Annotated in this window: 111 protein-coding genes and 1 pseudogene (2 of these 112 only partly in view); 45 read left to right on the top strand and 67 right to left on the bottom strand. The window is 65.0% G+C overall.

Annotated features, from left to right (window positions below; translation table 11 throughout):
* Window positions 1-645, bottom strand: partial view of an IclR family transcriptional regulator gene (locus tag OKW52_RS23180; RefSeq protein WP_264507964.1) — the 5' portion only. The gene continues 132 nt to the left of window position 1, outside the view; the window shows 645 of its 777 coding nt (coding positions 1-645); the start codon lies at window positions 643-645; its stop codon lies off the left edge, out of view.
* 153 nt (window positions 646-798) lie between these two features.
* On the opposite strand from OKW52_RS23180, the gene OKW52_RS23175 reads away from it, so the two are divergent.
* The 4 genes from OKW52_RS23175 to OKW52_RS23160 all read left to right on the top strand — a co-directional run bounded on the left by OKW52_RS23175 (window position 799) and on the right by OKW52_RS23160 (window position 4,443).
* On the top strand, window positions 799-1,209 hold the full coding sequence (locus tag OKW52_RS23175) for a Rieske 2Fe-2S domain-containing protein (protein ID WP_264507963.1): 411 nt from the start codon (window positions 799-801) through the stop codon (window positions 1,207-1,209).
* Window positions 1,210-1,232: 23 nt separating this feature from the next.
* Window positions 1,233-2,459, top strand: a complete 1,227-nt coding sequence (locus OKW52_RS23170) for an aromatic ring-hydroxylating dioxygenase subunit alpha (protein ID WP_264507962.1) — start codon at window positions 1,233-1,235, stop codon at window positions 2,457-2,459.
* A complete protein-coding gene (locus OKW52_RS23165) occupies window positions 2,456-2,875 on the top strand; it encodes a hypothetical protein (protein ID WP_264507961.1) in 420 nt (139 codons plus the stop codon). The genes OKW52_RS23170 and OKW52_RS23165 overlap by 4 nt, the downstream gene beginning before the upstream one ends.
* A gap of 122 nt (window positions 2,876-2,997) precedes the next feature.
* Window positions 2,998-4,443, top strand: coding sequence for a glutamine synthetase family protein (locus tag OKW52_RS23160; RefSeq protein WP_264507960.1), 1,446 nt, complete (start codon window positions 2,998-3,000; stop codon window positions 4,441-4,443).
* A 28-nt stretch (window positions 4,444-4,471) separates the two neighbouring features.
* On the opposite strand, the gene OKW52_RS23155 is transcribed toward OKW52_RS23160, so the two are convergent.
* Genes OKW52_RS23155 through OKW52_RS23145 form a run of 3 tightly spaced genes read right to left on the bottom strand, consistent with a single transcriptional unit; the run spans window position 4,472 to window position 6,200 of the window.
* Window positions 4,472-4,825 (bottom strand): HipA domain-containing protein, encoded by a 354-nt coding sequence (locus OKW52_RS23155; protein ID WP_264507959.1) that lies wholly within the window; start codon window positions 4,823-4,825, stop codon window positions 4,472-4,474.
* Entirely contained in the window at window positions 4,822-5,802 is a 981-nt protein-coding gene (locus tag OKW52_RS23150) for a HipA domain-containing protein (RefSeq protein ID WP_264507958.1), read from the bottom strand. The genes OKW52_RS23155 and OKW52_RS23150 overlap by 4 nt, the downstream gene beginning before the upstream one ends.
* On the bottom strand, window positions 5,802-6,200 hold the full coding sequence (locus OKW52_RS23145; protein WP_264507957.1) for a helix-turn-helix domain-containing protein: 399 nt from the start codon (window positions 6,198-6,200) through the stop codon (window positions 5,802-5,804). Before OKW52_RS23145 ends, OKW52_RS23150 begins: the two co-directional genes overlap by 1 nt.
* Before the next feature lie 70 nt (window positions 6,201-6,270).
* Here OKW52_RS23145 and OKW52_RS23140 point away from each other — a divergent pair, with 70 nt between their 5' ends.
* The 5 genes from OKW52_RS23140 (at window position 6,271) to OKW52_RS23120 (ending at window position 10,594) form a co-directional block, all read left to right on the top strand.
* Window positions 6,271-7,074, top strand: coding sequence for an ABC transporter ATP-binding protein (locus OKW52_RS23140; RefSeq protein WP_127108517.1), 804 nt, complete (start codon window positions 6,271-6,273; stop codon window positions 7,072-7,074).
* Window positions 7,071-7,823 carry an ABC transporter permease gene (locus OKW52_RS23135; RefSeq protein WP_264507956.1) on the top strand — a complete coding sequence of 251 codons (753 nt, stop codon included), beginning with the start codon at window positions 7,071-7,073 and terminating at the stop codon, window positions 7,821-7,823. Before OKW52_RS23140 ends, OKW52_RS23135 begins: the two co-directional genes overlap by 4 nt.
* Window positions 7,820-8,584: an ABC transporter permease gene (locus tag OKW52_RS23130; RefSeq protein WP_264507955.1), complete on the top strand. Its 765-nt coding sequence runs from the start codon at window positions 7,820-7,822 to the stop codon at window positions 8,582-8,584. Before OKW52_RS23135 ends, OKW52_RS23130 begins: the two co-directional genes overlap by 4 nt.
* Window positions 8,585-8,612: 28 nt before the next feature.
* The gene (locus OKW52_RS23125; RefSeq protein WP_264507954.1) at window positions 8,613-9,557 is read left to right on the top strand and encodes an ABC transporter substrate-binding protein; all 945 of its coding nucleotides are present in this window, start codon (window positions 8,613-8,615) and stop codon (window positions 9,555-9,557) included.
* A gap of 71 nt (window positions 9,558-9,628) precedes the next feature.
* Window positions 9,629-10,594, top strand: coding sequence for a fumarylacetoacetate hydrolase family protein (locus tag OKW52_RS23120; RefSeq protein WP_264507953.1), 966 nt, complete (start codon window positions 9,629-9,631; stop codon window positions 10,592-10,594).
* On the opposite strand, the gene OKW52_RS23115 is transcribed toward OKW52_RS23120, so the two are convergent.
* Together OKW52_RS23115 and OKW52_RS23110 are read right to left on the bottom strand one after the other, a co-directional pair.
* Window positions 10,584-11,621 carry an amidohydrolase family protein gene (locus tag OKW52_RS23115; RefSeq protein ID WP_264507952.1) on the bottom strand — a complete coding sequence of 346 codons (1,038 nt, stop codon included), beginning with the start codon at window positions 11,619-11,621 and terminating at the stop codon, window positions 10,584-10,586. The two genes, OKW52_RS23120 and OKW52_RS23115, sit on opposite strands and share 11 nt — an antisense overlap.
* 4 nt (window positions 11,622-11,625) lie before the next feature.
* The gene (locus OKW52_RS23110; protein WP_264507951.1) at window positions 11,626-12,399 is read right to left on the bottom strand and encodes a cyclase family protein; all 774 of its coding nucleotides are present in this window, start codon (window positions 12,397-12,399) and stop codon (window positions 11,626-11,628) included.
* 98 nt (window positions 12,400-12,497) lie between these two features.
* On the opposite strand from OKW52_RS23110, the gene OKW52_RS23105 reads away from it, so the two are divergent.
* On the top strand, window positions 12,498-13,421 hold the full coding sequence (locus tag OKW52_RS23105; RefSeq protein ID WP_264507950.1) for a LysR family transcriptional regulator: 924 nt from the start codon (window positions 12,498-12,500) through the stop codon (window positions 13,419-13,421).
* Between the two features lie 36 nt (window positions 13,422-13,457).
* Here the strand turns inward: OKW52_RS23105 and OKW52_RS23100 are convergent, their stop codons facing one another.
* From OKW52_RS23100 to OKW52_RS23080, 5 genes are read right to left on the bottom strand one after another with little or no spacing between them, the layout of a single operon-like run.
* Window positions 13,458-14,579, bottom strand: coding sequence for an FAD-dependent oxidoreductase (locus tag OKW52_RS23100; protein ID WP_264507949.1), 1,122 nt, complete (start codon window positions 14,577-14,579; stop codon window positions 13,458-13,460).
* A complete protein-coding gene (locus tag OKW52_RS23095) occupies window positions 14,576-14,941 on the bottom strand; it encodes a Rieske (2Fe-2S) protein (RefSeq protein WP_264507948.1) in 366 nt (121 codons plus the stop codon). The genes OKW52_RS23100 and OKW52_RS23095 overlap by 4 nt, the downstream gene beginning before the upstream one ends.
* Window positions 14,942-14,956: 15 nt before the next feature.
* On the bottom strand, window positions 14,957-16,189 hold the full coding sequence (locus OKW52_RS23090) for an FAD-dependent oxidoreductase (protein ID WP_264507947.1): 1,233 nt from the start codon (window positions 16,187-16,189) through the stop codon (window positions 14,957-14,959).
* 34 nt (window positions 16,190-16,223) lie between these two features.
* On the bottom strand, window positions 16,224-17,168 hold the full coding sequence (locus tag OKW52_RS23085) for a VOC family protein (RefSeq protein ID WP_264507946.1): 945 nt from the start codon (window positions 17,166-17,168) through the stop codon (window positions 16,224-16,226).
* A gap of 14 nt (window positions 17,169-17,182) precedes the next feature.
* Window positions 17,183-18,340 (bottom strand): alpha/beta hydrolase family protein, encoded by a 1,158-nt coding sequence (locus OKW52_RS23080; RefSeq protein ID WP_264507945.1) that lies wholly within the window; start codon window positions 18,338-18,340, stop codon window positions 17,183-17,185.
* Window positions 18,341-18,445: 105 nt separating this feature from the next.
* On the opposite strand from OKW52_RS23080, the gene OKW52_RS23075 reads away from it, so the two are divergent.
* A complete protein-coding gene (locus tag OKW52_RS23075) occupies window positions 18,446-19,366 on the top strand; it encodes a LysR family transcriptional regulator (RefSeq protein WP_264507944.1) in 921 nt (306 codons plus the stop codon).
* 25 nt (window positions 19,367-19,391) lie between these two features.
* On the opposite strand, the gene OKW52_RS23070 is transcribed toward OKW52_RS23075, so the two are convergent.
* Window positions 19,392-20,144: a sulfite exporter TauE/SafE family protein gene (locus OKW52_RS23070; protein WP_264507943.1), complete on the bottom strand. Its 753-nt coding sequence runs from the start codon at window positions 20,142-20,144 to the stop codon at window positions 19,392-19,394.
* Between the two features lie 529 nt (window positions 20,145-20,673).
* On the opposite strand from OKW52_RS23070, the gene OKW52_RS23065 reads away from it, so the two are divergent.
* The 5 genes from OKW52_RS23065 to OKW52_RS23045 all read left to right on the top strand — a co-directional run bounded on the left by OKW52_RS23065 (window position 20,674) and on the right by OKW52_RS23045 (window position 25,197).
* Window positions 20,674-21,141 (top strand): hypothetical protein, encoded by a 468-nt coding sequence (locus OKW52_RS23065; protein WP_264507942.1) that lies wholly within the window; start codon window positions 20,674-20,676, stop codon window positions 21,139-21,141.
* 122 nt (window positions 21,142-21,263) lie between these two features.
* Entirely contained in the window at window positions 21,264-21,707 is a 444-nt protein-coding gene (gene rnk / locus OKW52_RS23060) for a nucleoside diphosphate kinase regulator (protein WP_264507941.1), read from the top strand.
* Between the two features lie 214 nt (window positions 21,708-21,921).
* Window positions 21,922-23,277, top strand: a complete 1,356-nt coding sequence (gene gdhA, locus OKW52_RS23055; RefSeq protein ID WP_264507940.1) for an NADP-specific glutamate dehydrogenase — start codon at window positions 21,922-21,924, stop codon at window positions 23,275-23,277.
* Between the two features lie 3 nt (window positions 23,278-23,280).
* Complete coding sequence (locus tag OKW52_RS23050) at window positions 23,281-24,414, top strand: HPP family protein (RefSeq protein WP_264507939.1); 1,134 nt, start codon at window positions 23,281-23,283, stop codon at window positions 24,412-24,414.
* A 351-nt stretch (window positions 24,415-24,765) separates the two neighbouring features.
* Window positions 24,766-25,197, top strand: a complete 432-nt coding sequence (locus OKW52_RS23045) for a hypothetical protein (RefSeq protein WP_264507938.1) — start codon at window positions 24,766-24,768, stop codon at window positions 25,195-25,197.
* 360 nt (window positions 25,198-25,557) lie between these two features.
* Here OKW52_RS23045 and OKW52_RS23040 read toward each other — a convergent pair whose 3' ends face one another.
* Entirely contained in the window at window positions 25,558-26,256 is a 699-nt protein-coding gene (locus tag OKW52_RS23040; RefSeq protein ID WP_264507937.1) for a spermidine synthase, read from the bottom strand.
* Window positions 26,257-26,602: 346 nt separating this feature from the next.
* On the opposite strand from OKW52_RS23040, the gene OKW52_RS23035 reads away from it, so the two are divergent.
* Window positions 26,603-27,076 (top strand): MarR family winged helix-turn-helix transcriptional regulator, encoded by a 474-nt coding sequence (locus tag OKW52_RS23035; RefSeq protein ID WP_264507936.1) that lies wholly within the window; start codon window positions 26,603-26,605, stop codon window positions 27,074-27,076.
* A 4-nt stretch (window positions 27,077-27,080) separates the two neighbouring features.
* Here the strand turns inward: OKW52_RS23035 and OKW52_RS23030 are convergent, their stop codons facing one another.
* From OKW52_RS23030 to OKW52_RS23350, 15 genes and pseudogenes are all read right to left on the bottom strand, one after another.
* The gene (locus OKW52_RS23030; protein ID WP_264507935.1) at window positions 27,081-29,084 is read right to left on the bottom strand and encodes a TonB-dependent receptor domain-containing protein; all 2,004 of its coding nucleotides are present in this window, start codon (window positions 29,082-29,084) and stop codon (window positions 27,081-27,083) included.
* Window positions 29,085-29,213: 129 nt separating this feature from the next.
* Entirely contained in the window at window positions 29,214-29,966 is a 753-nt protein-coding gene (locus OKW52_RS23025; protein ID WP_264507934.1) for an ATP-binding cassette domain-containing protein, read from the bottom strand.
* Window positions 29,963-30,928 carry an iron chelate uptake ABC transporter family permease subunit gene (locus tag OKW52_RS23020; protein WP_264507933.1) on the bottom strand — a complete coding sequence of 322 codons (966 nt, stop codon included), beginning with the start codon at window positions 30,926-30,928 and terminating at the stop codon, window positions 29,963-29,965. Before OKW52_RS23020 ends, OKW52_RS23025 begins: the two co-directional genes overlap by 4 nt.
* Window positions 30,900-31,805: an iron chelate uptake ABC transporter family permease subunit gene (locus tag OKW52_RS23015; protein WP_264507969.1), complete on the bottom strand. Its 906-nt coding sequence runs from the start codon at window positions 31,803-31,805 to the stop codon at window positions 30,900-30,902. The genes OKW52_RS23020 and OKW52_RS23015 overlap by 29 nt, the downstream gene beginning before the upstream one ends.
* 43 nt (window positions 31,806-31,848) lie before the next feature.
* The gene (locus tag OKW52_RS23010) at window positions 31,849-32,751 is read right to left on the bottom strand and encodes a siderophore ABC transporter substrate-binding protein (protein ID WP_264507932.1); all 903 of its coding nucleotides are present in this window, start codon (window positions 32,749-32,751) and stop codon (window positions 31,849-31,851) included.
* Between the two features lie 62 nt (window positions 32,752-32,813).
* Window positions 32,814-34,772: a TonB-dependent receptor domain-containing protein gene (locus OKW52_RS23005; RefSeq protein ID WP_264507931.1), complete on the bottom strand. Its 1,959-nt coding sequence runs from the start codon at window positions 34,770-34,772 to the stop codon at window positions 32,814-32,816.
* 322 nt (window positions 34,773-35,094) lie between these two features.
* Window positions 35,095-36,225: a 5-methyltetrahydropteroyltriglutamate--homocysteine S-methyltransferase gene (locus tag OKW52_RS23000; RefSeq protein ID WP_264507930.1), complete on the bottom strand. Its 1,131-nt coding sequence runs from the start codon at window positions 36,223-36,225 to the stop codon at window positions 35,095-35,097.
* Window positions 36,226-36,472: 247 nt separating this feature from the next.
* Window positions 36,473-37,786, bottom strand: coding sequence for a TRAP transporter large permease (locus tag OKW52_RS22995; RefSeq protein WP_264507929.1), 1,314 nt, complete (start codon window positions 37,784-37,786; stop codon window positions 36,473-36,475).
* Between the two features lies 1 nt (window position 37,787).
* Complete coding sequence (locus OKW52_RS22990) at window positions 37,788-38,288, bottom strand: TRAP transporter small permease (RefSeq protein WP_264507928.1); 501 nt, start codon at window positions 38,286-38,288, stop codon at window positions 37,788-37,790.
* A 77-nt stretch (window positions 38,289-38,365) separates the two neighbouring features.
* Window positions 38,366-39,364: a TRAP transporter substrate-binding protein gene (locus OKW52_RS22985; protein WP_264507927.1), complete on the bottom strand. Its 999-nt coding sequence runs from the start codon at window positions 39,362-39,364 to the stop codon at window positions 38,366-38,368.
* 42 nt (window positions 39,365-39,406) lie between these two features.
* The gene (locus OKW52_RS22980; protein WP_264507926.1) at window positions 39,407-40,645 is read right to left on the bottom strand and encodes an acetyl-CoA acetyltransferase; all 1,239 of its coding nucleotides are present in this window, start codon (window positions 40,643-40,645) and stop codon (window positions 39,407-39,409) included.
* On the bottom strand, window positions 40,638-42,317 hold the full coding sequence (locus OKW52_RS22975) for a class I adenylate-forming enzyme family protein (RefSeq protein ID WP_264507925.1): 1,680 nt from the start codon (window positions 42,315-42,317) through the stop codon (window positions 40,638-40,640). The genes OKW52_RS22980 and OKW52_RS22975 overlap by 8 nt, the downstream gene beginning before the upstream one ends.
* Window positions 42,314-43,255: an NAD(P)H-dependent flavin oxidoreductase gene (locus tag OKW52_RS22970; RefSeq protein WP_264507924.1), complete on the bottom strand. Its 942-nt coding sequence runs from the start codon at window positions 43,253-43,255 to the stop codon at window positions 42,314-42,316. The genes OKW52_RS22975 and OKW52_RS22970 overlap by 4 nt, the downstream gene beginning before the upstream one ends.
* Window positions 43,252-43,677 (bottom strand): alpha/beta fold hydrolase, encoded by a 426-nt coding sequence (locus OKW52_RS22965; RefSeq protein ID WP_264507923.1) that lies wholly within the window; start codon window positions 43,675-43,677, stop codon window positions 43,252-43,254. The genes OKW52_RS22970 and OKW52_RS22965 overlap by 4 nt, the downstream gene beginning before the upstream one ends.
* Window positions 43,678-43,694: 17 nt before the next feature.
* Window positions 43,695-43,889: pseudogene (locus OKW52_RS23350) on the bottom strand (alpha/beta fold hydrolase); the annotation flags it as partial.
* Between the two features lie 333 nt (window positions 43,890-44,222).
* Between OKW52_RS23350 and OKW52_RS22960 the strand changes: the two are divergent.
* The 4 genes from OKW52_RS22960 to OKW52_RS22945 all read left to right on the top strand — a co-directional run bounded on the left by OKW52_RS22960 (window position 44,223) and on the right by OKW52_RS22945 (window position 48,038).
* A complete protein-coding gene (locus OKW52_RS22960; protein WP_264507922.1) occupies window positions 44,223-45,746 on the top strand; it encodes a carotenoid oxygenase family protein in 1,524 nt (507 codons plus the stop codon).
* Between the two features lie 39 nt (window positions 45,747-45,785).
* On the top strand, window positions 45,786-46,730 hold the full coding sequence (locus OKW52_RS22955; protein ID WP_264507921.1) for a winged helix-turn-helix transcriptional regulator: 945 nt from the start codon (window positions 45,786-45,788) through the stop codon (window positions 46,728-46,730).
* A 95-nt stretch (window positions 46,731-46,825) separates the two neighbouring features.
* Entirely contained in the window at window positions 46,826-47,635 is an 810-nt protein-coding gene (locus OKW52_RS22950; protein ID WP_264507920.1) for an IclR family transcriptional regulator, read from the top strand.
* On the top strand, window positions 47,628-48,038 hold the full coding sequence (locus tag OKW52_RS22945; protein WP_264507919.1) for a PaaI family thioesterase: 411 nt from the start codon (window positions 47,628-47,630) through the stop codon (window positions 48,036-48,038). The genes OKW52_RS22950 and OKW52_RS22945 overlap by 8 nt, the downstream gene beginning before the upstream one ends.
* Here OKW52_RS22945 and OKW52_RS22940 read toward each other — a convergent pair.
* From OKW52_RS22940 to OKW52_RS22910, 7 genes are all read right to left on the bottom strand, one after another.
* The gene (locus OKW52_RS22940; protein WP_264507918.1) at window positions 48,035-49,495 is read right to left on the bottom strand and encodes a class I adenylate-forming enzyme family protein; all 1,461 of its coding nucleotides are present in this window, start codon (window positions 49,493-49,495) and stop codon (window positions 48,035-48,037) included. The two genes, OKW52_RS22945 and OKW52_RS22940, sit on opposite strands and share 4 nt — an antisense overlap.
* Before the next feature lie 345 nt (window positions 49,496-49,840).
* Window positions 49,841-50,932: a plasmid replication protein RepC gene (gene repC, locus OKW52_RS22935; protein WP_264507917.1), complete on the bottom strand. Its 1,092-nt coding sequence runs from the start codon at window positions 50,930-50,932 to the stop codon at window positions 49,841-49,843.
* 224 nt (window positions 50,933-51,156) lie between these two features.
* Complete coding sequence (repB, locus tag OKW52_RS22930; protein WP_264507916.1) at window positions 51,157-52,128, bottom strand: plasmid partitioning protein RepB; 972 nt, start codon at window positions 52,126-52,128, stop codon at window positions 51,157-51,159.
* On the bottom strand, window positions 52,128-53,330 hold the full coding sequence (gene repA, locus OKW52_RS22925) for a plasmid partitioning protein RepA (RefSeq protein WP_264507915.1): 1,203 nt from the start codon (window positions 53,328-53,330) through the stop codon (window positions 52,128-52,130). Before repA ends, repB begins: the two co-directional genes overlap by 1 nt.
* 283 nt (window positions 53,331-53,613) lie before the next feature.
* Window positions 53,614-54,705, bottom strand: coding sequence for a tyrosine-type recombinase/integrase (locus OKW52_RS22920; RefSeq protein ID WP_264507914.1), 1,092 nt, complete (start codon window positions 54,703-54,705; stop codon window positions 53,614-53,616).
* A 255-nt stretch (window positions 54,706-54,960) separates the two neighbouring features.
* Complete coding sequence (locus OKW52_RS22915) at window positions 54,961-55,575, bottom strand: hypothetical protein (protein WP_264507913.1); 615 nt, start codon at window positions 55,573-55,575, stop codon at window positions 54,961-54,963.
* A gap of 132 nt (window positions 55,576-55,707) precedes the next feature.
* Window positions 55,708-56,199: a hypothetical protein gene (locus tag OKW52_RS22910; RefSeq protein ID WP_264507912.1), complete on the bottom strand. Its 492-nt coding sequence runs from the start codon at window positions 56,197-56,199 to the stop codon at window positions 55,708-55,710.
* Between the two features lie 249 nt (window positions 56,200-56,448).
* On the opposite strand from OKW52_RS22910, the gene OKW52_RS22905 reads away from it, so the two are divergent.
* Together OKW52_RS22905 and OKW52_RS22900 are read left to right on the top strand one after the other, a co-directional pair.
* Window positions 56,449-58,725 (top strand): sensor histidine kinase, encoded by a 2,277-nt coding sequence (locus tag OKW52_RS22905; protein WP_264507911.1) that lies wholly within the window; start codon window positions 56,449-56,451, stop codon window positions 58,723-58,725.
* A complete protein-coding gene (locus OKW52_RS22900; protein WP_264507910.1) occupies window positions 58,722-59,375 on the top strand; it encodes a response regulator in 654 nt (217 codons plus the stop codon). Before OKW52_RS22905 ends, OKW52_RS22900 begins: the two co-directional genes overlap by 4 nt.
* A 198-nt stretch (window positions 59,376-59,573) precedes the next feature.
* Here the strand turns inward: OKW52_RS22900 and OKW52_RS22895 are convergent, their stop codons facing one another.
* The 3 genes from OKW52_RS22895 to OKW52_RS22885 form a co-directional block, all read right to left on the bottom strand.
* Window positions 59,574-60,629 (bottom strand): quaternary amine ABC transporter ATP-binding protein, encoded by a 1,056-nt coding sequence (locus OKW52_RS22895; protein ID WP_264507909.1) that lies wholly within the window; start codon window positions 60,627-60,629, stop codon window positions 59,574-59,576.
* 10 nt (window positions 60,630-60,639) lie between these two features.
* A complete protein-coding gene (locus OKW52_RS22890) occupies window positions 60,640-61,689 on the bottom strand; it encodes an ABC transporter permease (RefSeq protein ID WP_264507908.1) in 1,050 nt (349 codons plus the stop codon).
* Window positions 61,690-61,784: 95 nt separating this feature from the next.
* Window positions 61,785-62,765, bottom strand: a complete 981-nt coding sequence (locus OKW52_RS22885) for an ABC transporter substrate-binding protein (RefSeq protein ID WP_264507907.1) — start codon at window positions 62,763-62,765, stop codon at window positions 61,785-61,787.
* Between the two features lie 758 nt (window positions 62,766-63,523).
* Here OKW52_RS22885 and OKW52_RS22880 point away from each other — a divergent pair.
* Together OKW52_RS22880 and OKW52_RS22875 are read left to right on the top strand one after the other, a co-directional pair.
* Window positions 63,524-64,807 carry a TRAP transporter large permease gene (locus OKW52_RS22880; protein WP_264507906.1) on the top strand — a complete coding sequence of 428 codons (1,284 nt, stop codon included), beginning with the start codon at window positions 63,524-63,526 and terminating at the stop codon, window positions 64,805-64,807.
* A gap of 10 nt (window positions 64,808-64,817) precedes the next feature.
* Window positions 64,818-65,348, top strand: coding sequence for a TRAP transporter small permease (locus OKW52_RS22875; protein WP_264507905.1), 531 nt, complete (start codon window positions 64,818-64,820; stop codon window positions 65,346-65,348).
* A gap of 6 nt (window positions 65,349-65,354) precedes the next feature.
* Here OKW52_RS22875 and OKW52_RS22870 read toward each other — a convergent pair whose 3' ends face one another.
* The 4 genes from OKW52_RS22870 to OKW52_RS22855 form a co-directional block, all read right to left on the bottom strand.
* Entirely contained in the window at window positions 65,355-66,830 is a 1,476-nt protein-coding gene (locus tag OKW52_RS22870; RefSeq protein ID WP_264507904.1) for an amidase, read from the bottom strand.
* A 3-nt stretch (window positions 66,831-66,833) separates the two neighbouring features.
* Window positions 66,834-67,883: a phosphotriesterase family protein gene (locus tag OKW52_RS22865; protein WP_264507903.1), complete on the bottom strand. Its 1,050-nt coding sequence runs from the start codon at window positions 67,881-67,883 to the stop codon at window positions 66,834-66,836.
* Window positions 67,880-69,178 carry an aspartate aminotransferase family protein gene (locus tag OKW52_RS22860; RefSeq protein ID WP_264507902.1) on the bottom strand — a complete coding sequence of 433 codons (1,299 nt, stop codon included), beginning with the start codon at window positions 69,176-69,178 and terminating at the stop codon, window positions 67,880-67,882. Before OKW52_RS22860 ends, OKW52_RS22865 begins: the two co-directional genes overlap by 4 nt.
* Window positions 69,179-69,243: 65 nt before the next feature.
* On the bottom strand, window positions 69,244-70,221 hold the full coding sequence (locus OKW52_RS22855; RefSeq protein ID WP_264507901.1) for a TRAP transporter substrate-binding protein: 978 nt from the start codon (window positions 70,219-70,221) through the stop codon (window positions 69,244-69,246).
* 179 nt (window positions 70,222-70,400) lie between these two features.
* On the opposite strand from OKW52_RS22855, the gene OKW52_RS22850 reads away from it, so the two are divergent.
* Complete coding sequence (locus tag OKW52_RS22850; RefSeq protein ID WP_264507900.1) at window positions 70,401-71,117, top strand: TetR/AcrR family transcriptional regulator; 717 nt, start codon at window positions 70,401-70,403, stop codon at window positions 71,115-71,117.
* Between the two features lie 126 nt (window positions 71,118-71,243).
* On the opposite strand, the gene OKW52_RS22845 is transcribed toward OKW52_RS22850, so the two are convergent.
* Window positions 71,244-72,362 (bottom strand): Fic family protein, encoded by a 1,119-nt coding sequence (locus OKW52_RS22845; RefSeq protein WP_264507899.1) that lies wholly within the window; start codon window positions 72,360-72,362, stop codon window positions 71,244-71,246.
* A 148-nt stretch (window positions 72,363-72,510) separates the two neighbouring features.
* A complete protein-coding gene (locus OKW52_RS22840; protein WP_264507898.1) occupies window positions 72,511-72,795 on the bottom strand; it encodes a hypothetical protein in 285 nt (94 codons plus the stop codon).
* Window positions 72,796-72,894: 99 nt separating this feature from the next.
* Here OKW52_RS22840 and OKW52_RS22835 point away from each other — a divergent pair, with 99 nt between their 5' ends.
* The 7 genes from OKW52_RS22835 to OKW52_RS22805 are packed head-to-tail and all read left to right on the top strand — an operon-like array spanning window position 72,895 to window position 79,529.
* Window positions 72,895-73,314 (top strand): Zn-ribbon domain-containing OB-fold protein, encoded by a 420-nt coding sequence (locus OKW52_RS22835; RefSeq protein ID WP_264507897.1) that lies wholly within the window; start codon window positions 72,895-72,897, stop codon window positions 73,312-73,314.
* Window positions 73,290-74,414, top strand: coding sequence for a thiolase C-terminal domain-containing protein (locus OKW52_RS22830; RefSeq protein WP_264507896.1), 1,125 nt, complete (start codon window positions 73,290-73,292; stop codon window positions 74,412-74,414). The genes OKW52_RS22835 and OKW52_RS22830 overlap by 25 nt, the downstream gene beginning before the upstream one ends.
* A gap of 9 nt (window positions 74,415-74,423) precedes the next feature.
* Window positions 74,424-74,750, top strand: a complete 327-nt coding sequence (locus OKW52_RS22825) for a hypothetical protein (RefSeq protein ID WP_264507895.1) — start codon at window positions 74,424-74,426, stop codon at window positions 74,748-74,750.
* A gap of 51 nt (window positions 74,751-74,801) precedes the next feature.
* Window positions 74,802-76,124 carry a Rieske 2Fe-2S domain-containing protein gene (locus OKW52_RS22820; RefSeq protein WP_264507894.1) on the top strand — a complete coding sequence of 441 codons (1,323 nt, stop codon included), beginning with the start codon at window positions 74,802-74,804 and terminating at the stop codon, window positions 76,122-76,124.
* A complete protein-coding gene (locus OKW52_RS22815) occupies window positions 76,121-77,341 on the top strand; it encodes a CoA transferase (RefSeq protein WP_264507893.1) in 1,221 nt (406 codons plus the stop codon). The genes OKW52_RS22820 and OKW52_RS22815 overlap by 4 nt, the downstream gene beginning before the upstream one ends.
* On the top strand, window positions 77,338-78,561 hold the full coding sequence (locus OKW52_RS22810; RefSeq protein WP_264507892.1) for a CaiB/BaiF CoA transferase family protein: 1,224 nt from the start codon (window positions 77,338-77,340) through the stop codon (window positions 78,559-78,561). Before OKW52_RS22815 ends, OKW52_RS22810 begins: the two co-directional genes overlap by 4 nt.
* On the top strand, window positions 78,558-79,529 hold the full coding sequence (locus OKW52_RS22805) for a PDR/VanB family oxidoreductase (RefSeq protein WP_264507891.1): 972 nt from the start codon (window positions 78,558-78,560) through the stop codon (window positions 79,527-79,529). The genes OKW52_RS22810 and OKW52_RS22805 overlap by 4 nt, the downstream gene beginning before the upstream one ends.
* A gap of 53 nt (window positions 79,530-79,582) precedes the next feature.
* On the opposite strand, the gene OKW52_RS22800 is transcribed toward OKW52_RS22805, so the two are convergent.
* From OKW52_RS22800 to OKW52_RS22785, 4 genes are all read right to left on the bottom strand, one after another.
* Window positions 79,583-80,575, bottom strand: coding sequence for a nitroreductase family protein (locus tag OKW52_RS22800; protein ID WP_264507890.1), 993 nt, complete (start codon window positions 80,573-80,575; stop codon window positions 79,583-79,585).
* Complete coding sequence (locus tag OKW52_RS22795; protein WP_264507889.1) at window positions 80,565-81,692, bottom strand: CaiB/BaiF CoA transferase family protein; 1,128 nt, start codon at window positions 81,690-81,692, stop codon at window positions 80,565-80,567. The genes OKW52_RS22800 and OKW52_RS22795 overlap by 11 nt, the downstream gene beginning before the upstream one ends.
* On the bottom strand, window positions 81,689-82,846 hold the full coding sequence (locus tag OKW52_RS22790; RefSeq protein ID WP_264507888.1) for an acyl-CoA dehydrogenase family protein: 1,158 nt from the start codon (window positions 82,844-82,846) through the stop codon (window positions 81,689-81,691). Before OKW52_RS22790 ends, OKW52_RS22795 begins: the two co-directional genes overlap by 4 nt.
* Window positions 82,847-82,909: 63 nt before the next feature.
* The gene (locus OKW52_RS22785; protein ID WP_264507887.1) at window positions 82,910-83,629 is read right to left on the bottom strand and encodes a FadR/GntR family transcriptional regulator; all 720 of its coding nucleotides are present in this window, start codon (window positions 83,627-83,629) and stop codon (window positions 82,910-82,912) included.
* 120 nt (window positions 83,630-83,749) lie between these two features.
* On the opposite strand from OKW52_RS22785, the gene OKW52_RS22780 reads away from it, so the two are divergent.
* Entirely contained in the window at window positions 83,750-85,162 is a 1,413-nt protein-coding gene (locus OKW52_RS22780; protein WP_264507886.1) for a hypothetical protein, read from the top strand.
* 63 nt (window positions 85,163-85,225) lie between these two features.
* Here OKW52_RS22780 and OKW52_RS22775 read toward each other — a convergent pair whose 3' ends face one another.
* The 4 genes from OKW52_RS22775 to OKW52_RS22760 all read right to left on the bottom strand — a co-directional run bounded on the left by OKW52_RS22775 (window position 85,226) and on the right by OKW52_RS22760 (window position 89,038).
* The gene (locus tag OKW52_RS22775; protein ID WP_264507885.1) at window positions 85,226-86,335 is read right to left on the bottom strand and encodes a C4-dicarboxylate TRAP transporter substrate-binding protein; all 1,110 of its coding nucleotides are present in this window, start codon (window positions 86,333-86,335) and stop codon (window positions 85,226-85,228) included.
* A 37-nt stretch (window positions 86,336-86,372) separates the two neighbouring features.
* Entirely contained in the window at window positions 86,373-87,680 is a 1,308-nt protein-coding gene (locus OKW52_RS22770; protein WP_264507884.1) for a TRAP transporter large permease, read from the bottom strand.
* Complete coding sequence (locus OKW52_RS22765; protein ID WP_264507883.1) at window positions 87,673-88,212, bottom strand: TRAP transporter small permease; 540 nt, start codon at window positions 88,210-88,212, stop codon at window positions 87,673-87,675. The genes OKW52_RS22770 and OKW52_RS22765 overlap by 8 nt, the downstream gene beginning before the upstream one ends.
* Before the next feature lie 100 nt (window positions 88,213-88,312).
* Window positions 88,313-89,038, bottom strand: coding sequence for a FadR/GntR family transcriptional regulator (locus tag OKW52_RS22760; RefSeq protein ID WP_264507882.1), 726 nt, complete (start codon window positions 89,036-89,038; stop codon window positions 88,313-88,315).
* Window positions 89,039-89,162: 124 nt separating this feature from the next.
* Here OKW52_RS22760 and OKW52_RS22755 point away from each other — a divergent pair, with 124 nt between their 5' ends.
* Window positions 89,163-90,698, top strand: a complete 1,536-nt coding sequence (locus OKW52_RS22755; RefSeq protein ID WP_264507881.1) for an AMP-binding protein — start codon at window positions 89,163-89,165, stop codon at window positions 90,696-90,698.
* Between the two features lie 12 nt (window positions 90,699-90,710).
* Here the strand turns inward: OKW52_RS22755 and OKW52_RS22750 are convergent, their stop codons facing one another.
* From OKW52_RS22750 to OKW52_RS22695, 12 genes are all read right to left on the bottom strand, one after another.
* Window positions 90,711-91,517, bottom strand: a complete 807-nt coding sequence (locus OKW52_RS22750) for an enoyl-CoA hydratase-related protein (protein WP_264507880.1) — start codon at window positions 91,515-91,517, stop codon at window positions 90,711-90,713.
* Entirely contained in the window at window positions 91,514-92,374 is an 861-nt protein-coding gene (locus OKW52_RS22745; protein ID WP_264507879.1) for a MaoC family dehydratase, read from the bottom strand. Before OKW52_RS22745 ends, OKW52_RS22750 begins: the two co-directional genes overlap by 4 nt.
* On the bottom strand, window positions 92,371-92,514 hold the full coding sequence (locus tag OKW52_RS22740; RefSeq protein WP_406622313.1) for a hypothetical protein: 144 nt from the start codon (window positions 92,512-92,514) through the stop codon (window positions 92,371-92,373). The genes OKW52_RS22745 and OKW52_RS22740 overlap by 4 nt, the downstream gene beginning before the upstream one ends.
* Window positions 92,505-93,374, bottom strand: a complete 870-nt coding sequence (locus OKW52_RS22735) for an acyl-CoA dehydrogenase family protein (RefSeq protein ID WP_264507877.1) — start codon at window positions 93,372-93,374, stop codon at window positions 92,505-92,507. Before OKW52_RS22735 ends, OKW52_RS22740 begins: the two co-directional genes overlap by 10 nt.
* Entirely contained in the window at window positions 93,371-94,534 is a 1,164-nt protein-coding gene (locus tag OKW52_RS22730) for an acyl-CoA dehydrogenase family protein (protein WP_264507876.1), read from the bottom strand. Before OKW52_RS22730 ends, OKW52_RS22735 begins: the two co-directional genes overlap by 4 nt.
* A gap of 3 nt (window positions 94,535-94,537) precedes the next feature.
* The gene (locus OKW52_RS22725; RefSeq protein ID WP_264507875.1) at window positions 94,538-95,443 is read right to left on the bottom strand and encodes an SDR family oxidoreductase; all 906 of its coding nucleotides are present in this window, start codon (window positions 95,441-95,443) and stop codon (window positions 94,538-94,540) included.
* Between the two features lie 85 nt (window positions 95,444-95,528).
* A complete protein-coding gene (locus OKW52_RS22720; protein WP_264507874.1) occupies window positions 95,529-96,263 on the bottom strand; it encodes a FadR/GntR family transcriptional regulator in 735 nt (244 codons plus the stop codon).
* 20 nt (window positions 96,264-96,283) lie between these two features.
* Window positions 96,284-97,429 carry an acetyl-CoA acetyltransferase gene (locus tag OKW52_RS22715; protein ID WP_264507873.1) on the bottom strand — a complete coding sequence of 382 codons (1,146 nt, stop codon included), beginning with the start codon at window positions 97,427-97,429 and terminating at the stop codon, window positions 96,284-96,286.
* Window positions 97,426-97,809, bottom strand: a complete 384-nt coding sequence (locus OKW52_RS22710) for a Zn-ribbon domain-containing OB-fold protein (protein ID WP_264507872.1) — start codon at window positions 97,807-97,809, stop codon at window positions 97,426-97,428. The genes OKW52_RS22715 and OKW52_RS22710 overlap by 4 nt, the downstream gene beginning before the upstream one ends.
* A 5-nt stretch (window positions 97,810-97,814) precedes the next feature.
* Window positions 97,815-99,122, bottom strand: a complete 1,308-nt coding sequence (locus OKW52_RS22705) for a TRAP transporter large permease (protein WP_264507871.1) — start codon at window positions 99,120-99,122, stop codon at window positions 97,815-97,817.
* Window positions 99,115-99,633 (bottom strand): TRAP transporter small permease, encoded by a 519-nt coding sequence (locus OKW52_RS22700; RefSeq protein ID WP_264507870.1) that lies wholly within the window; start codon window positions 99,631-99,633, stop codon window positions 99,115-99,117. Before OKW52_RS22700 ends, OKW52_RS22705 begins: the two co-directional genes overlap by 8 nt.
* A 72-nt stretch (window positions 99,634-99,705) precedes the next feature.
* A complete protein-coding gene (locus OKW52_RS22695; RefSeq protein WP_264507869.1) occupies window positions 99,706-100,815 on the bottom strand; it encodes a C4-dicarboxylate TRAP transporter substrate-binding protein in 1,110 nt (369 codons plus the stop codon).
* 459 nt (window positions 100,816-101,274) lie between these two features.
* Between OKW52_RS22695 and OKW52_RS22690 the strand changes: the two genes are divergently transcribed.
* Genes OKW52_RS22690 through OKW52_RS22670 form a run of 5 tightly spaced genes read left to right on the top strand, consistent with a single transcriptional unit; the run spans window position 101,275 to window position 105,484 of the window.
* Window positions 101,275-101,736: a MarR family winged helix-turn-helix transcriptional regulator gene (locus OKW52_RS22690; protein WP_264507868.1), complete on the top strand. Its 462-nt coding sequence runs from the start codon at window positions 101,275-101,277 to the stop codon at window positions 101,734-101,736.
* A complete protein-coding gene (locus OKW52_RS22685; protein WP_264507867.1) occupies window positions 101,733-102,254 on the top strand; it encodes a flavin reductase family protein in 522 nt (173 codons plus the stop codon). Before OKW52_RS22690 ends, OKW52_RS22685 begins: the two co-directional genes overlap by 4 nt.
* Before the next feature lie 23 nt (window positions 102,255-102,277).
* Complete coding sequence (locus OKW52_RS22680) at window positions 102,278-103,759, top strand: 4-hydroxyphenylacetate 3-hydroxylase family protein (RefSeq protein ID WP_264507866.1); 1,482 nt, start codon at window positions 102,278-102,280, stop codon at window positions 103,757-103,759.
* A 4-nt stretch (window positions 103,760-103,763) separates the two neighbouring features.
* Window positions 103,764-104,150 carry a cupin domain-containing protein gene (locus tag OKW52_RS22675; RefSeq protein WP_264507865.1) on the top strand — a complete coding sequence of 129 codons (387 nt, stop codon included), beginning with the start codon at window positions 103,764-103,766 and terminating at the stop codon, window positions 104,148-104,150.
* Window positions 104,150-105,484: an amidase gene (locus tag OKW52_RS22670; RefSeq protein ID WP_264507864.1), complete on the top strand. Its 1,335-nt coding sequence runs from the start codon at window positions 104,150-104,152 to the stop codon at window positions 105,482-105,484. The genes OKW52_RS22675 and OKW52_RS22670 overlap by 1 nt, the downstream gene beginning before the upstream one ends.
* A 1-nt stretch (window position 105,485) precedes the next feature.
* Here the strand turns inward: OKW52_RS22670 and OKW52_RS22665 are convergent, their stop codons facing one another.
* Window positions 105,486-106,220 (bottom strand): GntR family transcriptional regulator, encoded by a 735-nt coding sequence (locus OKW52_RS22665; protein WP_264507863.1) that lies wholly within the window; start codon window positions 106,218-106,220, stop codon window positions 105,486-105,488.
* Window positions 106,189-106,872, bottom strand: coding sequence for a DUF2848 domain-containing protein (locus tag OKW52_RS22660; protein WP_264507862.1), 684 nt, complete (start codon window positions 106,870-106,872; stop codon window positions 106,189-106,191). The genes OKW52_RS22665 and OKW52_RS22660 overlap by 32 nt, the downstream gene beginning before the upstream one ends.
* Before the next feature lie 202 nt (window positions 106,873-107,074).
* Between OKW52_RS22660 and OKW52_RS22655 the strand changes: the two genes are divergently transcribed.
* The 5 genes from OKW52_RS22655 to OKW52_RS22635 all read left to right on the top strand — a co-directional run bounded on the left by OKW52_RS22655 (window position 107,075) and on the right by OKW52_RS22635 (window position 111,697).
* The gene (locus OKW52_RS22655; protein ID WP_264507861.1) at window positions 107,075-108,367 is read left to right on the top strand and encodes an ABC transporter substrate-binding protein; all 1,293 of its coding nucleotides are present in this window, start codon (window positions 107,075-107,077) and stop codon (window positions 108,365-108,367) included.
* Between the two features lie 61 nt (window positions 108,368-108,428).
* Entirely contained in the window at window positions 108,429-109,328 is a 900-nt protein-coding gene (locus OKW52_RS22650) for a branched-chain amino acid ABC transporter permease (RefSeq protein ID WP_264507860.1), read from the top strand.
* A gap of 1 nt (window position 109,329) precedes the next feature.
* Window positions 109,330-110,277: a branched-chain amino acid ABC transporter permease gene (locus OKW52_RS22645; RefSeq protein ID WP_264507859.1), complete on the top strand. Its 948-nt coding sequence runs from the start codon at window positions 109,330-109,332 to the stop codon at window positions 110,275-110,277.
* Window positions 110,274-111,035 (top strand): ABC transporter ATP-binding protein, encoded by a 762-nt coding sequence (locus OKW52_RS22640; protein WP_264507858.1) that lies wholly within the window; start codon window positions 110,274-110,276, stop codon window positions 111,033-111,035. Before OKW52_RS22645 ends, OKW52_RS22640 begins: the two co-directional genes overlap by 4 nt.
* A complete protein-coding gene (locus OKW52_RS22635; RefSeq protein ID WP_264507857.1) occupies window positions 111,035-111,697 on the top strand; it encodes an ABC transporter ATP-binding protein in 663 nt (220 codons plus the stop codon). The genes OKW52_RS22640 and OKW52_RS22635 overlap by 1 nt, the downstream gene beginning before the upstream one ends.
* 187 nt (window positions 111,698-111,884) lie before the next feature.
* Here OKW52_RS22635 and OKW52_RS22630 read toward each other — a convergent pair whose 3' ends face one another.
* On the bottom strand, window positions 111,885-112,030 hold the 3' portion of the coding sequence (locus OKW52_RS22630) for an SIMPL domain-containing protein (RefSeq protein WP_264507856.1). The gene runs 709 nt beyond the window's last position; 146 of the gene's 855 nt are visible here — the last part of the coding sequence; its start codon lies off the right edge, out of view; it ends in the stop codon at window positions 111,885-111,887.

The following is a 112,030-nucleotide window of genomic DNA, read 5'->3' as shown; positions in this document are numbered from 1 at the left end:
ATGCGCGTGGTTCCCGACAGCAACCGCCAGCGCGGTGACGCCCGTTTCGAATTCGCCCCGCACGATGGCGTAACCCTGATCCGCAGCCGCGTTGATCCTGGCATCAAGGGACGCGGGATCGATGTCGGTTGCATCCGTGTAGCGGATATGCGGACGCGTGCGCAAAACCCGCTCACGATCCGCGCGCGGACTGCACGCCAGCAGCATGCGACCGATTGCCGTGGGCAGAAGCGGGATCGTGCTGCCAACGACAAATCCGATGGACAACCGCGCGCCCGGTGTGGCCGATTGCGCCACATAAAGCGCCCGGTCACGGTCGCGCACCGCCATTGAAATCTCGCCGCCCAGTTCCTGTGCGAAGGCGGTCAGCACGGGCTGGATCGCCCGGCCGAAATCATTAGCCATCAGGTAGCCCCCCGCCGGGGCCAGAATGCGCGGTGTCAGATGCAGGTCATGGCCGCTCTGAACCAGATACCCGGACTCAACCAGTGTCAGACACAGCCGGCGCACCGTGGCGCGGTCCATGCCGGTGGCCTTGCTGATGCCCGCCATGGTCAGGCCCCGTGCACCGCCCTCGAAGCATTCGAGCACGCGCAGACCTTTCGCAAAGGTCGAAGCGCCCTTCTTTTCGTCGGTATCGCTCATAGGAACAGCTCCCCGCGGGGTCAGACAGGCTGGCCCTCGCATTCTTGTTGACGCAAGGCTGGGCGCGCGCGTAGTTTATATAACGCACGAATGTTCAAATAACGCACAAACCCGGCGTCGTCCAGCGCTTTCTAATCCTGACAGGAGAATCCCATGTCCCAAGCCGCCGACCTAGCCCCCACCGATTGGGTTGTCGTCGCGCACGCGCAGGACATGGCTGCCAAGCGCCCGGTGGTGCCCGTAAACGCCTTTGGCCAGCGGCTGGTACTGTTTCGCGACAACGACGGCGAACTGGGCTTGATCGGGCGCCATTGCCCCCATCGCGGCGCGGATCTGTGCTTTGGCCGGCGCGAGGATAACGGCCTGCGCTGTCCCTTTCACGGCTGGCACTTCGACCGCACGGGACAATGCACCGAACAACCCGCCGAGCCCGCGGATTCCACCATGTTCAAGACCATCCGCCTGCCCAGTTTTCCGGTGATCGAAGCGGGCGGCGCGATCTATGCGTGGTTTGGCGAAGGCGCGCCGCCGCCCGCGCCTGTAACCGCCGCTTCTGACGCCTGACCCCGCCCCGAAAGGACGCCACGATGATCTCGCAAAAGCTGAACGACCAGATCACCCGGATCGGCCCCGACACCCCGGCGGGCGCGGTTCACCGGATGTACTGGCAACCCGCCGCGCTGGTGGACGAGCTGACCGGCGGCGAGCCGCGCCTGCCGGTCAACCTGCTGGGCGAACGCTTGGTGCTGCTGCGCCGGGGGGATGGCTATATCCTCGCCACCCGGCGCAGCAGCCCCGATGAGCCCCCGGCGCACCACCCGGCGCGGGATGATATCTGCGTGGTCGAGGGCGGCCCGGTTTATCCCGTCGTCGAGAAGAAGGGCGTGTTCTTCGCCTATCTGGGCACCGGCGAGCCGCCTGCCTTCCCCAATTTCGACTGTTTCCGCGCGCCCGACAGCCATGTCTTTGCCTTCAAGGGCCTGTGGGAATGCAACTGGCTGCAGGCGCTGGAGATCGGCATCGACCCCTCGCATGCCTCGTTCCTGCACCGCTTTCTTGAGGATGAAGACCCCGCCGAAAGCTACGGCAAGCAGTTCCGCGACAAGGCGGCGCATACCGACATGCCGATGACCCAGCTTTTGCGCGAGTACCCGCGCCCGGATCTCGAGGTCGAGGAAACCGACTACGGCCTGAAGATCACCGCGCTGCGCCATATGGCGCATGACCTGACGCATGTGCGGGTGACCAACCAGATCTTCCCCTCGGCCATCTGCATCCCGATGTCGCGCGAGATGATCATCACCCAGTGGCACGTGCCCGTCGATGACGAGACCTGCTACTGGTTCACCATGTTCACCAGCTTCCGCCAACCGGTGAACAAGGAACTGATGCGCGCGCAGCGGCTCAAAGAACACCGGCTGCCGGATTACGCCCCCCTCAAGAACCGCACGAACGCCTATCACTTTGACCCCGACGAGCAGGAAACCCAGACCTACACGGGCATGGGACCGGACATCAACGTCCATGACCAATGGGCGGTTGAGGGGCTGGGGGCAATTCAGGACCGCACGCGCGAGCATCTGGGGCGCGGCGATGCCGCCATCGTGCGCTACCGGCTGATGCTGCGCCGCGCGATCAAGGCGCTGGAGACGGGGCAGCCAGAGAAACTGCCGATGCAGGACCGCAGCTTGACGCCGCAGATCGTCGGTCCGCTGTCGAATGATGCCATCGGCGACACCGGCAACTGGCTGGCGGCCAGCCGTCAGATGGATACGGAGCGCCGCGCGGGCTGCCCGTGGGATGCCACGGTTTGACACCGGCCCCGCCCGGCGATGCGCGGCCGTTTCAGGATATTCTGGACGGCTACTTCACCCTGCGCGAGTCCCTCCGGCAGATGGCCGCACGGCAGGGCTTCGACGGGGTGACGCTGACGCTGACCCATGCGCCGGTGATGGATGTCCGGGGTCTGGCGGCGGATGAGCCCGTCCCGCTGCACCTGCGCGACGGCCACGCCGGGCTGATCGACACGCTGGTGGTAACCGCGCTGTTTGGCGGTGAGAGCGTGCTTTTGGTCGGCGCAGGCGACTGGCGCTGGTTCGACGACCGCGCCGATCCCGCGCTGCCCGCCGATGTGCGACTGGGCGAACCGGCGTTCGTGCGGGGTGTGGGCTGGTCGGGGGTTGAACGGGCCGAACAGACATCCAGCAAGTTCCGCGCCTTCCTTGCGTAACCTGTCCTCGACCAACAGCCCCGTTGCACGGGTCCGTTCCTTGTTTATCACTATCACCCACACGGGCACCCACGCGGGGCCTTCATGGCCCCCGCCACCGACCGAACCCAAGAGAGCGCCGCATGACTGACCCCACCGCCCTGGCCGACGGAACGCTTGCCCGGCAGGGGTTTCTGAACCCCGACGCTCTGGACCGCGCCGCCGAGATCCTCGCCCGCGTCAAGGCCGCAGGGATCGAGACGGTTCGCGTGCTGTTTTCCGACGCCCACGGCATTTTGCGCGGCAAGACGGTGGTGGCCGATATGCTGCCCTCGGTCTTCCGCTCGGGCCTGCGCGCGCCCTCGACGCTTCTCCTCAAGGACACCTCGGGCCGGACGGTTTTTCCGGTCTGGTCCGGGGAAGGCGGGCAAGGCGCGGGTGCGGGGGATATGTGGCTGATCCCGGTGCCCGCGACCTTCCGCGAATTGTCGTGGTCGCCCGGCTCGGCGTGGCTGTTCTGCGATCTGGCACAGGTAGATGGCACGCCGATTTCCTACGCGCCCCGGCAAGTGCTGAAAGGCGCGCTCGACCGGCTGGCGGCGCACGGCTGGGGGCTGACGGTGGGGTTGGAGGTTGAATTCAACCTGTTCGAAGTGACCAATCCGCATCTTGAGCATACCGACAGCGGCCTGCCGGGCACCCCGCCCGACACCCGCCTGCTCGCCCCCGGCTATCAGTTTCTGGCGGACACCACCTATGACCGGATGGAGCCGGTTCTGGACGAGTTGCGCCGTGCTGCGCAGTCGCTTGGCATGCCGCTGACCTCGGTCGAGATCGAGATGGGGCCGGGGCAGGTGGAATTCGTCTTTGGACCCGCCGATGCGATGACCCACGCTGATAACATGATCATGCTGCGCGCGATGGCCAAACAGGTCGCCGCCCGGCGCGGGTTGCACGCCAGCTTCATGTGCCGTCCCCGGATCGAGGGCGGGGCCTCGGCCGGTTGGCATCTGCACCAGTCGCTGACCAATCTTGCCGACGGGCGAAACCTGTTCATGCCCGCCGGAGGGCACGACATCACCCCCGAGGCGTCACGCTGGATCGCCGGGCTGCTGGCGCATGCCGAGGCGTCGTGCATCCTGACCACCCCCACGGTGAACGGTTACAAACGCTACCAGCCGTTCCAGATGGCCCCCGACCGCATCCAGTGGGGCCGCGATAACCGGGGCGCGATGGTGCGCGCGCTGATGGTGGCTGGTGACCGCGCCAGCCGGTTGGAGAACCGCGTCGCCGAACCGGGCGCGAACCCGTATTACGTGTTTGCGGCACAGATCCTCTCGGGGCTGGCAGGGATCGAGGGCAAGCTGACCCCGCCGCCCGCGTCCGACACGCCCTATGCGGCAGATGTGCGCGCTTTGCCCCGCTCGATGGACGCAGCGCTGAGCGCGTTTGAGGCGAGCACGCTCTACCGCGACGCCATCGGGCAGGATTTCGTCGACTACATCGCGACCCTCAAGCGCGCGGAATGGGCACGCTATGCCGCGACGGTCTCGGAGTGGGAGCAGCGCGAGTATTTCGGGCTGCTCTGACCGCGCCCTGTCGGTCGGTTGTCGCGACTCAGTGGCCGACGATCTGCCCGGCCTCGGCCTGCCGGATGAGCAACGCAAGCCGGTTGCGGGCGTGTTCCAGAATCGGGCCGCTGACCCGTTCGGGGAAACCGGCGGGCAGCGCGTTCGCCACGCGCTCAACGGCGGGCAACCCGGCAGCGACGATCGTGGCAAAAGCCTGACGCCGGGTATCGGATGCGACGCGCGCGCGCAGGGCCGTCTGGTCAAAATGGCGGGGCTGGATCTGGTCCAGACGGTAGTGGTTGCGCCGTCCCACCGACATCGCAAGGCGCAGTTCCTTGTGTCGGAACGTCTTGCTGGCCATGGCCGGTGCGGCGCTCAGAATGTCGTAGAGCGGGGTCATCCGAAAACCCCCGGCCCCAGAAAAACCGAGTAATTCTTGGCGTGACCGTCAATCGCCCCCAGAATCCAGTTCACGATCTGCGCTGTGAAGAACAGCTGCTGATCCGCCGCCCGCTCAACCGACCCTTCAAGCAGACGCAACCCGTCTTGCAGGGTCGGTCCGCCGTGTTCTTGATATTTCTGGCCTGAACTCAACCCCAGCGCTTGCAGAAAGTCCTCTTGCGGCAGGCGCACGATGCCCCCACCTGCCCGCGGTGCGCGGTCAAAGCGGGTCACGATCAGCACGGTCTGATCCTCGAACGTCGCCATGCGCGCTTCATTCACCGGCAGGCCCAGTGCTGCGGCCAGTTGCAGGCACAGCCATTCGTTTTCGACGCTGTCGGTCATGTCGATCCCGTGCGACACAAGGCCCATGCGCCGCTTGAAGATATGCGTCGTGGGCGTCAGCCCTTCAGGCTTTTGCCAAACCCCGTCGCGCCACAGAAAGGCGGTCTTTTCCTGCGCCCCGGCCAGCGAGATGCGGAATGTATCGTCGGCGTGCAGGCCCAGCGGAGCCGTCGCCAGATCGCGGATGGTGGCGGCAATCTGCGCGTCGCTCTGGCGGGTTGACTCCAGTTTGAACGGATCGCCCGGGTCGTCGCCCTGCGGCAGGAACTGCATCGCGCCGATGCAGTCACGCCCGATCACAGCCAGCAGATCATGCGGCCGGTCGCTGCGGGCCTGCGTGCGCTCGGCGATGCGGCGGCGCAGATCGGTGTTGTCGGGCAAGAGGTTCTCGAACACGGCATTGACCGCCGCGCCGCTTTGAACACCCGCGCGCAACGGCAGCTGACGCGAAAGGGCAAAGGCAAACTGCCAGTCCAGCCAACCGGCATCATAGGCAAAGCTGACGCCGCCGGACGGGGTGAAGCGGTACTCCCCGGCCAGCCTGCCATTCAGGCGAACATCCAGCCGCCGGACAACCGTCGGGCGCCCCATCAGAAGATATCCGTAACCGACGGGACCGGCGCAACCGTGCCCTTGTTGCCCAGCACAAGATCAAGATCGAGCGCCGAAATCAGCGCAAAAAGGGTGGACACCTTGGGTTCATGCGTGCCGTTCTCGATCCGCGAGACATGCTTTGCCGCCAATCCGGCACGTTGGCCGAGTTGTTCTTGGGTCAGGCCCAGCTCCCTGCGTCGGCTGCGCAGCATCTGGCTCAGCCCGGTTGCGTCGCGAAGGGTTTGGGTCTGCATGGCGCACCTCAAAGGTGATGTCTTCGTAGATTTTCGGAAATAACCCAAAAACATCACCAAAGCAAGATATCCCAAACGCGTCCCCTGTGCACGCACCGTCGCCCGAATGATCTTCAGCGCGAATAAGAAATGCTTATACAAGTGATTTATCCCATTCATTTGACATATGCCAAGCCCCGCTCCTAGGGTGCCGCGAGCCGGGAGGACCGCGATGTCATTGAGTGAACACGCCACCAGCGCGATGGATGCGCCACGCGACACCGTTTTGACGGTGCAAGAAGCGAGTGTGCGTTATGGCGCAACCACGGTCCTCAAGGATCTGTCGCTGTCGCTGAACCGGGGCGAGTTTGTCTGCGTGATTGGCCCCTCGGGCAGCGGCAAGACCACGCTGCTGCGCTTGCTGGCCGGGCTGTTGACGCCGGTAAGCGGCTCGGTCGATTTCCGCGGCCAGCCGCATCGCGCACCCTCGCGTGACATCGCCATCGTGTTTCAGGACTATACCAACGCCCTGCTGCCGTGGCGCGATGCCGAGGGCAACGTGTCGCTGGCGCTGGAAGCGGCAGGTGTGCCGCGTGCCGAGCGCCGCGATCAGATCCACGCCTTGCTGCGCACCGTCGGGCTGGTTGGCAGCGAAGGGAAATTCCCCGCCGAAATGTCCGGCGGCATGCAGCAACGCCTGCAGATCGCCCGCTGTCTGGCGCAAAAGCCCGACGTTCTGCTGATGGACGAGCCCTTTGGCGCGCTGGATGCCATGACCCGGCAAAAGCTGCAGGACGAACTGCTGGGGATCGTCGCTGAAAGCCAGGTGACGGCGTTCTTTGTGACGCATGATCTGGAAGAGGCGATCTATCTGGGCGACCGGATCATCGCGCTGGAGCCCAATCCGGGCCGCGTGAGCCAGATCTTTGACGTGCCGCTGCCCAAGCCGCGCAACCAGCTGACCACGCGCGAGATGCCGGAATTCCTGCGCCTGCGCCGGCAGCTCTTTGACTTCATCGAACGATACGAACAATGACGGCACTCAAAGGACTGGCCCTGCCGATTGGCCTGTTGATTGTGTGGCAGATCGCGGCGATGGCCACGGGCCTGCAAAGCGACACGCTGGCCGCGCCGGACGGCATTCTGTCCGCTTTGGTGGCCGGGCTGACCAGCGCGCCGTTCTGGGTTGATACCGGCGATACGCTGGCGGCGGGCGGCATGGGTCTGGCACTGGGGTTCTCGGTGGGCGCAGGCGCGGGCATCCTGTTTGCGCTGGTGCCGCCGGTGTCGCGCATCCTGCGCGTGACGGTCGAGCTGCTGCGCCCGCTGCCCTCGATTGCCATCGTGCCGATCGCGCTGCTGATCTTTGGCTTTGGCTATCAGCTTGAGGTCGCCATCGTTGCCTTCGCCACCTGCTTTCCGGTGCTGGTGCTGACCGAAAGCGCCGTGCGTCAGGTCGAACCCCGCCTGTCCGAAGTTGCCCGTGCGCTGGGGCTGACGGCCTGGGCGCGGATCACCAAGATCGTGCTGCCCGCCGTGCTTCCCCGCCTTTTCGTTGCGCTGCGCCTTGCCGCCGGGATCGCGCTGATCGTGGCGATTACCGTCGAGATTGCCGCCAACCCGATTGGCCTTGGTTCACGGCTGTTGCGCGCCGCCTCGTCGCTCCGGCCCGAGGATATGTTCGCGACGCTGTTCTGGATCGCCTTTCTGGGCTGGGCGCTGAACTGGGGCATGTTGCGGCTGCAAAGCTGGCTGTTCCCCGCCATGAGCAGGAGCAAGCGATGACCCTTTTGCACCGCAGCCTGTGGTTTCTGGCCTCGCTTGCCCTGCTGGTCGGGCTGATCTGGGGGTGGCAGATCCTCGCCGATGCGCGCGTCCTGCCGCGTGCGTTCTTCCCCGGTCCCGACCTGACATGGCGCGCGCTCAAACGTGGCGTCGCCAATGGCTCGCTGCTGTCCGACACGCTGACCACCCTGCGCCGCATGGCGCTGGGGTGGGCGCTGGCCTCGCTGATCGGCGTGGCGCTGGGGGCTTTCGTCGGCACCTCGGCCTGGGCGCGGGTCTGGATCGCGCCCATGTTCGAGGCGCTGCGCCCGCTGCCGGCCTCGGCCATCGCGCCGGTGGCAATGCTGTTTCTGGGTCTGACCGACACGATGATCCTGACGCTGATCGCCTTTGGCGCGCTGTGGCCGATGCTGCTGACCACGGTGCACGGGTTCTCCAACATCCACGTCCGTCGCCGCGAGGTCGCCACTTCGCTGGGTCTGAGCCGCAGCGCCTTTATCACCAAGATCGCGCTGCCGGGCGCATTGCCTGACATCATGGGCGGGTTGCGGCTGGGTCTGACGATTGCGCTGATTCTGGTGGTTGTGGGCGAGATGGTCACGGTGCAGGGCGGGCTGGGCGCGCGCATCCTGCTGGCCGCGCGGGCCTTCAACGCCCCCGAAATCTTTGCCGGGATCGCCGTCTTGGGCGTGATCGGCCTGCTGACCAACGCTGTTCTGTCGCTGGTCGAAACCTATGCGCTGCGCTGGCAGCGTCGCTGAACGCAACCCAATGTCGGGAGGACATGGAATGAAACGCAGAACCCTTATGCTGGCCAGCGCGGCTGTCGCGCTCATGGCGCTACCGCTGCAGGCGCAAGAGCGCACGCACGTCACCCTGCTGTATACCGCAACCACGGGCTTCATGACCGCCTGGGTTGCCGCCGATCAGGGCTTTTTCGCCAACCACGGCGTCGATGTCGATCTGCAGATGGCGCAGAACGGTTCGGTGATCGTGGCGGGTGTGGTGTCGGGTTCGGCTGAAGTCGGTCTGCCCACGCCGACCGTGGCCTTCCAGGCCATCGAGAACGGGCTTGATCTGCGCGCCTTCGCCTCGACCAACATCTTCCCCGAAACCGCCAACGCGGGTGTCGTTGTCGGTGCGGACAGCGGGATCGAAACCGCGGCGGATCTGGTCGGCAAGACGGTCGGCGTGCCGGGTGTCGGGGGGTTGCTGGACGTCACGATGCGCCAGTGGCTCAGCACGAACGGCGTCGACCTGTCGCAGGTGAACATCGTCGAAATCGGCCTGCCGCAAACCGGCGACGCGATCCGCGCCGGGCAGGTTGATGCCGTGGCCAGCGTCGATCCCTTTTCCAGCCGGGCGGTGGATTCGGGTGTCGGGCGTCTGATCGGCAACTATTTCGACGTGATCCCTGACGGCTCGGCCGCCGGTATCTTCGTCACCACCGCCGACTGGGCTGCCGAAAACGCCGAGGCCATCGAAGGCATGCAACGGGCGCTGATCGAGGCTGCCGACTTCATCCGCGAGCACGAAGCGGAAGCCCGCGAGAGCATCGCGCGTTACACCACCCTGCCGCCGCCCGTCGTGGCGAATGTGCCGCTGCCCAACCTTGGCGGCGCGCTGGACCCGCAGGTCAGCCTTGGTTTCTGGAACGACCTCGCGGTGCGTCAGGGTCTGATCTACGAGCCCATCGACCTTGAGACCTTCGTTATCCCCTTCCCGGCTGAGTAAACCGGCGACATAACCACCTCACGATATCGGCGGGGCCCTGCCCCGCCGATTTGCGACACCGGGAGAGAACCATGAAATTCGCCACCCTTGCCAATGGCACGCCCGACGGGCGCCTTCACCTTGTCAGCCGCGACCTGACGCGCGCCATCCCTGCCGAGGCAGCGGCGACGCTTCAGGCGCTTATCGAAGACTGGGACAATCTGGCCCCTTCGCTTCAAGCCCAATACGACGCGCTGAACACTGGCGGCGGCGTGGCGTTTGATCCGGCAAGCGCGCTGGCGCCGCTGCCGCGCGCGTGGCAATGGCTGGATGGGTCGGCCTATGCAAGCCACGGCGAGTTGATGGCCAAGGTCTTTGGCATCGACAACCACGCCGACAAGACCCGGCCGCTGATGTATCAGGGCCTGTCGGACCAGTTTCTGGCCCCGACGGCGGATGTCGCGCTGCCCACGGAAGACGATGGCATTGATTTCGAAGGTGAATTCGGTGTGATCTGTGACGCGGTGCCGATGGGCACTGACACGGCTCAGGCCGCTGGCCATATCCGTCTGGTCGTGCAGATCAACGACTGGTCGCTGCGCACCGTCGCCCCGATAGAGATGCGCACCGGCTTTGGCTGGGTTCAGGCCAAGCCTGCGTGCTCGATGGCCCCCGTCGCCGTGACCCCGGACGAGCTGGGCGCAAGCTGGCGCGATGCGCGGGTGGATCTGCCGCTGATCGTCGACTGGAACGGGGAACGTTTTGGCGCGGCGAGCGGCTATGACATGGCCTTCGGCTTTGACCAACTGGTCGCCCACGCCGCGCGGACCCGCCGTCTGGTGGCAGGGACCGTGATCGGCTCGGGCACCGTGTCGAACGACAATTACCGCGAGGTCGGCTCGTCGTGCATCGCCGAACGCCGGGGCATCGAGATGCTGGACCACGGCGCCGCCAAGACCGCGTTCATGACCTTTGGCGAGACGGTGCGCATGGAATGCCGCGCCGCCGATGGCACACCGATGTTCGGCGCCATCGACCAGCGCGTGGTCAAAGGTTGAACAGGGCGGCCGCAGTGCCGCCCATCACCGCCGCACGCGCCGAAAGCGGCAGCGCGGCGGCCACCTGATCGGGGCGGCAATCGGCCATGTCGAACGGATAGTCGGTGCCGAACATGACCCGCTCTGCCCCCATTCGCTGCACAAGATCGGACAACTGGTTGCGGTCAAACACCACCGTATCCACCCAGATCCGCGACAGGTATTCCGACGGCAACGCGGCGCAGCCCCGCGCCTCGGGCCGTACGCGCCATGTGTGATCGGCGCGCCCGATATAGGCGGGCAGATAGCCGCCGCCATGCGCGCCGACCAGTTTCAGGCGGGGATGACGGTCCAATACGCCGGACAGGATGAGGCCGGTCAGCGCGATGGTCGTCTCGACCGGTTGACCGATGGTGTTGGACAGATAAAACCGGTCCAGCCGCGCGCCCAGTGAGGTGCCCAGCGGGTGGATGAACACCGGCAGCCCGGTCGCTTCGGCAGCGGCCCAGACCGGCGTGAACACCGGGTCCGACAACTCGCGCTCACCGACCGAGGCTGAAATCTCGATCCCCTTCAGCCCCGCCGCTTTGGCCGCATGGATCTGCTGCGCCGCCAGATCGGGGTGCTGCATCGACACCATGCCCATCCCGGCCAGCCGCTCGGGCGCGCGCGCCACCAGCGCCACCGCAGCGGCATTCACAGCGGCAACAAGCTCATCCGCCAGCACCTCATCCGCCCAGTAAGCATAGAGATGCGGCGAGGGCGCGATGACCTGAACCTCGACGCCCATCAGGTCCAGATCGGCGAGCCTTTTCTCCAGCGACGCCATGCGCGCACCGGCGGCGGGCAGCATGACCGTGCGGTTGTGCAGGCTCGAGGCCTCGCCGGTGCTGCGCGCCTGCGCGCCCATCTCGGCGGCGCGTTCGGGGCGCGAGGCCAGCAACGCCTCGGCCTCGGGCGCACCGAAATGGCCGTGCATGTCGATGACGCAAGGCACATCCGGGCGGGTCAATTGACCGGTCGGCAAGGGATTGTCAAAACGGCTCATCAGATCAGCTGTCAAAGATGGCGACGGCGCGCACCCAACCCGCCGAGCCGCCGGCGACCTTTACCGGAAAGGCGCAGACCGTGTAGCCGGTCGCCGGCAGGGATTCGAGGTTCGACAGCTTTTCCATATGGCAGTAGGCCGCCTCGGCCCCGGCCTTGTGGCCTTCCCAGCACAGCGCCGTGTTGCCGGTGCGGGCGATCTCGGCCTTCTGGTGGATCAGCGGCGTGTCCCAGCTCCAGGCATCAATACCGCAGACCTTCATGCCGCGTTCGGTCAGATACAGCGTGGCTTCGCGCCCCATGCCGCACCCTTTGGCAAGGTAATCATCTTCACCATAGCGCAGCCCGGCAGCCGTATTCACCAGCACGATATCGCCCGGCGACAGCGTATGACCGATGCGCGCCAGTTCGGCTTCAACCTCGGCTGCGGTGACGACATGGCCGTCGGGCAGGTGGCGGAAGTCCAGCTTGACGCCGGGCCCCATGCACCACTCCAGCGGCACCTCGTCGATGGTAATGGCGCGCTCGCCCCGGTTCATCGTCGGGTGGTAATGCCAGGGCGCATCCATATGCGTCCCGACATGGGTGGTGATTTCCAGCTCTTCCGACGCCGGGCCCTTGCCCTCGAGCATCTGCTCGGGCCGCAGCCCCAGCATCGGCGCGAAATCCTTGGCACCATGATCGTGGTCGAAGTAGCGGATCTTGGGCAACAGCGGCGGCGGATCCGAAGCGATCCCGGCCTTAAGACTTACCGAAAGATCGACGATGCGACGTGCCATATTCCCCCCGAGAGTGCCTTGAATTGCGAATACCGTACGGGTGGGTTAAGCATATGTCGAATGAATAGGAAGTATGACTTCCATAAGGACCAAGCATCATGCGGCTGAACCGGCTGGACATGAATCTGATCATTGCGCTGGAAGCCATTCTGCGCCTGCGCTCGGTCTCGGCGGCGGCGTTTGAGCTGCATCTGACGCAGCCTGCGCTCAGTCAGGCGCTGCGCCGGTTGCGCGATCATTTCGAGGATCCCATCGTCGCACAGGTTGGCCGTCAGATGCAGCCGACCGAATTTGGCCTGCAATTGCTGGAAGCGGCGACGCAGTTGATGAACGACACCCGCCACTTCAGCCAGATGCGCCCGGGCTTCGATCCGGCCACGGCCACGCGGCGGTTTTCCATCATTGCGTCGGATTTCGTGCTCAAGGTCTTGTTCGCGCAGCTTATGCCGCGCCTTGCAAAAGAAGCGCCCGGCGTTTCGCTGCAAATGGTGCCCATTGACGCGCCTTCGGATGCGCGGTTTCACCGGGGCGAGGTGGATTTCGCCGTGATCCCCGACCGGTTTTTGTACAAGGATCACCCCCACCGGCACTTGTTTACCGATGACTTCATCTGCGTGATTTCAGCCGATCACCCGCAGATCGGCGACACAATGGACGCCGCAACCTACCTGTCGCAGCGCCATGTTGTCACCGAATTCGGCGGGACGTGGCGCGGCAGTCATTTTGAGCAATGGATCGAAGATACCCGCGTCGATCTGGATGTCGCCTGCAGCGTGCCCAGTTTCTCACTGCTGGCGGATTGCTTGCGCGGCACCCCTTGGGTGGCCACGATGCACCGCAGCCTGTGGGCCAGCCTGCCCGCCGAGATGGGGTTGCGCGCTGTGCCGATGCCGCTGCCGGTGCCGCCGATTTCCGAGAACCTGCAATGGCACGCGACGCGGGAGTTCGACACCTCGGTACAATGGTTCCGCGATCTGGTGATCGACTGTGCCCGCGACAATGCGCGGCGCTGGACGCGCTGACCCGCAGGCCGCGTCCAGCACCGCCATCGGTTGCGCTCAGATCGGCTGCGCCAGCGCACCGAGGGTCTGGCCCATCAGGCGCTGATGCTCCTCATGCGTGCCGTGCCCCTGCTCGATCTCGGCCAGACGGCCCGAGTTTTCCACGACCATGCGGCAGCGTTCAAAGCGGCGATCCTGAAAGGCGGGCAGTGCGGCGTCAATTTCGGCGCGGTTCAGTTCATCGGCCAGCACCAGCGCGTCCTCCATGCCGATCATCGCTCCGGCCGCCATATGCGGCGTCGTCGCATGCACTGCGTCGCCGATCAGCACCACGCGGTTCTGGAACCACGGACGCGGCAACAGCATCTGATCGAGCGGGCGGTAAACCACCTGACTGTCCGCGCTCAGCTCTTCGCCGATCTGGCGCAGCGTCGGCGAGGCAAAGCGCGACAAAAGATCCTTGAGCGTCGCCACATGGGTTTCGGGCGGGACATGGTCGTTCGTGGGCCGGTCCTCGGTCAGGAAGATATAGGCATGCGTGTCCGATACCGGTGTGATCCCGGCCTTCAGCGCCGGGCCCATCCACATCGCAACCGTCGGCAGATGCGCCGGACGCGGCAGCACCGCACGCCAGACGGCCTGACCGACATAGCGCGGCTTGGGCGCATCGGGGAACAGGGCGCGGCGGGTGGCCGAGGACAGGCCGTCCGCACCGATCACCAGATCATAGTCACCCTCGGTCCCGTCGGTGAAGGTCACATGCGCGCCGGTCGGGCCGTTGTCGATGGTGGTAAAGGTGACGCCAAGGCGCACGTTGGTGCGGCCCGCCCGCACCCGGTCGGCCAGAAGCCGGGCCAGAACCGGCCGCATGATACCGCCGTTGCCCTGCGCCTTGGGATGCAGCGAGGGCGTCGGCAGATACGCCAGAACCTGATCGGCCGGGCCCCGGATTTCCAGCCCGCCCACCGTCGCGCCGACCTTGAGAAACGCGTCAAGAATGCCAAGCTCGTCGAACACGCGGAACATGCCGCCGTTCAGGCTGATGCCCGCGCCATAGCTGCGCCAGTCCTTGTCGATCTCGACCAGATCGACGGCGTGCCCGGCGTCCGCCAGCAGAATGGCGGCGCTCATCCCCGAGAAACCGCCACCGATGATCAGAATTCGTTTTGTGTCCGTCATGCCTTATCCTCCCTTGGCGTCCGGTCAAGGTGAACGCCGCCCTCCTCGTCGATCCGCAGGGGTACGCGGGTCAGACGCTTGCCCAGACACGCGCCTTGCACGCAGACCCCTGTTTCAATGTCGAACCACGCCCCATGCGCGTGGCAAGCCAGATGGGTGCGCGCCCCGTTCAGATAGGCATCGCGCCGCCACGCCATGGATGTCCCGCCCGCATAATGCGGGCACAGGTCGCGCCAGCCGAACAGGCGCGTACCCTTGCGCACGATGATCACCTTGGCGCGCCAGCCCTCAACCTCGAACCCGCGCGAGTCGCCGTCGGGCAGCTCGGCCAGCGTGGTCAAGGGCACGCTTTGACTGCTCATGCCGCGGGTCTTCCTTCAGCCAACATGCAGTTCCTTCAGGCTCAGCGACATCCGCTCGGCGTCGGCCAGGTAATCCTTGCCGATCAGTTTCTGCAGCACCTGCGTGTTGTCGAAGACGAAATCGCGGATCGCGGCAACGGGGCGCGGCGCCTTGTGAAACTGGCCGCCCAGCTTGCGTGCGAATTCAACGTGGTGGTTGCAATAGTCGACCCGGTCAGCCTCATAGGCTGCGCAGGCACCCTGCAGTGCAGCGCGGTCCGATAGATCCTGGCCTTTGAACGACCGGGCGAGAAAATAGCCGTCCTCGATTGCCATGCCCATGCCATAGGCGGCATAGGGCGAGACCGGATGCACGGCATCCCCGACGCAGGCCACGCGACCCGTGCACCAGGATTTCAGCGAGGCGCGGTTGTAGATCTCCCACGGGAAGACCTGGGTCTTGAAATCGGTGGTCTCGGCCAATTGCCGCAGAACGGGCGGAAAGGCATCCAGACGCGACAGCAGATGCGCGCGGGTATCCGCAGGCGGCGGCACACTGGGATCCGAGCGTTCGACCACCCACCATTCAAAGCCCGGCCGCCCGTCATGTTTCATCGGAAAATAGCTGGCCTGCACGTCGCGCGAATGATGAATGTAGCCATGATTGCGGTCGATCCCGGGCTGGTCTTCACACCAGGCCAGCCAGACACGCAGGCCAATGTGGAACAGGTCCGCCTCGCCAAAGGCCTGGCGAGAAACCACCGAGCGGATGCCGTCGGCGCCCACCAGCAGATCGGCCTCGACCTCGGCGCCGTTCTCGAAACGCAGCAGGATATCGTCGGCGCGGTCTTCATACGAGTTGAGGGCATGGTCTGCAACAAGCGCTCCGGGGTCGAGCTGGTTCAGCACAGTGACCATCTTGTCATAGGCATTCATGCGCAGGATGCCGTAATGCCATCCGTCGATCCCCATCGCCTGCTCGACCGATTTGTTGAACGGCAGAGTCGCGCGCACTTTGCCTTTGTGGTTGGCGAAATGCGTGATGGTTTTCGAGCCGAAGTTGTTGACGATGTCGATGCCGTAGTAGCGCAAGATCGCCATCACCGGCACGGCAAGAAGCACCGCGCCGCCCAAGGGCTTGGGCTTGGTCGCGCGCTCATAGAGCCGCACGTCGTAGCCCGCCTTGATAAAGGCGATCGCCGCCGACAATCCGCCGGGGCCGGCACCGACAATGGCAACCCGCTTTCCCTTGCGCCACGCTGACGTCATCGGATCTGTCCTCCCTCTCGTTTACCGGTCTGCGTCAGCCCTTTGGTCCGCCCGGCCCGCCACCCGGCGCCCATTTCTTGCGCCATTGCAGCAAGAAGGCCTGGCTCGCCTCGGGGCCCATGGGTGCTTCACGCGGGGCCCAGTCGTCGTCATGGGTGTCCATGTCGGCGTCGAACTCGACGTTGCAGCCCAGCGGGCTTTTGAAATACCAGAACCAGTTCGAGCCGAACTTGTGCCGCCCCGGCCCCCAGAAGCTTTCAAAGCCGTTTTCCATCATCCGGCTGCCTGCCAGCATCAGCTCGGTCGGGCCGCCCATGTGGCAGGCCAGATGCTCGATCCCTTGCATGTATTCCGGCGTGCGGATGAAGAAATGGGTGTGGTGATCGGCATTGGCCTGCGGGCGCAGGAACGGCCCGGCACCGGTCAGCGTGTCGGTGATACGGAAACCCAGCCGGTCGCGGTAGAAGCCGACCGCCACGTCGATATCGGGCGTAAACAGCACGATATGCGACAGGGTGCGCGGCTTTGCGGGCATGTCTTGCGTCACGCCGACCACGTTGACCGGACGACCCGGGTGATAGGGCGCGTTGATCTTCTCGGCTTCCAGTGCAAGCGGGGTGCGCGTGGTGACGCGGAAAGCCAGCTCGAAGCCCTGATCGTCCTGCGTGCGCAGGCTGCCATCGGCCAGATGCAGGACCTGACGGTCGCGGCCCAGCTCGGCGGCGACGGCATCCAGTGCAGCCTGATCGACCACGCCCAGAACCTGAAGCCGCAGCATGCTTCCGGTCTTCAGCGCCGGCGGCAGCGAGGGATCGTCGCGGCGGCGGATTTCCAGACCGGTTCCGTCAAGCGCCAGATACCGCCCGCCCTTTTCAGGCGTGTATCCCTGCGGCTCAAGCCCATAGGCGGTCAGAAAGTCATGACAGGCGGGCACGTCGTCCACGCCAAAGACCAGAAGGTCGGGGCCGATGATCTGCATACGCTCTCCTGCGGTCACGCGGTACGGCCGCCGAGGCACTCGGCAGCGAAGTCGGAAATGGTGTCGAGCGGGCCGCCCGAGTTGTCGACGCTGGAATGCATCACCCCACCGGTGCGCTCGTCAAAGATGACCAGCTCCTTGCGTGGGCTGTTGACCAGCTGCTCAAACGTGCGATGGGCCCATTTCAGCGGGATCTGGGTGTCATGTTTGCCATGCGTCACCAGATAGGGCACGCGGATGCGGTCCAGCACGCCGTCCAGATGCATATTCTCGGCCTTGGCCATGAAGTCATCGACATCGGTTGCGCCAAAGACCCAGCAGGCGTGCGACCAGTAATGCGGCACCGGGAAATCGCCTTCACGCTCAAGCCGGCGCTTTTGCACGTCGCGCCAGTCGTGGTTGGCCCCCCACGAGATCCCACAGGCATAGCGCGGCTCGAAGGCAACGGCACGCGGGGCGTAATAGCCGCCAAGGCTGACGCCCTCGATGCCGATGCGCGCGGCGTCGACGTCCGCGCGGGCGGCCAGCCATTCATAGACCGGCGTCGCCCAATGCTCTGAATCGTGGCGCGCGGTCAGCCCTTGCAGACGCAGCGCTTCCCCCGTTCCGGGCTGGTCCAGCACCAGCGAGGCGATGCCCTTGCGGGCCAGCACGCCGGGCAGCTGCGCCATGTAGCGCATCTCTTTGGTGCTGTCGAAACCGTTGACCTGCACCAGTACGGGCTGCGGCCCCTCGACACCGGTCGCCGGGACAAAGATGCCCGACAGATGCTTGCCTTCATAGGGGATTTCGACCCGGAAAGCGCCGCTGCGACCCATCGACAGGGCTTGGTAGAACGTCGTCAGATGCCGCGCGTACAGGGCCACCCGACCGTCCGAGCCATGCGCCTGCAGGCGCTCGGCGGTGATCTGGTAATTGGCGGCGCGCATCATCTTGTTGGACGCCGACAATGAGCGCCCGCGCATCAGGTCTTCCTGCGCCAGCTCGATCAGCTTGTCGGCCATCGGGGTCCAGACTGCGCGGAACGCAGCGCTGCCTTCGGCGTCCCCGGATTTGGCGGCCTCTTTGAGCGGCTCGCACATCTCGGCGATCTCGCCCATGCGTGCGCCCATCTCGATCGAAAGATTGACCGAAAGATCCCACACATAATTCGTCGGAAAATACCGAAACACGCCCGCCTCCTCCATCATCGCGATTGAAGGGACCATATCGGGGTGGTTGCCATTTATAAAATTGTAAGTTTAAATCACAGGTATTCATAAGATTGTTGGATCACCATGCGCTTTCGCAACCTCGACCTGAACCTGCTCGCCGCTCTGGACAAGCTGATCCGTCTGCGCAGCGTCAGCCGCGCGGCGGAAGAGCTGTCGATCACGCAATCGGCCATGTCCAACGCGCTGAACCGCTTGCGCCAGTATTTCGATGACCCGCTTCTGGTGCAGGTCGGGCGGCAGATGGAGCTGACACCCCGGGCCGAAGCCTTGGCCGGTCCGGTGCGCGATATCCTTGTGCGGATCGAGGCGGCGGTGACCGCACCGCCGGATTTCGACCCTGCGACCTCGGCCCGGCAGGTGGGGCTGATGGTGTCGGACTTCACCCTGCACACGCTGATGCCGCCTTTCGTGCGCCGGGTTGCACGGGCCGCGCCGACTGTGCAGCTGGATATCAAGCCACAGCAAAGTTATCCGGGCCAGCAACTGGAACGCGGCGAGGCCGATCTGCTGGTCGCGCCCGCGGTGTTCTGCTCACCGGATCATCCGTCCGAGCTGCTGTTCACCGACCCCTTCGTCTGCGTCGTGGATGCCCACAGCGATGCCGCCGGGCGGGGCATGCTGAGCGAAGCGGAGTTTCTGGCGGCCGATTTCGTCGCGATGAAGCCTCCGCAAGCCGGCGAAAATCAGGCCGGCGAGAACTATGCCAAGCGCGCGTTGCGGACGCTGGGGATCGAGGTGCGCACGCCGGTTACGTGCTTCTCCTTCGCCGCCCTGCCCGATCTGGTGCAAGGCACCGACCGGATCGCGCTGGTTCAGGCGCGGCTGGCGCGACGCTGGCTGAAGATGGGCGGCATCGCCATTCTGGACGCGCCGGTGCCAATCGCGCCGATGGAGCAATGCGTGCAATGGCACCGGATGCGCAGTCATGACGCCGCTCTGGACTGGCTGCGCGCGCAACTGATCGCCGCTGTCGACGATATCTAGAACGACCGGGGCATGGGCACGGGGGTCAACCGCCGCTGAGCAGCCGCCAGAAGAAGATCGCGCTCATGCCGAACCCCACGCTGGCAATCAGCGCGCGCACGACCGATTTGGGCAGCGACCGGGCCAGCGGCGCACCGGCATAGCCGCCTACCGTGGCCGCAACCATCATCACCACCGCCTGCGGCCAGGCCACCAGACCCGCGACGGCAAAGACCGCAACAGAGATTGCCGACAACAGAAAGCTCAACCCCGATTTCAGCGCATTCATCCGGTTGAGATCCGTCATGCCCCACAGCGCGAACAGCGCCAGCAGCACGATGCCCAGCCCGCCGTTGAAATACCCGCCATACACGGACACCGCGAACAGCCCCAACGCCCCTTCCGGCGTCACCGAGCGGGCACTCGCCGCAGCCCACCGGCGCACGGCATCGCCGAACACGAACGCCAGCGTCGCCGCCAGCAGCAGGAACGGGACGACGACCGAAAAGGCGTCATTCGACGAGACCAGCAACAAGCCCGAGCCGACGAGTCCGCCTGCGAGTGTGATCGCGCTCAGCCGGACAAGCCGTTTGCGGTCGAACGCGCCCAGTTCGGCGCGAAACCCCGCGACACCGCCCAGATAGCCGGGAAACACCGCGACTGTGCTGGTTGCATTGGCCATCACCGGCGGCAAACCGATGAACACCAGCGCTGGAAAGGTCAGAAACGTACCGCCCCCCGCCACGGTGTTCAGCACCCCCGCGCCAAAGGCCGCCGCGATCAAGATCAGGATGTCCATGCCGTGCTTCTTTCCTCAGGTCGGTCGACGCGGCAACAAGCGGCACGCGGGCGGGTCAAGCCGCTTTCGGGGATGGGGAAACGCAGATGCGCGGCGGTATCGCGGGCACGAGCAAGACACAGGTGTCGCGGGCGGTTTGCCCGTCGCCCGGCGCGGTGCGCGTGCACGGGGCCCGGGTGGTCAACAAGACGCGCGAACGTCTGAACCGCCCGGGGGTGCGGGCGGTTGAGCAGTACGAACCTTTGTCGACTTTTGCGCATGCACCAAGGGTAGAAAGTCTGCCTGCGCCTGTCAATCGACCGCGGTTGCGGCGCGGGGACCTGCGCCGGTGTGCAGGCATTGACACTCTGCGCGCGAATGGACATCTTCGCCCGATGATCGTCGTGGCCATCCTGTTTCGGATTTTCCTTCAGAACCGCCCCCTTCCCGGGGCGGTCTGAACGCGTATCTGACGCGCTGCTGCTCCGGGTTCCTCCACCACCCCATCCCAAGCGACGATAACGGCACACTGGCCGTTCAAGGAGGACGTATGGCCACTTTCCGACGCCAGACGCTGGCGCCCGCTTCCGCAGTTTTCAGCAAGACCGATTACGCAGCCCTGCAAGACCACGCGATGGGCTGTCTTCTGAGCCGCGCGGACCGCCGCGCGCTGGCCGGTCATATCCAGCGTGCCGACAGGATCGGAACCGGCGTTGACATTCTGGTGGCGCGGCTGCTCAGCCAGAAGTTGCTCTACGCGTCCTTTGTCGACGATGCCCAGATCGCCGCCGATGTCGCGATCAGCGGATCGCGGTTGCGCTATGCACTTGCGGATCAGGCGGCGCAAACCGGGCAGTTGTGCCACGACGAGGCCACCGCACCGGAAGACCTGTGCGTCGCATCGCCGCTGGGCGCAACGCTGATCGGTATGAAGGCGGGCAGCACTGCGCCGCTTTTCGCCCCGGACGGCACATTCTGCCGCCTGCGGCTGCTCAGCCTCGAAACTCGCGCCGCTTAAAGCCTGTCCGCAGCGCCGCTGCGCGCGGCCGCTTTTTCACCTCTCACACGGACGGCTTGGCCGTACCTCCGAAACCGGGGGTGCGCCGGGTCGCCCTGATTCATCCCACAGAAAGCACCCCAATGACCCTTTCCACTCCCCAACCCAACGGCCTGCCCTCGGGCCGATCCTCGCCGCGATTGCCCAAGATCCATCTGGACAAAAGCCATGTTGGCCGGCTCGAAGCGCTCGCCTCGGCCATGATGCGCCGCGCGCCTGAGATCGGTGAACGGCTGATGGACGAAATCGCCCGCGCAAAACTGGTCGCCCCCGAGAAGTTGCGCGCCGATATCGTGACCATCGGCAGCAAGGTCACCTACCGCGACCTCGGCACCGACCGGCTGGTAACCGTCGCCGTGGTCTACCCCGAGGATGCCGATATCGACCGGCAGCGCATTTCGGTGGTCACACCGATCGGCGTTGCGCTGGTCGGGCTGAGCGTGGGCGCCAAGATTTCGTGGATCGCCCGCGATGCCGAAACCCGCCAGCTTGAGGTGGTCAGCGTAGCGCCACCCGTCACCGGCTGACCGCGCCTCTCCCTGTCTGTCAGAACCGGGTCTCAGGCCCCCTTGCCAAGCGCCGTTCGCGCCTGTGCCAAAGGGTGCCGGGCCGGTTCTGACGTTGATGTTACTTGCGGACGCAAACACCCGCGCTGCGCCGATCGCCTGTTTCCTTTGCCTAATCGCTTCGCTAGTTGAGCAAAAAACAGGCGATCTCTGCACATTTTTGAACGGCCTTACCATGAACTCCATCGACGAAAAGCTGCAACCCATCCTGACCGACGTCATTCGGCGCAACGCCGGAGAGCCTGAATTTCATCAGGCGGTCCACGAGGTTCTTGAAAGTCTGGGACGCGTCGTCGCCAAACATCCGCATTATCTGGATCAGGCGCTGATCGAGCGGATCTGCGAACCCGAACGCCAGATCATTTTCCGCATTCCGTGGACGGATGATGCCGGACAGGTGCAGATCAACCGCGGCTTTCGCGTGCAGTTCAACTCGGCCTTGGGTCCGTACAAGGGCGGCATGCGGTTTCACCCGTCGGTGAATGTCGGGATCATCAAGTTTCTGGGCTTTGAGCAAACCTTCAAGAACGCCCTGACCGGCATGCCCATCGGCGGCGGCAAGGGCGGGTCGGATTTCGACCCCAAGGGCCGCTCTGACGCGGAAATCATGCGCTTTTGCCAGTCGCTGATGACCGAGCTGCACCGCCATCTGGGCGAACAGACCGACGTTCCGGCGGGCGATATCGGCGTCGGCGGGCGCGAGATCGGGTATATGTTCGGGCAGTACAAGCGCCTCAACAACCGGTTCGAGGCCGGTGTGTTTACCGGCAAGGCGCTGGTTTACGGCGGCTCGCGGGCCCGGACCGAGGCCACGGGCTACGGCAACACCTATTTCGTCGAATCGATGCTGAAGACCAACGGCACCGATTTCGACGGCAAGACGGTGGTGGTTTCGGGCTCGGGCAATGTGGCGATCTATTCGATCGAAAAGGTACAGTCCTTTGGCGGCAAGGTCATCGCTTGCTCGGATTCCAGCGGCTATGTGCTGGACGAGAACGGCATTGATCTGGCCTTGCTGAAAGACGTGAAGATCCAGCGCCGCGAGCGGATCTCGGAATACGCCCGCCGCCGCGGGCAGGGCGCGCATTTCATCGCCTGCGACAAGGGCACGATCTGGGATGTGCCCTGCGATGTCGCGATGCCTTCGGCGACGCAGAACGAACTGTCCGGCAAAGATGCGCGCATGCTGGTGAAGAACGGCGTCATTGCGGTGGGAGAAGGGGCCAACATGCCCTCAACCCCTGACGCCGTGAAGGTGTTTCGCACCGCAGGCGTCCTGTTTGCACCGGGCAAGGCGGCAAATGCGGGCGGGGTCGCCACCTCGGCGCTGGAAATGCAGCAGAACGCCAGCCGCGACAGCTGGAGCTTCGAACAGACCGAAACCCGGCTCGCCAGCATCATGCGCGGCATTCACGATACCTGCTACCAGACCGCCGACGATTACGGCGCGCCCGGCGATTATGTGCTGGGTGCCAATATCGCCGGTTTCGTCCGGGTGGCCGAGTCGATGCGCATGCTCGGGGTGATCTGAGCCATGCGCGGGGTACGGGAACGCCAAGCCACGCAGCGCCTGCACCGGCGCGTTCTGGACAGGCTTCGCCCGCTGGGTCCCGCCATCGGCCCGGCGCGCCGCCGCGACATTGCGTCCGGCGCGGCGGGGTCCGGCCTTGCGTTGATGCTCGGTGCCGCGATGCTGGCAGGGTTCGCGCTGCCTGCGGCGAGCGGTGCCTTCCTCATCGCACCGATGGGCGCGACGGCGGTGCTGCTCTTTGCGCTGCCCAACAGCCCTTTGGCGCAGCCGTGGTCAGCCATCGTCGGCAACACGGTGTCGGCGCTGATCGCGTTGGGTGTGCATCAGGTGACGCAGGTTCCGGCGCTGGCCATCGGGGCGGCGGCGGCGCTGGCGCTTGCGGCGATGCTGCTGACACGGTCCCTGCACCCGCCGGGCGGTGCCGTCGCGCTGACCGCCGCGCTCAACCCGGCAATGCTGGACGAGCTGGGGCTGGGTTTCGCGCTGATCCCGGTGCTGGGCGGCACCACGGCACTGGTGTGCGCAGCATGGCTGTGGCACCGGCTGAGCGGCCGCGTCTATCCCTTTCGCCAACCGCATGACAAAGGCGCGCAAGCTGATACCGACGCCCCGGCCGCCTTGCGGTTGGGGCTGGAGCCGGACGCGCTGGCCCAGATACTCGTGCAGTATCGCCAGTCTGCAAACCTGGGCGTCGAAGACCTTGCCCGCTTGATCGCCGCCGCCGAGCAGCACGCAGCAGGGCAGGCACTGGGCACCGCACGCTGCGCGCAGATCATGTCGCGCAGCTTGGTAACCGTGCCGCCGACAGCAACGGCCACGGCACTTGCGGACCTCTTCACCCGGCACGGGTTCAGCACCGTGCCAGTGGTCGATGAAACGCAGGCATTGCTGGGCGTGGTGTTTCAGCTTGACCTCATCCGGCGCTTTGTCACCCGCGCCGACCGGGCGGATCAGCTGATGACCACGGGGCTGGCAACCGTCGCACCGCAAACACCGGTCGCCGATCTAATCCCTCTGCTGGCACAAGGTGGGGCCGAGGCCGTCCCGGTCATGGACGGCCCGCGCCTTGTGGGCATCATCACCCGCACCGATCTGCTCTCTGCGCAGGCGCGGGCAATTGCCCGGCACGCACCGTGACGGGGCGATCCGGCGCGATGCCCAGCCGCGCAGGCGACTGTGCCCGAAGTGCGACACTCGAACAGGATTTTCGCTGCAGCGCGGCACGGCTTGTCTTCACCCCAGTGCTGGCCTACCGTGTTGCCATGCTGACGTTTCTTCCTCTGGTCAGGTTCCGGATCTTTTCCGGTTCGCTGCTGACGCGCACTCTGCCCCGGGCAGAGGCGGTCGCCTGCTGACGCCTTTCCCCCGGGGCTTTCTTCTTTTCAGACCAGGAACAGTCAGGCGGACATCGTCCGTTGAGGAATCATCATGTGTTGTTGTCTCACTGCCCCGTGGCCCGCAGCCTATGGGGACACGCCCCACGACCCCTTGTGCCCTCAGGCGCCCTGCCCGCCCACCGTCGGCGCGCTGAGCAACCCGGCCAACGCGATCCTGAGCCGCTTCGACTATTGGCAGCTCAACGAGCACCGGCGAAGGAGCGAGGAGTTGGGCAGCACGCAACTGGCCCGGCTGATCCGCGCCAAGATGCTGGCAGCAGCGGTGGTCGACAGCGATCAGCTGGCCCCCGATGTGGTCACTGGCACCGCGCGCATCACCTTTGCGCTGGATCGGCAGCCCGCCGAAACGCGCGTGCTCTATCACTGGTCCTACCCCGATGACGCGCACCGGTGCCTGCGCGTGGGCTCTCCACTGGGGGTCACGCTGATCGGCATGTCGGCGGGACAAAGCAGCGGCTGGCTGGACAGATCGGGCACGCCGCGCAATGTGCAGGTGCTGAGCGTCGCGCCGAACGCCCCCTGACCACCCGGTCGGCTCGCAGCAATCGCTGCCCCCCGTGACCGTTTCACCACTCCACAGCACAGGGCCTGCCCTGTGCCCCAAGGCTCCTCGATCAGAAAGACAGACGACATGGCGCGTCAATCCATTCCTCCTTATTGCAACGCCTGCGGCGCGCCGCTTCCGCGTGCTGCCGCCGGGCGTTGTCCGTTCTGCCGCGTCGCCTTTGCGCAGGCTCTGGCCTTTGTGCAAGCTGCCCCGCGCGCACTGCGCCTTGACGGCTTTGTCGCGCGCGCGGGTCTGGCTTTGGCAAGAGCCTCCCGGCATGGTCGGAACGCGCGCGCCTGACGCTGATGGTCCGGCCGCCTGCCCCGCTCGCCCGGATCAGGCGGCAGCCCGCTTCCCGAGAACGGCTGCGTCGAGGCTACAGCTGTAAATGTAGTGCATGGCATCGACGCGACCCGGGATCAGCGCGATATCTTCGCGCATCCAGGCCCAGGGCTGACGGGCAAGCCGGTCTTCAAACGCCGTCGAGGCCGTTGCCGACCAGAACGCCACCAACCCGCTGGGGCTGAGCGCCCTGGCCACCGCGACCAAGCCGCTGTCGGCGTAAAGATCGGTGTTCTGCGCGCGGACCAGAAAGTCAGGTCCGTTATCGGTATCCAGCAAGATCAGATCATAGACGCCATCAGCCTGCGCCAGATGCGCCTGCACGTCTTCGATCAGCAGGGTGGTGCGCGGATCGTCCAGCGGATGCCCGGCCAGCGGGGCCAACGGGCCGCGGTTCCACGCGGCAACATCGGCGATCAGTTCACAGACCGTCACCTCGGCCTGCGGCAGTGCAAGGTCGAGCACGGCGCGAAGCGTATAGCCCAGCCCAAGGCCACCGATCAGGATCTTGCGCGGTCGAAAGCCGGTGCGCCGCATGGCACGCAGCGCCAGTTGATCCTCGGACTGGTGGTTGAGGTTCGACATCAGCTCGATGCCGTTATAGCGGATTTCGAACAGATCGCCGCGTTGACGCAAAAGGATATCATCCCCCGCCGCCGTCCGGGCGTGGGCAAGTGTGGTCCACAAAGTCATGTCTGGTCCTGCAAACAAGCGAACCCCTCGCGCAGGCGCGGGGGCAAAAAAGGTTCATGTCAGCTTGGGGTTGCCCTGCGCCTCAGGCGAGCGGGCAACCCTTAGACATTGTTTGCACTGAACCCGCTGAGCAGGGGAAACACGGCGCACAGATTGGGGGAAAAGCGCATTGACCAACCCTTGTGTGATGGACCGCGTGGCAGGGCACCGTCGCCCGCAAGACCGCAACGGTATAGCGCCCCCTGCGGGCTTAGGCAATGAAGCCGCAGGCATCGGCGATCCCCTAGCGGTCCCAGCCCCACTGCCTTAAGAAACGTCAACCCGCCCGCCAGCCAAGGACAGCCCGATGCCAGACCCCGGACCGCCCGCGCCGCTGCCGTTCGGCGACAGCGATGCGCGCATCGCCTATAACCGCGCGTTCTTTGCCCTGCTGCGCGTTGAGCGGTCCTTGATGCCCGAGATCGCCGCAGAGCTGCGCGCCCTGGGGATCAGCGATCCGCTCTGGTACGAGATTCTCTATGCGACGGAAGAGGCAGGCGCCGACGGCATCGCCATGCAGGATCTGCAAAACCGCCTATTTGTGCCGCAATATGCCCTGTCACGCCATGTCACGCGCATCGCGCAGGCGGGGTTCATCCGCCGTGAGGCAATTCCCGGCGCGGGACGCGGGCAGCGCCTGTTCCTGACACCCGCCGCCGAAGGGCTGCAGGATCGCGTCTGGGCGGTCTATATGGCGCGGATCCAGCAGGCGATGGCCCCGCGCCTGTCAACGGACGAGGCTTATGACCTCGTCCGTCTGCTCAACCGGCTTTACGGCTGATGCCTCAGAAGCGCATCGCCGCTGACAGCTGCACGCTGCGGCCCGGCTCGTAGATCGGCGTGACCGACGCAAAATCCGCGCCATAGGTCGCCCGGTCGGCATACTGGCGGTCAAAGAGGTTGTTGACCTCGGCACGCAGGGTCAGGCCGCGCATGCTGGGCGGGTGGTACTCGGCAAAGACATTGACCACGCCATAGCCCGGCAGGCCCTGATCCGAGCCCGAGGCCACGTCGTCATACGCCAGTGCGGCCTGAATGCTGCCGCCGAAGGTGAAATTGCTGCCTTCAGGCGAATGCTGAACTTCCAGCGCGACCACGCCGCCCAGCGGTGCCCCCAGATCAAGCGCGCTATAGCTGTCGCTGAGCGCGCCGTTCACCCGCACCTGACTCCAGGCGTACGAGGCCCGCAGGTAGCCGTTGTTCCAGCCGTAGCCCAGCCCCAGATTGAAGCCCCGGCTTTCGGCATCGCCCATGGCGTTGGCGGCATAGCTGCTCAGGCGCACATCGTTCAGCCGGGTGACGAACACCTCGCCGTCCAGCCGCAGATTGCCCTGTTCCCAGTCAAAGCCCAGTGTCAGGTTCTCGGCCCGTGCCGCGCGCAGGCCGGTGTAGTCCCAGCCCGGGTTGAAGATGAAATTGTCCTCGATCGTCATGCCGCCGAACACCGACGAAATCCCGCCGCGCAGCCGCAGCGCGTCAGTAACCCGATACGAGATCGAGGCGTTGCCACTGAACCCGGCAAAGTTTTCGCGCCAGCCGGTGGTCCCGGTGAACGCCTGCCGATCATAGCGGCCCCCAAAGGACAGCGAGAGCGCCTCGGTCGGTTCGATCCGCGCCTGGGTGAACAGGCCCCAGTTGCGCGCGGATTCGGTGATCGCGGTGGTGGTCAGGTCGCTGTAGGCGCTCTGGCGGTCATAGAAATCCACGCCTGCCGTGATCGTCGCATCGGGCGACAGGTGGAAACGGTTTTCCACCGTGGCCGACAGCGTGCTGGTCACGCCCCGGCTGACACCCAGCGCCGGGTCGAGCGGCTGATCGACGCCCACCTCGACCTCGGACCGGCCCAGCACGATATGCGGATCCCACAGGCCGGTGGCATCGCGCTGCTCATACGACAGCGCATAGCTGGTGCGGTGCGTGTCGTGGCGGCGCAGCGGGAAAGGACGCCCGACGCTGGTGATATTCGCGCGGTAAGGACGCAGCGCATCATCGGTCATGTCCTGAACCGAGAACTCCAGCCGGTGGCCTTCATCGCCCTCATAGGCCAGCTTCAGCAGCCGCGTCGTCAGATCGGCCGCGCTGCCCTCGACAACCCCGCCGCCGCCGGCCTCGTAATCCTCACCGGTAACGCGGCGCGAATAGGCCAGCCACTCGAACCCGCCGACGCGCCCGGCTGCCGTTGCCGAGCGGCCAAAGGTCTGCCCGTTGCTGCCGAACGACAACCGGACGTTGCCGCCAAAGGCCTGCCCCGGATCGAGCAGATCCTCGACATCCACGGTTTCCATCACCACCGCCCCGGCCATCGCATGCGGTCCGGCATCTGCCGGCGCCGCACCGGCATCAACACGGACCGAGCGCAGCAGGCCCGGATCAAACGCATTGGCGGAAATATGGTGGAACAGCCGGTTGTTCTGCGACACGCCGTCCAGCGTGACGGCAAGGTTCAGCATGTCGATGCCGTTGACGAAGATCTTTTGCGCCAGCGGAATCGCCCCGCCGACCGAGACCGAGGCAATCCCGGCGAAGACATCGCGCAGATCGCCCATCCGCGCGCGGTCCAGCTCGGCATCGGCGACGTAATGGCTGTTGCCACGATCGGCGGCGGTGCCGTCAGGATCTCGGGCGCGGGTATAGGCGGGATCAAGCAGGATCGTGCCCAGAAATTGCACCGGTTCATCGGGCATTTGCGCCAATGCAGGCACCGCGCCAAGCGCCGAGGCCGCAACGCCGCACAACAGCGCCTGCCGGGCGCGGCGGGGAGAGAAAGTGGGAAGGAGCGTCGCTGCCATCGGGGCCTCCGGTAACGGGGTTGATGGCTCAGACAGCGTCTTGGCTGAGGGTGCGGTTAGCATGACCCATCATTACATGCAATTGCATGTCATAAGAAAAATGAGGGGTTCTTGCGGTTTCATCCACCCTCAGCCCGCCAGAATTACCCGCTGCCCCTCAACGTCCGCCAGCCGAAGCGGCGTGTCGTAAAGCGTGCTCAGCAGATCGCCGGTGACGGTTTGGTCCCAAGGCCCGGCGGCCAGAATCCGGCCGTTCTTCATGCAGATGCACGATTGGGCATAGCGCGCGGCGATGGCCAGATCATGCACGACCAGCAGCACAGAACGCCCGCTGGCGGCAACCTCGTGCAGGCGTTCCATGATGTCGCGGGCGTGGCGCGGGTCCAGCGCGGCCAGCGGCTCGTCCAGCAGCATCCACGGCGTTGCCTGCGCGAAGGCCATCGCCACCAGCACCCGCTGGCGCTGGCCGCCCGAGAGTTCCTCGACCAGCCGCTCGGCCAGCGGGATCAGCGCGAAACGCGCCAACGCCGCCTCGACCAGTGCGCGATCCTCAGGCCCCGGGCGCCCGCGATGATGCGGCCAGCGGCCAAAGCTGACCAGCTCGCGCACCGTCAGTCGCGGCACGACGCTCTGGCCCTGCGGCAGCAGCGACAGGCGCAATGCTCGCTCAGGCTCGCGCAGGCGGTGGATATCCGCGTCGTCGATGCGCACCGTCCCGGCATCGGGGGTGATCAGCCCGGCAAGGCAGTTGAGCAGCGTGGATTTCCCCGCCCCGTTGGGGCCGATGATCGCCGTGACCCCGCCCGCCGGCAGGGTCAGCGTCACATCGTCCAGAACCCGCAGCGTGCCGCGTGTCAGGGTCAGGCCCGCGATCTCGATCATGCCGTGCGTCTCCTCAAGACAAGGGCCAGAAACACCAGCCCACCCGCGAATTCGATGACGACGGACAGCGCCGCCTGTTGGCCCAAAAGCCGTTCGAACACGTACTGGCCCAGCACCAGAATGGCCGCACCCATCAGCGCGCTGGCCGGGATCAGCACAGAATGGCGCGCGCTGGGGATCAGCGCCCGCGCCAGACTGGCCGCCAGCAGGCCCAGAAACGTCACCGGCCCGACAAGCGCGGTGGACACCGAAACCAGCACTGCGACCAGCGCCAGCCCCTGCATCACCAGCCGGTCATGGCGCAGCCCCAGACTGCGCGCGGCGGTCCGACCCAGCGCCGCAAGATCCAGCGCCGGGGCCAGCCACAGTGAAGCGGCCAGCGCGCCCGCCAGCGCCAGTCCGGCGGGCAGCAATTGTGCCGCCTCGACCGCGCCAAAACTGGCAACCCCGGCCTGTTGCACCACGGCGAATTCCGACGGATCGAGCAGCCGCAGCACCAGCGATTCCAACCCGCGCAGCAACACGCCAAGGATTACCGCCGTCAGCACCAGCTTGATCAGATCATCGCTACCCTTGCGCAGGAACATGCCAAACAGCAGCATCGCGACCCCCATCATCACGGTCGTCTCGGCCAGAAAGCTCAGCCCGGCGGGCAGGCTGGCCTGCACGCTGGCCCCCAGCGTGAAAACCAGCAGCGCTTGCAGGAACAGATAGAGCGCGTCGAAGCCGACAATGCCGGGGGTCAGCAGGCGGTTGCCCACCAGCGTCTGAAACACGATCGTCGCCGCCCCGGTGGCCGCGCCGACCATCACCAGCGCCGCCAGCTTCACGCCGCGCAGTTCCAGAATGAACCCGTAAGGCGCGCGCAACTGCCACAGCATAAGCAGCGCACAGAGCGCCAGCAGGCTTAGCGCCAGAGCGATCAGGCGGTGGTTAACGGCCATGGCGGCCTCGCGGTGCATGGATCAGCCACAAGAACAGGCCCGCACCCAGAACGGCGAAGACTGTGGCCGCCGGGATCTCATACGGCCAGCGCAGCACGCGGCCCAGAATATCCGCGCCCAGCACAAACCCCGCGCCCATTGCCGCGATCAGGGGCAGGTTGCGCCGCAGATTGTCCCCCCACAGCCGCGAGACGATGTTGGGCACAACCAGCCCGACAAAAGGCATCGCCCCCACCGTCACCACGATCACCGCCGTCGCCAGCGCGACGATGCCCAGCCCCAGCAACACCGTCTGCCGCCAGTTCAGCCCCAGTGCGCGGGCCTGTGCTTCGCCCAACCCCAGCAAGGTGATGCGGTCGGCCAGCACATAGAGCACCAGGGCCAGCCCGGCGATGATCCACAACAGCTCGTACCGCCCGCGCAGCACGCCGGAAAAATCGCCCGAGCGCCAGATCGACACGTATTGCAAAAGGTCCGTCGCCCAGGCCAGCCCCAGCGCCGCGGCACCCAGAATGCCCGCATAGATCAGCCCGACCAGCGGCAGCAGCATCGGGTCGCGCCGCGGGACATGGCGCGACAGGGCGAAGAACCCCGCCGTGCCGACCAGTGCGGCCAGCGCCGCGATGCCCATCTTGACCCCGACCGCCGCGCCGGGTGCCCAAAGCGTTACCGCCAGCAGCCCCAGCATTGCCGCTTCGGGTGTGCCGGTCAGGCCCGGCTCTACCAGCCGGTTCTGCACCGTTTGCTGGATCACCACCCCGGCCAGCGCCAAACCTGCCCCGGCCAGCATCGCCGCCAGCGTGCGCGGCAGGCGGCTGACAGCCAGCACCATCCCGCTGTCGAGCGGACCGGAAAACAGGTTGGTCGCGCCAAGGCACAGGCTGACAAGCGCCATCAGCCCCAGCCCAAGGCAGATCAGGGCCAGACGGGGCACGGGGTCAGTCGCCTGCGGCGGTGAAGGCGTCGGTCAGCTGGTTCAGGATCAGCCGCGTCGCCTGCACCCCGCCCGCCGCCAGATACAGCGCGGCGCTGTCGAGATAGACAATCTGCCCGCGCTGCCCTGCCGTGGTGCCCATCACCAGCGGGTTGTCCAGCGTGGCGGCGGCGGCTTCGCCCGCCTGCCCGATGGCCGCACCCCGGTCGATGACCAGCAACCAGTCGGGATTGACCTCGGCGATGAATTCGAACGAGACCGCCTCGCCGTGGTTTTCGGCAGTGATCGCAGGATAGGCTTCGGGCAGCCCGGTGGCGGTGTGGATCCAGCCAAAGCGGCTGTCATCGCCGTAAGCCGACACGGTGCCGCCATTGGTCATCAGGATCAGCGCCGCGCCTTTGCCCGCAACGGCGGCGCGGGCGGTGTCGAGGTCGGCACTCAGCGCCTCGGCCAGAGACGCGGCCTGCGCTTCGTGCGAGAAGAGCGCGCCGTACGCGGCAAGCCGGTCCTGCGCCTGCGTCAGCACATCGGCCCCGGTGATCGTCATGTCCAGCGTGGGCGCGACGCGCGACAGCGGCGCGACCCGCGCCTGCGAGCGGCCACCGGCGATGATCAGATCGGGGGCCATGGAGGCCAGCGCCTCGAAATCCGGCTCGAACAGGGTGCCGACGGTGGGCACATCCGCCATCGCCGCGCGCAGATAGGCGGGCGGGGTGAAATCGGGCACGCCGTCAAGCGACACGCCCAGGGCGTGCAGGGTGTCGATGGCGGCAAGGTCCAGCGCGACCACGCGGTCGGGGTTCGTGGCGACCTCGACAGGTCCACCGGCGGTCTGCACGGTAACCGTCTGCGCGAGGGCGGCGGAGCCAGTCAGCGCAACGGTCGCAAGGGTGAGAATACGCAACATTTCGGGTCTCCAACAAGGCAGGGCAAGGCGGGGAAAGGCGGCATGCCCATCCCCGCGCGGCATCAGAATTCCAGTGCGGCGGTAAGGCGGAAGGTGCGCCCCGGTTCGGTCAGCGGCACCACGTTCGGCAGGCCGATCCCGTCCGATGAGCGGCTGGCATAGGTGCGGTTGAACAGGTTTTCGACATCGAAACGCACCTGCAACCCACTGAACTGCGCCGGACGCCATGTCGCGAAGAGGTTGACCACCTCATAGCTGGGCAGGGTCACGGTCTCGAGCGCGTTCTCGAACGCGACCTGAGCCGAGCCGCCGACCGTCCACTGGTCATTCAGCGTATACCCCAGCTCGAGCCCGGCAAGGCTGCCCACCGGGCGGCCCAGATAATAGGCGGTCGTGGCGATGTCGCTGCCGTTGGCCTGAACATCGGCATAGGTCAGGTTCACCCGCGCATAGAAGCGATCACCCTCGTAGCCGAACGAGGTGTCGATCCCCTGGCTGACCACATCCGTCAATTGACCCCGGGCACCCGCTTCCGGCAGCACAGCGGCGATATCGTTGATTTCGGTGTAAAACAGCGCGCCCGACGCGGTCCAGCGCCCCTGTTGATAGCGCAGACCGATCCGTGCGGCGCGCGATCGCGAGGCGCGAAAGCCGGTGTAATCCCACGCCCCGCCGAAGTTGATCAGCGCAGCCTCGCCCAGCTCGAACCCGCCAAAGGTCGAGGCTGCACCCGCGTTGAAGGTCAGCGTGTCGGTGAGGATGTAATCGAGCGACGCGTTGACGCTGGCACCGCTGTCGCGGAACCCCGAGCCATCGGCCCCAGTGAAGCGCTGCCAGTCATAGCGCGCGCCATAGGAAACCGACAGGCGCTCGCTCAGATCCTGACGCGATTGGGTATAAAGCCCGATGCTCGACAAACGCTCGGTCCCGCTGTCGCCGAACGCGCCTGTGCCCCGGCCAAACCCAGTCGCCCGCTCATGGAAGAAATCGACGCCCGCCGTCACGGTGCCGTTGGGCAGGTGGAAGACGTTTTCAGCATAACCACTGAAACTGGTGTTCTCGCCCCAGATGCCGATGCCGTCGAGCTGCTGCTGGTTATAGCTCAGCTGCACTTCGGGGTCATACGTGCCATCCTCGGCCCCTTCCCACGTCAGCGTGTACGAACTGCGCCCCGAATAGGGAGTCACCAGCACGCTGGGGCGACCGACCACGCCAGCGAAATCGGGACGGATGAACAACAGCCCGCCCGGTCCGGCCTGCGCCAGACGCTCGCCGGTATCCTCGGTCTGCGAAGCCGCGAAACGCAGGCGGCTGCCGGCATCGGTGGTGTAGCCAAAGCGTGCCATGAAATTGCGCAGTTCGGGCTCGGTGCCCAGAACCGGGGTGCCCGACCCGTCCTCATAGTGATCGCCCGATTGCCGCGTCGCGCTCAGCAGGTATTCCAGCCGCCCCGCCAGTCCGTAGACCGTCAGACCCGCACGGAGGCCCGCGCCGTTCGTCCCCGCACCCAGCGTGAAGCGGCCGCCGAAGGTCTGGCCGGGGGCCAGAAGGTCGCTGGCATCGGCAAACTCATAGGCGATCAACCCGCCCGTGGCATTGGCCCCGGCATCGGCGGGGGCAAGCCCCGCGCTGATCTCGACCCGGCGCAGTAGCGCGGGGTCGATCAGCACGTTGCCCGAATGGTGGAACGGCGATTTGTTCTGCCGCGCACCGTCGATGGTGACGGCAAGCAGGCTTTCCTCCAGCCCGTTGACGAAGACATTCGTCGCAATCGACGCACCGCCACTGGCCTGAATCGCCGACTGCCCGGCAAAGACATCGCGGATCGAATCGGCGTTGAGCGCCTCGATCTCGTCTTGCGTGATCTCGGAATTGCCCAGCACCGCCTGCGCCTCGCGGCTGTCGATGCGGATTGTACCCAGAAAGGTTGTTCCCGGCTGGACCGGACCGGTGGTCTGCGCGGCAAGCGGTGTGCCAAGACCGGCACACAGCGCGAAAGCGGAAAGGGTGGAAAATTTCATGCGTTCCCCGACACTGAAGTGAGTCCTGGCGGGGTTTCGCACGAAGCCTAGCTGCCGCGCGGATAGGACCGGCGGGACGGGGGTCAAGCCTTGGCGTGCGGTGCGCCGGATGCGGTGTTGCGCGAAAGCCCCATCCGGCCGCGCGGATTGCAACCGCCGAAAGCCGGGCACCCCGCGCCTGTCGGGTTCGGTGCCGACGTCTCGCGCACTCAGGACGCCGACGGATACAACCCGCCGCAGCACCTGTCCGCCGTCGCCCCCGCTGGAATGCAAAAAGGCGAGCCCGTTCTGGGCTCGCCTTTCAAAGCACCTGCGGATGGGATCAGTTTTCGCCCCAGATCGCCTGCGCGGTCTGCACGACCAGTTCCAGCTTGCGCTTTTCGTCGTCCTCGGTGATCGCATTGCCATGCTCGGTCGACGCGAAGCCGCATTGCGGTGCGATGCCCAGCTGATCCAGATCGACGTATTTCGATGCCTCGTCGAACTTGGACTTCAGCCAGTCCGCGCTTTCCAGCTCGCCTGTCTTGGTGGTGATGAACCCGGCCATCACCCGCTTGTGCCCTTTGGGCAGAAGCTTGAGCGGTTCCAGCCCGCCAGCGCGGTCGGTGTCATATTCCATGAAATACACATCCACCGAGGTGCGGTTGAAGATCGCGTCGGCGGCCAGATCATAGCCACCCTCGGCCACATGCGACGAGCGGAAGTTGCCCCGGCACATGTGCATCCCGATCACCATATCGGCGGGCCGGTCCTTGATCGCCTCTTCCAGCATCCAGGCGTAGGTCTCGATCAGCTTGTCGGGGTCTTGGCCCTTGGCCCGCCGCATTTCACGCTGTTTGGGGTCATTGAGATAGGCGAAGAAGATGTCATCCAGCTGCAGATACCGGCAACCCGCGTCATAGAACGCCTGCACGGCTTTCTTGTAGGTCTTGGCGATATCGTGAACCATCAGCGCCTCATCGCGGTAGGGCGCGTAGTCGATGTTCTCGGGCTCCATGCGGAAATGGCAGGCCGAGGGTCCGGGGATCGAGATTTTCGCGATACCGTCAGCGGGCGTCAGCAACCCGTTGAGGAAGGTGAAATGCTCCAGCATCGGGTGATCCGCCGGGAAATCCAGCGGGCCGGTCAGGTGGGCTTCGATCGGTGGGGTCTTGTGCTCGGTCTTGAAGTCGAGCGAGCGGGTCGAGGTTTTCATGTCCAGTCCGGTCAGCAGGCCCATGAAATCATAGTGCCAGAAGGCGCGGCGCGCCTCGCCATCGGTGAAAACCTTGAGGCCGGTGGACTTTTGCAGATCGACCAATTCGCGGATGCCCTGATCCTCGATCGCGCGCAACTCAGCGGCGGGGAGGTTGGCGGACCGGGCCTGCTGCACGGCGGCCGGGCGCAAAAGCGAGCCGACATGGTCAGCGCGATGCGGGGCGCGGCGGGGATTGGCGAGGGAAGACTGGGTCATGGCGATGCCTTGTGCGAACATGCGCCCCGCCGTCAGAGCGTCAGGGCGAAAAACAGGGTGCTGCGGGAATGCAGGTCAGGCGCGCACGGGTGCGGCCTTGCGTCTGCGCGGGAAGATGGGCGACGCAGGGGATGCGGTCAATATGAACGAAGCGCATAAATTCTCATGAAAATTATGAGCGACGAGACATATAAACCGGCTTATTCCCCCGGATCGCACCCTTGGCACAGCATCGCCGCCGCGCTCCTCAGCGCGGCAGGTTGAACATGTTTACCAAAAACAGCGACAGGGCCGGAAAGGCGACAAGGATCGCCAGCCGCAGTATGTCGGCCACGATGAACGGTGCCACCCCGGCATAGATCGTCGACAGCTTGGTCTTGGGTAACATCGCCTTCATGACGAAGACATTCATGCCAATCGGCGGGGTGATCATGCCGATCTCGATCACCATCACCGTCAGCACGCCCCACCAGATCGGGTCATAGCCATAGCTCAGGATCAGCGGGAAGACGAAGGGGATGGTGATCACCATCGACGAGATCGTCTCGAAGATCGAGCCGAGGATCAGGTACATGATCATCAGAAGCACCACGACCCAGATGCCCGGCAGGCCCGTGTCGCGGATGCCGTCGACCAGCATTTCCGGCAGGCCGGAAATGGTGACCGCGTAGGTAAAGATCGAGGCCCCGATGGTCATCAGGTAGATCATCGGCGTCGTCGCGGCAGTTTCCTGCAGGGCGCTCCAGAAGCCCTTGAGCGTCAGGCGACCCCGGAAGAGCGCGATCAGAAACGCCAGAAATGCGCCCACGGCGGCGGATTCGTTGACCGAGAAGATCCCGGCATAGATCCCGCCCGTCACCACGATCATCAATGCAACCGCCGTCCAGCCACTACGCAGCGCGCGGCCCAGTTCGGACCACGGCTGTCGCTCGCCAGTCGAGGCCAGATCCGGATTGCGGCGCACAAGGATCAGGATGGTGATCACATGCAGCGCCACGGCCAGCACGGCAGGGATCAGCGCGGCGACGAACAGCGTCTTGACGAACTGTTCGGTCAGCACGCCGTAGAGCACCAGAATGATCGACGGCGGGATCAGCATCCCCAGGGTGCCGCCTGCAGCGATGGACCCGGTGGCGAGGCGTTCGGAATAGTTGCGCTTCATCATCTCGGGCAGGGCGATGCGGGTCATGGTGCTGGCCGTCGCCACGGATGAGCCGCAGATCGCGCCAAACCCGGCGCAGCCGCCAATCGTCGCCACGGCCAGACCGCCGCGGATATGGCCGATCAGCGCATAGGCGATGCGATAAAGATCCGCCGACAGGCCGCCGACGGTGGCGAAACTCCCCATCAGCAGGAACAGCGGGATCACCGCCAGTTCCGAGCTGCCGACCTTGCTGACCGTCTCAACCCCGAACAGGGTCAGCGCGGGGGTCAGGTTGCCCCGGATCATGCCGAAGGTTGCAACCCCGGCGACGCCCATGGCGACGCCGATCGGGACGTGCAGCAGGATCAGGAGCAGCATCACCCCCATGCCGATCAGGCCAATGGTGTACGGTTCCATATCAGGCCTCATGTTCCTGCGCGGGGTGGCCGAGGATCTCGGCAACCGTGACGAAAAACTGCGCCGGAACGCAGAGCCAGAAGCACGCGGTGGCAACCCACCACCACGGCGCGATGGGCATGTTCAGCACCATCGAATATTCGGCGCTGGCGGAGACCCGCTGCGCGTGGAGCGTGACGTAATAGGCGATGGCCAGAAACATCAGCGCGGTCATCAGCGCGCCGAAGACCTCAAGCGCGCGGTTTACCATCGGCGGCATCATCGCGCCCAGAAAGGTCACCTTGATCTGGCGGCGCTCAAGCAGCCCGGCCGGAAAACACGCGGCTATGATGATGATGGTGAGCAGACTGGCGATGTCCGCCGCCCCCCGGATCGGGCGACCGGTGGCTTCACGCACAAGGATGTCCACGACGGACAGACCCGCGACCAGCAACAGGAAGAACACGCCGAGAATGGCGGCGGCCCGGGTCAGGAAAAGGAAATGCCGTTCGATGCGTTGCAAGGCGCGCCTCCGCTGGCGAAAGGAATGGGGCTGGCGACAGGGGTGGGGCCGGGGTGTGTTCCGGCCCCGTTTCGCGATCAGCGGCTGCGGATGTCTTCCAGCTTGGCCTCATACGCTTCGATCAGACCGGGGGTCGCAGCGGCGGCAACCTGATCGATGACCGGCTGCACGCGGGCAGCAATCTCGGCCCGCTCGGCGTCGGTGGGGATCACCAGCGTATGCGCCGCGTCGGCTTCCCACGCCTGCATGTTGGTCTCGATCGCCGGACCATAGCTCTCGATCTGGCGGTCGGCGATGAACTGGCCGCTTTGCGCCAGCAGATCCTTGACGCGGTCGGGCAGCGAGTCATAGACGCCCCGGTTCATCACGATGGTGAAGACCAGCACGCCCAGATTGGCGTCATAGTGGTTCGGCGCCACATCGGCGACGCGGAAGGTGCGGGCGACCGAGGCATCGGTCATCGCGCCGTCAATCAGGCCCCGGTCGATGTTCTCGGCCATCTCACCGGCGCTCATGTTTTGTGGCACGCCGCCGAGGGCTTCGACCACCGCCGTCTGGATCTGACCCGCGACGCGCAGGCGGGTGCCGTTCAGGTTGCTGACGCTCTCGATCGGCTCGCGGGTGTGGATCATATACGCGCCCGAGGTGTACATCGCGGCGACGTAGTAATTCTCATACCCGTGAAGCAGCCCCTCTTGGTGCAGCTCCAGAGCGGCCAGCGAGCCTTCGCGGGTGTTGTTGGCAAAGCCCGGCAGTTCGAACATGTCGAAATCGGGGAACACGCCCGGCGTGTAGGACGGCACGGTCAGCGCCAGATCGGCGACGCCATCGGCGACCATCTGCGCCTGCGCCAGCGGGTTGCGCCCCAGCGTGCCGCCTGCGTAGAGGGTGATCTCGACGTCATCGGCAGCAGCCTCGGCATTGAACCAGTCAACCCACGGCTGGTAGATGCTTTGCACGCTGGGCGAGGCGGCGGGGACGAACACGGCAAAGGCCAGATCGCGGGCCCCGGCAACCGAGCCCATAAGGCCAAGCGCCACTCCGGCGGCAGCGCCGGTCAGGTTTTTCTTCAACATTGGTTTCCTCCCTGGTGTCAAAGTGATGGATCGTGCGCGGGGTTATGCTCCCCGTCCCACGACGAACGACGCGATGGTGGTGGTTGATCCGCCGATATTCAGCAGCCCGACGCGCTGCGCGCCCTCGACCTGACACTCCCCTGCCTGGCCGGTGACCTGCTTGTAGCCGTCGAGCATCATCCGCACCCCGGTCGCACCGACCGGGTGCCCCAGCCCGATCAACCCGCCCGAGGGGTTGATCGGCAGCCGACCGCCGGGCGCGATGACGCCCTCTTCAACCGCTTTCCAGCTTTCGCCGGGGGCGGTGATTTCATAGCTGTCGATGGCCGCATATTCGGTCATCGCAAAGCAATCATGGGTCTCAATCGCGTCCAGCTGGAACGGGCTATCGATACCCGCCCGCGTGAAACTTTCGCGGATCGCCTTGTTCACCTGCGGCAGCACAAAGCGGTCATTGCGGCTTTCCGCCAGCTTTTCGGACAGCATCATCGGCGCGGTGCGGTGGCCCCAGCCGTCGATTTTCGCAAGGTCGGACAGTTTCAGCCCGCGCTCTTTGGCGTATTCTGCCGCGCGGCTGGCCGAGGCCAGAAACACCACCGCCGCCCCATCCGTCACCTGCCCGCAATCGTTGCGGCGCACGCGGCCTTCGATCACCGGGTTGGCGGTGTCGTCTTCCTTGAAGCTGGCCTCGGTGAATTCCCATTTGCGGGTCTGGGCATAGGGATTGCGCTTGCCGTTGGCGTAGTTGATGCGCGCGATCTCGCCCAGATGGTCATAGGTCACGCGGCCGTATTTCTCGGAATAGGCCTCGATCAGATCGGCGAAGGCGGCGGGCCAGACATAGGTCGCGTCAGTCCATTCCTTGCCGGCCCATGCCGCCGCGCCCAGATGCTCGGCGGCGCGCTGGCCGGGCACGTTGCGCATGTATTCGACGCCCAGCACCGCGACCAGATCATAACGCCCGGCCTCGATTTCCGCCGCCGCCGCCAGCATCGCCATCGAGCCCGAGGCGCAGGCGGCCTCATGCCGCTGGGTGGGAATGCCCGAAAGATCGGGGTGCAGCGAGGCGATCATACCGCCCAGTTGCCCTTGCCCGCAGAACAGCTCGGCCACGAAGTTGCCGACATGCACCGATTGCAGATCGCGCGGTTCCAGACGGGCGTTTTGCAGCCCTTCGAACAGCGTCTCGCGCATCATCGCGTCGATGCCCAACCCTTCGCGGGCCCAGTTGCGGGCAAAGTCGGTTTGCGCTCCCCCAAGGATGTAGACGGGCTCAGGCATGGATGTCTCCTTGTTGCGCCAGCCACTTGGCCAGCACCTTGCGGTCGAGTTTGGCCAGCGGCGTGCGCGGCAGGGCGTCGCGCAATACCAGCCTTTCGGGCCATTTGAACTTGGCCAGCCCGGCGCGGTCGCAAAACGCGGTCACGGCGGGCAGGTCCAGCGTGTGACCGGGGGTCATCACCGCGAACAGGCAGACCTTTTCGCCCATCTGCGGGTCAGCGTAGGCGGCGACGGCCACCTCGCGCACGCCGGGGAGTGCCGACAGCACGTTGTCCAGCTCGACCGGCGAAATCTTCATCCCGCCGCGCACGATCAGCTCACGCGAACGGGCGTGGAAGCGGATCAGCGAGCCACAATCCGAGATCTGGAACAGATCGCCGGTGGGCAGGTAGCCATCGGCGGTGAACTTGCTGCGGTCGATGCCATTGCGAGAATAGTAGCCGGGCAGCAGGGTCGGCCCCTGAATATACATCTCACCCAAGGCTCCCGGCTCGCTGACCGTAGCGCCTGTCGCCGGATCGACCAGCTTGAACGTGCCGCCATTGGCGGTGCGCAGCGCGGGCTTCCATGCCTCATCCCCGTCGCGCGGAAAGAAGCTGGCGCGCTGGCGGGGATCGGGGATGCGCTCTTGCGAGGAACACATCTGCGCACCCTCGTTCGAGCCAAAGAAATTGACCACCGGAATGGCAAAGCGGTCCTGAAAGAATACGAAAACCTCAGGATCGGGCGGGGCCGAGCCGGTGCCGATGGCCTGCAGCCGGTTCAGCGCCGGGTGCAGATCGGGGTCTTGCGCCTGCTCGCGCAGATAGACCAGCACGGTGGGCGCGACCATCGTGTAGGTGATGTCTTCGGTCTTCAGCTGGGTCAGGAAGACGGTCACATCGAACGGATGATGCAGGATCATGGCACCCGCCGTGCGCATCCAGCACATCATCAGACCGCCGACAGCCGCGGCATTCACAAAGGGGAACGGCGCCAGCACATTGGCCCCGTCGGGCAGACCCAGCAGCCGCCAAGCACCCAAGGAACTGGACATCAGGTTGTTATGGGTCTTGGGAACCGCTTTCGGGATGCCCTCGGTGCCCGAGGTCCAGAAGACGGCGTAGAGGTCATCGGCATCCAGCGGCACCGGGGCGGAATCGCCCGCGTCTGCCGTGTCCAGCCGGAAGACGCCCTCGGGCAAGCCCTCGCCCAAACCCAACCGCTGCACATGATCGGGCAGCGCATCCAGACGCTCGGCGTAAAATGCCTGACCGCGCAGCTGGCCGACCGAGATATAGGCATCGAATTCGGCAACCTGCGACAGGTCGCGCAGTTCGGCGGACCGGTAGGCCATCGAGATCGGACTGAGCACCGCGCCGACCTGCGAGATCGCCAGATAGAGCAGCACCAGTTCAGCGATATTGGGCAACTGCGTCGCCACCAGCGAGCCGGGGCCGATACCGCGCGCCTGCAGGATGGCGGCATAGCGGTCGACCTCAACCTGCATCTGCGCGTAGGTCAGGCGCTTGGGCGCGCCCTCGAAGATCTCGGCGCGGTTGGGGGCATCGACCAGCCCCAGTCGGTCAGGCACCCGCGCGCAGGTGGCCGCGAACATCGCGGGCAGGGTCACGTCGCCCCAATGCCCCTCGGCCCGGAAGCGTGCGCGGTCGGCGGCGGAAAAGACGCTCATGCGCACAGCTCCCGCGTGCGGGCGCGCGCGGCGTCATATTCCGCGACCAGCCGGTCGATGATGACGGCGGCGGGCTCGACGCGTTCGATGCGGCCAACCCCCTGCCCCGCGCCCCAGATGCCGGACCACGGCTTGACCGCCTCGTCCTTGCGGCCGGTGAAGTTCAGCTTGGCGACCTTGAACTCCAGTTCGGCCGGGTCCAGCCCCTTGGCGACCATCGACGGCTTGAGCATCGAGGCGCGCGCGCCGGTGAAGGCGCGTGAGACCAGAAGGTCAGTTGCCGAACAGTCGATGCACATCTGGCGATACTCAGCGGACGCGGTGTTTTCCTCTGCCGCCAGAAACGTCGTGCCCAGATAACCGAAATCAGCGCCCAGGACCTGCGCCGCCAGCAGCGCGTCGCCGGTGTTGATCGCCCCTGCCAGCGCGATGTAGCCATCAAAGAACTGCCGCACCCGTTCGACAAACACCATCGGGCTGAGATCGCCGGTGTGGCCCCCTGCCCCGGAACAGACCAGCACCAGCCCGTCCGCCCCCGCATCCGCCGCCTTGCGCGCCAGCTCGACCGAGATGACATCGGCAAAGACAAGCCCGCCATAGGCGTGAACCGTGGGGATCACCGGCTTGGGGCTGCCCAGGGCGGTGATGACGATGGGCGGCTGGTGGGCGGCGACCTGCGCCAGATCGCCCGGCAGGCGGGGGCTGGTGGAATGGGTGACAAGGTTCAGCGCCCAAGGCGCGTCGGCATCGCTCACGCGGCTGCGGATCTCGCCCAACCAGACGCCCAGCTCTTCGCTGGTGCGCAGGTTGGGGGCCGGAAAGCTGCCGACGATGCCCGCCTTGCAGCAGGCGACCACCAGATCGGGGTTGGAAACCAGAAACATCGGGGCCGCGAAAGCGGGAACACGCAGCGCGGCGAGCCGGTCTTTCAAAGTCATTGCGCGCGTTCCTCCTGCGGCAGTCGGGTCGTGAGAAAGGCGCGGATGTGCTGCGCCACAAGATCGGGGCGCTCGAGCACCGGCATATGGCCGATCCCGTCGAGCAAGACGAAATGGCCATCGGCCACGCCCTCGGCCACCGCGCGCCCGGCGTCGGGCGGGGTGACGGTATCCTCGGCCCCGGTGAGCACCAGAACGGGACAGGCGATACTGTGCAGCGAGGCGGTTTGGTCGGGGCGCGCGGCGAGCGCGGTCTGATGCGCGGTGAAGGTGGCGATCCCCTGCCCCTGCGCCATCCGCAGGATCGCCCCGCGCAGGTTTGCGTCGTCACGCCGGGCGGTTGAGAGCATGCCATCCGCGATGGATGCCGCCAGCGCGTCGATCCCCTCGCGTGCGGCCCAGGCGGCGACCTTGCCGCGCACGGCAGCGCCGCGGGGGTATCGGCGGCAGCGTTGGTGCCGATCAACACCAGCCCCCTCACCCGCTCAGGGGCACGCCGCGCCACGGCCAGCGCCAGATAGCTCCCCATCGACATACCCACCAACAAAGCCTGCTCGGGCAGCTGCGCGCTGATCTGCTCGACCAGCGCCTCGAACGACTCAAGGGCAGGCAGGTCCAGCGACTGCGCAGACATGCCCAGATCCGCCAGAACCGGCGCAAAGATCCCCGCGTCGCACAGCAGTCCCGGCAAGCAGACCAGTTGCAGCATTGTCGATTTCCTCCCGTTGTCTGTATTGCTAGACCAATAATCGCGGATCGGTCAAGCAAGAATCCATAATTTCAAAATGATGTTTTGCTTTACGGAACAGAAACGCGGGAAATCAGCCGACCCGCCAGCCAGATCCGTGCACATACCCGTAAATCGCGGCCGAACTGGTCGATTACGGTCTAGTTGTGTGACGAATTTCTTGACTCTCTGCGTCATTGCCGCAATATCGGTCTAGTTAAGTAAACATTGGAGCGCCCCATGTCCCACGAGCCCGATCTCGCCGTCACCACCGCGAATGTGCGCATGTACGCTCCTGATGGCACCCCGCCGCCCGATGCGCCCGACTGGATCTGGCACTATGACCACCCCTACCTGCACGGCGCCTTCGCCCCGACGGACATCGAGTACGAGGCCGAGGATCTTGAGGTCGAGGGCGAAATTCCTCCCGATCTGAACGGCGCCTATGTGATGAACGGCCCCTCGCAGCGGTTCGAGCCGGTCAACAGCAAGTACCACTACTACGATGGCGACGCGCAGCTGCGGGCGATCTACTTTCGCGACGGCAAGGCGACGTTCAAACAGAAATACCTGCGCAACGGCGCGTTTCTGGTTGAAGACAAGGCGGGCAAGGCGATCTGGCCGGGGCTGGCGGGGCCCTATGATTTCCGCCTGCCCGGCTCGCCGATCAAGGACGTTTCGAACACCGATGTGATCTTTTTCAACGGCAACATCCTGTCGCTTTGGTACATGTCCGGCGATCCCTACAAGGTCGATCCGCTGACGCTGGAAACCGTGGGGCGCGAGACGCTGGGCGGCAAGCTGCACCATTCGGTGTCGGCGCATTCAAAGACTGACCCGTTCACCAAAGAGATGTTCTTCTTCAACTATCAGGACGAGCCGCCCTATATGTCCTATGGAATGGCCAATGCCGATGGCTCGCTGAAGTTCGATATCGACATTGACCTGGCCGGGCCACGTTCGCCGCATGACATGGGCCTGACCGAGAATTACGCGATCCTGCACGATCTGCCCTTCTACCATGACGCCGAGCTGCTGAAGAAACACGGTCGCCGGATCATGGGCTTTCACCGCGACCAGCCTGCGCGCTTTGGCCTGATCGACCGCTTTGGCCGCTCGACCAAAGTGCAGTGGTTCGAGGCCGAGCCATGCTACATCCTGCACATCGCCAACAGCTGGGAAGAGGGCGACTGGGTCCACATGATCGGCTGCCGTCAGGAAGATCCCATGCCAGTGAAAGACCCCGCCGACCATCACCTTGCGTCGATGATGTCCTACCGTCGCCGCACGCATATCCTGTACCGCTGGAGCTTTAACACCAGAACCGGCGCCGTGAGCGAAGGCGCGATGGACGACCGCAACACCGAATTCCCGACCGTCAACGCCAACGCTGTCGGCCACAAGACGCGCTACTCCTTCAACCAGCTGATCCCGATTCCGCAGGAAGGCTCGCTTGAGGGCCGTTGCCAGACCTTCAACGGCATGGTGCGCTATGACCTCGAAACCGGGGCGACGCAGGAATACAGCTATGGCGAGGGGGTCTATGGGTCCGAAGCGCCGGTTGCGCCGGCACGGGGTGCTGGCAAAGACGGCAAGGCGTATCCGGTGACCTTCATAACCGATTCCAACGACTGGTCCTCGGCCTGTCTGATCTTCGACGCTGATGACATCACCAAACCCATTGCCAAGGTAAAGATCCCCCGCCGCATCACCATCGGGTTCCACACAACATGGATCGACGGGGCTGACATCTGGCGTGACTGAGCACGGATCAGGGGGACTGGTTGCCATCGCGGACGCGCCGTGCTTGGGTCGCGCGAAAAGGATGCGGCCCGTGGATGTTGCCCCCCTGCCCCCGAACCCAGCGGCCCGCCCGCAACGGCTCTGCTCAGGGCGTTGCGGGTACTGGGCGATCCGTGGACGATGCTGATCCTGAAGGAAGCGTTCAACGGCACGCGCCGCTTCAGCGCGTTTCAGCGCGCGTTGAATATCCCCCGGCAGACCCTGTCCCTGCGGCTGGCGCATCTGTGCCGCGAGCAGATGATGTACCGCCGCTTCATCGGCCCCGGTCAGGCGACGCTGGATTATGCCCCCACCGCCAAGGCGCTGGACTTGCAGGACGCGATGTATGCGATCTGGCTGTGGCATCAGGCCAATCCCGGCGGCGCAGATATCCTGCCCTTCGATATCGTGCATAAAGGCTGCGGCCACGTCATCGGCGCGACATGGCGTTGCTCTGAGTGCCGCGCGCCAGCGACCAGCGGCACCGTCGCCATCCACCGTACCCAGCCCGAACAGGTCGAGGCCGAGCCGCGCCCGCGCCTTGCCCGGCGCAATGATGCCAGCTTTACCGCCGCCACGTCGCAAGAGGCGGGGACGGTGGCGGCCTCGCTGGTCGGCGATCTGCCCTGCAACGAGATCCTCTATCTGCTGTTTCAGGGCCCGCGCCACATGCTCGCCATCGTGCAGGAACTGGCACTGGGAACCAGTGTGGTGCGCGACAGGCTGGACAAGCTCAAGGAACTGGGACTGGTGGCCGAAGTGGCGCAGGGCCGCAAGCTGCTCTACTCGGTCCTGCCGCGCGCCGAAGGCTTCTACCCGCTGCTGCTGGCTATTGCCGATTGGGGCGACCGCTGGTGCAACGATGGCCACCCTCCCCCGATCTGCGCGTCCACGCCTGCGGTGCCATCTTGCGCGCGCGCTACGCCTGTGACCACTGCGGGGAGTGGGTCGGGCGCGAGAACCTGACGATCCGGATGCGCGGTGACGACACCCACAGCGCCGACATTGCGTCCCGCTAAACGGAACGCTATTCTGCTATGCGAAACAACACCGGAGGCCGCGTGACCGATCCTGAAGACGATCCGATGGACGACGCCAGCGACCCCAAGTTTGTCGTCGCCCTGTCGCGCGGGCTGGCCCTGCTGCGGGCCTTCCGCCCGAATGAGATCACGCTGTCCAACCAGAGCTTCGCCAGCCGCACCGGCCTGCCCAAAGCGACGGTGACGCGGCTGACCTACACGCTGTGCAAGCTGGGCTATCTGGTGCAAGCCGAACCGGGCGGCGCTTATCGGCTTGGCCCCGGCGTGCTGACACTGGGTCACGGCGTGCTTGCCGGGATGGAGCTGAAAGACCGCGCGCAACTGGAACTGGCCGACATCTGCCGCGGAGACAACCCCAACGTAGCCGCCGCCCTGGGGGAACGCTTTGGGCAGTCGGTGGTCTATCTGGCCACCCACCGTTCGCCGAATTCGGTATCGATGATCTTTCATCTGGGCGCGCAGGTGCCGCTGTTTCACAGTTCGATCGGACGTGCCAGCCTGATGGGATTGTCCGTGGACAAACAGGAGTCACTGCTCGACGACGCGCTGCGCCGCGCTGATGTCGCGGACCACGCGCGGCTGAAAAACGGGCTGGCCCGTGCACGCGAGGATTTCGCGCGCTATGGGTTCTGTACCTCGTTCGGGGAATGGCGCAAAGAGATCAACGGCATCGCTGCGCCCGTCCGCCCTGAGCAGGGGCAGTCGCAGTATGCGCTCAATGTTGGCGGGTTCGGGTTCCTCAACCCTGCGGACACCCTGATCGATCAATACGCGCCGCGCCTGTTGCGCGCGGCCCAGACCCTTAGCCTGAGACCCACGCCCCATGCCTGACGATCTCTCCCCCTACCCCAGCAGCGCCCGCGGTTTCATGGGCCTGATCGGCGCACGCAAGACCGGCTATTCCGACGGCTATGCACGCTTCGAGCTGGACATCGGCCCGCATCTGCTGAACCCGATGGGTATTCCGCACGGCGGCGTCTATGCCTCGATCCTTGACACCACACTGGGATCGTCCGGCTGCTGGGAGGGAAACCCCGACACATTCCGCCCCTCGGTCACGCTGAACCTGAACGTCAGCTATCTGGCACAACCGCGCGGCACGCGGCTGATTTGCGAGGCGCGGCGCGTCGGTGGCGGCAAGTCGATCTATTTCTCCGAGGGCGAGATCCACGATGAAACGGGGGTGCTGGTCGCCCGCGCCAGTGGCACCTTCAAGATCATCACCCGACGCTAGGGCGTGAAGCCTTCCACCAGCGTCGGTTTGCGGATCTTTCCGGCCGAGGTCATCGGCATCGCCGCAACGATGGTGATGTGCTGGGGTTGTTTGTAGGGCGCAAGGTGCTGGCGCAAATGCGCCGCAATCGTGACGGTGTCGGTCGAGCCATTGGTCGTGACAAAGGCCAACACCTCTTCATTGCCCGCATGCGTGCGCCCCGCCACGGCGGCTTGCAGCACGCCCGGACAGGACATCAGCGCTGCCTCGACCTCGGGCGGGTAGATGTTGAAACCAGAGCGGACGATCAGTTCTTTCTTCCGCCCGACAAGATGCACCGCGCCATCCGGGTCTATCCGCGCCAGATCGCCGGTGCGCAGGTATCCGGTCTCGGTCATCACCTCGGCCGTCGCCTGCGGGTTGCGGTAGTAACCCAGCATCACGCCCGGCCCGCGAAAGAGCAACTCCCCTGCCCCATCTCCGTCCGGCGCATCGATCTGCACCGCGCACTCCGGGTAAACGTAACCGATGGAGCCATCCCTGCGCGGCGGTCCGTAGATCGTCGAGGTTACGCCCGGCCCGGCCTCGGTCAGCCCATAGCCGTTTTGCAACGTCAGGCCAAAGCGCGATTCCACCCGGGCTTTCAACGCAGGATCCAGAGGCGCGCCACCGCAACCGATCATTCTCAAGCCAGGGGCGGTGAGGGTGGCGTTGTCCGCGTCCAGCTTGCGCAACAGCTGGTCAAAGATCTGCGGAACGACCGACATGACCGTCCCGCCCTCAGCCAAAGCGCGTAGCTGTGCGTCGACGGTAAAGCGGGCCAGAAAGCGGATCGTCGCCCCACCGCTCAGCCCCGCCAGCAGTGACGTGGACAGCGCCATGATGTGCGTACAGGGCAACGTCAGGATCAGCGTGTCGCCGGGGGCAAAATGCCGGGTGCGGGCAGAAACGGTCGCGTTGAAGACAAGGCTTTGGTGCGACAGCATCACGCCCTTGGGTGCCCCGGTTGTCCCTGAGGTGTAGACCATTGCCGCAACCTGCCGCGCAGGCGTGTCGAAAACCGGTTCGGGGACGACAGTCGAGTCGGTAAGTGCAGTCCAGCCCGGCGCCAGCGGCGTGGCGCCCAGACGGTCGGCATGGGTTTGTGCGTCGGGGGAGACGTCGGTGGTAAAGAGCGTGACCCGGGGCGTCGCATGGCTGCGAATGGCGTCAAGCTCGTTGGCGGTCACACGCGCATTCACCGGAATGCACCAGGCTCGCAAGCGCACGGCTGCCAAGAAGGCGATCGCCAGTTGCGCGCAGTTTTCCGCGACGATCAACACGCGGTCACCGGGGCTGACACCCTGTACGGTCAGGCGTTGCGCGGCCTGTGTGATCTCGGCACGAAGGGCTTCATAACTCAGCGTCGTGCCATCATGGTCGATGATCGCGGTATCGCTGCCCGGCGTGTCGTCGATCAGTTCATCCAGCCAGCGCATACGGTTCCTCCCTGGTCGCGGACAACAGGTAGCGTGGCGCAATTCGGGCGGTCAACCGAATTGGAATTATGTTCCGGCAGGCGGAATTTTCGCAGCGAATGAAAGGGAAGGGGGGGGTTGGGGCGCAATCTCGGTGGCATCCCTAGCACGGGCTATTGATAGCACATCATGGTCCTGACGCAAAGTCTGTATCCGATTTCCTCAAGAATGTTTCGCTGCAAATGAACAGCCGTTCACGTGGCGCTTCCTGTTGTCCACGGACAACGAGCCACCATACCGCACACCCGCGTATCGTCTTTGCACGCGCAAAAGGTCAGCTGGCTCAGGCATTGTCCGCGGACAATATCACGCAGCACAGTTAACCCCGCCCGCGTTGGTCAGCATACGGCGCACAAGCGAGAAGGGGTCGAAGCCGTCGCTTTTCGCGCCGCTGGTGATCGCCCGGAAATAGGCTCCGACGCGTCTGATCGTGTCATGCCGTTGCACCAGCGCCCAAACCGTAACGGCTGCACCCAAGGGACCTATGCGGTCCTGCGCGGCGTGGTAGCTTGCGGCGTCAATGCCCAGCATGGGGGCAAGAACTCTGGCATGGGTAACGACATCATGGGTGGTTATGACCGGGGTTTGTGCGAATTGCGCCGCTTCAGGGCAGGCTTGCACCAGATCGCTTACGCTCAGGTCTTGAGGGTCGGCGCTGCGTTCGGGCTTTGCGTCGCTCTCAGCGCTCTTTCTTTCAGTAATTTCTTTATTTGACTTCTGATAGTGGCGGACAAATTGACCGTCGCTGGCGGACAAAGCGGGCTGTTGACCAAGATCTTCAGTGCCTTCTGCAGGCACGGGTTCCAGCGCGGTCAGCAAGGTTTCGCAGTCTTCGATGGTCAGTTTGCGGCGCAGCGCCTTGAGCCTGTCCAAAGCGACAGCGTCGTCGGCATTGCGAAGCAAGGCATCCTGCGCCGCGCTGCGCAGGATGCAGCGCAGATAGGCCAGTCGTTCGCGCTGTTGTTCGGCTTGGGCTGCCAGCTGGGCAATGTGGTGCAGGCGGTCGAACAGGGGCGTCAGGTCAAAGCCGAACCGCAGCGTGGCACCGTCGGCGCTGGAGTGGCGCGAATAGCGCTTTTTGTTGGGGCTGTCGTGGCGCAGCAAAAGCCCATGCTCTTGCAAGAGCGCGGCGTGACGGCGGATCGTGCGGTCTGACAAGCCGTTGCGCCGGAAGGCCAGGGTGGCGTTCGACGCGAACACGGTGTGATGCGTGCGTTTGGGTGCAAGGCACGACAACATCGCTTCCAGTGTTGCCAGGACGGCGGGCTTCAGCCCCAGCAGGGGGGCCGCGCTTCTGAGCAATTCGACAACAATGTGACGCTCGGGCAGGGCGTTGTCCGTGGACAAACCGATCCCGGGCCGCTGGCCGAGGGCCGCAGCAGTTTGAATGAAAGCCATGATTTTTTCACGGCAACCTGATCAGGAAATAGCGGGTCGCCCGCCGTCCTTGAAAAAAAGACGCAGTTTACCGATCAACCGAATCGGTTGGTGTTGACTGGCGGGGAGAAGCTGGTAAATCTGAAGGTGCAAAGTACAGATTGGGCTCTCCGGGGGTGACCTTGGGGGGCTCTTTCTCTTTCTGGCTGCGGGTCGTGCTCCTGTGCTGTGGGGGTTGGGTGTTGTCAGTCAGACGCGCGGGACGCGCGCCAGGCCTCATGCAACCGCATGAGTTCTTCCTCGGCATTGTCGCGCAGCCATTGCGCAAACGCCGGCGAGGCTGATTTCGAGAGCTTGACGGTCAGGGACCGCGCGGTTTCCGTCACCTCGGCCAGAACCGTGCCGTCATCCAGACTGATCGACAGGGCAGGGGTGGCCAGCGGGCGCGGCGGGGTCTGTGCGCGACTTTGGGCAAGGGCAGCATCGCTGAGGCGCGCGAAGCGTTCATCGGATGCCTGAATGCCATCCAGATCAACCGCCGCTGCCACAGCGCGCATGTCCAGATCCTGTACGCGGGCGATGTCGGCCAGTTCTTCCCAGCGGCGACGGCCGACACCATGCGCGGGGCCGATGCGTTCGATCACCTCGGCCGGCAGACTGCGCGCAACCTTGTTCATGCGCGACAGCATCGGCTTGTCGACGGCAAGCGCATCCATGATGACGGCTTGCTCATAGCCCGCCGAGGACAGTTCGGCGGCGAAAAGCGCCTTTTCGATAAAGCTGGGGTCCAGCCGTTGCGAGTTCTCCTGGCCCTGCGCCAGCACCGCCTGCTCGTCCGAGAGCGAGCGCACCAGTGCTTTGGCAGGCAAGCCGAGCAATCGCAGCGCGTGCAGACGCCGACGGCCATAGACAACGCGGTAGTGCCCGGGCCGTTCGGGCACCGGGCGGACCATGATGGGCACTTGCTGGCCGTGTTGACGGATGCTGTCTGCCAGCAGCGCAACATCGGCATCGTTGAACGTCAGCCGGTCCTTGGGGCCGCCGTCGTCGATCATCTCGGGCGCGATGTCGCGCACAGCGTTGCTGGACAGGTCCTTGAGCGTGGACTTCACGCCACTCATCGCGCCGGTGTTGGGAAAGCGCGACTTGGCGTCGGGCTTTTCGCTGTCATCGGTTGGCGGCGGGGGCGGAGGTTGAAACAGGTTACGGCGTGCCATCAGTCACTCTCTCTTCCCCAGGCCAGCTGGATCGTCTTCTCGAACTCGTCCGCCACGCCGTTCACGCTTTCCATGATCCGGTCGAGGGTCTTCTTGATCACCTGAGCTGGCTCCAGCTCGTAAATCGTCTGCTGCGTCATCCCGGCATCCGAGATCGCGGTCGATTTCAGCATCGGGGTATTGAGCACCTGATCGAGCAGAATCGAGCGCAGGAAACCGGCCATTTGCGATTGCGGTACATCGGTCGGCTCGTAGCGCGCGATCAGGAACTTCAGGAAAGCCCAGTCGATCGGCCCGGTCGCCTCTTCCAGCGTTCGGACAGTTTCCCCAGCCATTTCAAGGAATTGCGCCATCGAGGCAACGTCGAGCATGCTAGGCACAACGGTGATCAGCAGCCCGGTTGACGCCAGCAATGCGGTCATCGTGGTGAAACCCAGTTGTGGCGGGCAGTCGATGATCACAAGGTCGTAGCTTGCTTCAACTTCATCGAGGGCAATCGCCAGGCGTTGGGTGAAGGGCGGGTCCAGCTTGTGCTGAAGGGCATAGGCCGTTTCGGTCTCATACTCCGACAGCATCAACCCGGCGGGTGCCAGATCGAGGTTATGGAAATACGTCTTGCGAACAACCTGGCTGAGCGGGACCGGATCTTCATAGCGCAGCGCATCGTAAATCGTGCCGCTTTGGGCAAATTCGATCTCGGGGCGATAGCCGAACATCGTGGTCAGGCTGGCCTGCGGGTCCATGTCGATGGCGAGCACGCGATAGCCGCGCAAGGCATAACGCTGCGCCAGATGGATGGCGCTGGTCGTCTTGCTGGAGCCGCCTTTGAAATTCACCACCGACAGGATCTGCAACGCGTCGCCGTCGCGGCGGCCGGGCAGGTAGGTCTCGCCATTGCGGCCGGTGCGCGCCATGACGTGACGGATCTGGTCGATCTCTTCGGCAGAATACAGCCGCCGACCGCGTGAATCGGTTTCGACCTCGGGAAAGTCGCCGTCCTGATGGCGCGTTCTGAGGTTCGACATGCTGATGCCGGTCAGCTCCGATACTTCAGAAGACTGAAACTTGCGCAGCGTTTTCCGGCTTTCAGGCCGAAAGCTGTTGCGCATATGATTGTTCAGCGCCTCGGACAGCCGTGCGGCATTCGCGGCGATCGAGGCTGCGATGGACTCAGTCGTCTGTGTGTCGCTGGATGCGATCATGCTGCCCTCATGCCTGTAGGGCCTCTTGGTGGGCCCTTCTTGTTTCGTCGCTAAAACGCGGGAATTTCGCAGTCTTGCGACAAGAGAACTTGTCGCACGCAACTTATCATCAGACAACAGTTTTTTGACTCTTTTCGTCCGCTGTGATGCGCTTCGCTCTCAAGACTCGGCCAGAAGCCGTTGAAATGCGGTATAATCCGCCATTCGCGGTGTAAGCGCGTCGATATGTAGGGGAAGGCTGCGGGTCAAGGCCTAGGTCTAGGCGGTTGCGAGATCGACGCGGTCAAGAACCCAGCAGATCTGTGGCCGGATTGTCGGTGATTTCGACATCCGCATAGTATTTTTGCGCCTGAATGGCGGATTTGTGCAGGCTTAGCTTCATCGCGGCGGCCAGCGGTGCGCCGTCCAGCGCGGCTTGTGTCAGGAAGCCCGCGCGCAATCCGTGCGGTGAGGCATAGTCTTGCGGCAGACCCGCAAGGGCCAGACGGTGGCGCAGGATCACCCGCAGCGCGTCGGGGGCAAGTCGACGCGGCAGGGGGCGGTCGGATTTAGAGACCGGTCGAAAAAGCGGGCCTTTCTTCAACGCCGTGACCTCAAGCCAGTGCACGAGCGCCCGCGCGGCGGGGCCTTTGAGCGGCAGGCGCGGCGCGTCGCCGGGGCGGGTGGTTTTGGTCTCCAGCAGGCGCAGCCAGACCAATCCCTTTTCAGCGAAGTCACTCAACGTGATGTCCTCGACGTTCAATGCCGTCACCTCGGACCGGCGCCGCCCGCCGCTGGCAAAGGCCAGCGTCAGCATCGCGCGGTCGCGGATACCGCGATGGCTGTCGTCGCACGTGGCCAACAGCGTGGTCAGCACATCGCGGGTGATCGGTCGCGCCGATTTCGCCACCCGGCGCCGGGCATTGGCGCGGCGGGCCTTCTGGCGTGCCTGACTGACCAACGGTGCGCTGAAGGGTGAGGGCAGGTTGCGCATGCGGTGAAACGCCTGCCAACTGGCAATCCGGCGGTCCAGTGTGGCCGGGGCCGGCGCGGTCAATTCGCGGCGCAAGCCGATGGCGATCAGCTCCAGCGCGGCATCTTGCGCCGGGCCGGGCGATTCAGTCAGATCCTGCGCGTGCTGCAGGATAAAGCGCAAGGCGACGGCTTCCTCTTCGGGCCACGTCAGCGGGCGGCCGAAGACCGCCATTTTCCACGCGGCGATATACGCCAGATCCCTTTCCCAGGCGCGCAGCGTATTGGCCGGCGTGCCTTTGCGAAAGAGTTCGCTCAGCGCCGCTTCATCGGCATCCGACAGCTGCGCGTAAGAGGGCAGGGGGAGCGTTATGGCTTTGCTTTTTGTTGCGTGCGAACGGCTGGAGGGGCGCGAAGGGGACATGGACGGGCGTTTCCACAAGGACAGATTGCGTCATTCTGCGTGTAATTCGCGAAGGTCACAAGAGAAACGATAAGGCGAACTTATCGGGACTGATGGGGTCTGGAGGGAAACACACGGGTAATGCGCATAAATGATTAATTATGCGCGTCGTAGGCTCGAAGGACTGTCAAGGACCACGTTTCCCAACCCGGATTCCACCTTACAACTTTCTGGAACATCGCGATCTTCAGGGGAACGCGTTCCGCTTCTGCCAGCTTACCAACGCCCAGGCCAGTTCTGCTCAGTCCGTCTGACGCATGGTTGGGGCGCAAGCGGGGCGGGCCGACCGCAATCTGGCGTCGCCAATTTTGTCCACCGACCACGACGCTCTGGCTCAGCGCCCGCGTGACTGTGCCTGTACTTTCCGGAAACGTGCCACCCAGTTGCACGGCAAGCGTATCCACGGTGCGCGTTTCCGGCCCAGAGACAGGAGAGGCTATCGATATCCCACAGGACCAAGGCACGCTCATCGGCAAGGGTCAGGAACGCACCACCATCCTGCAGCGCACGCTCGACCGCATCGGTGAGCTGGCCCAGCAACTCGATCTGAACCGCCGCCGGACGATCCGGCAAGAACGACCAGAGATGCGCTGCGGCAAGGGTCGTCAGGGCCTCGCGCCGCTCGGCCGCCTCGGGCTCGACCCAGCCCCGGGCGCGCAACCCGGCGACAATTGCCGCGCCCCGGGCGTCGGTCGGCGTGCAGTCTGCCATCAAGGCCGAGACTTCGGGCGCGGCGGCCACGGTGACTTGCGCCAAGGCGGGCACGGAGGCGACACAAAGAGTGACCGAAAGAAAAATGGTCTGGGGCTTCATGTAAAACGCATCGGTCAAGAGTTTCACCGAAGGTTCCGTCCGTCCCAAAGACGCCCGCGTGACCTGGACAGCGGGCGTGACAGAGGTCCTGGCGGTTTCGCGCGGCAGTTGCCTTGACACCTGCGTGAATGGCCTGGGCTGCGTTGGCTTTCAGGCACCCTCGCTCTCGGCGCGGGCCAATGTCAGAGCCATGACCTGACCTGCCTGGTTGTCCTGTTCCCGTGCCAACGCCCTGCGCAGATGGGGCATTGCAGCACGCCGGTCCAGCGCGTCGAGCGCTATGGCGACATGGATGCGGGTGCGCCATTCGGGGCTCTTCAGCCCAGCAGCGACAGTCTCGAAATGGCGGCAGGGTACCCGGCAGAGAAGCCCGTGCAGCACGTCCTGTAGCCGGAGGATCTCGGTCAACGCGGTGCGGTCTGCGTCATGCACCTCGCGCCGGTCGCGCGCGAGCGCGTCGAGCCAGGCGATTGCCGCCGCGATCTCGGCTGTGCCGCATTGCTCGCCGATTGCGGCAATCTGCTCGTCGGGCACCCGGGATAGCGGCTTGAGGTCGCGCAGCGCCTGATGAACCAGTGCGGGCAGCGCGGAGACAGGTCGCGGGATTGAGACCGCAGCCTGGTGTTGTATCTGTTGGATCATGGTCTGGCCCCTCGTCGGCCTATTGAAAATCGGATGCTGCACCGCTTTGGCCCCGGCTGGTCGGATGCTGTGCAGGGCGCGAGAGTACGGGGCCTGAGCGCCCGCGCACCCCCGTTCAGGGGGGCAGAGGTCAAGGGATCTGGTGCCCGGCCAGAACATATGGTCCAGTTCCCTTGCGTCGGCTTACGCGTTCCACCCCCTGTTCCGGGGGTCACGGCAGGGTTTCCGAGCCCTAGATTTCGAGGAATGATGACAGCGAGACAAGACCGGCATCCGACCCGAAAGATGCTGACCGCAGGCAGGCTTGCGGCCTTGTCGCGTCGATTGGCGCCCAGCCTGGCGCTCTTTGCCGCCGTCGCCCTGAGCGTTCTTCTGGCCGGGTGGATGCTGGGCCTCGCGACCAGCCGACCGTGGTTTGGCGTGTCACTGAGCCAGAGCCCGCCGGTTGCCAAGGCCACGGAAGCCGGGGTGCTCTGGCTGACCGGGGCCGAAGGCCCGGCGGCGCGCGCCGGGGTTCCGTCAACCGCGGCACGGATCCTGAGCGTCGCTCCGGCTGGAACGGATGATGCCGCGCGCGCGATCACCTTGACCGGGACCGACCTGATCGAGGAGCCCGACGCACTGCCGGACGCCGCCGCCATGGCGGAATATTTCGCGCGTCAGGACCGGATCGCGGCGCTGTTGGAAGGGCCGGTCGAGGTCCGGCTTGCCGATCCGGGCGAGGATGGATCCGAGGCGGTGGCGCCCCCGGTCCTCTACCGGATCACGCCCGAGGCGCGGCGGCCTCTGACCAGCTTGCCCGTCGCCTTCTGGATGCAGATCAGCGTTGGACTGGCCGGTTTCTGGATTGGCGTCTGGATATGGGTACTGCGTCGGGGTGACTGGGCAGCGCGCCTTCTGGCGTTGGCGGGGGCCGGTCTGATGATTGCGGCTTTTCCCGCTGCGGTCTACTCCACGCGGGAACTGGCGCTGCCCGATCCGCTGTTCCGGACGCTTTCGTCCGTCAATGCCACCGGCTCGCTGATCTTCGGCGTCGGCATGATCGGTCTTTTCCTGATCTATCCGCGCCGGTTGGTCCGTGATCGCTTTCTGCTTGCGCCAGCGGTCGTGCTGGGCCTGTGGCGGCTGGCCGATGCCCTTGACTGGATGGGGGGCCCTCCTTTGGGGCGGCATCTGCCGATCCTGATTGCGATGCTGGCCATCGCAATCCTCGTGGGCCTGCAGTTCCGGGCCACAAGGGAAGACCCCCGGGATCGCGCCGCACTGATCTGGCTGGGTCTGGCGGTGATCGTCGGCGCAGGCGGTTTCGTGGCGACGGTGATCCTGCCAGTCGCAATCGGCGTTGCGGCGGTGCTGTCGCAGGGGCAGGCTTTCCTGTTCTTCCTGCTGATCTATGGCGGGGTAGCGCTGGGGGTCGCCCGCTACCGGCTGTTCCAGCTGGATGAATGGGCGTTCCGGATCCTCTTTTATGTGGTCGGCGTGCTGCTGCTTCTGGTGCTCGACGCGCTGCTGATCCTCACCGTCATTGATGAGCGCGCGCCAGCCTTTGCCCTGTCGCTGCTGATTGTCGGGCTCTTGTGGTTGCCGTTGCGCGACACGCTTGCCCGGCTTGTCCTGCGGCGGGCGACTCCTGTGCGGGGCGCGCTCTTCCGGCAGGTCATGGATGTCGCGCTGACACCGCCCGGCCGCGACCAGCGCGCGCGTTGGGGGGCGCTGTTGGAGGGGCTCTTTCAACCGCTGACCCTGACCCCATCCGAGGAAGCCACGCAATCGGGCATCATCGATGAGGGGCTCAGGCTCGTGGTCGGCGGCGCTGACGGCCTGCCGGGCTACCGGCTGGAGTATGCCGGGCAGGGGCGCAAGCTTTTCGCGCCCGACGATGTCGCGCTTGCCGAGGAAGTGCGCGCGATGCTGACCAACGCACTGGAAAGTCGCGCGGCCTACGAAAACGGCGTGGCTGAGGAACGGCTGCGCATCGCCCGGGACATTCACGACAATATCGGCATCCAGCTCATGGGCGCACTGCACAGCCGCGAAGCGCAGCGCAAAGACCAGCTGATCCGCGAAACCTTGACCGACCTTCGGGATATCGTGAACAATGCCAGCAACCCGGATCTGTTCTTCGAGGAAATGCTGGCCGATCTGCGGGCGCAGATCTCGGACCATCTCTTCGCTGCCGGGGTGCGGATGGAATGGGTTGCCGAGAGCGGGGAAGCGGTGATCCTGCCGCTGGCAAATGCCCATACGCTGCGCTCGGTGGTGCGAGAGGCGGTGCAGAATGCGCTCAAGCATGCAGAGCCCAGGCTGGTGCGGATCGTCATCCGGCAGGGCAAGGACGTGATCGGCGTTGTGGTTGAAGACGACGGAAAGGGCTTCGAGGTGGCGGCCGCCCATCGCGGCAACGGGCTTGAGAACATGCGCGCCCGCATCACCAGTCTGGGCGGGCGTTTCTCGCTGGTCAGCGGTGGGGCGGGCACGCGAATTGAGGCACAATTTCCTTTTGAAACCGGGCGAAAACGCGAATGACACGGGTATTGATCGTCGAGGACCTGAGCGAAACGCGCCGCTGGCTGGCCGAGATCGTGACCACCGCCTTTCCCGGCTGCGAGATCCACGAGGCTGCCAGCATGCGGGCGGCCATCGGTCAGGTGGCGGCGCGCGATTTCGACGTGGCATTGATCGACCTTGGGCTGCCGGACGGCTCCGGTCTGGACGTGCTGCGCAACCTGCGACTTCTGCGCCCTGAGGCGATCTGCGTCGTGACCACGGTGATAGGGGACGACGCTTCGATCGTCGGCGCGCTCTCTGCCGGGGCACAGGGCTATCTGCTGAAGGAACAGCCGCAGGACTTGCTGACACGGCAGCTCCGGCAGGTGGCCGAGGGAATTCCCGCGCTGTCGCCGTCGGTGGCGCGACGGATCATGGAGCATTTCCGACGCACCGGCCCCGCCGCGCCGGACGACGACCTGACCGCGCGCGAACGCGAGGTACTGGGTCTGACAGGCCGCGGCCTGCGCAATGGCGAGGTGGCGGCGCAGCTGGCGATCGCCGAGACCACGGTCGCCGGTCATATCAAGTCGATCTACCGCAAGCTGGGGATCTCTTCGCGCGCCGAAGCCTCGTGGCACGCTGTCCGGCTGGGGTTGAGCGACGATCTGACAGGAAACCGGCGGTAGTCCGTGCCGCTGGCAGTCTTTTGCTCTGATGGAGAGACCTCAAGCGGCTTTGTTGACGGTGTGGATGCCCCCTCCTGTCGGCATTGCAATGTACCAATGGGGTGTGTGGCGGGGCCATCAACACACCCCGTCAGAGCTGCTTCCCGCGCTGATCGACGGGGTGGCGAATGACGTCGCCTCCGCCGACGATCAGGGCACTTATACTGGGCGATCCTCGTCCTGACTGCTGCTCGGCACCAGAGCGAGCATGACTTGCGGCATCTCCAGCGTTCCGACCGGCTCGCCGTCAGCGACCACGCGGAAGCGCGGCGTCAAGGTGCCCTCCGCTGCGGCGATGACGCTTTCGAGGTTGTCGTTCGGCGCGATATCGCCCGCAAAATCGCCTTTGGGCGTGCCCGTCTTCATCACGGAGCGGACGCGCAGCACACGGGCGCGGTTGATGTCGGCCACGAAATCCTCGATGTAAGGGTCCGCCGGGTGCAGCAGGATATGCTGCGGCTCACCCTGCTGGATGACCTCCCCCTCGTTCAGGATCACCAGATGGTCGGCCAGCTTCAGGGCCTCATCCAGATCGTGCGTGATGAAGACGATGGTCTTGTGCAGCTCTTCCTGCAATTCCAGCAGCAAGTTCTGCATATCGGTGCGGATCAGGGGATCCAGCGCCGAAAAGGCCTCGTCCATCAGCATGATGCCGGAATTCGAGGTCAGCGCCCGGGCAATGCCCACACGCTGCTGCATGCCGCCGGACAGTTCGTGCGGATATTGGTGGCCGTTGCCGCCAAGCCCGACGCGCTCGATCCATTTCTGCGCCTCGACTTCCCAGTCGGCGCGCTTCACGCCGCGGGTGGCCAGCGCGGTGCCGGCATTCTCCAGCACCGTGCGATGCGGCAGCAGGGCGAATTTCTGGAACACCATCGACATCGTCTCGCGCCGCAGCGTGCGCAGCCGGGGTTCCGGCCAGTCGAGGATGTTCTCGCCATCGACCAGCACCTCGCCTGCCGTCGGTTCGATCAGCCGGTTCAGGTGGCGGATCAGCGTGGATTTGCCCGAGCCTGACAGGCCCATGATCACGGTGATCTTGCCTTCAGCGATATCGACATTGATGTCGCGCAGACCCAGAACGTGGCGGGTGGTTTCCAGAAGTTCGGGCTTGCCCATCCCCTGCCGGACCTTTTCCATCGCGGCCTGCGGATCGGGACCGAAGACCTTGTACAGGTTGCGGATCGAAACCTTGACGGTTTTTTCGCTGTTCATCGGGCTCTCCTCACCGGTTGGGTCCGCTGGCGTCGATGCGGCTCAGCGCCGCCTTGGTCACGCGGTCCAGCATGATCGCCAGCAGCACGATCCCCAGCCCGGCCACCAACCCGGTGCCCAGTTCCAGATTGCGGATGCCGCGCAGCACGAGGATGCCAAGACCCGGCGCGGCGACCATCGAGGCGATCACCACCATCGCCAGCGACATCATGATCGTCTGGTTCACCCCGGCCATGATGTTCGGCAGCGCCAGCGGGATCTGTACGCCGAACAGCTTCTGACTTTTCGTCATGCCAAACGCGTCAGCCGCTTCGATCACGTCCTTGTCCACCAGCCGGATGCCCAGATTGGTCAGACGCACCACCGGTACGATTGCGTAAAGGATCACGGCGATGCCGTAGAGCTTGGGCTCGGTCACCGAGAACAGGAAGATCAGCGGAATCAGATAAACGAAGGGCGGCAACGTCTGCAGCATGTCGAGCACCGGCGTCACCGCATTCTGCAGCCTGTCGCTGCGCGACATGGCGATGCCGATGGGAACGCCCAACAGGACGCAGATGAAGGCGCAGACGAAGATGATCGCCAAGGTTTCCATCGCCGGCGCGTAGTGATCGACAAAGGCGAGGATGGCGATGAACAGCGCCACCAGCCCGACGACTTTCCACGAGCGGCCCACCCCATAGGTGATCAGCAGCAGGATCGGGATCATCAGCCACCACGGCGTGGCGGTCATCACCCAGAGCATCTCGCGCAGCATCCAGCTCAGCGGCTGGGTCAGCGGATCGACGACCACGCGCAAGGCGTCGCGGATGCCCAGAAACCCGGTTTCCAGCCCGACCGTCAGATCGCGCGAGCGCGGCAGCGCCGGACAGGCGGCGGCCAGAGTATCCATCGAGGGAAACGGCAGATCCCAGAGTGAGCGCGCGGCTTCGGCAGCTTCGGAAGTGCTGCCCTGCGCCCTCGCCATGAGATCCGCCATCGACATCGGGCCGCTCTGCGCCCCGTCGTCGCACCAGTCGCGCAATCCCAGCGCGTTGAAAACAGAGTCGTAGGTAGCCATGCCATCCTCGGGCACCGGGCCCGTCCCTGAAATGTCAGCAAGGAACGGCGCCGAAGAATCCGGCGCCGTCCGTGGTCTGTTTGTGAAGATCGCGCTTAGTCGAGCAGGGCCGACAGGTTCTCGCGCGCGTCGTCATTCAGCCAGGTTGACCATTCTTCGGGATATTCCGAAAGATAGTGAACTGCCGTTTCCTGAGCCGAGGCGGTGTTGTCGTCCTGCCAGGCCAGAAGCTGGCTCATCACATCGGTCTGGAACACCATCTTGCTGAAGAACTCGGTCAGTTCCGGATGATCTTCGGTGAAGGCGCTGGTGACCGAGGTCAGGATCGGCGCATCGGGGAATTCCGAAACCTGCGGATCGGCAGCATCCGGGTTCTGCAGCGCGGCAAAGGCTTCCTCGTCATACGCGCCCAGATCGACGCGGGTCATGTCATACTTGCCCAGCGGGATCGTGGGGGCCCAGTAATAGCCGAACCACGGCTCGCCATCGGTCGCTGCGGCACCCAGCGAGGTTGCCAGCGTCTCGCCGGAACCGTGGTTGAAAACCTCGATCCCGTGGCTTTCGAGATCCAGCGCAGTGATCAGATTGTCCGAAACCACGCGGCAGCCCCAGCCGTCCGGGCAGTTGTTGAAGCGCCCGCCGACCAGTTCGGGGTTGGCCAGGATGCCCTCGATGGTGGTCAGCTCGGGATGTTCCTCGGCCAGTGCGGTCGGAATCCACCAACCTTCGACGCCGCCGGGCTCCAGCACATTGGCCAGCCGTACCATGGTGCCGGCTTCCTCAAGCTGGCGGTAGGCGTCGCCGGCCGAGTTGAGCCAGAGGTCGGTCACCACATCAGGCTCGCCATTTTCGGCGACCGACGTGATTGCCGGAATCGTGTCCGAATTAACCAGCGTCACGTCGCAGCCATAGCCCTGTTCCAGCAGGAACTGCGCGACTTCGGTGATCACCTCGGCCGAGGCCCAGCCCATCTGGGCAATCGAAACTTCCCCGCACTGGGCGGAGTCCTGAGCAACGGCGGATGTGGCCATCAGTCCCGCGGCGCCAAGGGCCGCGAACGAATAAAGCGTACGCATGTGTCGTCCTTTCAGATAGGGTCGGACCAGCCAGGTCCATCTTGCCGCGCACGCCGCATGGGGCGCGCGTCGGTGCGCTTCAACGAAGGCAGGGCGGTCGCAACGCTCCCCGGCGCTCTTGCGCGGGGAACCGGAACGCACCGGCGTCGGAAACGGGCTTTCGGCGGTTTATTGCCATGCGCGGAGTTTCACACACCCGGACCACAGGCACAACCCCTGGGGGCCGACGCAGCAAGTCTGCGCTCTGGCGCGGCCGCTTCAACCCCGTCTGTCGCCCGTCGGATTGCCCGGAAACAGGAGCGAGGACCAACTGGGGAACCAGGAGGTATTCTGTGGAAAACGGGAACAGGCCGATACCAGAGGTTCAGCGTGAAGCGGTGCGGCTGGCGCTGAGCAGTGGCGGGACGCGGATCGCCGTCACCCTCAGCGCACAGTGATCGAGCGCCTCTGCTGTAGCCCGGCAGCAGCACCGTCAGCGGGCCTGCCGTGCCGGTTGACGGCGGTGCGACACGCTGACGACGCTCCCTGCTGTCCGGGCGCGTCGAATGCCACCCGCAGCGCAGGCAGTTTCGGGCGGTTTATTTTGGCATTGCCCCGTCCCACAGCTGAAAATTGCCGCAGTGCAGACGGCGCAGGCCACTGAAAAGGCGCACGCAAAAGCGAGCATGACCAACGGCGAAAGTAGTGTTTGACACAAGATTTCCGGCGTTTAATGTACATTGTACAATTGAAATGGACCCGTCGCGAAAGGACGTCCCTTGGCTGCTATTTTTGTCCTGCTGTGGTCAATCCTGCTGCTCGCAGGTGGAGCGGTGCTGGCGCATCTGATCGGCGCTGCCTCCATTCTCAGCTTTGTCGCTGCGGACCGAACGCGGTTTCTGGCAGCCATTCCGCAGCGGATCATTGCGCATGTCGATCTGTTCTCGATCATGTCGATGCCGCTGTTCATTCTTGCTGGCGAGATCATGAACCGGTGCGGGCTTACCCAGGCCCTGCTCGACGTCGCCAACGCCTGCATGGCGCGACTGCGCGGGGGGCTTGGTCATGTGAACATTCTGACATCGGTGTTCTTCGCCGGTATTTCAGGCTCGGCGATGGCTGACGCCGCTTCGATCTCGAACACGCTGGTGCCTGCGATGCGCAAAAGCGGCTATTCGCTGGAATATGCCGGTGCGATCACGGCGGCGTCGTCGGTCATCGGGCCGATCATTCCGCCGTCGATTATCATGATTTTCTATGGCGCGCTGACCAACACGTCGGTTGCGGGGATGTTCGTCGCCGGGTTGGTGCCAGGTCTGCTGATCGCAATGGCGCTGTTTGCCGCCAACGCGATACAAGCCTACCGCCATGACCACCCGCGCGGCGAAAGCGTTCCGGCGCGCGAAACGCTGCGCCGTCTGCTCTATGCGCTGCCGGCGCTGGTGGTGCCTGTCGTCATCATGTCCGGTATCGTCTTTGGCATCGTCACCCCCACGGAAGCGGCGGCTCTGGCCGTGCTGTGCACGATCCTTGCCGGTCTTTTCTACCGGCAAGTGACCCTCAGCGTGCTGTTTGAATCCGTGCAGCGGACGGCGATCCTGACCGGCTCGATCTTCATCCTGCTTTCGGGCGTGGCGGCCTTCGGCTATCTGGCCGGGCTCGAGCATCTTCCCTCGCGGCTGGCCGTGCTGATGTCGTCGCTGGGGCTGGAAGGGTGGCGATACCTGCTGCTGCTCAACCTGGTGTTTCTGGTGGCGGGCATGTTCCTTGAGGTGCCGGTGGCCCTGGCGCTGCTGGTGCCGCTGCTGGCTCCGGCGGCGATCGAGATGGGCGTGCACCCGATCCATCTGGGCATCGTTATCGTCGTTAACCTGACGCTGGGCATTGTCACACCGCCCTTCGGCGCTGCGCTCCTGGTGGTATCGGCGGTGTCAGGCGCGCGGTACTGGGGGATGGTGCGCGCAGCCCTGCCTTTCCTGATCGCGCAGCTTCTCGTTTTGCTGCTTCTGACACTGGCGCCCGAGATCACCCTTGCCCTGCCCCGCCTGTTCGGCTTTGCCTGAGGAGCATTCGATGACCCCCCTGTTTGATCGCTTTCACGCGACCACCACCGCGCTGAATCGTTGGGTGCGCCGCGTTGCGGGACTCTTGTTTGCACTGATGCTGCTGATCATGCTGTTTCAGGTCGCTGCGCGCTATATCTTCTCGTCGCCGCCGGTCTGGTCCGAGGAACTGGCGCGCTGGCTGATGGTCTGGGGCGGGCTGCTGGGGGCCTCGGTGGCGTTTCATACCCATGCCGATCCGGCGATGGTCAAAGCGCCGCTCGACAGCCTGCGCCGCCAGAAGATACAGGCCGTCGCCCGCTTGATCGCGGCTTTCGGGTTCTTCCTGCCGGTGCTGTGGTATTCGTGGCCGTTCCTGCTGCGGCAGATCAATCAGCCGTCCGAAGGAATGCAGATTTCCAGCGCGTGGATGGTCTCGGCGCTGCCGGTGGCCGCAATCCTGATCTGTCTGCACGCGCTGGCGGGATTGGGAGCGGTGTGGTCACCGCGCATCCGGGCTGCCGAGATCGAAAAGCAGCGCCAGGGGCACGGTGACAGCTGAGCACATTTAGTCCAGATCGAAGGCACCAGGGGCCTGTCTGATCGGCGGCGCTGTGACAAGCGCCGCCATGTCAGGCGCGGTCGGGCACAAGGACGGCAGCCCGGCAATCATCCGTTCCAGCGCAAGGCCCAGGGCCAGAACACCCCGGTCATCATGCCGCCGCCCGATGATCTGCAGGCCGAAGGGCATGTTGTTTTCATCACGGCCGCAGGGAATGGTCAGCGAGGGGCAACCGGCCAGCGTCGACGCATAGGCCAGAGCAAGCCAGTGATAGTAGCTTTTCGTGGCTACACCGTCGATTTCGGTCGGAAAAAGCTCGTGCCAGTCGCGCGGCCCGATGCAGACGGCCGGGCTGAGCACATAGTCTGCCTGCCCGAAGAAATCGTGCCAGCGCAGGGAATAGCGCTGCTGCTCGATAAGGGCGGCGGTGATCTCCTCGGGACGCAGGCGCAGGCCTTCCTCGACATTGGCTGTCACATTGGGGCCGACCTTGCCGGGGTGATCGCGCACAAGATCGCGATGCGGCCCAAGGAACAAAACGCCGCGCAGGACTGAGAAGATCTTGTCCGCGCCAGTGCAATCGGGGCTGGCCGGGTGCAGGCCCGGCAGCATGGGCGTCAGCGTGTCGATGATCGTGCCAAAGCTGCGCCGGATCATTGCCTCGGTCGGGGCGAAGCCGAAATCGTCCGAAAAGGCCAGACGCAGCCGCGCCGGATCGACCTCGGGCAAGCTGGCAAAGCCTGCGGGATCCCAGGGCGTGCGTCCCTCTATGACCGGGGTGAACGGATCACCGGCATCGGCCCGCGCCTGCACCGAGAGCAAAAGCGCCGCGTCGGCAACATTGCGCGCCATCGGGCCGACCGTGGACATCGGGATCAGGCCGATGGACCGACTGGCCGCCGGAACGACGCCGGGCGTTGGGCGAAAACCGACCACGCCGCAGAAGGCCGCCGGATTGCGCAGCGAACCGCCGGTGTCCGATCCGGTCGCCAGCGGTGCCATGAAAGCCGCCAGCGCTGCCGCCGACCCGCCCGAGGATCCGGCGGCGCTGCGCGTCACATCATGCGGGTTTCCCGTGACGCCGTAGACGCGGTTGCGGGTGTTGCCGCCTGCGCTCCATTCGGGACAGTTGGTCTTGCCGAAGGGAAGCGCCCCTGCGGCCCGCAAGGCCGCAACCATCGGATCGTCGCGTTTGGCCATATTGGTGGCGAACAGCTCGGAGCCAAAGGTCGTCGGCAGACCCGCCACATCGACCATGTCCTTGACCAGCAGCGGCAATCCGGCAAGCGGCCCTTCGTCGCCCCGGATCGTTTGCGCGGCCTTGCGCGCGCCCTCGATGTCACGCGCCACCACAGCATTGATCGCGGGATCAACCGCGTCGATCCGGGCAAGACAATCGTCCAGCAATTCCAGCGCTGAAAGATCGCGGCGTTGCAGAAGGTTGCGGGCCTGAACGGCCGAGAGTTCGCTGGGTCGGGTCATGGCTTACACAATCGTCAAAAGGCGGCGGGGCGTATCGACGAGAATCGTGCGGATCTCGTCTTCGGTAAATTCTCGGCGGCGCATCAGTGGCAGGACATTGGCGAAGATATGCTGAAAACCATGACCGCCGAAGGCTTCGAGCCGCGTCTTGGTGCAGATGTCATGGCTTATCAGGATCTGATCCAGATGCCCGCGATCAATCAGCGCACGCAGCCATTTCAGCCGCGCGCCGTCGTTCGGCATGTCGATGGCGGGGTTGGGGAAATAGTAGCTCTCTTCCCAGCCAAAGAGATCGTATTCGATCACCACGCCCGTGTCGGCCAGCCGGAACAAAGTGTCGGTGTCAAAGATCGTCCGGTCGGTATGGCCAAGGATCACCCGGTCCATCCGCGCACCGCGCGCGGCGACGAACTCGGCCACCTCCTGCGGCTGGTTCTTGTGCCGGCCGGGATGGACACTGAGCGCCGCACCCGTTTCCTGCTGTGCGATCACGGCGCCCTGCATCACGGCCTGTTCGATTGGTTGCCACGGCGACTGACAGCCGATCTCGCCGATGATGCCTGCCCGCACGTCGGTGCCCCATGCCCCGACGGTCAGTGCCTGTATGATCTCTTGTGCCAGGGCGTCGGTGCCTTTGCCGGCCACCTCTGGCAGATGATACTCTGACACATAGTGCCCGCACCCCATGACGATGTTGAGCCCGGTCTCTTGCGCCATCCAGCGCAACTCGGCGGGCCGGGGGCCCAGTCCGCCGACCGTCAGGTCGACGATGCTGCGCCCGCCAGCCCGCTGCATTTCCATCAACTCGGCCTTCAGAACGGTGAAATCCTGCAGCCGCATGTTGTCGCGCGCATAGTGCTGACCCGCGCGGGCGCGAAAGCAGTTGCACAGGTCGATCTCGGCATCCGATACGCCGTCGCGCGGGTCAGTGCCGCGCAGCGCGGGCGGATTCAGGTCGATGAAGACATGCTCGTGCATCAGCGTCTGACCCAGCGAGGCGGGATCGACCGGACCAACCACCGTCTGAACCATTCCCCGGTACATCGCGCTCATGCGGCATCCTCGGCCATGATCCCGGCAATGTCGGCCAGAACCTCGGTCAGCGCCGTGAAGAAACCCTCGATTTCCGCATCGCCGATGGCGAGCGACAGGGCGATGAGCCCCCGCGCGGCGAAGTACTGCCCTTTCGCCATCATCCCGAACTGAAGGAGCCGGCGCAGCGCGGCAGAGCTGTCCGCTGTCTCCAGCCGTGCGTGAATGTTCATGATCGAGCCGAGGCCCGTCGCCTCGAAGGGCAGCCCCGAAGCCCCGAAGGCTGCGTTCAGCCTCCCGCGAAAGGTCTCGCCGCGTTCGAACAGAGCTTCCAGTGCCGCAGGCGTCAGATAGTGGTCGATCGCCGCGACGCCGGTGGCCATGGTCAGGCTGTTGTTGTTGAAGGTTCCGGCGTGGGCCAGCGCGTCGGGGCGGGCCGGGTCAAACCGGTCCATGATGCTGGCGCGGCCTCCGAAGGCACCAAAAGCCAGACCGCCGCCAAAAAACTTGCCCACTGTGGTCATGTCAGGGGTGATCCCCAACCGCGCCTGCATACCGCCTTCAGCCATCCGCGCCGTCTGCACCTCGTCGAAGATCAGCACCGCGCCGTGGGAATCGCACAGGCTGCGCAGTCCCGCGAGGAAGGCCGTACTGGCCACGCGGCACCCTCCGGCGCCCTGCATCGGCTCGACCAGAACGGCGGCAATCTGCGGATCGTGCGCGAACGCCGCTTGGACAGCGGTGAGGTCGTCAAAGGGCAAAACGTCGAACTGATACGGCGCATTGACCCTGTCAGCGCCCGGTATGAAGGTCGCAACCCCGCCGTGATAGCCGCCCTCGAAGGCAATGATCCGCTCGCGACCGGTCGTCAGTCGCGCAGCGGTAATCGCCATGATCGTCGCTTCCGTACCGGAATTGGCAAACCGCACCCTGTCCATCGACGGGAAGCGTGCGACCAGCCGCTCGGCCAGCTCGACCTCATAAGGCGTGTGCGACGACAGGTTGATGCCGCGTGCATGGGCGTCGGCCAGCGCGCGCGCAAGGATGGGCGAGGAATGGCCGAAGATCCCGGCGGTGAACTCGCCAAGGAAATCTACATAGGTGTTGCCGTCGACGTCCCGGATGCGGCATCCCTCGCCACTGGCAATGCACAGCGGAAAAGGCGCTGACCAGAGCGACGAGCGGGTATTCCCGCCGGGCAGCACCGCGCGCGCCCGCTCCAGCGCTGCAGCGCTCTGGGGATTCTTCGCGGTGAACTTGTCGATGGCAGAGTCGAGCCCGTGCATCAGGGCGGGACGGATGCGGTCCAGTGGCATAGTGACGTTCCCTTAAAGACAATTCCCGGGGGCTGCGCATCACAGCCCCCGGCAGAGGCGCTTGGTCAGCGCGTGGCTTCGATCTGGGCCATCAGCGGTTCGAGCAAGGCGGCGTCCAGTTCGATGTTGGCGCGCAGCCCGGCGGTGGCGTCAACAAAGGCCTGCCGCTCGTCATCGGTCAGATCGGTCACGGTATATCCGGCGTCGCGGAGCTTTTCCTTCTCGGCGTCAACCATGCTGGCGGCCCAAGTGTAGATCGACGCGCTCGCTTCGGCGATGGCCGCGTTGACCGCTGTGCGCTCATCGTCGCTCAGCCCTTCCCACCAGGTTTCAGACGCGATGGCCAGGCGCGCGCCGACCATCAGCTCGGCGTCGGTGTAATATGAGAACAGATCGCCTTGGCCGAATGTCAGGGGCACGTTCACCGGATTGATGTATCCATTCACGGTTCCAGTCTGAATCGCGGTTGTGACCTCGCTGAACGGGATCGGCACGGTGGACCCGCCCAAAGCTTCGATCGCCGAGATCTGGCCGCGATCCAACGCCCGCCACCGCACGGCTGCAAGATCGGCCGGTGTACGGACTTCCTGCTGATTGTTGAACAGACCCAGAAATCCGGTCAGCGGGATAATGGCGAGGACACGCATTCCATCCGGGGCAATCCGCTCGTTGAGTTGCTCCAGAAATTCCGTCTCGTTCACGAAGCGACCGAAATGGGCAAGGTCGTCGAACAGGTAAGGCAGGCGCAGCACATCCATCGCCGGATCGCGGCTGGCAGCGGCGGCGTACCCAGACATCGAGACATCGAGAATACCGGCCCGCACCTGATCCAGACGCTCGGCTTCGCCGCCGATGGATTCGTAGGGGAAGATCTCGGGCTCGAACCCGGCTTCGATCAGCGCGTCCGCAAAGTCGCGCGCCCAGCGGTAGCTGGGCTGGACGTCATAGGCGGGCGGCGTATCGAGCGCGATGGTTTGCGCGGCGGCGGGAACGGCCAGGGCAAGAGCGAGCGCGCTGGCGACAAGGACGGGTGTAAAGTTCATGACTTCCTCTCCTGTTGACGCCATCTGGCGTGGCACGTTGAGATTATCACTGTTAATAACATTGTACAGGAATATTCGACGCTCGAGATCCCGCAGCCAAATTCGGTGGCGCTGAAAGAGAATTCTGTCTAGTTTTGGCACGTTGCTCGCTCGACGGGCGTTGTGAACAGGAGAGGCGTATGGCCGGCAAGCGCAGGACGAAAAGCTCGCTGTCACGCGACAGCATCATGGCCTCGGCACTGGAGCTTATCGACACGCGCGGGCTGGATGCATTCACCATCCGCAATCTTGCCGATTCTCTGAAGGTCTTCCCCACGGCGCTTTATTGGTACTATCCGGCGCGGATCGACATCATCGAAGCCGTCGTGCAGCGGGTTCTCTCGGGCATTGTGCCGCGGGCAAGCGATGACTGGCGGGTCTGGTTGCGCGCGTTCGCGCATAATCTGCGCAACGCTGTCGCCAAGCATCCGAATGTCGCACCGCTGATCGGCGGGCAGCTGGTGTCCAACACCTCGGCAGATCTGGAGATGATCGAGGCGATTCTGGGCATGCTGAACCGCGCCGGGTACGAGGGCCCGTCTCTGGTGCCCGCGTATAATATGTTCATCGGCGCGCTCGTAGGTTTCGTGACGCAGGAATTTGCGGGGGCCGCCGGATCTGATGAGTCACGCCTGCATGAACGCATCGAACAGATTGCCCGGCAGATCGATGCCGACGATCATCCGCTGCTGCATACCAATTCTGGCGCGATGCTGGGAAACGCGTTCATCCTTCGCTGGGTAAACGGGACCGAGCGCCCGATGATTGGCGGGTTCGAAATGTTGGTCGAAACACTTGTTGCAGGTCTTGCCGCCGGTGTGGGACGCGCGCAAACCGGCACGATCCGCGACGGCTGAGGGCTGGGCACGGGAGTGTCGCAGGAACACACCCATCTGGCAGCAGGCGTCAACGCCTGCCCTGCCATGCAAGTTCATGTTGTTAAAGGATATAGTCCACGCATGAACCCCTTTTTTGCTCAGGGTTCAGTCCTTTCTGTCCTTATCTAAAGTTAACCAATACCGCGTATGCCGCCGCTCCCCGGTCCGGTTCAGGGCGCCCATTTCCACCAGGTCCTGCAGATCCCGGGTTGTGGTTGCGCGTGACGTCCCGGTGATGGCGATGTAGTTTTCGGCGCTGAGCCCGCCCTTGAACCCCTCGGGCCCCGCGCGGAACATGCGCTCAACCCCCTTGGCTTGCCGGTCGTTCAGCCGGTCGCGGAACTGGTCGTAGAACTTCGCCTTGGCGATGAAGAAGGCAACCCGCGTCAGTGTGACCTGCTGCGCGGTCAACACCGTCTCGCCGAACCACAAGAGCCACGCGGTCACATCCAGCGTCTTCTGGTGGGCTGCGAGCTGGTCGTAGTATCCCTTGCGGTCGCGTTCGATCGCATAGGCCAGTGCGATCAGGCTCGGCTGGCCGATGGTCTGTGCAAGGGACTTTTCAGCCAGAGCGCGGCCCAAGCGGCCATTGCCGTCCTCGAACGGATGGACACTCTCGAACCACAGGTGCCCAAGTGCCGCGCGCGTCAGTGCGGGCAGTGGCGCGGGCCCCTCTGGCGCCGTGCGGTTGAACCAGTCGACGAACACGTCCATTTCGCCCTGGACCTGCGCCGAGGGCGGCGCTTCGAAATGCACCGTCGGCCGGTCGAGGCGGCCTGACACGATCTGCATGGCGTCGTCATGCCGACGGTAGGCACCGATCGTCTCGAGGCCCCGGTCATGGGACAGGAGCATGCTGTGCCAGCGACAAAGGGTGTCGTGGGTCAGAGGGGCTGCGTGGTTCGAATAGACATCGACCATCATTTCGGCGATGCCCTGCTCGCGGGGCCGGGAGGGTGCGCCATCAGCGGTCAGACCGAGCTGCCGCCGCAAGGAAGACTGGACGCTGGACCGGTCCAGAACCTCGCCCTCGATGGCGCTCGTCCGCATCGCCTCTTCACTCAGAAGCTCGATGCGCAGCCGGTCACGCGCGTCACCTGACACATGGCGGACCGCACCAAGGATTTCGCCTGAGGACAGCAGAAAGCGCCGTTCGAGGGGTTCGACGGCGGCACTGTCATAGCGGAAGTCCGGCCAGTCGGGTTGTGTCCAGTTCCAGCGCATGAGCGATAGAATTCCTTTCTATAACTCATGATGCGGCAAAATCATGATTTATGGAAGAAGGTTCTATACCTCACCACCGAGTCCGAAGGTCAGACACATCTCCCTGTAACTGACCGGATCAGCGGTGCCGTATCTGATCGGACAAGTGTCAGGCCGCGTCGCTTGTGGGTTTGTCGTAAACGTCGGCCATGGCGACGTCCCGCCACGCGGGCTGCAGGTCGCCAGTAGTCCATTGGTAGGGGAAACCCACCAGATTGTCGGCCTTTGTGAAGAGGTCCAGCGCGTCGGCACGTCCGGCGTTGGTTTTCAACTCAAGCGCGCGAACGTCGCGGTCCCGCCACAGGGGCAGCGAGATCCGGTGCCTTGCGACCGAACCGACGTACGGTCGCTCCGATGTCGGACAAACACAGGGCAGCGAAGAGAGCAGGGGCAAGTCCTTAACATTATACGACTTTCACGCCCTTCCGTGGTTTTTCCAAAAGTCTTCTCCCGGCATTGCGCAAATGGTCAGTCCATTATATACATTCAGTCAATGACCCAGTTGATCACTCATAACGCCCTTCGGCCACAACCCGTCGTCACCGCGGAAACCCGGACCTTTTGGGACGGTGCTGCGCGTGGTGACTTGCGGCTGCGACGTTGCACCGGCTGCGGGCGACTCGCCGCGCCGGGTGCGCCGCGCTGTGTGGGATGTCTGGGTGACGCTTTTCGCGACGAAACGCTGTCGGGGTCGGTGGTGCTCGTCGGGCGCACGGTGCTGCATCTGCAGCCGTTGCCGGGGCGCGACGGACCGCTGGTGATCGTCGAATGCGCCGTTGCCGAAGATCCGCGCATCGTCTTGATCGCACTGGATGAGGGCGACGTGACCGAAAACGCTCGGCCGGGGTCACCGTTCACAGTGATCTTTCCGGCGACCGAGGAGGGCGCATGCTTCGCCACGGTGCAGCCATGAGCGTGGTCATCGTAGGATTCGGGTCATCCGCCATCGAGCGCCGCAGCGACCGCGGGATTGCCGGCTTCGCGCTGGACGCCGCGCTGGCTGCACTGGCCGACGCGGGGATCACCCGCGAGGATGTCGACGGCTATGTCGGCGCACCCTATGCCACGAACGCGGGTTCACCCCATGCCGAGGCGGGCGACGAAATCTCGCTCAAGACCGTTTCTTCGTTGATGGGGTTGAAATTGGGCTGGGGCGCGGATCTGTACCGCCGCTATCCCACCGATATGGTCGCCGCAGGCGCGCATGCGCTGGTCGCGGGCACGTGTCGTTTCGTGCTGGGCCTGCGCGCGCTCTATGTTGCGCCCGGTCTGGACTATGCGACCGGGTCGGTGGACCGCGTGTTTGGTGCCGACCAGTTCAGCAAGCCCTACGGTTACGCGACGGCCGGTGCGCGCTTTGCCACGCGGGCCTGGGCCTATATGGCGCGGCACGGGGCGACGCGCGACGATCTCTTTGCCATCGTTGATCTGTCGCGCCGCAACGCCGGGCTGAACCCCGATGCGATCTGGCGCGACAAGCCGCTGTCGCGTGAGGCTTTCCATGCCGCGCGCATGATTGCCGAGCCGCATGGTCTTTATGACTGCGACCTGCCGGTTTGCGGGGCGCAGGCTTTCATCCTGTGTCGGTCTGAAGATCTGCCACAAGGTGCCACCGCCGCCCGCGTCGCCGGGTTCAGCGGCTTCGCCAAGCCCGAGGCGCTCTGGACGATGAGCGGTCGCAAGCCCGCCGATCTGGCCACCGCGCAGCTTTACGACGGGTTCTCGTCGATGGTCTGGGAATGGCTCGACGGGCTGGGCATCACCGAGCCGGGCGGCGCACCGGCCTTTTTGCGCGACGGTCACGCCGCGTTCGGCGGACGCCTGCCGCTCAACACCTTTGGCGGGGCCTTGGGCGAGGGGCGTCTGCACGGCATGGGCCATCTGCGCGAGGCCTATCTGCAGGCCGCTGGCCGCGCTGGTCTGCGCCAGCAAAAGCAGGGCCCGGCCTTGGTGCAGGTCGGTCCGTTCGACGATTCGTCTTTCGTGCTGCTTGAACCCCATTCGCCCGTCTGAGGAGAGCCCATGAACGTTCGCGAGTATCTTTCGGTGCCCTACCTGCTCGAAGCACAGGCGGTTGAGCGCGACGGCCAGTGGACCCGCCGCCTGCGCTATCCCGAGCTGCCGGGCGTCGAGGCCGAGCACGATGATGTCGAGCAGGCGCTGGTCGAGCTGGAGCGCCGCCGCATCACCGAAGTCATGCGTCGTTTGCGCGCGGGCGATCCGCCGCCGGTGCCGCGCAGCCCGCTGGAAACCACGGATCAGGGCTGGTGGGCGCGTCATCTGGGACTGGGCGCGCTGATCGACGGGCAACTGGACCGCGACGGGGCGGATCTGGCCCCCAACACCTAACGCAGCGCCGCCGGGGCGCGGCACGGACATTGGCACGAAAGGAGAGCCGACATGCTTTCGCACGAAGACAACGAAACGCTCGTCCGGGTTGGCCCCGGAACCACGATGGGGGGCATGATGCGCCTCTACTGGATGCCCTTCATGGCGTCCAGGGATCTGGAAAAGGACGGCGAGCCGCAGACCGTGCGCCTGCTGGGCGAAACGCTGATCGCGTTCCGCGACACCGAAGGCCGCGTCGGTCTGGTCGACCACATCTGCCCGCATCGCGGCGCACCGCTGGTCTTTGGCCGCAACGAGGATTGCGGCCTGCGCTGCGTCTATCACGGCTGGAAATTCGACGTGGACGGCAATGTCGCCGACATGCCCGCCGAGCCGGTCCGCTCGCGCCTGAAGGACCGCGTCAAGATCAAGTCCTACCCCTGCGTCGAGCGGGGCGGGGTGGTCTGGACCTATATGGGCTCCGAGCCCGAGGAAAGCCGCCCGCCGCTGCCCAATCTGGAGTGGAATCTGGTGCCCGAAGAGAACGTGGTGATCAGCTTTCGCGTTCAGGAATGCAACTGGCTGCAGGCGCTGGAAGGCGAGATCGACAGCGCCCATGCGCCGATCCTGCACGGGCGCATTGATGAGGGCGGCTCGATCAACCAATGGGTCGCCAAGCGCGACCTGCGCCCGACATTCGAATGCATGCGGCAGGAATTCGGCATGTCCATCGCCTCGCGGCGGGTGCTGGATGACGAGACGCTCTACTGGCGCGTTAATCAGTTCATCATGCCGTTCTATTCGCTGGTCCCGCCGCAGTCGAACTATCCCGAACTGTCGGGCCACGCGTGGATTCCGATCGATGACGAGAACACGCTGTGCCTGATGTTCAGCTATCACCCGTCGCAGCCGATGTACGAAAAGAGCCGCGACATCTTCGTCAATGGCCACAAGGGCCGCGAAACCGGCCATGCCAGCGTCAACGCCTTCGAGGACAAGGGCGCGCTGCAGCCTTACGGGCGCTACACCAGCCGCTACCGGCGCGAGACGGGTTACCACTTTGACGCGCAAGCGCAGCGCACGACCTGGTTCTCGGGGCTGCCCGGACTGTGGGTGCAGGACGCGGCCTGCCAGTCCGGGGTGATGCGGGTCTATGACCGCTCGCTCGAGCATCTGTGCACCTCGGATACCGGCATCGCCATGACGCGGCGGATGCTGCTGGAGGTTGCGCATGCCTTTGCCGAAAGCGGGGCCAAACCCGAACGGTTCAGCGATCCGGACCTCTACATGGTGCGCGCCATCTCGATGAAGCTGCCCAAGGATCAGGCGTGGGACGATGCGGGCAAGGGCCCGATGACCGCCAAGCTGGGTGAAGGCTTCGGGTACGAGCTATGAGCAAGACGGCAAGCGCCCTTGACGGGCTCAGAGTGCTGGAACTCTCGGCGCTGGCCGGGGCGGTCTGTGGCCGCGTGCTGGCTGATCTGGGGGCCGAGGTGATCAAGCTCGAGCCCGCAGGGGGTGAGCCGTTTCGCCGTTCACTGCCCGTGGTGCCCACGGCGCTGGGTGACGAAAGCGCGGCGTGGCTGGCCTATAACCACGGCAAGAAAAGCGTCACGCTGGACCCGGTGGCCGATGAAGCGGCGTTTGCCGCGCTCTGTGCCGGGGCCGATATTGTCGTGACCGACTGGGAACGGCTGGATCTGGACACGATGGACCAACTGGCCGCGATTGCCCGCGCCGCCAACCCCGCGCTGGTCTGGTGCGAGATCCTGCCCTTTGGTCGCGGTGGCCCCTTTGAGCGCTACGCCGCCACCGACACTGTGCTGCAAGCGCTAGGGGGGCATCTGTACCTGAACGGCGACGTCGATCGCCCGCCCGTGCGCATCAGCCTGCCGGTCGGCTCGATTCAGGGCGGGGCCGAGGCCGCCTCGGCCGCACTGATGGCCTACTGGCACGCACTGAAGACCGGCGAGGGACAGCGCGTCGATGTGTCGGTGCAGGCCTGCATCGTCTGGACGCTGCTCAACTCGACGATGGCCTGGCAGATCCTTGGCCTGAACGAGATGCGCGGCGGGGCGATCCGCAAGGAACGCGCCAACCGGTTCTACACCCGCCTGGTCTGGGATACGCAAGACGGCTACATCTTCTTTGGTCCGGTCGGCGGCGGCGGTGGTTCGGCGCGGATCAAGTCGTATGAGGCGCTGGTCAGCTGGATGGCCGAGGAAGGCATCACCGACCCCATCCTGACCCGCCACGACTGGAACGGCGACGGCCAGTTCTTCATCCCGCAGGAAGATTATGACGCGGTCACGCAGGTCATCCTCGGCTTCGTGCGCACCAAGACCACCGATGAGCTGATCACCCGCGCGGTGAAAGAGCGCATCCTGCTCGCGCCGATTTCTTCGGTCGCGGGGGTCTTCGACAACCCGCAGTACCGCGCGCGCGGCTATTTCCGTCCGCTCGCCGATCCTGTGCGCCAGCTCGACATCGAGCTGCCCGCCCGGTGGGCCAATCTCTCGGCCACGCCCTTGCGCGCGCCCATGCCCGCGCCGCTGCCGGGCGCGGATACGGCGGCGGTCCTGTCGACGCTTGAACAAGGAACCTCGGCATGATCGACGCCCTGACCGCTGTGACAACCGAGGCCACGGGGATCTTCGCTGGCCTGAAGGTCGCCGATTTCACCTGGGCTGCTGCCGGCCCCATCGCCACCAAGCAACTGGCCGACAATGGCGCGACGGTGGTGAAGGTGGAAAGCTTCAGGCACCCGGATTCAATTCGCCTTGGCGGGCCGTTCATCGACGACAAGCCGGGCATCAACCGCTCGGGCTTCTTTGCCGATTTCCACACGTCCAAGCTGGGCATCTCGGTTGATATGAGCAACCCGGCGGCGCTCGAGATCATTCGACCGCTGATCGAATGGGCCGATGTGGTCGCCGAAAGCTTCCGCCCCGGCGTGATGAAGAAATGGGGGCTGGATTTTGAGAGCCTCAGGGCGATCAACCCGCGCATTGTCATGCTGTCCTCGTCGCTTTACGGCGCGGGCGGACCCTGGGCGCGGCACCCGGGCTATGGCGCGCAGGGGCAGGCGCTGTCGGGCATCCATGGGATGACCGGCTGGCCCGACCGTCCGCCTGCAATGCCCAAGGGCGCCTATTCTGACAGTGTCTCACCGCGCTATGCGCTTTCGGCACTGGTCGCGGCGCTGATCCACCGCGAGAAGACCGGCGAGGGGCAGCATGTCGAGCTGAGCCAGATCGAGGCTACCGCGCAACTGATGGCGCCCGAGTTGCTGGCCTATCAGGTCACCGGCGAAGAGATCACGCGGCAAGGCAGCCGCAAGCCCGGCTCGATCCTGCACGGCGTCTTTCCCTGCGCGGGCGACGAACGCTGGATCGCCCTGGACTGCGTGACCGAGGCGCAGTTTGCGGCATTGGGCGGGGTGTTGGGCGATGGTGCCGGGCTGGACGCGGCGCGTGACAACGGGCTGGATGCGCTGGACGAAGCGGTTGCAACGCTGACCGCACGGCGTGACGCTTTCGCCCTTATGGCCGCCTGCCGCAAGGCTGACGTGCCCGCCGGCGTCGCGAACAAGGCGTCCGATCTGCTGAACGATGATGTGCTCAACGCCCGCCACCATTTCTGGCCGCTCGACCACGCCGAAATGGGCGAGCTGCGCTATAACGGCCCTGCGTACCGCTTTGAAAAAACCCCCAGCGCCCTGCGCTTTGCCTCGCCCCGGCTGGGCGAGCACACCGACGCCGTGATGACCCGCATCCTTGGGTTCAAGGTTGCCGATATCGAGCGGTTCAAGGCGGAGGGGTTGCTGCAATGAGCGACGGTGACATCCCGGTCCGCGTCAAGCAGATGCGGCATGAGGCTGACACGGTGCTGTCGGTCACCTTCGAAACCCTCAACGGCGCACCCTTGCCCAAGGCCGAGCCGGGCGCGCATGTGGATCTGATCCTGACCGACGATCTGCGCCGCAGCTACAGCCTGACGGCGGCGCTGGACGGGACCACCGCGCAATGCACCGTTGCCGTGCACCGTGATCCGAAAAGCAAGGGCGGCTCGGTCTATGTCCATGACACGATGCGCGTCGGGGACAAGCTGCGTCTGTCGCGGCCCAAGAACCACTTTGCGCTTGATCAAAGCGCCGGGCACTCGGTGCTGATCGCGGGCGGGATCGGCATCACGCCGATCCTGGCGATGGTGCGGCGGCTGACCGAGCTGGGCAAACCGTGGCACCTGCACTACGCCGCGCGCAAGCGCAGCGCGGCGGCGTTCCTGCCCGAGATCGAGGCCTGCGTGGCGCAAAGCAACGGGCAGGGCGCGCTGACCCCGCATTTTGACGACGAGGTCAGCGGCGCGCTGATTGATCTGGCGCGGATCTTTGCCGGGGCGGGCGATACGGCGCATTTCTACTGCTGCGGCCCCGAGCCGATGCTGGCCGCCTATGAGGCTGCCGGACGCGCTGTGCCCAAGGCGCGGGTGCATGCCGAATACTTCTCGGCCAAAGAGGAAGTCGCGCGCGAGGGCGGGTTCGATGTGGTGCTGAACCGCTCGGGCAAGGTGCTGCACGTCGACGCGGGCAAGACCATTCTGGACGTGCTGATCGCCAACCGGGTCAGCGTCCCCTTTGCCTGTACCGAGGGCACCTGCGGCACCTGCGAGACGCGGGTGATCGAGGGGCGGCCGGATCACCGCGATACGATTCTGACAGATGAGGAACGCGCGCACGGAGACACGATGATGGTTTGCTGCTCAGGGTCGAAGAGTGCGCGGCTGGTACTGGACCTCTGAGGCTCCGTCACGGGCAAGAACCGGCTCCACCCTTGTGGCGGGGGCGGTTTCTCTTATGCCAGTGGCGGATTCAGGCTGAACGCGGCCTCGACCGGCAGGCGTGGCGAGGCGCAGACCGTGGCGCTGTCCGGCATCAGGCCAAAGCCCAGCAACACGATCACCAGCTGCGCATCGTCCAGCCCGATCTCGGCGCGCAGGGCGCGGTCGGTGGCGGGTTCGACGGACCAGTTGAGGAAGCAGGTTCCCAACCCTTCGGCATGAAGCCCATGCGCCAGCGACATGGCGAAGAGCCCGCCGTCGATCCACGCCTGATAGCGCTCGCCCGCGTGTTCCCAGTGGCGCAGGTCGCTGGTGATCACGGCGATACCGCCCAGTTCGTGCCCGAAGGTGCGGTTGCCTGCCTGATGGCTTCGCACCCGGTTGATCAGCGCGGGGTCGGTCCAGACATGCGCGTGGCAGGTTTGCCGGTTGCAGCTTGAGGGCGCGGCTTGTGCCGCCGCCACGGCGCGGCGGATGGCGTCGTGTGGGACCGGGCCGGGCGCGAACTGACGGACCGAGTGGCGGGCTTGGGCGAAGGCGAGGAAGTCGAGGACGGTGGCGCTGCGCAGGGTGTCAGCGGTGAGGGTCTGCGTGCCGGCTTCAGCGGCGGGTGCGGGCAGGGCAAGCGCGGTCTGAACGGCGGGCGGTAGGGTGCTGCCCGCATTGAAATCAGCCCAGAGGCGCAGCGTGGCAAGGCCAATGGCCGCGGCCTCGGTCCCTGCACCTTCAGCACTAAGATCGCCCGCCAGCCGTTCGGCCCGAGCCAGTCCGAACCCCGGCCGTGCCGCGCGCAGCGCCATGCCGTATTCGAGGAAATGCGCATCCGCCAGCATCCGCGCCGCGCGGCTGGGCGTGCTGTGGACGCGGTGAAGCCACGCATGGCGGCGAAAGCGCTGCGCGTCATAAGCCACGCCCCGCCAGAATCCCCACTCGGCCCGCACCCACTGCCGCCAGGACGGCGAGGCGGCGACGCTGCGCCCCGCCTCGCGCAGTCGCTCAGTGCTCATGTGCCGACGTGAGCGCGCCGAGAATTTCCGCGGTGCCTTCCCCCAGCGCGGGGATCATCCGGCGCACCTGCGCGTCGGTTTGCGACAGGCGGAACGGCGGGTTCGGCACGCTGAACGTCCCTGCGCCATCCTCGACCGTGCCGACGATGCCGCGCTCGACCGACACCGGATCGGCCAAAGCCTCGGACACCGTGCGGTAGCGCGAACAGGGCACGCCGGCGGCCATGAACAGCTGTTCGCAGGCGTCCGAGCTGCGACTTGCGGTCCAGCCTTCGACATGGCGCATGATCTCGGCCCAGTTCGCCTCGCGTCCCGCCGGGGTGGCGAAACGCGGGTCATCACCCCACTCGGGCGCACCCAGAACCGACAGCATCGCAGCGAAATTCTTGCCCGACAGCGGCACGACAATGACAAACCCGTCCGAGGTTTTCACAGGGATATAGACGTGCCGCTTGCGGGCCTGCGGGAACTGCGCTTCCTGAACTTCGTAGATCATCATCGAAATGAGGCTGTCCATCAGCGCCACATCGACGCTCTGGCCCTTGCCGGTGCGCTCGCGCTCGAACAGCGCGGTCTGGATTGCGCCCCACGCATAAACCGCCGCCATGACATCGGCATAGAACATGCCGGTGGGGGCCGGGCGTTCGGCACCGGGCGAGAAGTCCATCAACGCCAGATCGAGGCCCGAGGCCGCATGGATCATCGGCGCATAGGCGGGGCGCTTGGCCCCTTCACCCTGCTGCCCAAAGCCCGAGATCGCGCAATAGATCAGCCGGGGATTGGCCGCTGACAGCGCCTCATACCCCAACCCCAGCCGCGCCATCACACCGGGGCGGAAATTCTCGATCACCACATCGGCTGTGAGCGCCAGCGCGAAGGCGTCGCGCCGCCCCTCATCGGTCTTGAGGTCCAGCACAACGCTGCGCTTGCCCGCGTTGAGCGTGCCGAAATAGGCCGAATGCCCATCGCGCAGCGGTGGGCGACCGCGCATGGAATCGCCCTCGGGTGTTTCGATCTTGATGACCTCGGCGCCGACATCGGCCATCAGGCGGCCCGCAAGCGGGCCCGCCATCACCTGACCGAAATCGAGCACCCGGATGGGTGCAGGGCCGCTCATTGCTTGAGCATCGCCCGGGCAATGATCAGGCGCTGGATCTGGTTCGTGCCTTCATAGATCTGGCAGACCTTGGCATCGCGCATGTAACGCTCGACCGGGTTGTCCTGCAGATAGCCAGCACCGCCAAAGACCTGCACGGCGTCGGTGGTCACCTTCATCGCCATATCCGAGGCGAAGGTCTTGATCATCGAGGCGAGCATCGGGATGCGCGGGTTCTTGGGCTCGCGGTCAATCAGGGCGGTGACCTGATAGAGCAGGGCGCGCGCGGCTTCGATCTGGATCGCCATATCGGCCAGCATCGCCTGCACCAGCTGGAATTCGGCAATCGGGCGCCCGAACTGGACGCGCTCTTTGGCATAGGCAAGCGAGGCGTCAAGCGCGGCTTGCGCGATGCCGATCGAGGCGGCGGCGACGGTCGGGCGGTTCAGGTTCAGCACGCCCATGGCGTTCTTGAAACCCTGACCTTCAGCGCCGATCAGCGTGTCGGCGGGGACGCGGACATTTTCAAAGAACAGATCGCAGTTCTTGATCCCGCGCAGGCCCATTTTCTTGGGGCTGCCGCCGATGGTGATGCCGGGGGTGTCCATCGGGATCAGGAAGGACGAGATGCCGTCATGGCCCTTGCCTTCAGAGGTGCGGGCGAACAGCAGAATGTATTTCGCCTGATCGGCCTTGGTGATGAACACCTTCTGCCCGTTGATGACGTAATCGCCCCCCTCTTTGCGCGCCGAGGTCTTGATCCCCGACACGTCCGAGCCGGTGTGCGGCTCGGTCAGGCCGATGCACGACAGGGTGCGGCCTTCGGCGATCTCGGGCAGGTAGCGCTGGCGCTGCTCTTCGGTGCCGAAATGGACCAGCGGCAGGGCCATGGCGATCGAGGTGGCGCCGACAAGGTGCGAGACAGCGAAAGACGCGCGCGAGACTTCTTCCTTGGCGATGCAGGCCATCGTCGTGGTGCCGCCGGGGCCGCCGTATTCCTCGGGGACCATGATCTGGATCAGGCCCAGATCGCCGAACACCGGGACCAGCGAATGCGGCATGTGGTCGTCCTGGTCGATCCTGGCCGCAATCGGCGCGACCTCTTTTTCCGTCATCCGTCGTACGGATTCGCGGAACATGATCAGCTCTTCGTTCCCATTCGTGGTGTCCAGCATCGTCGTTCCTCCTCTGAATGGAGAAAGGTTTAATGGACCTACCAATGAGAGTCAACTCTGAAGTCAGGCGCTCCAGAGCCGGTGGTGGACCCGTTCCAGATGCGCCGACAGCTCGGCCTTTGCTGCGTCGAAACGACCGTCGCGCAGATGCTGCAGGAAGTCGCGACGCGACTGCACCAGCTTGGCGCTGTCCATGTCGGCGACGCGGAAGCGCAGGTAGGTCTGGATCATCTCGGTCTGCGCATCGATGGTGAAGACCAGCGCACGGTTGGCGGTCAAGGCCGCAACTTCATGGTAAAAGGCACGGGCCAGAGGGACACGTTTTGCGGACTCGTTCTTGGCAACTACCTCTTCGGTCTCGGCGAGATTGGCGGCGAGCGCGGTCAGGTCGGGCGGGTTGGGCTGCGCGGCGACGCGGTCCAGCACCATGCCCAGCATCAAGAGCCGGGCCTCAAGCAGGTCATCAAGGCTGATCGCGTTGAGAATAACCAGATCGCTGAGCGCCTGACTGATCAGCGACGCGCTGCCTTCCTCGATGAATGCCCCGCCATGCGCGCCTTTGCGGGTCTTGAGCATGCCCGAGTTCTCCAGCGAGCGCAGCGCTTCGCGCACCACGTTGCGGCTGACGTCCAGCTGTTTGGCCAATTCGCGTTCCGGCGGAAGCTTGTCACCGGGACGCAAGGCACCTGAGGCAAGCTTCTCGCGGATGCGCTGCATGACGATCTCGAACGACCGATCGCTGCGCACGGGTTCAAACAGAGCGTTGTCCGCTTCTTTGGTCATGAAAGCCTCTCTCATTGTCGGGCAAACAGTGACACAAAACCCGCCATTATGTTACCCGCAATCATCCTTGCCTGCAGGGGGTCGCAATGGTAGGTCCAAATAAGGAAAGGGGCGCCAAAGATGGATAATTTCCCGCGCAGACGCTCCGCCCCGTCGAGGGCCGCAGCCCTGCACAGGCTTGCCGCAGTGGCGCTTGCCGCGGCGGCGGGTCTGACCCTCGCGGACATGCTCAGTCATCACCACGTCTTTGCCACTGCCGCGGCAATGCTGGTCATCGTGCATGTGGGGCTGTGCTGGCCGCGGATCCGGACCAATGCGCGGATCATGATGGCGGCGGCGCTGGGGCTTGCCTTGATCTTCATCGCCACCGGGGGCAAGGGCGCGGATCTGGCACTGGCGCTGAGCCGGGCGATGTATCTGCCGGCGCTGCTGGCGGTGATGGCGGTGCTGCGGGTCGCCGCGCAACGCTCGGAACAGGTCGAGGTTGCGGCGCAGTTCGTCGTGCAGCAACCGCCTGCGCGGCGTTACACCTTCCTAGCGACGGGCGCGCATCTGCTGGGCATCTTGCTGAACGTCGGGGGGTATCAGCTGCTTCTGGGCATCGCGCTGGGACAGCGCGGCGCGCCCGAGCAATCCGCCCGAGCCGCCGAAATCCGCAACCGCCGCATTGCCTGTGCGATCATGCGCGGCTTCAATGCCACGGTGCTGTGGTCGCCGGTCGGTCTGGCGGTCAACCTGCTGTTGCCGATCATGCCGACGCTGGACTGGTTCGGGTATCTTCCCTACGGGCTGACCATGCTGGTGGTCTTCAGCGGATTGGGCTGGGCAATGGACCGGATGGGTCCGCGCCCTCTTGTCCCATTCGCGCCCCCGGCGCGCGACGGTGCCTGGGCGGCCATTCTGGCGCTTCTGGCGCTGGTGCTGGCGATCACGGGGACGGCGGCGCTGCTTGACTACGTCTTCGCGGTGTCGATGCGAGCGGCGGTGCTGATGGTCATTCCGGTCATGGCCTTGCTGTGGGTCATGCTGACAGAAAAGGGTCCGGTCGGCGCAAAAACCGCCACGCTGGGCCAGCAAACGCTGCGCGCGCTGCCCGATTCCGCCAATGAAATCGGGCTGTTGGCAGCCAGCGGGTTTCTGGGGCTGATCGTGGCGCAGATGATCCCGCCCGATGCCGTGCGCGGGCTGGTGCAGGCATTGTCGATGGGGCCGGGTGTGGTCGGGGCGCTGATCACCGTGATGATCCTGGGGCTTGGGATGCTGGGCCTGTCGCCGATGATCACCGGCTCGGCCTTTGTCGGAGCGGTGGTCGGGGCGGGGCTGCCGATGCCCGAACCGATGCTGATGGTTGCCACGCTGGGCGGCTGGGTGGGGGCAGCGATGCTGTCGCCGATGACCTCGACGGTTGCCATGCTGGCCACGGCGACGGGTCTTCCCAGTTCGGTGGTGGGTCTGCGGTGGAACGGCGTCTTTGCCCTCACCTTTCAGGCGATGGTCATCGTCACCTTGCTGGTCTGGCAGATGCTGCTGTAACCCGCGCCCGTGCGAAAGGCCGACCCTTGAAGGGCCGGCCTTTGCCGTGTCATCAAGGGGTCGTCAGAACGAGACCTTGCTGTAGATTTCTTCCCACAGAACTTCGGCTAGAGCGTCGGTGTCGCCTTGGATACGGTCACGGGCCAGGTCTTGCCAGTGCTCCAGATTGCGCAGATAGGCAGCGGCAATCGCATCAGGATCGGTGGCACCGCGGTCGCGGGCGGCGTCCATGATGGCGGGCAGGCCTTCGGCGTTGATGCGGTCCAGTTCGGCGCGGATCTCGGGCACCGAGTCGTTGAAGGCGACCGTGCCCTCGTACTGGGCGCGCACATCGGCGTCATCGGCGATATAGCCGTCGATGGTGGCGCGGGCGACGATGCCCGGCATCTGGCGCAGCATGAGCTGCTTTTGCTCATCGCTCATCGCGTTCCACGAATCGGTGTTCCAGGTCACCAGACCCAGACCGCCCAGCACACCCAGCGGTTCGCCCAGCACCGAGCCGATCACCTCGCCCAGCGAATACTGGCGCAGCCATGCAATCGGGCCGACGACACAGTCCAGTTGCCCGCGCTCGAGCGCCTCGTACATATCGCCCGCGCCCATATTCACCGGCGTACCGCCCAGCGATTGCGCGATGCGCGACATGGCACCCGAGCCACCGCGCATCCGCAGGCCCTCGATGTCAGCAAGGCTGGCGACATTGGTGCGGCACAGCAGGCGATAGGGTGTCGGCACGTGACCGCCCAGATACACCAGATTGTTGTCGGCGAACTCTTGAACGCACTGCGGGCAGTCCATCAGCATCGTCTGCAAAGACGCCCCGGCCACGGCAATCGGGTCCGAGCCATAGGGCATCATGTCCGAAATCACCACCGAGTTGGGCAGATCCGACGGCGCATAGACGGGGATCACAAAGCCCAGATCGGCAATGCCGTCGCGCACCCCGGCGAGCATGTCCTGCCCGCCCAGCAACTGACCACCGGCGAACATGGTGATCTGGACCTCGCCGCCTGTTTCTGCCGCGATGGTGTCAAAAGCGGGTTGCAGCGCCAGCACGTTGTTGGCGGCCTGCGGCGGCACAAAGGTTGCGTAGTTATACTCGTCCGCCAGGACTGGTCCCGTGGCCAGGGCGAGCAGTGCCAGCGCCGAACTGGCGCGCAGTGTAAGGGTCATGTCCGTGTCCTCCTCCTCAGGTTGGTTAGATCCGGGCTCAGCGCATCAAGCCCGGCAGAAACAGCGCGATCTGCGGAAAGACCACCAGCAGCACCACGACCAGCAATTCGCACACAAGGAACCAGCCGATGCCGCGGAAAATCTGGGTGAGGGCGACCTTGTCGCCGACCACGGTCTTGATCGTGTAGACCGACAGCCCGACAGGAGGGGTAATCAGCCCGATCTCGACAAATTTGATGGTCAGGATGCCGAACCAGATCAGATCAAAGCCGCTTTGCTCGATGATCGGCAGCATGACCGGCAGGGCGATCAGCATCAGGCCGATGGGGTCCAGGAACATGCCCAGAAACAGGAACACCAGCCCGCAGAACAGCACGACCGCGTAGCCTTCAAGCCCGCCTGCGCCGAAAAGATCGACGATGAAGGTCGGCACGCCCGACAGCGCGATGAAGCGTGACAGCAACACGGCGCCGATGGAGACGAAGAAGATCACAGCGGTGCCGGTGATCGTATCCATGATGCTTTCGCGCATCACGGTCCAGGTCAGGCGGCGATAGAGCGCGGCGATGACGATGGAGAGGAACGCACCCAGCGCCCCGGCCTCGGTCGCGGTGACATAGCCGCCGTAAAGCCCGCCGATCACGCCCAGAATGAGCAGGGGCATCGGCCAGACTTTGGCCAGCGACCCGAACCGCTCGCGCCAGGTGGGGTTCAGGTCAACGGGCGGGGCAAGGTCAGGATTGAGAACGCAGCGGATCCAGATCATCGCGGCATAGATCCCGGCGGTCAGCAGGCCGGGCAGGATCCCCGCGATCATCAACTGGCCAATCGAAGCCTCGGCAAAGGTGCCATACAGGATCATCAGGATCGACGGCGGGATCAGAGAGCCCAATGTGCCGGCCGCCGCGACCACCCCGGTCGCCAGACCCGGATCGTAGCGATAGCGCAGCATCTCGGGCACCGCGATGCGGCCCATGGCCGACGCGGTGGCAACAGACGAGCCCGACGCGGCGGCAAAGCCCGCGCAGGCGAAATTCGACGCAATCGCCAACCCGCCGGGCAAACGGCAGAGCCACAGGCGCGCGGCAGTATAGAGCGAACTGACAAGGCCCGAGTGATAGGCCACCGACCCCATCAGCAGGAACATCGGGATCGCTGAAAGCGACCAGTGGGCGACGAACTGATAGGGGATGGTGCGCAGCGAACCCAGCGCCGGACGCTCGCCCAGCAGTGCCCAGATGCCCGCCAGCGACACGCTGATCAGCGCAAAGGCAATCGGCACGCGCAGCGCCAGCAGAACAAGAATGGCGGCGAGGCCAAAGCCCCCGATTGCGACATCAGACATCAAGGGATTTCCGTGCATGGGTAGGGGGTTCGATGCCGGTGATCAGCGAACGGACAAGATCACAGGCCTGCATCACGCAGATCAGGCAGGTGGTCGCCATTGAGAGCGGCACCAGCCAGCGCGTCGGCCAGACGGCGATGGTGCCGGTGCCCGCCTCGACCATGGCGTGACGGCTGGTCTGGCGCAGGGCTTCCTCGACCGATACCCAGACAAACACCACCAACAGCGCGGCGCAGGCAAGCAACACCACGATGTCGATCATCTTTTGCACACGAGGCGAGATGGCGACGGTGAACAGCTCGACCTTGATATGGTGGCCATGGGCCTGCGCGACCGGGATCGCCAGAAATACCAGTGCCACCATGTACCAGAAGGACACGATTTCCAGCGTCCCCGAGAACGGGACGTGGACTTCGCGCAGGATCACGTCGAGCACGACGTGGACCAGCATGGCCATAAGGGCCAGACCGGCGATCACCAGATCGACAGTGATCAGCGCGTCAATCGCCTTTCGGACGCCTTGGCGTACCATTCGCTCGCTCCTCCCGCTGGCATCGGACTGACGAATGAATGGCCTAACCATTTAAGCAATGCAAGGTAAACCTTCCTTGCACAGTCATCTTTGCCCGCGATTACGCGGGCGCGACGGGCTGGCGTGACAGCATATAGGCGTGCAAACGCTCCATATGGGACGACATTTCCGCCACCGCCGCCGCAACATCACGCGCCCGGATGTGGTTGACGACCTTGGTGCGCGACTCGGCCACATCCCAGGTCCGGTCGACCCCGATCTGGCGGATGTAGTAAGCCAGAGGCTCGGTCACCGCCGACATCAGCAGCTCCATCGCCTTGTTCTTCGTGGCCCGGGCGAGCAGGGCGTAGAATTCGACCGTCAGCGCCGTGCGGTCCTCGATCTGCGCCTCGGTGGTCTTTTCGCGCGTGGCGGCGATGTTGGCCTCGAGGGCGGCGAAATCCTCAGGCGTGGCGCGTTCGCAGGCCAGCCGGATGATCTCCTTTTGCAGCGAGGTACGGGCCTCGGTGTAGTCGGCCAGCGACAGCCCTCCCAGCGACAACAGGTCGGTGATCGTCTGCGTGATCGGCTTGGCATCGCCACGCATCACCACCGCGCCGCCCTTGACGCCCTTGAGCAGCGACAGCACGCCGCCGATTTCCAGCGTGCGGAACGCCTCGCGCACGGTGGCGCGGCTGACCTGCAACTGCTCGGCCAGATCGCGCTCTGAGGGCAGCTTGTCACCCGCAGCGATTCGGCCGGCCTGAATCTCGGATCGGATCTGGTCGCAGACCTCCTCAAAAGCGCGTTTCGTTTTGACGGGTCGGAAACCCAAACCGGAATTCATACTGCTCTCCTTATGACGTTGCCCAATTATCGGCTCAATCATACCAGTGTGGCAAGGGTCAGTTGACTTATTGGTTCTACCATTTATAGATTAGCCCAAACCAATACCGAGGGGGAGGCACAGCGTGTCAGCACAACCGGCAGAGCGCCTTGCAGCGATCATTACGCCCGATACAACGCTGGATCAGGCCGAGTTGCAGCGCCGCGCCAGCTCGGCTGCGACGGGATTCGGCGCGATGGGTCTGGCCGAGGGGGCGACGGTTGCCATCCTGATGCGCAACGACACGCCGTTCATTGAGGCCTCGATCGCCGCGCAAAAGATCGGGGCGTTTTCAGTGCCGATCAACTGGCACTCGACCGCGCCCGAGATCCTGTATGTGCTGGAAGACTGCAAACCGGATCTGCTGGTCGCGCAGGCTGACCTGCTCAGGACGCCGGGTCTGGTGCTGCCCAAAGGCCTGCGCGTTGTGGTCTCCGCCACGCCCAACGCGACCGCCGCCGCCTTTCGCTTGCCGCCTGAGGCCTGCGCCGTGCCCGCGGGGGTGCTGGACTGGGAAGCTCTCATCGCCGCCCATCCGCCGCGGTCCGCTCCTGACGCCGCAACGCGCGGGGCGATCATCTATACATCGGGCACCACGGGCCGTCCCAAGGGCGTCAAGCGCGTGCCGATGGATGCCGCGCTGCTGGCCCGCAACATCCGCTGCTTTGTTGACACCTACGGGCTTGCCCCCGATGTCCGTACCCTGATGGTCACGCCGCTCTATCACGCCTCGCCGGGCGGCTTTGCGCGGTATGCCGCGACCAAGGGCGAGCTGCTGGTGCTGGCCCCGCGCTTTGATCCTGAGGAATTTCTGGCGCTGATCGAAAAGCACCGCATCAACACGATCACCGCTGTGCCGACCATGTTCATCAAGCTGCTGAAACTGCCGCCCGAAGTGCGCGCGCGCTATGATCTGTCCTCGCTGCGCTGGGTCAGTCACACAGCGTCGGCCTGTCCGGTGGACGTGAAAAAGGCGATGATCGACTGGTGGGGACCGATCCTGCACGAGGTTTACGGCGGCACCGAGGTTGGCATCGCCATGCATTGCAGTTCCGAGGAATGGCTGGCGCATCCGGGCACCGTGGGCCGGATTGTCGACGGGGCCGAGGTGCGCATTCTGGGCGAGGATGACACGATCCTGCCGGAAGGCGAGACCGGCGAGATCTATGTGCGCAACCCGAACTACGCCGATTTCACCTATATCAACCATCCCGATGCGCGGGACGAGTCCGAGAAAGACGGGTTCATCAGTCTGGGCGATGTGGGCTGGCTGGACGCGGACGGGTTCCTCTATCTGGGCGACCGCAAGCGCGACATGATCATCTACGGCGGCAGCAATATCTATCCGGCCGAGATTGAGTCCATTCTGGTGCAACACCCCGGCGTTGCGGATTGCGCGATTGTCGGTCTGCCCGACCCGGAATTCGGCGAGATTGTCGCGGCTTGGGTGCAGGCCGCTGAGGGTGCGCACCCCAGCGAAGCGGACCTGACAGCGTTCATGGCCGCCTCGCTGGCGCGCTACAAGCTGCCGCGCCGGTTCACGTTTGTGGACACGCTGCCGCGTGAGGAAAGCGGCAAGCTAATGAAGCGCAAACTGCGCGAGGCGGTGGTCCCGGGCTGACGCCCGGGGTCTTCACGGTTTGGGAAACACCGGCGGGCGGCGTTCGGACATCGCCGCCATTGCCTCGCGGAAATCGGCGCTTTGCAGGCTCGCGGCCAGTTCGCGATCCCCGCGCGCGAGGATCTCTGCGGGCGGGTCAAAGCGCAGACCCTGCAGCTGGCGTTTGATCACGGCAGCCGAGCGGGGCGAAACCTTGGCGGCGATCTCGGCGGCATAGTCCTGCACGGCGGCCCGAAAGGCGTCATCGCGGAAAACGCTGGTGACCAGCCCGATCCTCAGCGCCTCGGCGGCCCCCATCTTGCGCCCCGACAGCAACAATTCCGCCGCGCGCCCGTGGCCGACGATCCCCGCCAGCGCCCAGTCGATACCCTTTTCCGCGATCAGCCCCATCCGCGCGAACGAGGCGATGAACGCCCCGCTTTCACTGGCCAGCCGGATGTCGCTGTAGAGCGCCAGTGCATAGCCGATGCCGACGGCGGGGCCATTGATCGCGGCGATCACCGGCTTGGGCAGCGCGGCGGGCATGGCGAATTTGCCTTTGAACTCAGGCCGCGCCTCGGGCCAGGGGTTGGCCTCTGCCTCGGTGAGTGTCGCCGCACCACTGCGCAACTGTCTGAGGAACTCGGCATCCGCCCCCGCACAAAACGCAGCCCCCGCGCCGGTCAGCACGACCACCCGCACCTCGGGGTTGTGGGTGGCGTCGGTCAGGGCGGCGCGCAGTGCCGTCTCCATCTCGCCGGTCCAGGCATTCCGGCGCTCGGGGCGGTTGAGCGTCACGGTGAGCACGCCGTCCTTGAGATCGCGCAGAACGGTGCTCATGCCATCCCCTCCAGCCCGATGCACCCGCCCGAGAGCACGGTCACGCCGCGCTCGGCGACGGCGGTTTCAAAGAGCACCTGACCCCCTTCGCGCCAGATCGACACTTCCAGCGTTTCGCCGGGAAAGACCGGGCGGCTCATCTTGGCAGAGAGGCTGCGAAGCCGCGTGGCGTCGCCGTCGCACAGGGTGTCGATCAAGGCGCGGGCCGTGTGGCCCAGCGTGCAGAGCCCGTGCAGGATCGGACGATCAAAGCCCAGCCTTGCGGCCATTGCCGGGTCGGCGTGCAGCGGGTTCAGGTCGCCGTTGAGCCGGTAAAGCAGCGCGGCTTGGGGCAGGGTGGGGATGGTGGCGCGAAGGTCGGCGTCGCGCCCGGGGTGAGAGACAGGCGCGGTGGCGGCACGGGTTTTCGACCCGCCAAACCCGCCGTCACCCATGCACATATAGGTCGAGACGACCTTGGCCACCGGCGCACCATCGGCCGTTTCGATCCGGCGCGTGACCTCGACCACCGCACCCTTGTCTGGCCCCCGGTCCACCAGATCACTCACCGCATTCAGCGCGACCAGATCGGTGTCCAGCGGCACCGGGGCCAGCACCTCAAGCGCCTGTGCGCCGTGCAGCACCTTGCGGGCATCAAGGCCTGCATCGCCGAACCACATGCCGGGCGAGCCGAGCACAACCGGCATTGTGGGGTAAGGGACCAGTCCGTTTTCATACACATGCCGCAACTGGCGCGCGTCGGTCGGCGCACTGCCCAGACCCAGACTCAGCCCGAACACGATGGCGTCGCGCGCGGTTACGCGGAAAGGGATCGGGGCGAACTTCCAGCCCAGCAGGCCTCGTTCGGTGATGGTCATGGGCGGTGCTCCTGTTCGATACGCGCAGCCAGCGCGCGGGTAAGGCGGCCACGCGGCGCGGTTTCGCCGCCGAGGGCCGAGGCAAGGTGCAGCATGCGCTTGAACACCCCGCCGATTTCCATGTCAGCCGTCATGCCCATGCCGCCGTGCAGCTGGACCGCCGCTTCACCGACACGGCGCAGCGCGCGGGTGATCTGCGCCAGCGCGCTGTCGCGCAGGGCTGGGGGGTGTCATGCGCCGTCAGGATTGCGGCGGCGCTGCGGGTCAGTTCCAGCTCGACCAGCATGTCGGCAAGGCGGTGTTGCAGCGCCTGAAACTGCGCAAGGGGCTGGCCGAATTGCTGCCGCTCGGACAGATAGCGCGCGGTCAGCCCCAGCGCGTGCTGCATCGCGCCACAGCCTTCGGTGGCAAGGCAGGCGCGGCGTTCCGCGCGGGCCAGAGCGACGGCCTGATGCGCGGCGTCGCCGCTGAGCAGAACCGTGCCGGACTGCGGACGCGGGCGGTCGGCCATGCGCCGCCCGTCCATGCTGAGCCAGACCGCGCCGGGGGCCGTGCTGGCGGGGCACAGCGCCAGCTCTGCGCGTTCGGCATCGTAGATCAGCAGGTCGGTGATCTCGTTGCCCCCCGGAACGGGCAGCGACGGGTCGTCGATCAACACACAAAGGCGGTGGCCCTCGGCCAGACCGCCAAGAAAGTCGGCATCCGCCGCGGCACGCGCTGCCAGCGGCGCCGCGATCAGCGCGCTTTCCACGATAGGCTCGCGCACACTAGCCGCCCCCAGTTCAGCCACCAAGGGCAAGCAGCTGGACAGGCCCAGATCCAGCCCGCCGCAGGCTTCCGGCAGCCGCAGCGCGCTCCAGCCAGACGCCGCCATTTGCGACCACATCGGCACAGAAAACCCCGTAGCGTCGGCCACATAAGCCTGCGTCAGCCAGCGCGCGCCGGCTTCGGCCAGCGCGTCACCGTCGCTGTCGGGTTGAAAGAGATCGAGCAGGCTCATGCGCCCTCCGCCATGGCAGCGCGGGCGATCAGGCTGCGTTGGATCTCGCTGGACCCGCCGTAAATCGTCGACGCACGGTTATAGAGATATTCCTCGGCGATGCCCTCGGCGGACCCTGTAGCCGCAGCGCCAAAGCGCAGCGCGTCAGGGCCCAGAGCTTCCCGCAGCAACCGGGTCAGTTCTTGCTGAATCTCGGTGCCGCGCAGTTTCAGGATGGATGCGCCCGCGCCAAGCGACTCGCCGCGCGCCTGCGCGGCAAGGAAGCGCAGTTCGGTCAGTTCCAAAGCGGTGAGGGAGATATCCACCTCGGCAATCTCGGCCAGCAGCACAGGGTCCGCGCCCCTTTGCCCAAGGATCGTCCGCAGCCGCGCCAGCTGACGGCGCGAACGGCCAACGCCGGTGATGTCGCTGCGCTCATTGGCCAGCAGGAAGCGGGCATAATCCCAGCCTTTGCCCTCTTGCCCGACGAGGTTCTCGGCGGGGACGGACACGTCGGTCAGGAACACCTCGTTCAGGCTGTGGCTGCCGTCGATGCCGATGATCGGGCGCAGCTCGATCCCGGGCGTGTCCATGTCGATCAGCAGCATCGAGATGCCCTGCTGGCGTCGCGCCTCGGTCGTGGTGCGCACCAGCGCGAACATGCGGTTCGCGTGCTGGGCCTTGGTGGTCCAGATCTTCTGCCCGTTGACGATATAGCGATCGCCGGTGCGCTCGGCGCGGGTCTTGATCGCGGCAAGGTCCGAGCCTGCGCCGGGTTCGGAAAAGCCCTGACACCACCAATCGTCTGCCTGCAGGATGCGCGGCAAGTAGCGGGCTTTCTGCGCGTCCGAGCCGAAGGTATAGAGCACCGGGCCGATCATCTTGGTGCCAAAGGCGGGCACCTTGGGGGCCGCACCCAGCCCGCATTCCAGCGTGAAAAGATAGACGCGCACCGCGTCCCAGCCCGTGCCGCCCTGCTCGACCGGCCATGTGGGCGCGGCCCACCCGCGCGCGTAGAGCGCCTTTTGCCACAAGATCACCTCGTCGCGCGTCGCATGGCGGCCAAGGTCGGCGTTGCGGCGCGCCGAGGCGGGCAGCGTGTCGTGGATGAAAGCGCGGACCTCGGCGCGAAAGGCGCGCTCATCAGGGCCGAGCAGGGCGTCGATCGGATCGTGGCTCATGGTTCAGATGGCGTCCCAGTGGAAGACATCCATGGTGGTTTCCGGCCCGGTCAGATCGCGCTTGACCGAGGGCATGAACACGTCGCGGATGCTGTCTTGCGTCCATCCTTCCGAACGGTGCAGCGATCGGACGGGGCGCGGCTGGCTCATGACGAAGATCTCGTTGCCGCGCACGGCAAAGACCTGACCGTTTACAGCGGCGGCGTCATCGCTGGCCAGAAACACGCTCATCGGCACCAGCTTTTCCGCCGTCATGTGCTTGCGCTTTTCGGCAAAACCGGCGGGGTCGTTGGTGGGAACCGAGGTGACCATCCGGGTCAACGCAAACGGCGCGATGCAGTTCGAGCGCACACCGAACCGCGCAAGGTCGATGGAGATCGAGCGCGACAGCCCGGCGATCCCGGCCTTGGCGGCGGCATAATTCGCCTGACCCAGATTGCCGATCAGCCCGGCGGTCGAGGTGAAATGCACGTAAGCGCCCGAGCCTTGCTCACGGAACACCGGGGCGGCGGCGCGGCTGACGTTGTAGCTGCCGTAGAGGTGGACCTTGAGCACGCTGTCAAAGGCGTCATAGCTCATCTTGTGGAACAGCCCGTCGCGCACGATGCCCGCGTTGTTTACCACCGCGTCCAGACGCCCGAAACGATCCAGCGCAGTGCGGACCATGCCTTCGGCCTCTTTCGGATCAGCGACCGAATGGCCATCGGCGACAGCCTCGCCACCCATCGCCTCGATCTCGCGCACGACTTCTTCGGCGGGCGAGCTGCCGTCGCCCTGACCTGACAGGTCGGTGCCCAGATCGTTGACCACCACTTTCGCGCCGGCCTCGGCGTACCCCAGTGCCAGTGCGCGACCGATGCCCCGGCCCGCGCCGGTTATGATGGCAACCTTGCCTTCAAGCGGTTTCATAGGTCGTCTCCTTTGCGTTTTAAATTATTCTACCATTTGGGCGCGACACGAAACCCTGCTGGTCCGGCGCCCCCGGCTTTTGGGATCAGGTCGGGGTTTCGACGGCGGGCATCACACCCTCAGGGAACCGGCGCAGGATGGCGGCGTGGACGGTTTCCAGATGCTCGACCATCAGCGCGATCGCGCCCTTGGCATCGCGGGCGCGCAGTTTGACCAAGAGGGCGCGGCGCGAGTCGATGACCGGTTCGGTCGCGCGGATGCCCGCTGCAACGACAAAGCGGCGCACAATCTCGTAGATCGGGGTGATCACCAGCACCAGCACCGGGTTTTGTGTCGCCTCGGCCAGCAGATTGTAGAAATCGGCGGTCAGTTCCAGCAACTCATCATCCCGGCGGGCCTTCAGCGCCGCCTCGGTCGCGTCGATGTTGCGCTCCAGCCGGCGCAGATCGTCGGGTGTGGCGGCCTGCGCTGCGCTCTCAAGGATCACCTTCATGATCCCGATCCGCGCTGCCGTCAGGTTGTCCAGACTGATCTGACCCAAGGACATCATGTCCCGGAATGAGCGCAGCACCGGTGTGTTCGACGGTTCGAGCACAAAGGCCCCGCCATGCACGCCTTTATGCAGCCCGATCAGCCCCGAGCTTTCCAGCCCGCGCAACGCCTCACGGACCGCATTGCGCGAGACGCCGAATTGTACGGCCAGCTCGCGTTCAGGCGGCAGTTTGTCGCCGGGACGCAGCTGACGCGCTTCGATCTGCGCGCGGACCTGCTCGCTGATCACCTCGAACGCGCGCGTTCCCGATATCGGCTTGAACGCCATCAGCTGCCCCCCGTTTGTGTTCACCGCTCCAACCCCAGAATACCCGTTGCCTGACTGGCCAGCGTGCCGCCATTGCCATGGACCAGCGCCAGCGTGCAATCGGAAACCTGACGCTGATTTGCCTCGCCCCGCAACTGTTGTACGGCCTCAACGATGGTGAAAATGCCATACATGCCGGGATGCGTGCATGACAGGCCGCCGCCGTTGGTGTTGACCGGGATGCGGCCGCCGGGGCGGGTGTGACCCTCGGCGAACAGGCGCCCGCCCTGACCCTTGGCGCAAAAGCCCAGATCCTCCATGAACAGGATCGGATTGATGGTGAACGCATCGTAGAGTTCGACAATGTCAATGTCAGCCGGGGTCACGCCGGCCATCTCGAAGGCCAGCGGGCCGGACAGGGCAGCGGGGCTGACAGTGAGGTCGGGCATCTCCATGATGGATTTATGCGTATGCGCTACGCCGAAGCCGCGCACATAGACCGGGGTCTTGGGCAGGCTGCGCGCGCGCTCGGCCGCGACCAGCACCACGGCGCCGCCGCCATCCGTTACCAGACAGCAGTCGCGCACGCTGAGCGGATCGGCGACCATGCGGGCAGACAGCACCTCGTCCACGCTCAGCGGATCGCGCAGGAAGGCATCGGGGTTGAGCTGCGCCCAGTCGCGCATCGATACCGCCACTTCGGCCAGATCGCGGCGGGTGGTGCCGTAGTCATACATGTGCCGGGCGGTGGCCAGCGCATAGGCGGTGATCGGGTTGCGGGGCTTGTAGGGGGCCTCGTACGCCTGCGGCTCGACGGGGCTGTGCAATTTGCCCGAGGCCGTGCGCTGGTTCGAGCCGTAGCAGATCAGCGCCACGTCACACAGGCCGGTCGCAATCGCCATCGTGGCCGATTGCAGATAGGCGACAAAGGCCGAACCGCCGAAATTGGTGGCATCGGTAACGCGCGGCACGATGCCGAGGTATTCGGCCACCGACGGCCCGGCCAGCAGGTTGTTCATGTTGGTGGTGAAAAGGCCATCGACGTCGGACAGCGCAAGCCCTGCCTCGTCCAGCGCGGATTTTACCGCGCGGGCCATGATCTCCATATGCGTCTCGCCGGGCGCTTCGCCCAGCCCGTACAGGCCAACGCCCGCAATCGCGGATTTGCTGCGCAGATCCAGGCTCATGCCGTGCCCTCCTTGCGGAACACCACGCGGGGCGCGTCGTCGATCAGCGCGACCACGGCGTCGCCAATACGCACGTCCTGCGGTGGCGTGTCGATCACGGTCGAGATCATTCGCACGCCTTCGGCCAGTTCGATCATCGCATAAAGGTAATCGCCGCCCTTCTCGGGCTTCTGGCGCACCACGGTGGCCGCATAGACGGTGCCTTGGCCGCTGGTCTGCACCCAGTCCAGCTGGTCGGAACCGCAGTGTTTGCACAGCACGCGCGGGGCGAAAACATGACGCGCGCAGTCGTTACAGCGCTGGATCATGAAGCGGCCGGCGGCGAGGTGATGCTGGTATTGCGCATCGGGGCCATTGGGCAGGGGGGTGGTTTGGGTCATGGTCTTCACATCAGGTTGGGCAGAAAGGTGACGATCTGCGGAAAGGCGATGAGCAGGGTCATCACGACGACTTCGGCAGCCAGAAACAGCGACACGCCGCGAAAGATCGTGCCCAGCGGCACGCGGTCGCCGACGACGCCCTTCATGACAAAGACGTTCAGGCCCAAGGGCGGCGTGAGCATGCCGATTTCCAGATATTTGACGATGATCACGCCGATCCAGATCGGGTCGATATCGGCGGCGTGGAAGATCGGCAGCACCACGGGTAGCGTCAGCAGCAACACGCCCAGCGGATCCAGAAAGCAGCCGAACACCAGATAGACAACCGACGCACCCAGCACGATGACCAGCGGATCGGTGCCCATCTGGTCGATCATCCCGGCCAGTTCATAAGGCAGGCCGGTCAGCGCCAGAAAGCGGGTGAAGAGCAGCGCGCCGGTGGCGATGAACAGGATCGAGGCGGTGGTGGTGACGGTCTCGTGCAGGCTGCTGCGGATGACCGCGCGGGTCAGGCTGCGACGCAGGATGGCGACGCCGAAGGCAAGGATGGCCCCCAGCGCGCCCGCCTCGGTCGGTGACACAAGACCGGTGTAGATCCCGCCGATCACCCCCAGACTGAGCACCGGCAGCGGCCAGGTGCGCAGCAGAATGCGGCGCTTTTCGACGGGGGCGAGGGCCTCAGGCGCAATCGGCGGCGCGGTTTGCGGTCGCACACGGACCAGGATGTTGATCGCAACGGCATAGGCAACGGCGGTCAGAATCCCCGGCAGGATGCCCGCGATCAGCATCTTGCCCGCTGAAACCTCGGCAAAGATCGCGTAGACGATCATCATGATCGACGGCGGGATGATCGCACCCAGCGTGCCCACAGCCGAGGCAACGCCCGTCGCAAGCGCCGGTGAATAGCCCGCCTTGAGCATCTCGGGCACCGCGATCCGGCCCAGTGTGGCGGTGGTGGCCATGCTCGACCCGCAGGCAGCGGCGAAGCCGGCACCGGCGAAGTTGGTGGCGATGGCGATCCCTCCGCGCATCCGGCCAAACGCCATGCGCAGGGCACGGAACAGATCGTGGGTCATCCCCGAATTGCCCGCCAGCGCGCCCATCAGCAGGAACATCGGCACGGCGGTCAGGGTCCAGTGAGCGGTGAACTCGTAGGGCAGGTTCTGCAGGATCGAGGCCGCAGGGCGCGGCCCGCGCACCGCCCAGGTGCCGCCGAACGCCACGGCAGCCAGCGCAAAGCCGATGGGCACGCGCAGCGCCATCAGGACCAGCAGGACACCGACGGCGAGCATTCCGATTGTCGAATTATCCACGGACAGCCTCCCGCAGCGAGAGCGGACGTCCGGCAAGGCCGAGGATGATCTGCAGGCACAGCGTGACAAAGGTCGCGCCATAGCCCAGCACCAGCAGCCAGCGCGCGGGCCAAAGCGGGAAGTCCACAACTGACAGGTCGGTGTATTCGCCGGTCTGCGTCTTGTGGATCGCCGAGATCGCCGAGTGCCAGGTCAGCAGCCCGGTGATCCCTGCGGCAACCAGCAGCGCGCCTATGGTCACGATACGCAGCGCGGGGCCGGGCAGGGCCTGGGTGAAGCTGTCCACGGTCAGATGCCCGCCCTCGACCTGCACAAAGGCCAGCGGCAGGAAGCAGACGGCGATCATGTAGTAATTGGTCACGGTCTCGACCATGCCGACGGTCGGTCGCCCCATCAGGGCCCGCGCCAGCACGTCCACACCGATATGGAGCATCATCAGCACCACGGCGGCTGATCCCAGCAGGAACAGGACTCGCATGAGGTGATAGGTCAGTCGGCTGAGGCCATTCATCGCCAAGCCCTTTATCCGCAGGAAGGGGAGGGCGCCGCCGCAGCGACGGCGCCCGGTTCGGAGCGAGAGGGCTTACCGCGCCGGATAGTCGGCGTAGATCTCGGTCCAGTACGTTTCGCTGATCGCTGCCTCGTCCTCGTCGGTCGGGGTCAACGCGTTCCAGCGCTCGATGTAGGGCAGGAAGCGGTCCACGATGGCTTGGGCATTGGCCACGCCACGCTCGGTGGCGCGTTCGGCCGCGCCCGTGGTGTTCTCGGCGATCCAGCCTGCCAGCGCCTCTTGCGCTGCAGCGTCGACCTGCGTGATCGTGCTGCCATGTTCGGCGGCGGCGGCCAGCGCGGCGACATCCTCTTGCGCATAGGCAATCGCGCCGTGGGCCGAGGCTTCGGCGGTCGCGCGTAGGATGGCCTGCTGCTGTTCGGGGCTGAATTCGGCCCATTTGTCCTGGCTGAAGGTAAACACCGACCCGCCCATCGACGCGCCCGAGTTCAGCTCGATTACATGGTCAGCAATGTCGATGAACGAGTAGGTCACATAGGTGCTGGCCGGACCGGCGTGACAATCGACCTGCCCGCGTTGCAGCGCCTCATAGGATTCGGTCAGGCTGACAGTAACCGGGACGATCTCGCCTACAGCGCCGAACAGGCGCGAATACGGCGGGATGGCGCGGACGCGCAGACCGTTGAAATCGGCAGCTGTGCTGACGTCGCGGGTGCAGAACAGGTAATAGTTGCCAAGGCTGTAGCCGCCGAGGAACTGCTGGTTCCAGCCGTTCAGTTCGGTCAGACACTCGGGGCAATCCTCGATGACGAACTCGTTGAACGCACCGATCCGGGCGGCGTTGCTGACGCCGAGGCCGATCAGTTCGGACAGCATGAACATGACCGGCAGGTCCGAGGCATAGGAAACGGTGACATAGAACGCGCCGTCCACCACGCCGTCGCGGATGCCCGACACCGCCGTGCGCATGTCGACGACACCGCCGCCGGGCACGTAATTGAACGCCACGCTGCCATCGGTCGCCGCCGTGATCGCGTCGATCCAGGGAACGATATAGCCGGTTGAAAACGCCGACGTTGCGGGCGCGAAGCTGCCGTAGAGCACGTCAACCTCAGCCTGCGCCACGCCGGGCAGAGACAGCGAAAGCCCGGCAAGCACCGGTGCAAATGTTCTGAGTTTCATGAGTTCCTCCCTCGGGCATCAAAGCCAGGGACAATCTGTCTAATGGTCCTACCAATGTCAAGAAAGATGTAGAATGATATAAAATATTCTACCTTTTAAGAGGCACGGCACCAGCGGACTCAACGCGCACCGTCCTCGGTTGCGCAAATCTCAGATGGCGATGCCGCCGAGTGACTTGCCGCGCTTCAGCTCCGCTTCACGCCACAGCGGTGGGTCCACGCCTTCTGAGGCTGCCGCCCGTCGCGCAACGTGTTCTGACTTCTGGCCTTTATGCCTGTGTGCGGTCTGCCAGAGGGATGCGGTGCAAATTTAGTTTGACAAGATAGTTAGGTTGCCTAATCATTAGTGAAATATCACAACAACAGCAGAGCGATTCGATGGATACCTCTCCCCGCACCGACCTGACTGTCAGTCGCGAAGAATTGCTCGTCGGCAACTCGGATCTCGAACTTCCGCAACATGCTGCACGACATGCTGTCGCTGCTGGGCAGCCTTGAACATGTGCGGGCCAGGTTCGGCGGGTTCATCGGATTGACGGGCGTGCAATACACGCTGCTGGTGACCATCCGGCAGCTGCAGGGACAGTTTGGTGTCGGCGTCAAGGACGTTGCCGATCAGCTGGGCCTGTCCGCGCCGTTCGTGACGGTCGAGACCAAGAAGCTGGTCAAGATCGGCGTGCTGGACAAGGCGCCCAACCCTGACGACCTGCGGCGTGTGCGGCTGAGCGTCAGCGACAGCGGCCACGCGTTGCTGCGCCAGCTCGCACCGCTGCAACGCGAGATCAACGACGCGATCTTTGAGCCGCTGTCGCGCGACGATTTCGAGCGCCAGTGCCGCACCATCCACGCCTTGCGTCGCAGTGCCGAGCGGGCGGTGACACTGGCGGACTACCTGCTCGACGACAGCGGAGAGACCCTATGACCGACGCGCCGGACCCAATGGCTTTGCGCCGTGCGTTGGGGCAGTTCCCGACTGGCGTCTGTGTGATGACGACGCGGGTGGACGGTGAGTTGCTCGGCATGACGATGAGCTCGTTCAACGCCCTCTCGCTGGACCCGGCGCTGGTCCTGTTCTCGATCGACAAGCGCGCCCGAGGGTTGCCGCACTGGGAGCGGGCGCAGGCCTATGCGATCCACGCTCTGGCGGAAAACCAGCAAGATCTGTCCAACCGTTTCGCCCGCCCCGGTGCCAAGTGGGAGGGGATCGCGCATACCCCCGGCCACGGTGACGCGCCGCTGTTGCCGGGCGCGGCGGCCCGGTTTGAATGCGCCGCTCATACCCGCCACGACGGTGGCGATCATGTGCTGTTCATCGCCCGGATCGTCCGTTTCACCGCCCATGCCGACCGCCACCCGCTGGTCTTTGCCCAAGGCCGCTACGCCAGCCTCGACCGTGGCCAGGCCGCGCCGCCGCTCTGGCCGCTCGACATTCATTACTGACTGCCCCCAACAGGAGACACCCCATGCTGAAGACCGGAAAAGACCACGTAGCCTCGTTGCAGGATGGCCGTCAGGTAACGATTGACGGCACACCCGCTGGCGACGTCACGACCCACCCCGCCTTTCGCCAGACCGTGCAGTCGGTCGCCAAGCTGTATGACTTCCAGTCCGCGCCCGAGAATGTCGAGCTGATGACCTTTGATACCGGTGATGGCGCGCGCGCCAACCGGATCTGGCAATTGCCGCGCAGCTTTGACGAGCTGGTCGAACGCCGCAAGGCGCTGGTCGCATGGACCGAACTGCACGGCGGTTTTCTGGGCCGCGCGCCGGATCACGTGGCGTCGTGCATTTCCGGCATGGTGATGGGTTTGCCCGCGTTCGAGGCTTACGACAAGGAACGGGCAGGGGCGCTGGAAAGCTATTACCGCTATGCCCGTGATAACGAACTGTATCTGACCTATGTGATCATCAACCCGCAGGCTGATCGCTCGAAGGCCGCGCATGAGCAGGCCGATCCGTTCCTGTCGGCGGGTGTCGTCGATCAGGACGCCGAAGGGTTGACCATTCGCGGTGCCAAGATGCTGGCGACCGGTGGCATTGTCGCCAATGAGGTGTTCGTCACCTGCATCCAGCCGCTGCGCGAAGGCGAGGAACGCTATGCGGTGTCCTTTGCGATCCCGATGAACACCAAGGGTCTGAAAGTCCTGTCGCGCAAAAGCTACGAGGCGGCGGCGTCCAGCGTGTTCGACTACCCGCTGGCCTCGCGTTTTGATGAGAATGACGCGGTGCTGTATTTCGATGACGTCAAGGTGCCGTGGGACCGGGTCTTCATCAATCAGGACATCAAGATGACCGCCGCGCAGTTCCACGCGACCCCGGCGCATGTCTATCAGAACTATCAGGCGCAGATCCGGCTGATGGTGAAGATGCGCTTTCTGGCCGGAATCGCCCGCAAGATCGCCGAGACCAACGGCATCATCGCTTTCCCGGCGGTGCGCGAGGCCTTGGGGCAGGTGTCGGCGCAATGCACGTTGGTCGATGCGCTGGTGCATTCGATGGAGGTCAAGGGCACCCATCGCAACGGCTATTTCGTGCCCGACGCCGCCACGCTCTACGCGGCGCAGGTGCTGACCCAGCAAAGCTATAACGCCTTCATCGGCTCGCTGCGCGAGCTGGCCGGCGGCGGGCTGATCATGCTGCCCTCGTCACTGGCCGACTTTGCCGATCCTGAAACCCGCGCGCTGATCGGCAAGACCCAGCAATCGCCGACCACCGATTCCGAAGGCCGGGTGAAGTTCTTCAAGCTTGCCTGGGATGCCATTGGCTCGGAATTCGCCTCTCGTCATACGCAGTATGAGATGTTCTACGCAGGGGCGACCTTTGTGACCAAGAACCACGCCTTTCGGACCTTCGATTGGGACAGCTCGACCGGGCTGGTCAACCGGATGCTCGACACCTACGCGCTTGACGACGAGCTGGCGCACGTGAAAACCGCAGCGGAGTGACCCCATGACCATCGACAAGGAACACAAGGAATTCCACGCCATCGACATGGGACCGGACGGGTGGCACACCCCACCGGGCTATCCTGAGGGGATCAAACAGAAATATCTGGCCGGATACCTCGACGAAGAGCGCAAGTTCGGCAACCGCACGCGGCTGTTGCGCTTCGATGCCGGGGTCTTCACCACAGCGCCCTTCGTGCATGAGTATTGGGAAGAGGTTTACCTCGTCTCGGGCGATCTGACGGTCGGCAATGATGCGAACGGTGAGGGGGGTGAAGCCTTTGCGCCCAACACCTACGCCTGCCGTCCGCCCGGTGCCTATCATGGACCGTTCAAGTCCGAGGGCGGCTGCGTGTTGCTGGAAATTCACTATTTCGATCAGGACCAGTGATGGAACCGATCCGCGACCTGGCCCGCCGTCTGGCGGCGGGCGAAACCACCGCGCTGGCGCTGGCGCAGGGATGCCTCGAGCGCATCCTTGACCCGGCGGGCGAGGGCGCACGTGCCTTCACCATGATCGACCCCGACCGCAGTTTCGCGCAGGCCCGTCTGACCGACGAGGCCCGCGCGCGCGGCGAGGCGCTGCCGATGCTGGCGGGCATCCCGGTGTCGATCAAGGCGCTGTTCGATATCGAAGGCAAGGTGACCCACGCCGGTTCCCGCGTTCTGGCGCAGGCCGCCCCGGCCCGCAGCGATGCTGCCCCGGTGGCGCGGTTGCGTGCGGCGGGGATGGTGGTCATGGGCCACACCAACATGACTGAATTCGCCTATTCCGGCCTTGGCATGAACCCGCATTACGGCACGCCGGGCAACCCGGCGGACCGCAGCCGCATTCCGGGCGGCTCGTCCTCGGGCGCAGCGGTGTCGGTGGCGGATGGCATGGCGGCGGCGGGCTTGGGCACGGATACCGGCGGCTCGTGCCGCATCCCGGCGGCGTTCTGCGGGCTGACCGGGTTCAAGCCGACGGCCCGGCGCGTGGCAGCGACTGGCACCTATCCGCTGTCGCAAACGCTTGATTCCATTGGGCCGATTGCGAAAACCGTCGATTGCTGCGCCTTGATCGACGCCGCGCTGACCGGCGATGACGCATATAGTACCGAGCAGCCGGAGCTTTCCGGCCTGCGCTTTGGTGTGCTGGAAAATTACGTCACCGACGACATGACCCCCGAGGTCTCCGCCGCCTATGCCGCCGCTCTCAAACGGCTGGAGGCCGCAGGGGTGACGCTGGTGTCGCTGAAACTGCCGGACCTCGACCGTCTGCCCACGCTCAACGCGCGCGGCGGCATCGTCGCGGCCGAGGCGCTGGCGGTGCACAAGGCGCTGCTGGCGTCACAGCGCGACGCCTATGATCCACGCGTGTCGGTACGCATCCTGCGCGGCGAGACGCAGGAGCCGGGTGAACTGCAGGCCTTGTTGGCCGAGCGTGCCGCGATGATCGCGCGGGCCAATCAAGCGACGGCGACCTGTGCCGCCGTCCTGATGCCCACCGTGCCGATCACCGCGCCGCGCATCGCCGATCTGGACGCAGACGAGGCGCTTTATGGCCAGACCAACCTGCTGTGCTTGCGCAATCCGACCGTCGCCAATCTGCTCGACCGCTGCGCGATCTCGCTGCCGTTGCCGGTGGATGGCCTGCCCATCGGGCTCAGCCTGATGGGTGAAACGTTGCAGGACCGTCACCTGCTGGCCTTGGCGCGTGCGGTTGAGGCAGCCCTGGTGCGCTAACTCAGTTCAGCCCGATCTGATCCGTCAGGTTGCGGCTGAACGCGGTGATATGGTCGCGCATCGCCTGTTCGGCAGCATCGGCGTTGCGCGCGCGGATGCTCTCGACAATCGCGGCGTGCTGCTCGCAGACCCGCATGTTGTGATCCGGCGCGCGCAGCGACAGAAACCAGAAGCGCAGCGAGCGGTCGTGCAGGTTGCTGAGAAACTCGGTCAGGATCGCGTTGCGCGCCGCGCCGCTGAGCATGCGGTGAAACTCGCGGTCGCAATCGATCATGTCCTCCAGCGCGCCCCGTTTCGCGGCGGTCCATGTTGCCTCGACATTCGCCGCCATCCGCTCAACCGCGACGGGCGAGGCGCGTTCGGCTGCCCAGCGGGCAGCCTGCCCCTCATTGAGCGCGCGCATCTCAACAATTTCGACGAAATCATTCATGCTGACCGGCGAAACGACGACGCCTTTGCGGGGCATCACCTCGACCAGACCATCGACGGCAAGCCGGTCGATGGCCTGTATCACCGGCGTGCGCCCAAGGTTGAGTGCGTTGGCGACGTCGGTCACGGTGATCGCTTCGCCCGGGCGCAGCTCGCACCGCACGATCTGTTGTTTAATCGTCTCATACGCCTGATCACGCAACGATATGCGGCGGGCGGGTGGGGACGCGGTGTCTGCCGCGCCGCCCAAAACTGCTTTTCTTCCGCCACGCGTGTCATCCTGCAATCGGCAATTCCAGAATGTCATACGCCAATTTGATGTCCCGCGAAAGAACAGGGTCGATCAACGCACAGTCGAACCGCTGGCCCGCGCGTACGCCGCCGATTGCAGGCATCGTGCCGCCCATCATCGCCGTCCCATTGGGCAAGGTGCCGCCATCCGTATAGCGCGCGATCAGATCCTGCGGGCTCAGCAAGCTGCCGACCGTGCCCTCCTGATACAGTACGCGGCCTTCCGCCGTGGTCAGCCAGCTGCGCAGAATCAGCTGGTCCCAATGGCCTGCAACCTCGTCCAGCGGCCACAGCGTTTCGGCGATCGGTTTGTCACAGATCTGCTTGGACACAGCCACGCCGAACGTCTCGACATGGCGGTCGGTGTGGTCTGATCCCAGACCGACGTAAAGCCGACCCTGATGCGCAACGATCAGCGTTTCGGCCTCGCCGCTTGAGTGCGGCCCACTGCATTCGATCTGCGCAGCCGTGGTCAGGCGATTCGGCGCGACGCGATAGAACGTGGGCGTCGCCGTGGGGCGTTTGACGCCCAAAGCTTCGAGTTCGCGGATGTGGTGTTCCATGGCGGCCGCGTCGCGGCCCGCCCATCCGGCGATCACCATGGTGTCGATCTCAACCGCAAGCGGAGCTGCTTTGGCGGTGTCGATCAGGGTCATCTCAAGCTGCATCTTCTTTGATCCTTAAGCAAAAAAACTGCGTGTCGAACGGCCAACCTGACGCCGGAAGACAGGGGGAGGCGGTTGGGCAGGGAGGCGTTCTTGACAGCTGAGACAATAATGTGCTTGTGATATTTCACAAGACGATTATCGTCGAGTCACGGCAAAAGACCAAAACACCATGCAGCCAAGCACCACTCAGGGAGTGCCCGACATGAGACATCCGAAAATCCTTTCCATCGCGCTGGCGGCTGCCTTGTCCGTCACCGGGGCAGCACAAGCGCAGGACCGCCCGGCTGAACTGGGCGTCGGCGTCTTCACCTTCACCTCGGGGCCGGCGGCGGCCTACGGGATGCCCGGTCGTCAGGGGGCCGAGCTGATCATCGAGCAGATCAACGCCGAGGGCGGCATCGGTGGCGTGCCGATCGTGCCGACCTATGTTGATGAGGGACAGGGTGCGCAGGGCGTGATTTCCGAATACCGCCGTCTGGCCGAAAGCGGCACGGTCGAGGCGATGATCGCCGCGCTGTCTTCGGGCAATTGTCTGGCGCTGGCCCCGGTGACCGAACAGTTGCAAATGCCGACGCTGGCGTGGAACTGCGACACCCACCAGCTGCTGCTGGACGGCGCGTCGTCGTACTATTATCGCCCGAACGGCAACACGATCCCCGAGTTCATGGCCTATGCGCTTTACTTCCTGGCGCAGAATCCTGATGTGCGCCGCGTGGCTTTCATCAACCCTGACTATTCGTTCGGCCATGATGCCGCCGCCATCGTTCAGGCGACGCTGCAAGCCATCAACCCCGAGATCGAAATTGTGGCCGAGCTGTTCCCGCGTCTGGGGGCCTCGACCTATCAGACCGAGATTTCGCGCCTGTCGGCCGCACGCCCGGATGTGATCTTCTCGAACCTCTGGGGCGCTGATCTGGAAAACTTCGTGCGTCAGGCGATGCCGCGCGGTCTGTTCCAGCAAAGCACCGTCGTGCTGGCACTGGGTGAGACGATCCTGCAAACCGTCGATGTGCCCGAAGGCACCATCGTTGGCGTGCTGGGTGACGGCTACTGGCGCTCGCCCGAGGCCACCGAGATCGGCCGCGCCGGTGCGTTCGCTGAAGCCTACCGCGCTCGTTTCGGCGAAGATCCGGTGTTTCCGACGATGAAGATGGTGAACGCGTTTCTGGTGCTGCAAGCGGCGTATGAAAAGGCGCTTGCTGACAATGGCGGTGCCTGGCCGGATTCGGCTGCGCTGATTGCGGCCCTCGAGGGGCTGACGGTTGAGACGATGACCGGCACGATCACCTTCCGGGGTGACAACGACGCACCCGTCGATCAGATTGTCGGCACCGTGGGTGCTGTCGATGGTGTGGACCGTCCGGCGATGACCCAGCTGACGCGCTTTGACGGATCGGCCCTGATGCCGCCGATGGGCACGGATCCGATCGCGTGGATTGCCTCGCTCAGCCCAGAGTTCTTTGCGCCCTTCCTCGTTCCGGCTACCGCCGAATGATGACCCGGCGGCCCGGTCCTGCACGGGATCCGGGCCGCCCCCGATCTGCACGAGGAAACCCATGGTCTCGACCCTGATACCCCTGTTTGTCGATGCGCTGGCCAATGCCGCGATCATCTTTTTCGTCGCCTTCGGCCTGACACTGGCCTTCAGCGTGCTGCGCGTGCTGAACGTCGCGCATGGCAGCCTTTACTCCATCGGTGCGTATGTCGCGGCCAGTTTTGGTCTGTGGATCATCAGCGCCGGGCTGAACCCGTGGCTGACCTTTCCCGCGCTGTTGCTCTCGGCGGCCTTTGTCGCTGCCCTTTTTGGCCCGCTGATCGAAATGACGCTGGTGCGCTGGACCTATGGGCGCGGCGAGGCCGTGCAGATTCTGGTGACTTTCGCGCTGTTCCTGATCCTTGAAGACCTGCAGCGGCTCGTCTTTGGTGTCTCGTCGCTTTACGCCGACACACCGATGGCGCTGCTGGGCATCAGTGAGATTGGCGGCATCATCTATCTGAATTATCAGCTGCTGCTGATCGCTGTCGCCGCCGTGGCGCTGTTTGGCACCCGACTGTTCATCCGCCACACGCGCACTGGCAGGCTGCTGGCCGTGGTCGTCGCCGACCGCGAAGTGTCCGAAGCGATGGGCATCAACACGCGCCGCATTTTCACGCTTGCCTTCACGCTGGGCGTGTTTCTGGCGGCGCTGGGTGGGGCGATGGCCACGCCGACGATGGGCGTGGCCCCCGGACTGGGCGCGGACACCATGGTGCTGGCCTTTGCCGTCGCCGCCATCGGCGGGCTGGGCCAGATCGAAGGCGCGGCACTGGCCGCGATCATCGTTGCTCTCGTGCGGGTGCTGGCGATCTATTACGTGCCCGAGCTGGACGCGGTCGCCCCGTATATCGTCATGCTGCTGGTTCTGCTGGTGCGCCCGTATGGGCTGTTCGGCAAACCGCCGGTTCGGAGAATTTGAGATGTCAAAGCGAATGCTGGCGCTGATTGCTGCCGTGCTTGTGCTGGCGGCCCTGCCGGTCGTCTTTCCCTTTACCCGCTTCATGCTGACGCTCGCCATGGCCAAGGGCTTCGCGGCGCTTGGTGTCGCGCTCTTGCTGCGTGCGGGCCTGATCTCGCTGGGGCACGCGATGTATTTCGGCCTTGGGGCTTATGCGGTGGCGTTTCTCAGCGCCAAGGCGGGGATCAGTGATTTCTTTGTCGGGCTGATTGCCGCTGCCGTCGTCTCAGGCGTTGCCGGGCTGATCTTTGGTGCGTTTCTGGTGCGCTACCGGGCGATCTTTTTTGCCATGCTCAATCTGGCAGTGTCGATGGTGCTCTATTCCCTGTTCTCCAAGCTTTATGGCCTGACCGGCGGCACTGACGGGTTGCGGGTCGGCGTGCCCAGTTTTCTGGGCTGGGAGCCGACGCGACAAACGTTCGAGGGCGTGTTGTTCTTCGCCTGCCTGATCCTGATGCTGGGCGCGGGCTGGCTGGGTCACCGCTATCTGCAAAGCCCGATGGGGCAGGCGCTGAGCGCGATCCACACCAACGAGCTGCGGCTGGAATATCTGGGCGTCTCGGCCTGGGCGACGCTGCTGTCGGCCTATACCGTCTCGGCAATGCTGGCGGGAATCGGCGGTGCGCTTGCTGCGATGGCAGTGGGGCATGTGCTGCCTGAATACCTCTACTGGACGCAATCGGGCCATCTGGTGCTGACGGCGGTTCTGGGCGGGTTCAGCGCGGTTGCCGGGCCGTTCATCGGGTCGATCACGCTGGAAGGCATCCATACACTCGCCGTCGGCTATGCGGCCGAGGCATGGAACCTGATCGTTGGCGCCGCCTTGCTGGGGGTCATCTTTTTCCTGCCCAACGGCATTGTCGGTCTGCTGCGCGGACGCCGTGCGGCCAAAGCGGAGGAGGTCCTGTGACCCAGTCCAACACCCCCTCCGCCCTGCTGGAAGCGCGGGATCTCGAGATCGCCTTTGGCGGTGTGAAAGCCGCCGACGGGGTCAGCCTGACGGTGAACGACGGCGAATTCGTCGCGATCATCGGCCCCAATGGCTCGGGCAAGACGACGTTCCTGAACATCTGCACCGGCTATCTGAAGCCTACGCGTGGCACGGTGCGGCTGGCAGGGCGCGACATTACCCGCCTGCAACCGCGCGCCATTGCCCGGCAGGGCATTGCCCGGGCGTTCCAGATCCCGCAGCTGTTCACCGACCATACGTTGATCGACAACCTGATGCTGTCCATTGCCGCGCGGCGTGGGATCTGGCAGGCGCTGACGCCGCTTGACCGCCCGGCCTACCGCGACGAAGCGATGGACCTGCTGCAACTGCTCGGGCTGGAAACGCACGCCAATGCGCTGACCGGCACGCTTCCCGAAGGGCAACGCAAGCTGGCCGACATCACGCTGGCCTTTGCGCTCAACCCCAAACTTCTGGTGCTGGACGAGCCGACTTCGGGCGTGTCGTCCATCGAGCGGTTCGAGATCATGGAAACCCTGATGCACGCTGCGCGCCAACGTGGATTGTCGGCGCTTTTTGTAGAGCATGACATGGATATCGTTGAGAAATACGCCGACCGCGTGGTGGTCTGGAGTTCCGGCACCATCATGGCCGAGGGAAGCCCGGCCGAGGTGCTCAAAGACCCGCGGGTTCTGGAAAGCGTGGTAGGGGTGGCATGATGTTGAGTGTCAAAAACCTGAAAGTCGAGATCGCCGGCATCGAGGTGTTGCGCAACGTCTCGTTCACGCTGGAGGCAGGCAAGGCGACGGTCCTGATCGGGCGCAACGGCGCGGGCAAGACCACGACCCTGCGCGCGATCATGGGGCTGTTGCCCAGCAAGGGCGGCTCGGTGCAGCTCGACGGGTGCGACCTGATGAAGCAGCCCGCCTATGCCCGCGCCGGTCTGGGCATCGGCTACGCGCCCGAGGATCGTCGCCTGATCAGCGATTTCTCGGTCGAGGAGAACATCCTCGTCCCCGCCCTGGCGCTGAAAATGCCCATGGCCGAACGCCGCCGCAAGCTGGACGAGATCTTCACGCTTCTGCCCCAATTGACCACGCTGCGCAGCCGCCCCGGCGGCGGTGTCTCGGGCGGGCAGGGCAAGATCGTGGCTCTGGGGCGCGCGCTGATGGTGGCCGAGAAAGTGCTCTTGCTCGACGAACCGTTCCAGGGCCTCGCCCCGGCGCTGGCGCTGGAATACGCCCGCACACTGGCGACGCTGCACGACAAGAAGCGCGATGTCGCGATCCTGGTGACCGAATCCAGCCCGCACCTGCTCAAGGCCATCGCCGAGCAGACGCTTCATATCGAACGTGGCGCGTTGCACGAAGTCGTGGTCTGACGGATCGCGGTGCCCAAGGCTTTCGGGGGCCGATCCGACACAAGCGGTGAAGGACCACGTGTGCCTGCACGCCTTGCCCTCTCTCGCGCCCGGTCGGCTTTCGTGCCGCCGACCGGGCGGATAGGAAAGGGCGACGGGCCCTTTCCGCAGTATCGCCCTTGCCGCCACACGTCTGGGCGGTTGGTCGTTATTGGGCGCAGGCGCCGTCACCGGTCAGTGCGTACACGATTTCGACGCGCGCCGCCAAACTCGCTTCACCCGCCTGGATGGGGACTGACCCTGCTGAATCGGCTTGCATGCGCATCATCGGGCTTGGATCGCTGACACCAGACG

It is taken from the genome of Pararhodobacter zhoushanensis (assembly GCF_025949695.1).
GTDB lineage: Bacteria > Pseudomonadota > Alphaproteobacteria > Rhodobacterales > Rhodobacteraceae > Pararhodobacter > Pararhodobacter zhoushanensis_A.
This window is presented reverse-complemented; position numbering and strand designations above follow the sequence as displayed.

Bases quoted from the DNA above. Each gene is read 5' to 3' on its own strand.
- OKW52_RS23090 (WP_264507947.1), bottom strand. From the start codon at position 16,189: ATGACGTCAGCGTGGCGCAAGGGAAAGCGGGTTGCCATTGTCGGTGCC.
- OKW52_RS23040 (WP_264507937.1), bottom strand. From the start codon at position 26,256: ATGACTTTGTGGACCACACTTGCCCACGCCCGGACGGCGGCGGGGGAT.
- OKW52_RS22685 (WP_264507867.1), top strand. From the start codon at position 101,733: ATGACCGACGCGCCGGACCCAATGGCTTTGCGCCGTGCGTTGGGGCAG.
- OKW52_RS22730 (WP_264507876.1), bottom strand. From the start codon at position 94,534: ATGAGCCACGATCCGATCGACGCCCTGCTCGGCCCTGATGAGCGCGCC.
- OKW52_RS23175 (WP_264507963.1), top strand. From the start codon at position 799: ATGTCCCAAGCCGCCGACCTAGCCCCCACCGATTGGGTTGTCGTCGCG.
- OKW52_RS22815 (WP_264507893.1), top strand. From the start codon at position 76,121: ATGAGCAAGACGGCAAGCGCCCTTGACGGGCTCAGAGTGCTGGAACTC.
- OKW52_RS22670 (WP_264507864.1), top strand. From the start codon at position 104,150: ATGGAACCGATCCGCGACCTGGCCCGCCGTCTGGCGGCGGGCGAAACC.
- OKW52_RS22975 (WP_264507925.1), bottom strand. From the start codon at position 42,317: ATGAGCGTCTTTTCCGCCGCCGACCGCGCACGCTTCCGGGCCGAGGGG.
- OKW52_RS23150 (WP_264507958.1), bottom strand. From the start codon at position 5,802: ATGGGGCGCCCGACGGTTGTCCGGCGGCTGGATGTTCGCCTGAATGGC.
- OKW52_RS22785 (WP_264507887.1), bottom strand. From the start codon at position 83,629: ATGACCAAAGAAGCGGACAACGCTCTGTTTGAACCCGTGCGCAGCGAT.
- OKW52_RS22985 (WP_264507927.1), bottom strand. From the start codon at position 39,364: ATGTTGAAGAAAAACCTGACCGGCGCTGCCGCCGGAGTGGCGCTTGGC.
- OKW52_RS22960 (WP_264507922.1), top strand. From the start codon at position 44,223: ATGTCCCACGAGCCCGATCTCGCCGTCACCACCGCGAATGTGCGCATG.
- OKW52_RS22835 (WP_264507897.1), top strand. From the start codon at position 72,895: ATGACCCAGTTGATCACTCATAACGCCCTTCGGCCACAACCCGTCGTC.
- OKW52_RS23130 (WP_264507955.1), top strand. From the start codon at position 7,820: ATGACCCTTTTGCACCGCAGCCTGTGGTTTCTGGCCTCGCTTGCCCTG.
- OKW52_RS23070 (WP_264507943.1), bottom strand. From the start codon at position 20,144: ATGGACATCCTGATCTTGATCGCGGCGGCCTTTGGCGCGGGGGTGCTG.
- rnk (WP_264507941.1), top strand. From the start codon at position 21,264: ATGACCCTTTCCACTCCCCAACCCAACGGCCTGCCCTCGGGCCGATCC.
- OKW52_RS22920 (WP_264507914.1), bottom strand. From the start codon at position 54,705: ATGTCCCCTTCGCGCCCCTCCAGCCGTTCGCACGCAACAAAAAGCAAA.
- OKW52_RS22855 (WP_264507901.1), bottom strand. From the start codon at position 70,221: ATGAACTTTACACCCGTCCTTGTCGCCAGCGCGCTCGCTCTTGCCCTG.
- OKW52_RS22825 (WP_264507895.1), top strand. From the start codon at position 74,424: ATGAACGTTCGCGAGTATCTTTCGGTGCCCTACCTGCTCGAAGCACAG.
- OKW52_RS22775 (WP_264507885.1), bottom strand. From the start codon at position 86,335: ATGACCCTTACACTGCGCGCCAGTTCGGCGCTGGCACTGCTCGCCCTG.
- OKW52_RS22800 (WP_264507890.1), bottom strand. From the start codon at position 80,575: ATGAGCACTGAGCGACTGCGCGAGGCGGGGCGCAGCGTCGCCGCCTCG.
- OKW52_RS22820 (WP_264507894.1), top strand. From the start codon at position 74,802: ATGCTTTCGCACGAAGACAACGAAACGCTCGTCCGGGTTGGCCCCGGA.
- OKW52_RS23135 (WP_264507956.1), top strand. From the start codon at position 7,071: ATGACGGCACTCAAAGGACTGGCCCTGCCGATTGGCCTGTTGATTGTG.
- OKW52_RS23000 (WP_264507930.1), bottom strand. From the start codon at position 36,225: ATGACCCAGTCTTCCCTCGCCAATCCCCGCCGCGCCCCGCATCGCGCT.
- OKW52_RS22940 (WP_264507918.1), bottom strand. From the start codon at position 49,495: ATGCGCTGGCTGGATGAACTGATCGACGACACGCCGGGCAGCGATACC.
- OKW52_RS23025 (WP_264507934.1), bottom strand. From the start codon at position 29,966: ATGATCGAGATCGCGGGCCTGACCCTGACACGCGGCACGCTGCGGGTT.
- OKW52_RS23170 (WP_264507962.1), top strand. From the start codon at position 1,233: ATGATCTCGCAAAAGCTGAACGACCAGATCACCCGGATCGGCCCCGAC.
- OKW52_RS23035 (WP_264507936.1), top strand. From the start codon at position 26,603: ATGCCAGACCCCGGACCGCCCGCGCCGCTGCCGTTCGGCGACAGCGAT.
- OKW52_RS23095 (WP_264507948.1), bottom strand. From the start codon at position 14,941: ATGAGCAGTCAAAGCGTGCCCTTGACCACGCTGGCCGAGCTGCCCGAC.
- OKW52_RS22845 (WP_264507899.1), bottom strand. From the start codon at position 72,362: ATGCGCTGGAACTGGACACAACCCGACTGGCCGGACTTCCGCTATGAC.
- OKW52_RS22765 (WP_264507883.1), bottom strand. From the start codon at position 88,212: ATGGTACGCCAAGGCGTCCGAAAGGCGATTGACGCGCTGATCACTGTC.
- OKW52_RS22720 (WP_264507874.1), bottom strand. From the start codon at position 96,263: ATGGCGTTCAAGCCGATATCGGGAACGCGCGCGTTCGAGGTGATCAGC.
- repB (WP_264507916.1), bottom strand. From the start codon at position 52,128: ATGGCACGCCGTAACCTGTTTCAACCTCCGCCCCCGCCGCCAACCGAT.
- OKW52_RS22770 (WP_264507884.1), bottom strand. From the start codon at position 87,680: ATGTCTGATGTCGCAATCGGGGGCTTTGGCCTCGCCGCCATTCTTGTT.
- OKW52_RS22890 (WP_264507908.1), bottom strand. From the start codon at position 61,689: ATGGCTACCTACGACTCTGTTTTCAACGCGCTGGGATTGCGCGACTGG.
- OKW52_RS22645 (WP_264507859.1), top strand. From the start codon at position 109,330: ATGTCAAAGCGAATGCTGGCGCTGATTGCTGCCGTGCTTGTGCTGGCG.
- OKW52_RS23160 (WP_264507960.1), top strand. From the start codon at position 2,998: ATGACTGACCCCACCGCCCTGGCCGACGGAACGCTTGCCCGGCAGGGG.
- OKW52_RS22850 (WP_264507900.1), top strand. From the start codon at position 70,401: ATGGCCGGCAAGCGCAGGACGAAAAGCTCGCTGTCACGCGACAGCATC.
- OKW52_RS22650 (WP_264507860.1), top strand. From the start codon at position 108,429: ATGGTCTCGACCCTGATACCCCTGTTTGTCGATGCGCTGGCCAATGCC.
- OKW52_RS22740 (WP_406622313.1), bottom strand. From the start codon at position 92,514: ATGGGCATGACGGCTGACATGGAAATCGGCGGGGTGTTCAAGCGCATG.
- OKW52_RS22860 (WP_264507902.1), bottom strand. From the start codon at position 69,178: ATGCCACTGGACCGCATCCGTCCCGCCCTGATGCACGGGCTCGACTCT.
- OKW52_RS22710 (WP_264507872.1), bottom strand. From the start codon at position 97,809: ATGACCCAAACCACCCCCCTGCCCAATGGCCCCGATGCGCAATACCAG.
- OKW52_RS23020 (WP_264507933.1), bottom strand. From the start codon at position 30,928: ATGCACCGCGAGGCCGCCATGGCCGTTAACCACCGCCTGATCGCTCTG.
- OKW52_RS23155 (WP_264507959.1), bottom strand. From the start codon at position 4,825: ATGACCCCGCTCTACGACATTCTGAGCGCCGCACCGGCCATGGCCAGC.
- OKW52_RS23065 (WP_264507942.1), top strand. From the start codon at position 20,674: ATGGCCACTTTCCGACGCCAGACGCTGGCGCCCGCTTCCGCAGTTTTC.
- OKW52_RS23100 (WP_264507949.1), bottom strand. From the start codon at position 14,579: ATGACGGACACAAAACGAATTCTGATCATCGGTGGCGGTTTCTCGGGG.
- OKW52_RS22795 (WP_264507889.1), bottom strand. From the start codon at position 81,692: ATGAGCGGCCCTGCACCCATCCGGGTGCTCGATTTCGGTCAGGTGATG.
- OKW52_RS22945 (WP_264507919.1), top strand. From the start codon at position 47,628: ATGCCTGACGATCTCTCCCCCTACCCCAGCAGCGCCCGCGGTTTCATG.
- OKW52_RS22885 (WP_264507907.1), bottom strand. From the start codon at position 62,765: ATGCGTACGCTTTATTCGTTCGCGGCCCTTGGCGCCGCGGGACTGATG.
- gdhA (WP_264507940.1), top strand. From the start codon at position 21,922: ATGAACTCCATCGACGAAAAGCTGCAACCCATCCTGACCGACGTCATT.
- OKW52_RS22810 (WP_264507892.1), top strand. From the start codon at position 77,338: ATGATCGACGCCCTGACCGCTGTGACAACCGAGGCCACGGGGATCTTC.
- OKW52_RS22900 (WP_264507910.1), top strand. From the start codon at position 58,722: ATGACACGGGTATTGATCGTCGAGGACCTGAGCGAAACGCGCCGCTGG.
- OKW52_RS23030 (WP_264507935.1), bottom strand. From the start codon at position 29,084: ATGGCAGCGACGCTCCTTCCCACTTTCTCTCCCCGCCGCGCCCGGCAG.
- OKW52_RS23140 (WP_127108517.1), top strand. From the start codon at position 6,271: ATGTCATTGAGTGAACACGCCACCAGCGCGATGGATGCGCCACGCGAC.
- OKW52_RS22790 (WP_264507888.1), bottom strand. From the start codon at position 82,846: ATGCTGGACACCACGAATGGGAACGAAGAGCTGATCATGTTCCGCGAA.
- OKW52_RS23085 (WP_264507946.1), bottom strand. From the start codon at position 17,168: ATGCAGATCATCGGCCCCGACCTTCTGGTCTTTGGCGTGGACGACGTG.
- OKW52_RS22995 (WP_264507929.1), bottom strand. From the start codon at position 37,786: ATGGAACCGTACACCATTGGCCTGATCGGCATGGGGGTGATGCTGCTC.
- OKW52_RS22980 (WP_264507926.1), bottom strand. From the start codon at position 40,645: ATGCCTGAGCCCGTCTACATCCTTGGGGGAGCGCAAACCGACTTTGCC.
- OKW52_RS22660 (WP_264507862.1), bottom strand. From the start codon at position 106,872: ATGCAGCTTGAGATGACCCTGATCGACACCGCCAAAGCAGCTCCGCTT.
- OKW52_RS22675 (WP_264507865.1), top strand. From the start codon at position 103,764: ATGACCATCGACAAGGAACACAAGGAATTCCACGCCATCGACATGGGA.
- OKW52_RS22870 (WP_264507904.1), bottom strand. From the start codon at position 66,830: ATGACCCGACCCAGCGAACTCTCGGCCGTTCAGGCCCGCAACCTTCTG.
- OKW52_RS22830 (WP_264507896.1), top strand. From the start codon at position 73,290: ATGCTTCGCCACGGTGCAGCCATGAGCGTGGTCATCGTAGGATTCGGG.
- OKW52_RS23110 (WP_264507951.1), bottom strand. From the start codon at position 12,399: ATGGCACGTCGCATCGTCGATCTTTCGGTAAGTCTTAAGGCCGGGATC.
- OKW52_RS23050 (WP_264507939.1), top strand. From the start codon at position 23,281: ATGCGCGGGGTACGGGAACGCCAAGCCACGCAGCGCCTGCACCGGCGC.
- OKW52_RS22970 (WP_264507924.1), bottom strand. From the start codon at position 43,255: ATGACTTTGAAAGACCGGCTCGCCGCGCTGCGTGTTCCCGCTTTCGCG.
- OKW52_RS23075 (WP_264507944.1), top strand. From the start codon at position 18,446: ATGCGCTTTCGCAACCTCGACCTGAACCTGCTCGCCGCTCTGGACAAG.
- OKW52_RS22905 (WP_264507911.1), top strand. From the start codon at position 56,449: ATGACAGCGAGACAAGACCGGCATCCGACCCGAAAGATGCTGACCGCA.
- OKW52_RS22695 (WP_264507869.1), bottom strand. From the start codon at position 100,815: ATGAAACTCAGAACATTTGCACCGGTGCTTGCCGGGCTTTCGCTGTCT.
- OKW52_RS23010 (WP_264507932.1), bottom strand. From the start codon at position 32,751: ATGTTGCGTATTCTCACCCTTGCGACCGTTGCGCTGACTGGCTCCGCC.
- OKW52_RS22665 (WP_264507863.1), bottom strand. From the start codon at position 106,220: ATGACATTCTGGAATTGCCGATTGCAGGATGACACGCGTGGCGGAAGA.
- OKW52_RS22690 (WP_264507868.1), top strand. From the start codon at position 101,275: ATGCTGCACGACATGCTGTCGCTGCTGGGCAGCCTTGAACATGTGCGG.
- OKW52_RS22805 (WP_264507891.1), top strand. From the start codon at position 78,558: ATGAGCGACGGTGACATCCCGGTCCGCGTCAAGCAGATGCGGCATGAG.
- OKW52_RS22745 (WP_264507879.1), bottom strand. From the start codon at position 92,374: ATGACCATCACCGAACGAGGCCTGCTGGGCTGGAAGTTCGCCCCGATC.
- OKW52_RS22700 (WP_264507870.1), bottom strand. From the start codon at position 99,633: ATGAATGGCCTCAGCCGACTGACCTATCACCTCATGCGAGTCCTGTTC.
- OKW52_RS23005 (WP_264507931.1), bottom strand. From the start codon at position 34,772: ATGAAATTTTCCACCCTTTCCGCTTTCGCGCTGTGTGCCGGTCTTGGC.
- OKW52_RS22715 (WP_264507873.1), bottom strand. From the start codon at position 97,429: ATGAGCCTGGATCTGCGCAGCAAATCCGCGATTGCGGGCGTTGGCCTG.
- OKW52_RS22725 (WP_264507875.1), bottom strand. From the start codon at position 95,443: ATGAAACCGCTTGAAGGCAAGGTTGCCATCATAACCGGCGCGGGCCGG.
- OKW52_RS22875 (WP_264507905.1), top strand. From the start codon at position 64,818: ATGACCCCCCTGTTTGATCGCTTTCACGCGACCACCACCGCGCTGAAT.
- OKW52_RS22780 (WP_264507886.1), top strand. From the start codon at position 83,750: ATGGATAATTTCCCGCGCAGACGCTCCGCCCCGTCGAGGGCCGCAGCC.
- OKW52_RS22680 (WP_264507866.1), top strand. From the start codon at position 102,278: ATGCTGAAGACCGGAAAAGACCACGTAGCCTCGTTGCAGGATGGCCGT.
- repA (WP_264507915.1), bottom strand. From the start codon at position 53,330: ATGATCGCATCCAGCGACACACAGACGACTGAGTCCATCGCAGCCTCG.
- OKW52_RS23015 (WP_264507969.1), bottom strand. From the start codon at position 31,805: ATGGCGCTTGTCAGCCTGTGCCTTGGCGCGACCAACCTGTTTTCCGGT.
- OKW52_RS23115 (WP_264507952.1), bottom strand. From the start codon at position 11,621: ATGAGCCGTTTTGACAATCCCTTGCCGACCGGTCAATTGACCCGCCCG.
- OKW52_RS22750 (WP_264507880.1), bottom strand. From the start codon at position 91,517: ATGAGCACCGTTCTGCGCGATCTCAAGGACGGCGTGCTCACCGTGACG.
- OKW52_RS22865 (WP_264507903.1), bottom strand. From the start codon at position 67,883: ATGAGCGCGATGTACCGGGGAATGGTTCAGACGGTGGTTGGTCCGGTC.
- OKW52_RS22635 (WP_264507857.1), top strand. From the start codon at position 111,035: ATGTTGAGTGTCAAAAACCTGAAAGTCGAGATCGCCGGCATCGAGGTG.
- OKW52_RS23120 (WP_264507953.1), top strand. From the start codon at position 9,629: ATGAAATTCGCCACCCTTGCCAATGGCACGCCCGACGGGCGCCTTCAC.
- OKW52_RS22895 (WP_264507909.1), bottom strand. From the start codon at position 60,629: ATGAACAGCGAAAAAACCGTCAAGGTTTCGATCCGCAACCTGTACAAG.
- OKW52_RS22655 (WP_264507861.1), top strand. From the start codon at position 107,075: ATGAGACATCCGAAAATCCTTTCCATCGCGCTGGCGGCTGCCTTGTCC.
- OKW52_RS22760 (WP_264507882.1), bottom strand. From the start codon at position 89,038: ATGAATTCCGGTTTGGGTTTCCGACCCGTCAAAACGAAACGCGCTTTT.
- OKW52_RS22735 (WP_264507877.1), bottom strand. From the start codon at position 93,374: ATGAGCCTGCTCGATCTCTTTCAACCCGACAGCGACGGTGACGCGCTG.
- repC (WP_264507917.1), bottom strand. From the start codon at position 50,932: ATGGCTTTCATTCAAACTGCTGCGGCCCTCGGCCAGCGGCCCGGGATC.
- OKW52_RS23105 (WP_264507950.1), top strand. From the start codon at position 12,498: ATGCGGCTGAACCGGCTGGACATGAATCTGATCATTGCGCTGGAAGCC.
- OKW52_RS22910 (WP_264507912.1), bottom strand. From the start codon at position 56,199: ATGATCCAACAGATACAACACCAGGCTGCGGTCTCAATCCCGCGACCT.
- OKW52_RS23125 (WP_264507954.1), top strand. From the start codon at position 8,613: ATGAAACGCAGAACCCTTATGCTGGCCAGCGCGGCTGTCGCGCTCATG.